81 protein-coding genes, 2 pseudogenes and 1 CRISPR repeat array (2 of these 84 only partly in view) are annotated in these 115,343 nt (G+C 69.9%); of the genes and pseudogenes, 47 read left to right on the top strand and 36 right to left on the bottom strand.

The features are described 5' to 3' along the window. A protein-coding gene (locus tag OG349_RS07940) for a LacI family DNA-binding transcriptional regulator (protein ID WP_327233938.1) crosses the window boundary here: on the bottom strand, nt 1-808 show its 5' portion. Its footprint begins 248 nt before the window's first position; only the first 808 of its 1,056 coding nucleotides appear in the window; its start codon is at nt 806-808; its stop codon lies beyond the left edge, outside the window. Between the two features lie 125 nt (nt 809-933). Here OG349_RS07940 and OG349_RS07935 point away from each other — a divergent pair, with 125 nt between their 5' ends. The 4 genes from OG349_RS07935 (at nt 934) to OG349_RS07920 (ending at nt 4,942) form a co-directional block, all read left to right on the top strand. Continuing rightward, nucleotides 934-3,123 carry an amylo-alpha-1,6-glucosidase gene (locus OG349_RS07935; protein WP_327233937.1) on the top strand — a complete coding sequence of 730 codons (2,190 nt, stop codon included), beginning with the start codon at nt 934-936 and terminating at the stop codon, nt 3,121-3,123. 170 nt (nt 3,124-3,293) lie between these two features. Continuing rightward, nucleotides 3,294-3,689: a cell division protein SepF gene (locus OG349_RS07930; protein ID WP_327233936.1), complete on the top strand. Its 396-nt coding sequence runs from the start codon at nt 3,294-3,296 to the stop codon at nt 3,687-3,689. A 77-nt stretch (nt 3,690-3,766) separates the two neighbouring features. Then, on the top strand, nt 3,767-4,117 hold the full coding sequence (locus tag OG349_RS07925; RefSeq protein WP_327233935.1) for a nucleotide pyrophosphohydrolase: 351 nt from the start codon (nt 3,767-3,769) through the stop codon (nt 4,115-4,117). A 144-nt stretch (nt 4,118-4,261) separates the two neighbouring features. After that, nucleotides 4,262-4,942 (top strand): DUF6099 family protein, encoded by a 681-nt coding sequence (locus OG349_RS07920; RefSeq protein ID WP_327233934.1) that lies wholly within the window; start codon nt 4,262-4,264, stop codon nt 4,940-4,942. Nucleotides 4,943-5,070: 128 nt separating this feature from the next. Here OG349_RS07920 and OG349_RS07915 read toward each other — a convergent pair whose 3' ends face one another. Further along, nucleotides 5,071-6,660 (bottom strand): helix-turn-helix domain-containing protein, encoded by a 1,590-nt coding sequence (locus OG349_RS07915; RefSeq protein ID WP_327233933.1) that lies wholly within the window; start codon nt 6,658-6,660, stop codon nt 5,071-5,073. 185 nt (nt 6,661-6,845) lie between these two features. Here OG349_RS07915 and OG349_RS07910 point away from each other — a divergent pair, with 185 nt between their 5' ends. From OG349_RS07910 to argF, 6 genes are all read left to right on the top strand, one after another. Then, a complete protein-coding gene (locus OG349_RS07910; RefSeq protein ID WP_327233932.1) occupies nt 6,846-7,769 on the top strand; it encodes an LLM class F420-dependent oxidoreductase in 924 nt (307 codons plus the stop codon). Between the two features lie 10 nt (nt 7,770-7,779). Continuing rightward, nucleotides 7,780-8,670, top strand: a complete 891-nt coding sequence (gene mmuM / locus OG349_RS07905) for a homocysteine S-methyltransferase (RefSeq protein ID WP_327233931.1) — start codon at nt 7,780-7,782, stop codon at nt 8,668-8,670. A gap of 63 nt (nt 8,671-8,733) precedes the next feature. After that, a complete protein-coding gene (locus OG349_RS07900) occupies nt 8,734-10,353 on the top strand; it encodes a 3' terminal RNA ribose 2'-O-methyltransferase Hen1 (RefSeq protein ID WP_327233930.1) in 1,620 nt (539 codons plus the stop codon). Next, nucleotides 10,350-12,914 carry a polynucleotide kinase-phosphatase gene (locus tag OG349_RS07895; RefSeq protein ID WP_327233929.1) on the top strand — a complete coding sequence of 855 codons (2,565 nt, stop codon included), beginning with the start codon at nt 10,350-10,352 and terminating at the stop codon, nt 12,912-12,914. Before OG349_RS07900 ends, OG349_RS07895 begins: the two co-directional genes overlap by 4 nt. Nucleotides 12,915-13,017: 103 nt before the next feature. Further along, complete coding sequence (locus tag OG349_RS07890; protein WP_327233928.1) at nt 13,018-14,253, top strand: arginine deiminase; 1,236 nt, start codon at nt 13,018-13,020, stop codon at nt 14,251-14,253. Nucleotides 14,254-14,380: 127 nt separating this feature from the next. After that, nucleotides 14,381-15,388, top strand: a complete 1,008-nt coding sequence (gene argF / locus OG349_RS07885) for an ornithine carbamoyltransferase (RefSeq protein ID WP_327233927.1) — start codon at nt 14,381-14,383, stop codon at nt 15,386-15,388. A 77-nt stretch (nt 15,389-15,465) separates the two neighbouring features. Here the strand turns inward: argF and OG349_RS07880 are convergent, their stop codons facing one another. Beyond that, on the bottom strand, nt 15,466-15,978 hold the full coding sequence (locus tag OG349_RS07880) for an ATP-binding protein (protein WP_327233926.1): 513 nt from the start codon (nt 15,976-15,978) through the stop codon (nt 15,466-15,468). Between the two features lie 242 nt (nt 15,979-16,220). Here OG349_RS07880 and OG349_RS07875 point away from each other — a divergent pair, with 242 nt between their 5' ends. Next, entirely contained in the window at nt 16,221-16,622 is a 402-nt protein-coding gene (locus OG349_RS07875) for a hypothetical protein (RefSeq protein WP_327233925.1), read from the top strand. Here OG349_RS07875 and pspAB read toward each other — a convergent pair. Together pspAB and htpX are read right to left on the bottom strand one after the other, a co-directional pair. Then, nucleotides 16,603-17,220, bottom strand: coding sequence for a PspA-associated protein PspAB (gene pspAB / locus OG349_RS07870; protein ID WP_327233924.1), 618 nt, complete (start codon nt 17,218-17,220; stop codon nt 16,603-16,605). The two genes, OG349_RS07875 and pspAB, sit on opposite strands and share 20 nt — an antisense overlap. A gap of 65 nt (nt 17,221-17,285) precedes the next feature. Continuing rightward, a complete protein-coding gene (htpX, locus tag OG349_RS07865) occupies nt 17,286-18,194 on the bottom strand; it encodes a zinc metalloprotease HtpX (protein ID WP_327233923.1) in 909 nt (302 codons plus the stop codon). A 123-nt stretch (nt 18,195-18,317) separates the two neighbouring features. On the opposite strand from htpX, the gene OG349_RS07860 reads away from it, so the two are divergent. From OG349_RS07860 to OG349_RS07850, 3 genes are read left to right on the top strand one after another with little or no spacing between them, the layout of a single operon-like run. Further along, nucleotides 18,318-18,725, top strand: a complete 408-nt coding sequence (locus tag OG349_RS07860) for a VOC family protein (protein WP_327233922.1) — start codon at nt 18,318-18,320, stop codon at nt 18,723-18,725. A 57-nt stretch (nt 18,726-18,782) separates the two neighbouring features. Beyond that, nucleotides 18,783-19,541, top strand: coding sequence for an HAD family hydrolase (locus tag OG349_RS07855; RefSeq protein ID WP_327233921.1), 759 nt, complete (start codon nt 18,783-18,785; stop codon nt 19,539-19,541). Continuing rightward, a complete protein-coding gene (locus tag OG349_RS07850; RefSeq protein ID WP_327233920.1) occupies nt 19,538-21,919 on the top strand; it encodes a glycoside hydrolase family 65 protein in 2,382 nt (793 codons plus the stop codon). The genes OG349_RS07855 and OG349_RS07850 overlap by 4 nt, the downstream gene beginning before the upstream one ends. A 36-nt stretch (nt 21,920-21,955) precedes the next feature. Here the strand turns inward: OG349_RS07850 and OG349_RS07845 are convergent, their stop codons facing one another. Next, nucleotides 21,956-23,230, bottom strand: a complete 1,275-nt coding sequence (locus OG349_RS07845) for a hypothetical protein (RefSeq protein WP_442806369.1) — start codon at nt 23,228-23,230, stop codon at nt 21,956-21,958. A 181-nt stretch (nt 23,231-23,411) separates the two neighbouring features. Beyond that, nucleotides 23,412-25,490 (bottom strand): transglycosylase domain-containing protein, encoded by a 2,079-nt coding sequence (locus tag OG349_RS07840; RefSeq protein ID WP_327233918.1) that lies wholly within the window; start codon nt 25,488-25,490, stop codon nt 23,412-23,414. A 386-nt stretch (nt 25,491-25,876) separates the two neighbouring features. Here OG349_RS07840 and OG349_RS07835 point away from each other — a divergent pair, with 386 nt between their 5' ends. From OG349_RS07835 to OG349_RS07815, 5 genes are all read left to right on the top strand, one after another. Then, nucleotides 25,877-26,215, top strand: coding sequence for an MmcQ/YjbR family DNA-binding protein (locus tag OG349_RS07835; RefSeq protein WP_327233917.1), 339 nt, complete (start codon nt 25,877-25,879; stop codon nt 26,213-26,215). Nucleotides 26,216-26,415: 200 nt separating this feature from the next. Next, a complete protein-coding gene (locus tag OG349_RS07830) occupies nt 26,416-27,165 on the top strand; it encodes a proprotein convertase P-domain-containing protein (RefSeq protein ID WP_327233916.1) in 750 nt (249 codons plus the stop codon). A 13-nt stretch (nt 27,166-27,178) separates the two neighbouring features. Further along, nucleotides 27,179-27,946 carry a putative Ig domain-containing protein gene (locus tag OG349_RS07825; protein ID WP_327233915.1) on the top strand — a complete coding sequence of 256 codons (768 nt, stop codon included), beginning with the start codon at nt 27,179-27,181 and terminating at the stop codon, nt 27,944-27,946. Nucleotides 27,947-28,211: 265 nt separating this feature from the next. Continuing rightward, nucleotides 28,212-28,340 carry a hypothetical protein gene (locus OG349_RS07820; RefSeq protein WP_327233914.1) on the top strand — a complete coding sequence of 43 codons (129 nt, stop codon included), beginning with the start codon at nt 28,212-28,214 and terminating at the stop codon, nt 28,338-28,340. Between the two features lie 9 nt (nt 28,341-28,349). Continuing rightward, a complete protein-coding gene (locus OG349_RS07815; RefSeq protein WP_327233913.1) occupies nt 28,350-28,976 on the top strand; it encodes a class I SAM-dependent methyltransferase in 627 nt (208 codons plus the stop codon). 197 nt (nt 28,977-29,173) lie between these two features. Here the strand turns inward: OG349_RS07815 and OG349_RS07810 are convergent, their stop codons facing one another. The 9 genes from OG349_RS07810 to OG349_RS07770 form a co-directional block, all read right to left on the bottom strand. Continuing rightward, nucleotides 29,174-31,057: a carbamoyltransferase family protein gene (locus OG349_RS07810; RefSeq protein WP_327233912.1), complete on the bottom strand. Its 1,884-nt coding sequence runs from the start codon at nt 31,055-31,057 to the stop codon at nt 29,174-29,176. Nucleotides 31,058-31,302: 245 nt separating this feature from the next. Next, a complete protein-coding gene (locus OG349_RS07805; RefSeq protein WP_327233911.1) occupies nt 31,303-32,187 on the bottom strand; it encodes an Inducer of phenazine A in 885 nt (294 codons plus the stop codon). A gap of 87 nt (nt 32,188-32,274) precedes the next feature. Further along, nucleotides 32,275-33,207 (bottom strand): NAD(P)/FAD-dependent oxidoreductase, encoded by a 933-nt coding sequence (locus OG349_RS07800; protein ID WP_327233910.1) that lies wholly within the window; start codon nt 33,205-33,207, stop codon nt 32,275-32,277. A gap of 3 nt (nt 33,208-33,210) precedes the next feature. Next, complete coding sequence (locus OG349_RS07795) at nt 33,211-34,533, bottom strand: MFS transporter (RefSeq protein ID WP_327233909.1); 1,323 nt, start codon at nt 34,531-34,533, stop codon at nt 33,211-33,213. Then, on the bottom strand, nt 34,526-35,428 hold the full coding sequence (locus OG349_RS07790; RefSeq protein ID WP_327233908.1) for a phytanoyl-CoA dioxygenase family protein: 903 nt from the start codon (nt 35,426-35,428) through the stop codon (nt 34,526-34,528). The genes OG349_RS07795 and OG349_RS07790 overlap by 8 nt, the downstream gene beginning before the upstream one ends. A gap of 100 nt (nt 35,429-35,528) precedes the next feature. Beyond that, entirely contained in the window at nt 35,529-37,478 is a 1,950-nt protein-coding gene (locus OG349_RS07785) for a carbamoyltransferase C-terminal domain-containing protein (protein ID WP_327233907.1), read from the bottom strand. A gap of 94 nt (nt 37,479-37,572) precedes the next feature. Then, complete coding sequence (locus OG349_RS07780) at nt 37,573-39,042, bottom strand: radical SAM/SPASM domain-containing protein (RefSeq protein ID WP_327233906.1); 1,470 nt, start codon at nt 39,040-39,042, stop codon at nt 37,573-37,575. A 313-nt stretch (nt 39,043-39,355) separates the two neighbouring features. Further along, the gene (locus tag OG349_RS07775) at nt 39,356-39,532 is read right to left on the bottom strand and encodes a hypothetical protein (protein WP_327233905.1); all 177 of its coding nucleotides are present in this window, start codon (nt 39,530-39,532) and stop codon (nt 39,356-39,358) included. A 671-nt stretch (nt 39,533-40,203) separates the two neighbouring features. Next, on the bottom strand, nt 40,204-41,478 hold the full coding sequence (locus tag OG349_RS07770; RefSeq protein ID WP_327233904.1) for a tyrosine-type recombinase/integrase: 1,275 nt from the start codon (nt 41,476-41,478) through the stop codon (nt 40,204-40,206). A 415-nt stretch (nt 41,479-41,893) separates the two neighbouring features. On the opposite strand from OG349_RS07770, the gene OG349_RS07765 reads away from it, so the two are divergent. Beyond that, on the top strand, nt 41,894-42,127 hold the full coding sequence (locus OG349_RS07765) for a helix-turn-helix transcriptional regulator (protein WP_327233903.1): 234 nt from the start codon (nt 41,894-41,896) through the stop codon (nt 42,125-42,127). 125 nt (nt 42,128-42,252) lie between these two features. Here the strand turns inward: OG349_RS07765 and OG349_RS07760 are convergent, their stop codons facing one another. Beyond that, complete coding sequence (locus tag OG349_RS07760; RefSeq protein WP_327233902.1) at nt 42,253-43,635, bottom strand: IS701 family transposase; 1,383 nt, start codon at nt 43,633-43,635, stop codon at nt 42,253-42,255. 1,440 nt (nt 43,636-45,075) lie between these two features. Between OG349_RS07760 and OG349_RS07755 the strand changes: the two genes are divergently transcribed. Then, entirely contained in the window at nt 45,076-52,020 is a 6,945-nt protein-coding gene (locus OG349_RS07755) for a LamG domain-containing protein (protein ID WP_327233901.1), read from the top strand. 773 nt (nt 52,021-52,793) lie between these two features. Here OG349_RS07755 and OG349_RS07750 read toward each other — a convergent pair. Continuing rightward, nucleotides 52,794-54,230, bottom strand: coding sequence for a transcriptional regulator (locus OG349_RS07750; protein WP_327233900.1), 1,437 nt, complete (start codon nt 54,228-54,230; stop codon nt 52,794-52,796). 238 nt (nt 54,231-54,468) lie between these two features. Here OG349_RS07750 and OG349_RS07745 point away from each other — a divergent pair, with 238 nt between their 5' ends. From OG349_RS07745 to OG349_RS07725, 5 genes are all read left to right on the top strand, one after another. Continuing rightward, the gene (locus OG349_RS07745) at nt 54,469-54,612 is read left to right on the top strand and encodes a hypothetical protein (protein ID WP_327233899.1); all 144 of its coding nucleotides are present in this window, start codon (nt 54,469-54,471) and stop codon (nt 54,610-54,612) included. A 104-nt stretch (nt 54,613-54,716) separates the two neighbouring features. Next, nucleotides 54,717-54,863, top strand: coding sequence for a hypothetical protein (locus OG349_RS07740; RefSeq protein ID WP_327233898.1), 147 nt, complete (start codon nt 54,717-54,719; stop codon nt 54,861-54,863). 201 nt (nt 54,864-55,064) lie between these two features. Further along, nucleotides 55,065-56,708, top strand: a complete 1,644-nt coding sequence (locus OG349_RS07735; RefSeq protein WP_327233897.1) for an asparagine synthase-related protein — start codon at nt 55,065-55,067, stop codon at nt 56,706-56,708. 2 nt (nt 56,709-56,710) lie between these two features. Continuing rightward, the gene (locus tag OG349_RS07730) at nt 56,711-57,460 is read left to right on the top strand and encodes a lasso peptide biosynthesis B2 protein (protein ID WP_327233896.1); all 750 of its coding nucleotides are present in this window, start codon (nt 56,711-56,713) and stop codon (nt 57,458-57,460) included. A 101-nt stretch (nt 57,461-57,561) separates the two neighbouring features. After that, nucleotides 57,562-59,460: an ATP-binding cassette domain-containing protein gene (locus OG349_RS07725; RefSeq protein WP_327233895.1), complete on the top strand. Its 1,899-nt coding sequence runs from the start codon at nt 57,562-57,564 to the stop codon at nt 59,458-59,460. Here the strand turns inward: OG349_RS07725 and OG349_RS07720 are convergent. The 8 genes from OG349_RS07720 to OG349_RS07690 all read right to left on the bottom strand — a co-directional run bounded on the left by OG349_RS07720 (nt 59,436) and on the right by OG349_RS07690 (nt 64,196). Then, nucleotides 59,436-59,939, bottom strand: a complete 504-nt coding sequence (locus tag OG349_RS07720; RefSeq protein WP_327233894.1) for a hypothetical protein — start codon at nt 59,937-59,939, stop codon at nt 59,436-59,438. The genes OG349_RS07725 and OG349_RS07720 overlap by 25 nt on opposite strands. A 73-nt stretch (nt 59,940-60,012) precedes the next feature. Further along, entirely contained in the window at nt 60,013-60,618 is a 606-nt protein-coding gene (locus tag OG349_RS07715) for a hypothetical protein (protein ID WP_327233893.1), read from the bottom strand. Nucleotides 60,619-60,897: 279 nt separating this feature from the next. Continuing rightward, the gene (locus tag OG349_RS07710) at nt 60,898-61,395 is read right to left on the bottom strand and encodes an NUDIX hydrolase (RefSeq protein ID WP_327233892.1); all 498 of its coding nucleotides are present in this window, start codon (nt 61,393-61,395) and stop codon (nt 60,898-60,900) included. A 381-nt stretch (nt 61,396-61,776) separates the two neighbouring features. After that, the gene (locus OG349_RS34805; protein WP_442806368.1) at nt 61,777-61,971 is read right to left on the bottom strand and encodes a JmjC domain-containing protein; all 195 of its coding nucleotides are present in this window, start codon (nt 61,969-61,971) and stop codon (nt 61,777-61,779) included. A gap of 329 nt (nt 61,972-62,300) precedes the next feature. Then, complete coding sequence (locus OG349_RS07705) at nt 62,301-62,651, bottom strand: hypothetical protein (protein WP_327233891.1); 351 nt, start codon at nt 62,649-62,651, stop codon at nt 62,301-62,303. A 167-nt stretch (nt 62,652-62,818) separates the two neighbouring features. After that, nucleotides 62,819-63,241, bottom strand: coding sequence for a DUF6415 family natural product biosynthesis protein (locus tag OG349_RS07700; protein ID WP_327233890.1), 423 nt, complete (start codon nt 63,239-63,241; stop codon nt 62,819-62,821). Beyond that, entirely contained in the window at nt 63,241-63,627 is a 387-nt protein-coding gene (locus tag OG349_RS07695; protein WP_327233889.1) for a hypothetical protein, read from the bottom strand. The genes OG349_RS07700 and OG349_RS07695 overlap by 1 nt, the downstream gene beginning before the upstream one ends. A gap of 80 nt (nt 63,628-63,707) precedes the next feature. Continuing rightward, nucleotides 63,708-64,196 (bottom strand): ATP-binding protein, encoded by a 489-nt coding sequence (locus tag OG349_RS07690; RefSeq protein WP_327233888.1) that lies wholly within the window; start codon nt 64,194-64,196, stop codon nt 63,708-63,710. A gap of 355 nt (nt 64,197-64,551) precedes the next feature. Here OG349_RS07690 and OG349_RS07685 point away from each other — a divergent pair, with 355 nt between their 5' ends. Together OG349_RS07685 and OG349_RS07680 are read left to right on the top strand one after the other, a co-directional pair. Next, entirely contained in the window at nt 64,552-65,424 is an 873-nt protein-coding gene (locus OG349_RS07685; RefSeq protein ID WP_327233887.1) for a helix-turn-helix domain-containing protein, read from the top strand. Further along, nucleotides 65,421-65,612, top strand: a complete 192-nt coding sequence (locus tag OG349_RS07680; protein ID WP_327233886.1) for a DUF397 domain-containing protein — start codon at nt 65,421-65,423, stop codon at nt 65,610-65,612. The genes OG349_RS07685 and OG349_RS07680 overlap by 4 nt, the downstream gene beginning before the upstream one ends. A 114-nt stretch (nt 65,613-65,726) precedes the next feature. Here OG349_RS07680 and OG349_RS07675 read toward each other — a convergent pair whose 3' ends face one another. Next, a complete protein-coding gene (locus OG349_RS07675) occupies nt 65,727-66,263 on the bottom strand; it encodes a hypothetical protein (protein WP_327233885.1) in 537 nt (178 codons plus the stop codon). Between the two features lie 615 nt (nt 66,264-66,878). Then, nucleotides 66,879-67,286, bottom strand: a complete 408-nt coding sequence (locus OG349_RS07670) for an acyl-CoA thioesterase (RefSeq protein WP_327233884.1) — start codon at nt 67,284-67,286, stop codon at nt 66,879-66,881. A gap of 359 nt (nt 67,287-67,645) precedes the next feature. Continuing rightward, nucleotides 67,646-77,018: a CRISPR direct-repeat array (repeat unit 28 nt; unit sequence GGACAACCCCCGCAGGCGCGGGGCCGAC). A gap of 181 nt (nt 77,019-77,199) precedes the next feature. Between OG349_RS07670 and cas3 the strand changes: the two genes are divergently transcribed. The 8 genes from cas3 (at nt 77,200) to cas2e (ending at nt 87,170) form a co-directional block, all read left to right on the top strand. Beyond that, entirely contained in the window at nt 77,200-80,187 is a 2,988-nt protein-coding gene (gene cas3, locus OG349_RS07665) for a CRISPR-associated helicase Cas3' (RefSeq protein ID WP_327233883.1), read from the top strand. Nucleotides 80,188-80,407: 220 nt separating this feature from the next. After that, nucleotides 80,408-82,129: a type I-E CRISPR-associated protein Cse1/CasA gene (gene casA, locus OG349_RS07660; protein WP_327233882.1), complete on the top strand. Its 1,722-nt coding sequence runs from the start codon at nt 80,408-80,410 to the stop codon at nt 82,127-82,129. Nucleotides 82,130-82,207: 78 nt separating this feature from the next. Beyond that, nucleotides 82,208-82,792, top strand: coding sequence for a type I-E CRISPR-associated protein Cse2/CasB (gene casB, locus OG349_RS07655; protein WP_327233881.1), 585 nt, complete (start codon nt 82,208-82,210; stop codon nt 82,790-82,792). 155 nt (nt 82,793-82,947) lie between these two features. Further along, on the top strand, nt 82,948-84,099 hold the full coding sequence (cas7e, locus tag OG349_RS07650; protein ID WP_327233880.1) for a type I-E CRISPR-associated protein Cas7/Cse4/CasC: 1,152 nt from the start codon (nt 82,948-82,950) through the stop codon (nt 84,097-84,099). Further along, nucleotides 84,096-84,947, top strand: coding sequence for a type I-E CRISPR-associated protein Cas5/CasD (gene cas5e, locus OG349_RS07645; RefSeq protein ID WP_327233879.1), 852 nt, complete (start codon nt 84,096-84,098; stop codon nt 84,945-84,947). Before cas7e ends, cas5e begins: the two co-directional genes overlap by 4 nt. A gap of 5 nt (nt 84,948-84,952) precedes the next feature. Next, a complete protein-coding gene (cas6e, locus tag OG349_RS07640; RefSeq protein ID WP_327238489.1) occupies nt 84,953-85,780 on the top strand; it encodes a type I-E CRISPR-associated protein Cas6/Cse3/CasE in 828 nt (275 codons plus the stop codon). A gap of 2 nt (nt 85,781-85,782) precedes the next feature. Then, nucleotides 85,783-86,895: a type I-E CRISPR-associated endonuclease Cas1e gene (cas1e, locus tag OG349_RS07635; RefSeq protein WP_327233878.1), complete on the top strand. Its 1,113-nt coding sequence runs from the start codon at nt 85,783-85,785 to the stop codon at nt 86,893-86,895. After that, nucleotides 86,892-87,170: a type I-E CRISPR-associated endoribonuclease Cas2e gene (gene cas2e, locus OG349_RS07630; protein WP_401866154.1), complete on the top strand. Its 279-nt coding sequence runs from the start codon at nt 86,892-86,894 to the stop codon at nt 87,168-87,170. Before cas1e ends, cas2e begins: the two co-directional genes overlap by 4 nt. A gap of 808 nt (nt 87,171-87,978) precedes the next feature. On the opposite strand, the gene OG349_RS07625 is transcribed toward cas2e, so the two are convergent. Further along, complete coding sequence (locus OG349_RS07625; protein ID WP_327233877.1) at nt 87,979-88,236, bottom strand: hypothetical protein; 258 nt, start codon at nt 88,234-88,236, stop codon at nt 87,979-87,981. A 994-nt stretch (nt 88,237-89,230) separates the two neighbouring features. Beyond that, nucleotides 89,231-89,878 (bottom strand): SIMPL domain-containing protein, encoded by a 648-nt coding sequence (locus OG349_RS07620; protein ID WP_327233876.1) that lies wholly within the window; start codon nt 89,876-89,878, stop codon nt 89,231-89,233. A 148-nt stretch (nt 89,879-90,026) separates the two neighbouring features. Here OG349_RS07620 and OG349_RS34800 point away from each other — a divergent pair. Continuing rightward, nucleotides 90,027-90,287, top strand: a pseudogene (locus tag OG349_RS34800) (Tn3 family transposase); the annotation flags it as partial. 54 nt (nt 90,288-90,341) lie between these two features. On the opposite strand, the gene OG349_RS07615 reads toward OG349_RS34800, so the two are convergent. Continuing rightward, nucleotides 90,342-91,265, bottom strand: coding sequence for a DUF5655 domain-containing protein (locus tag OG349_RS07615; RefSeq protein WP_327233875.1), 924 nt, complete (start codon nt 91,263-91,265; stop codon nt 90,342-90,344). 1,291 nt (nt 91,266-92,556) lie between these two features. Between OG349_RS07615 and OG349_RS07610 the strand changes: the two genes are divergently transcribed. The 3 genes from OG349_RS07610 (at nt 92,557) to OG349_RS07600 (ending at nt 97,102) form a co-directional block, all read left to right on the top strand. Next, the gene (locus OG349_RS07610) at nt 92,557-94,563 is read left to right on the top strand and encodes an AAA family ATPase (RefSeq protein WP_327233874.1); all 2,007 of its coding nucleotides are present in this window, start codon (nt 92,557-92,559) and stop codon (nt 94,561-94,563) included. Further along, entirely contained in the window at nt 94,548-96,188 is a 1,641-nt protein-coding gene (locus OG349_RS07605) for a UvrD-helicase domain-containing protein (protein WP_327233873.1), read from the top strand. Before OG349_RS07610 ends, OG349_RS07605 begins: the two co-directional genes overlap by 16 nt. Nucleotides 96,189-96,619: 431 nt before the next feature. Then, entirely contained in the window at nt 96,620-97,102 is a 483-nt protein-coding gene (locus tag OG349_RS07600; RefSeq protein ID WP_327233872.1) for a hypothetical protein, read from the top strand. A gap of 219 nt (nt 97,103-97,321) precedes the next feature. Here OG349_RS07600 and OG349_RS07595 read toward each other — a convergent pair. Continuing rightward, a protein-coding gene (locus OG349_RS07595; protein WP_442806216.1) for an IS5 family transposase occupies nt 97,322-98,181 on the bottom strand; the annotation gives its coding sequence in 2 pieces (ribosomal slippage) (nt 97,322-97,830 and nt 97,830-98,181; 861 coding nt in all). Between OG349_RS07595 and OG349_RS07590 the strand changes: the two genes are divergently transcribed. Next, nucleotides 98,159-100,324 (top strand): hypothetical protein, encoded by a 2,166-nt coding sequence (locus OG349_RS07590; protein ID WP_327233871.1) that lies wholly within the window; start codon nt 98,159-98,161, stop codon nt 100,322-100,324. The genes OG349_RS07595 and OG349_RS07590 overlap by 23 nt on opposite strands. A gap of 295 nt (nt 100,325-100,619) precedes the next feature. Here the strand turns inward: OG349_RS07590 and OG349_RS07585 are convergent, their stop codons facing one another. Both OG349_RS07585 and OG349_RS07580 read right to left on the bottom strand, forming a co-directional pair. Next, the gene (locus OG349_RS07585) at nt 100,620-102,149 is read right to left on the bottom strand and encodes a helix-turn-helix domain-containing protein (protein ID WP_161306899.1); all 1,530 of its coding nucleotides are present in this window, start codon (nt 102,147-102,149) and stop codon (nt 100,620-100,622) included. A gap of 151 nt (nt 102,150-102,300) precedes the next feature. Further along, nucleotides 102,301-102,501 carry a DUF4236 domain-containing protein gene (locus OG349_RS07580; protein WP_167025463.1) on the bottom strand — a complete coding sequence of 67 codons (201 nt, stop codon included), beginning with the start codon at nt 102,499-102,501 and terminating at the stop codon, nt 102,301-102,303. A gap of 363 nt (nt 102,502-102,864) precedes the next feature. Here OG349_RS07580 and OG349_RS07575 point away from each other — a divergent pair, with 363 nt between their 5' ends. The 5 genes from OG349_RS07575 to OG349_RS07555 are packed head-to-tail and all read left to right on the top strand — an operon-like array spanning nt 102,865 to nt 113,158. Continuing rightward, complete coding sequence (locus OG349_RS07575; RefSeq protein ID WP_327233870.1) at nt 102,865-105,792, top strand: alpha-L-rhamnosidase; 2,928 nt, start codon at nt 102,865-102,867, stop codon at nt 105,790-105,792. Next, a complete protein-coding gene (locus OG349_RS07570; protein ID WP_327233869.1) occupies nt 105,789-107,087 on the top strand; it encodes an ABC transporter substrate-binding protein in 1,299 nt (432 codons plus the stop codon). The genes OG349_RS07575 and OG349_RS07570 overlap by 4 nt, the downstream gene beginning before the upstream one ends. Further along, nucleotides 107,084-108,073 (top strand): carbohydrate ABC transporter permease, encoded by a 990-nt coding sequence (locus OG349_RS07565; RefSeq protein WP_327233868.1) that lies wholly within the window; start codon nt 107,084-107,086, stop codon nt 108,071-108,073. The genes OG349_RS07570 and OG349_RS07565 overlap by 4 nt, the downstream gene beginning before the upstream one ends. Next, nucleotides 108,070-108,948 carry a carbohydrate ABC transporter permease gene (locus tag OG349_RS07560; RefSeq protein WP_327233867.1) on the top strand — a complete coding sequence of 293 codons (879 nt, stop codon included), beginning with the start codon at nt 108,070-108,072 and terminating at the stop codon, nt 108,946-108,948. Before OG349_RS07565 ends, OG349_RS07560 begins: the two co-directional genes overlap by 4 nt. After that, the gene (locus tag OG349_RS07555) at nt 108,932-113,158 is read left to right on the top strand and encodes a hypothetical protein (RefSeq protein ID WP_327233866.1); all 4,227 of its coding nucleotides are present in this window, start codon (nt 108,932-108,934) and stop codon (nt 113,156-113,158) included. Before OG349_RS07560 ends, OG349_RS07555 begins: the two co-directional genes overlap by 17 nt. Before the next feature lie 79 nt (nt 113,159-113,237). On the opposite strand, the gene OG349_RS07550 is transcribed toward OG349_RS07555, so the two are convergent. Then, the gene (locus OG349_RS07550) at nt 113,238-113,765 is read right to left on the bottom strand and encodes a DinB family protein (RefSeq protein ID WP_327233865.1); all 528 of its coding nucleotides are present in this window, start codon (nt 113,763-113,765) and stop codon (nt 113,238-113,240) included. A 113-nt stretch (nt 113,766-113,878) separates the two neighbouring features. Here OG349_RS07550 and OG349_RS07545 point away from each other — a divergent pair. Further along, a pseudogene (locus OG349_RS07545) lies at nt 113,879-114,031 on the top strand (FAD-dependent monooxygenase); the annotation flags it as partial. A 49-nt stretch (nt 114,032-114,080) separates the two neighbouring features. Here OG349_RS07545 and OG349_RS07540 read toward each other — a convergent pair. Next, nucleotides 114,081-115,343, bottom strand: the 3' portion of a protein-coding gene (locus OG349_RS07540) for an FGGY-family carbohydrate kinase (RefSeq protein ID WP_327233864.1). It continues 195 nt past the right edge of the window; the window shows 1,263 of its 1,458 coding nt (coding positions 196-1,458); its start codon lies off the right edge, out of view; it ends in the stop codon at nt 114,081-114,083.

Genomic DNA, 115,343 nt, shown 5'->3' with positions numbered 1-115,343 from the left:
AGCAGCCGAGCGCGAGCATGTCGCTCGCCGCGATCACCGCCGTGGCGCCCGCTTCGAGCAGGGGTACGGCGGCGGCCTGCGCCGACGCGACGTCGTCCACGCTGTACGCGCGCCGGCTCCGTACCGGCAGACCGTGCCGGCGCATGGCGCGCTGCCAGCCCTCCGCACGGTCGTCGCCGACCCCGGAGCCGCGCGGCCAGCCCAGGAACGCGATCTTCCGGTGCCCGCGCGCCACCAGGTGCTCGACGGCGGCGTCCGTGCCCGAGGCGCCGTCGACATCGACCCAGTCGCCGATCTGACGCCCCGCCCACATCCGGCCGAAGCCGACAAACGGAACATCACGCTTCTGGAGCCAGGCCTGGCGCTGGTCGCCCCGGTCGGTGCCGCTGAGCACAAACCCGTCCACATGGTGCAGATCGAGCAGTTCCTCGTATCCGTCGAGGGCGTCAGGACCCTCGGGCGGGGGTGAGGCGAACAGCAGGATCCGGTAACCGGCCTCGTCGGCGGTCTGGGACAGGGCATGCAGGAAGCGGTCCATGACCGGGGCGGACGCGCCCGGCGCGGTGGGCCGGATTCCGTACCCGATGAGTTTGCTGGAACGGGTACGGAGGGTCTGTGCCGCCCGGTGCGGACGGTAGCCCATCTCGTCGATGGTCCTGCGCACCCGCTCCAGGGTCTCGGGGCGCAGGAGATCGGGGGAGTTGAGGGCGTTTGAGACGGTTTGCGGAGAGACCCCGGCCCGTCGCGCGACCATGGCCAGGGTCACCGGACCGGCCTTGGGCGAAGGGGTGTTGGGGGTGCGGACCATGTCTCTCTCCGGAACCGACTGGGCGAGTGGATGAAGTTATTGGAGCGTTCCAATGGTGTTGTCAGGGAGCTGAGGTCGTCGTTAGGCTCTTTGGAACGCTCCAATGCCTGAGAGGTTCTGCTGTTTTGGACATCACTGTCAAGACCCACGACATAACGAAGCCGGTCGAGGGGGGCGGCCCGCCGGACGGAAACCCCCAGGGGCCGTCCGGTCTCCAGCCGTTCCTGCACGACTCCTGCGTCACGCTGTACGCGCCGAGCTTCGCGATCTCGCGGGCCGACGGACAGATCGGCGACCTTCCCGGAGCGGGCGCCGGTGCCGGTGTCCTGTCCGGGGAAAGCCCTGGTGCCGACGGCTTCTACCACGGTGACACCCGGGCCCTGTCCCGGCTGACCGTCGAGGCCGAAGGTGTGGTGCTCGCACCCGTACGCGGTGGCCTCGACGGCGCCGAACGGGCCTCCTTCCGGGCCGTGTTGCGCGGTCTCGGCGAACACACCCCCGACCCCGCCGTCACCCTGCGCCGCCGCCGCCACGTCACCCCCGGACAGCTGGCGGAGACCCTGGACGTCACCAACGCGGGACGGCAGGACGTCCACGTCAAGCTGATCGTCACCGCCACCACCGACCTCGCGCCGATGGAGCGCGTCAAGTCCGGTGACCGCCCCGCTGCCGTGCCCGCCACCGCCACCGGGGACGGACTCGCCTGGTCCCAGGAGGCGTTCACCGTACGGCTCGGCAGCACGCCCGCCGCCACGACCGCCGACCCGGCGTCCGGACGGCTCACGTACGACATCGCACTGGCGCCCGGCGAGACCTGGACCGCCGTCCTGCGCTGCGAGGCGGCCCACGACGAGGGCGACCAGTTCCCCGCGCCGCCCGCCGGCAGCCTGCCCTGGCGCACCCCCCGGCTGCGCAGCGCGGACCGGCGCTTCGACCACTGGCTCGACCAGTCCACCGCCGACCTGGACCGGCTGCGCCTCACCGACCCCGCCGACCCGGCCGACCAGTTCCTGGCCGCCGGAGCCCCGTGGTTCCTCACGCTCTTCGGCCGCGACTCGCTGTGGGCCGCCCGGATGCTGCTGCCGCTCGGGACGGACCTCGCGGCCGGTACGCTGCGCACCCTCGCGCGCCGCCAGGGCGGCGTGACCGACCCCGACACCGAGGAGCAGCCCGGCAAGATCCTGCACGAAGTGCGCCGCGCCGCCCAGCGGTTCGACGACACCTTCGCCCTGCCGCCCTGCTACTACGGCACGGTCGACGCCACGCCCCTGTGGATCACGCTGCTGCACGACGCCTGGCGCTGGGGCCTCGCCCCCGAGCAGGTCGAACAGCTCCTGCCGCACGCCGAGTCCGCCCTCGGGTGGATGAGCGAGTACGGCGACGCCGACGGCGACGGCTTCCTCGAATACATCGACCTGACCGGACGCGGACTGGCCAACCAGGGCTGGAAGGACTCCGGCGACTCCATCAGGCACCGTGACGGCCGCCTCGCCGACTCCCCGATCGCGCTGTGCGAGGTCCAGGCGTACGCGTACGAGGCGGCCCGTGGCGGCGCCGACCTGCTGCGCGCCTTCGGCCGTCCCGGCGCGGACCGCTGGGAGGAGTGGGCCGACCGGCTGCGCGTCAACTTCCGTGAGCGCTTCTGGGTCGAGGACGCGCGCGGGCCGTACCCCGCGGTGGCGCTCGACCGTGACAAGCGGCCGGTGGACTCGGTCACTTCGGGCTTCGGGCACCTGCTCGGCACGGGTCTGCTCGACCACGAGGAGAGCGCGCTGCTCGCCGCGCGGATCAGCGCGCCCGACCTCGACTCGGGCCACGGTCTGCGGACCCTGAGCAGCGACTCCGTGGGGTTCAACCCGTACGGCTACCACATCGGTTCGATCTGGCCGCACGACACCGCGATCGCCGTGCACGGGCTGGTCAGGGCCGGATTCCCGGACGCGGCCGCGCCGCTCGCGGCGGGCTTGCTGACCGCCTCCGCCGGATTCGACGCGCGTCTCCCCGAACTCTTCGCCGGGCACGGCACGGCCACCGACGCGGTCCCCGCGCCCTATCCGGCGTCCTGCCGGCCGCAGGCCTGGGCCGCCGCGTCGTCCGTCCTCGTACTCCAGTCGGTGCTGGGCCTCTCCGCCGACGTCCCGGGCGGTACGGTCACGGTCGCGCCGGCCTTCGCGGAGGCGTACCGGCCCCTCAGCGTCGAGGGCTTCGACGTCGCGGGCGGCAGGCTGGACATCACGGTCGGCGCCGACGGCACCGCGCGCGTCGACGCGCCGGCGGGGCTGGAGGTGAAGCGGGAGCAGGTCAAACCGCGTTGAGGGTTTCCGGGCCGCGGTGCGGGGCACTCCGCTCTCGACGGCCGGGAGTCCGGCCGTTCCGGGGGACCCGTGGAGTCGATCACCGACAGAGCCGTGTCGCTGATGGGCCGAACGGGTGAGGAGCGGGAGGATGTCCGGATGCAGACGCGACGCGCGGGCGGGGTGGTCCGGTGAGCAGGTACGACAGATATGACGTCACCGACGAACAGTGGGAAGGCCTGGCGCAGGTCGTCCCGCTGCGCAGCCGCAACGAGTGGCCCTCACGGGTCGACCACCGCTCCGTGCAGCCCGAACCCCGCGTCGAGCACCGGCGGTTCGTCGTGCTGAGGGTGCGGGTCTTCGCGGACGCGCGCGAGGTCGCCGACCACCTGATCGCCCAGATCCCGGTCCTGTTGGACCTGACGGGCGCCGAACTCGACGTGGCCAAGCGCATCCTGGACTTCAGCAGCGGGGTGGTCTTCGGCCTCGGCAGCGGGATGCACCGCGTCGACAAGAACGTCTTCCTGCTGGCGCCGGTCGGCACGGAGGTCGAGGGGATCGCGGCGGCGGCCGTTCCGGGGCCGTAGCGGTCCGGCCGCGCCCTTGACCGGTGCCGCCCGGCCGGGTGCTTTCCGGCCGGCGTGACGGTGATAGACCTGGGTCCGTGACAGAACAGGATGTGGCGGGACTGCAGCGCAGGTTGGCCGAGTTCGCGGCGGCCCGGGACTGGGGGCGGTACCACACGCCCAAGAACCTGGTCGCGGCGCTGAGCGTCGAGGCGGCCGAACTGCAAGAGATCTTCCAGTGGTTGACCCCCGAGCAGTCGGCGCGGGTGATGGAGGAACCGGAGTCGGCCCACCGGGTCGCGGACGAGGTCGCCGACGTGCTCGCGTACCTGCTCCAGTTCTGCGACGTGTTGGGGATCGACGTGCTGGACGCGCTCGCCGCGAAGATGGAACGGAATGAGGTGCGTTTCCCGCCCTCATCCGCGGTGAAGGACCCCGATTCCCCGTGATCGTCACTCTTCGGAGTGAGTGAGATTTCCACAACCAGCTGCCTGTCCACAGATTTCCGCATTCCTCTGGCCTTTCCGTCGCCGTTCACTCACTCTGGGTAGTGGAGTGAGTGGGCAGGATTGTCGTACGAACGGGGGCTGCGGATGGATGCGGAACGGCTCATCGGCGTGACCCGGCGGGCCCTGGCCGGCAGCGGGGAGGCGTGGGACGTCATCGCGGAGGCCTGGCAGGCCCAGGCACTGGCCCAGGCGATCGGCAACCGGCTGGCGCTGAGCGGGCCGCCGGAGCTGCGGGGTGAGGCGCGTGAGCTGGGTGAGACGGGCGGACGCGGCTGTGACGTACCGGAGGCCCGGGACTTACCGGAGGGCCGGGAAGCGGGCGGCGGAGGTCCGGGCTTCGACGGCCCACGTCTTGAGGGCCCACGTCTCGATGGGCCGGGTGTCGGTGGGCCGGGTGCCGGTGGCCCGGGGATGGAGCTCTTCGGCGCGGAGGTGCGGTTCGGGGACGGGAGCAGGGCGAGACAGCTGTCCTCGGTGCCGGACGCCCGGGGCGCGCTGACCGGGCTGGCGGAGTTGCTGGGCGAGGTGGGCATCGCCCTGGTCGCGGTGGCGTGTGCGACGGACGAGGAGGGGCTGTACTGGCAGTGCATCGAGGCGATCGACGCGGCGGACGAGGCGAGCGACCGCGTGGCGGGGCTGCTGCGCCGGCTCGTCGCACAGGAACAGGAACGGGCGAGGAAGGAGACGCGGGAGCGCCAGAGACAGCAGGAGGCGGAGCGCGAGCGGGAGCGCCGGCGCAACCACGAGCGGGGGCGGGGCCGTTGAAGCGGGCAGAGGTGTGTTGTGGTGTTCACGCCCCACCCCCCGTGGGGGGCGTGAACACGAGCCCGACTCTAGGTTCCGTACGGCGGACCGGGGAGAGCCGGAGTGCACAGCCGGACCGCCCGGCGGTGTCAGAAGTTCCTGTCCGGCCTTTCGCCGTCCAGGGCCGTGGCGGCCAGCCACAGGTCGTGACGCGCGTTCGGGACCCGCAGCAGCGACCGGCGCAGGACCTGTTCGAGGCGCGTCAGCCGCTTCCGCGTCCCTGTCACCGACACACCGAGCGCCCGCGCCGTGGCACTCAGCCGGGTGTCGTTGCCCAGCCAGGCGCGCAAGGTCGTCTCCAGCGCGGGCGCGTCCGTCCGTACCGGACGCAGCTGCGTCAGTGCCCACTCCCGTACGGCGGGCAGGCGCAGGAGCGCCTCGAAGTGGTCCTGGACGGGAGCGGACGGCACGGGCTCCATCGCGTCCACCGGCACCACCGCCCCCGCCGCGCCCGTCACATCCGTCGGCCGGTCGTCCGTCGGCCCGTGCTCCGTCGTGCGGGGCAGCGCGCCGATCCGCAGGGCCAGGTCGAGTTTCGCCTGATCGCCTACGAGCCTCAGGTCCAGGCCGAGGAGTGCCTCGACGCGGCGCAGGCGCGCGGCCAGGGTGTTGCGGTGGATCTTCAAGTGTTCGGTCGCGGCGGCCGAGAAGGCGAGCCACGACCGGACCGTCTCGGTCAGTGTGGCGCTGTCGGGGTCGGCGACCCGGGCGGGGACGTACCGCGTCAGCGGCGCCAGCAGGTGGTCGGCCCAGGCGCTGCCCTGCCGGCCCAGCACGACGGGCAGCCCGAGCGCGGCGTCGAACCGGGCCCAGCGCTCGGGGCGGCCGCGCGCCACCGCCAGCGCGTGGAAGGCCTGTTGGTAGCCGACGGCCGTGTCGCGCAGGGCCAGGGCGTCGCCGGTCCCCACCACACAGCCCTCGATCTCGGCGGTGAGGGCGGCTTCCAGCGGGCGGGCGCCGGCCGGGACGGGGGTGGTCGACGCGACCACCAGCACATGGTCGGAGTAGACGGGACACCGGACGATCCACGCCCGGCCGCCGGTGAGTTCGGCGCAGACCCGGATCGTCTCGGCCCGCCGGTCGCGACCGCACTCGACCACGTGGAAGCGAGCGGGATCGTAGAGGCGCGGGGCGAGGGCGCCCGCTATCTGGTGCGCCGTGGTGAGGTTCCCGGACATCAGCAGATGCAGCACGGCCTCCCGTCCGCGCGCGTCGGCGACCTCCACGCGCCGCCGGGTCCGCTCGGTCTCCTTCGCCCACCAGGAGACCCCGAGCAGCGGCCCCGCGTCGGCCGGGGCGGCCGTTCTGAGCGGGTCGGGGCCGACCACGGCGAGGACGAGCCCGGACGGCTCGGAGCCGGACCGGTCCCCGGGGAGGTCGACGGCGAGCAGCGCCCCCGAGCGCTCCGGGGACGAGCCCGCGAGGAACGTACGGAGCCCCCGCTCCCGCATCTCCCGCAGCCCGTCGGAGATCAGGGTGATCGTCTCGGAGTCGCGCTCGTCGGAAGACGCCTCCTGTACGGCGCCGGCGGTGTCCACCAGCCCGGCCCAGCACCCCGTCCGGCGCGCCAGCCAGCGCAGCAGCGGCCGCACGCCGTCCCCCTTGCGGGCGAGCCGGTGCATGGTGAGGATGTCGGCCGCGCGCAGGGAATCCGGGGACCGTCCCGCTCGCACACCCACGCCCTGCCCCTTCACCTCGCCGGTCGGCGTGCCGGGCCCTGGAAACCCGCCACAGCAGCACGCCGATTGTCCCCGCCCGGGGACTCTGCCCGGTACCGGGCGGGGGCACTCGCCGCGTACGGGGCCCGGACCAGCGCGTTCGGGGAGGGTGCGGGCCGGCGCGGCGGCCCTGCGAAGATGAAGGCATGGATCTTCGCATCTTCACCGAGCCCCAGCAAGGGGCGAGTTACGAGACATTGCTGAGCGTGGCCAAGGCCACCGAGGACCTCGGGTTCGACGCATTTTTCCGGTCCGACCACTATCTGCGCATGGGTTCGGCGGACGGGCTTCCCGGCCCCACGGACGCGTGGATCACCCTGGCGGGGCTGGCCCGCGAGACCAAGCGGATCCGGCTCGGCACGCTGATGACGGCCGGGACGTTCCGGCTGCCCGGGGTGCTGGCCATCCAGGTCGCGCAGGTGGACCAGATGTCCGGCGGCCGGGTGGAGCTGGGCCTGGGCGCGGGCTGGTTCGAGGAGGAACACCAGGCGTACGGCATTCCGTTCCCCAAGGAGAAGTTCGCCCGTTTCGAGGAGCAGCTCGCGATCGTGACCGGGCTGTGGGAGACGGAGGCCGGCAAGACGTTCTCCTACGACGGTACGTATTACCAGCTGGCCGACTCGCCCGCGCTGCCGAAGCCCGCCCAGGCCAAGCTCCCGGTGCTCATCGGCGGCCACGGCGCGAAGCGCACCCCGCGCCTGGCCGCGCGGTACGCGGACGAGTTCAACATCCCGTTCGCCACGCTGGAGGACACGGCCACGCAGTTCGGCCGGGTGCGGACCGCTCTGACCGAGGCGGGACGGGGCCCGGACGACCTGGTGTACTCGAACGCGCTGATCGTCTGCGTCGGCAAGGACGACGCGGAGGTGGCCCGACGGGCCGCCGCCATCGGCCGTGAGGTGGACGAGCTGAAGGCGAACGGGCTCGCGGGCTCGCCCGCCGAGGTGGTCGACAAGATCGGGCAGTACGCGGCCGTCGGCTCCTCGCGCTTCTACCTCCAGGTCATGGACCTGGACGATCTCGACCACCTGGAGCTGATCTCCGCGCAGGTCCAGTCCCAGCTGAGCTGAGGGAGTCACTGTGCAGCCCGCCCGTCCGCTCGCCGCCGCACTCGCCGAGGAGACGCTCGTCCTCGACGGGGGCCTCTCCAACCAGCTCCGGGCCCAGGGCTGCGACCTGTCCGACGCCCTCTGGTCGGCGCGGCTCCTCGTGGACAGCCCGGAGGAGATAGAGGCGGCCCACGCGGCGTACGTACGGGCGGGCGCGCAGGTGCTCATCACGTCCAGCTACCAGGCGACGTACGAAGGGTTCGCGCGGCGCGGGATCGCCCGCGCCGAGGCGGCGGAGCTGCTGGCCCGCAGCGTGGACCTGGCCCGCCGGGCCGGCGCGGCGGCGGAGCACGAGGTGTGGGTGGCCGCCTCGGTCGGCCCGTACGGAGCGATGCTCGCGGACGGCAGCGAGTACCGGGGGCGGTACGGCCTGTCGGTGGCGGAGCTGGAGCGTTTCCACCGGCCGAGGATCGAGACGCTCGCCGCGGCGGCGCCCGACGTGCTCGCTCTGGAGACCGTGCCCGACGAGGACGAGGCGCGCGCCCTGCTGGCGGCGGCCGAGGGCTGCGGGGTGCCGGTCTGGCTCTCGTACTCTGTCGAGGCCGACGGCGAGCGCACCCGCGCCGGCCGGCCGCTCGCCGAGGCGTTCGCCCTGGCGGCCGGCAACGACCAGGTGGTGGCCGTGGGCGTCAACTGCTGCGAGCCCGCCGCAGTGGACCGCGCCACGGAGATCGCCGCGAAGGTGACGGGCAAACCGGTGGTGGTCTACCCCAACAGCGGCGAACACTGGGACGCGACCACACGGACCTGGCGCGGCGACGCCACCTTCGACCCGTCCCGGGTGAGCGCCTGGCGCACGGCGGGCGCGCGCCTGGTCGGTGGCTGCTGCCGCGTCGGCCCTGAGGCGATAGCCCGCCTCTGACCCGGGCGGCCCGTCACGTAAAACCTCTCGTCGTACCCCCGCGATCAGGCAATACTCAAGCGGGTGTTCTTGACGATCAGTACGACCGGCACCCAGGAACGTCCCGCGACCGACCTCGGCTTTCTGCTGCACAAGCACCCCGAGAAGGCGCAGACGTTCTCCACCGCGCACGGCACCGCCCATGTGCTCTATCCCGAGGCGACCGCGGAGCGGTGCACCGCCGCGCTGCTGCTGGAGGTCGACGCGGTGGCCCTGGTGCGGCGGGGCAAGGGCAAGAGCCGGGGCGGCGCGCCCGACGCTGCGCTCGCGCAGTACGTCAACGACCGGCCGTACGCAGCCTCCTCGCTGCTCGCGGTCGCGCTGAGCACGGTGTTCAAGAGCGCCCTGCGCGGCGACTGCCGGGCGCTGCCCGAGCGGGCCGCGAGTCCGCTGCCGCTGCGCATCGAGGTGCCCGCCGTGCCGGCGCGCGGCGGCGCCGAGCTGGTCCGCCGGCTCTTCGGGCCGCTCGGCTGGACGTCCGTCGATGCGCGTCCCGTCGCGCTGGACGTGACGTTTCCGCAGTGGGGCGAGTCGCGTTACGTCCAGCTCGTCCTGGAGGGCGAGATGCGGCTCGCCGACGCGCTGCGCCAGCTGTACGTCCTGCTGCCGGTGCTCGACGACGCCAAGCACTACTGGGTCGCGCCCGACGAGGTGGACAAACTCCTGCGGGCCGGTGAGGGCTGGCTGGCCGAACACCCCGAGCAGAAGCTGATCACCAGCCGCTACCTCTCCCGCCGCTGGGGACTGACCCGGCGGGCCATGGAGCGCCTGGAGCTGGTCAGGCTGGCCGAGGCGGACGACATCGACGTCGAGGTCCTCGACAACGCTGTCCTGGAGACCCCGGACGAGGAGTGGGAGGCCGGGGAGGTACGGGGGGACGGCGCGGACGGCACCGTACAGCCGGACACCGCACCGGTGTCCGAAGCCGTGCCCGACGCCGTGCCGGAAACCGCATCCGAAGCCGTGCCCGCGCCGGATTCCGCCGCCACCCCGAAGGAGCCGTCGCTCGCCGACCAGCGGCGCGAGGCGATTCTCACCGCCCTTCGCGAGGCGGGCGCGAGCACCGTGCTCGACCTCGGCTGCGGCCAGGGCCAGCTGGTCCAGGCGCTGCTCAAGGACGTGCGGTTCACGCACGTGATGGGCGTCGACGTGTCCGTACGCGCCCTGACCATCGCCGCGCGCCGGCTCAAGCTGGAGCGGCTCGGCGAACGGCAGGCGGCCCGCGTCACCCTCACGCAGGGCTCCCTGACGTACACGGACAAGCGGCTCAAGGGGTACGACGCAGCGGTCCTCGCCGAGGTCGTGGAACACCTCGACCTGCCCCGCCTGCCCGCCCTGGAGTACGCGGTGTTCGGCTCGGCCCGCCCGTCGACGGTCGTCGTGACCACGCCCAACGTCGAGTACAACGTGCGCTGGGAGACCCTGCCCGCCGGGCACGTACGCCACAGCGACCACCGCTTCGAGTGGACCCGCGCCGAGTTCCGCGACTGGGCGGGACAGGTGGCGGGGCGGCACGGCTACACGGTCGCGTACGTCCCCGTCGGCGCCGACGACCCGGAGGTGGGACCACCCACGCAGATGGCCGTCTTCACCCTCCGTACCAGCACCGACACCCCCGCCACCGAGAAGGGACCGACCGCATGAGCGGCACCACGACCGACCGCGCCGCCACCACCGACGCCCGGCGGGCCCTCCCGGTGACCGACCTCTCCCTCGTCGTCCTCATCGGCGCCACCGGCTCCGGCAAGTCCACCTTCGCCGCCCGCCACTTCAAGCCCACCGAGGTCATCTCCTCCGACTTCTGCCGCGGACTGGTCGCCGACGACGAGAACGACCAGAGCGCCAGCCGCGACGCCTTCGACGTCCTGCACTACATCGTCGGCAAGCGGCTCGCGGCCGGCCGGCTCACCGTCGTGGACGCCACCAACGTCCAGCAGGAGAGCCGCCGCCAGCTCGTACGGATCGCCAGGGAGCACGACGTGCTGCCCATCGCCATCGTCCTCGACCTGCCCGAAGAGGTCTGCGCGGCGCGCAACGCCGACCGTCCCGACCGCGCCGGGATGCCCCGCCATGTGATCAAGCGGCACCGGAGCGAACTCCGCCGCTCGCTGCGCGGCCTCGAACGCGAGGGCTTCCGCAAGGTGCACCACCTGCGCGGCGAGGAGGAGGTGGCGGACGCCGAGGTGGTCCTCGAACGCCGTTACAACGACCTCAGGCACCTCACGGGCCCCTTCGACATCATCGGTGACATCCACGGCTGCCGCTCCGAGCTGGACACCCTGCTCACCACCCTCGGTTACGTGGAAGGCCACCACCCTGAAGGGCGTACGGCCGTCTTCGTCGGCGACCTTGTCGACCGCGGCCCCGACAGCCCCGGCGTGCTGCGCCGCGTGATGGGCATGGTCGCGTCCGGCGACGCGCTCTGCGTCCCCGGCAACCACGAGAACAAGCTCGGCCGCTGGCTCAAGGGACGCAACGTCCGGCACACCCATGGACTCGCCGAGACGATCGAGCAGCTGGAGCGGGAGGACGACACGTTCCGCGCCGAGGTGCGGCAGTTCATCGACGGCCTGGTCAGCCACTACGTCCTGGACGGCGGCAAGCTGGTCGTCTGCCACGCGGGCCTGCCCGAGAAGTACCACGGCCGCACCTCGGGCCGGGTGCGCTCGCACGCGCTGTACGGCGACACGACCGGCGAGACCGACGAGTTCGGCCTGCCCGTGCGCTACCCCTGGGCCGAGGACTACCGGGGCCGGGCGGCCGTCGTCTACGGCCACACCCCCGTGCCGAACACCTCGTGGATCAACAACACCATCTGCCTCGACACGGGCGCGGTCTTCGGCGGCAGGATGACCGCCCTGCGCTGGCCCGAGCGCGAACTGGTCGACGTACCGGCCGAGCGGGTCTGGTACGAACCGGCCAAGCCGCTGGTCGCCGAGGCGCCGGGCGGCAGGGAGGGCCGGCCGCTCGACCTCGCCGACGTGCACGGCAAGCGGATCGTGGAGACGCGCCTCATGGGGCGGCTCGCGGTACGGGAGGAGAACGCGGCGGCGGCCCTGGAGGTCATGAGCCGCTTCGCCGTCGACCCCCGCCTGCTCGGCTACCTCCCGCCCACGATGTCGCCCACCGCGACGTCGGACGAGGAGGGGTACCTGGAACACCCGGCCGAGGCGTTCGCGCAGTACCGCTCCGACGGGGTCACCCGCGTCGTGTGCGAGGAGAAGCACATGGGCTCCCGCGCGGTCGCCCTGGTCTGCCGTGACGCGGCGGACGCCGAGGCGCGCTTCGGCGTGCGCGGACCGACCGGCGCGCTCCACACCCGTACCGGACGGCCCTTCTTCGACGACCCCGCCGTCACCGAGGAGGTCCTGGAGCGGCTGCGTACCGCCGTCACCGCCGCCGGGCTCTGGCAGGAACTCGACACGGACTGGCTGCTGCTGGACGCCGAGCTGATGCCGTGGTCGCTCAAGGCCACGGGACTGCTCCGTACCCAGTACGCGGCGGTGGGCGCCGCCGCCGGCGCCGCCTTCCCGGCGGTCACCCAGGCGCTGGAGGCCGCCGTGGCCCGGGGCGTCGACGCGGCGGGACTGCTGGCGGCCCAGCGCGAACGGGCCGTCGACGCGACCGCGTTCACGGAGGCGTACCGCCGCTACTGCTGGACCACGGACGGCCTGGACGGCGCGCGGCTCGCGCCGTTCCAACTGCTCGCGGTACGGGGCCGCAGCCTCGCCGACGTCCCGCACGACCAGCAGCTCGCCTGGCTGGACCGGCTGGTGGAGCACGACCCGACGGGTCTGCTCCAGGTCACCCGGCGGCTGATCGTGGACACGGGTGACGACGAATCGGTCCGCTCGGGCACCGACTGGTGGCTGGAGATGACAGAACGCGGCGGCGAGGGCATGGTCGTCAAGCCGCTCCAAGCCCTCGCCAGGGACGACAAGGGACGGCTCGTCCAGCCGGGCATCAAGGTGCGCGGCCGGGAGTACCTGCGGATCATCTACGGACCCGAGTACACCCGGCCGGAGAACCTGGCCCGGCTGCGGAACCGGTTCCTCGGCCACAAGCGGTCGCTGGCGCTGCGGGAGTACGCCCTCGGCCTGGAGGCCCTGGAGCGGCTCGCCGGGGGAGAGCCGCTGTGGCGCGTCCACGAAGCGGTCTTCGCCGTACTGGCGCTGGAGTCGGAACCGGTGGACCCGCGGCTGTGACACGGCCGGGGTGACACGGCCGACACTGTGACATGGCCCGCGATTCGGCGGACGGTGGTGCGTTCTTCGCGTGAACGGCGCGTCGTGCGGTGAGGATGGGGACATGGGATTCCACGTCGACTCCGAAACCGGGCGGCTGCGCCGCGTCATACTGCACCGCCCCGATCTGGAGCTGAAGCGCCTGACCCCCGGCAACAAGGACGCGCTGCTCTTCGACGACGTCCTGTGGGTCCGCCGGGCCCAGGAGGAGCACGACGGTTTCGCGGCGGTGCTGCGCGAGCGCGGGGTGGAGGTGCACCTCTTCGGGGACCTGCTGCGCGAGTCGCTGGAGCTGCCGCCCGCCCGGCGGCTCGTCCTGGACCGGGTCTTCGACGAGAAGGAGTACGGTCCGCTCGCCACCGACCACCTCAGGGCGGTCTTCGACGGGCTGCCGACGGCGGAGCTGGTGGAGGCGCTGGTCGGCGGGATGACCAAGCGGGAGTTCCTGGAGCGGCACGCCGAGCCGACGTCGGTCCGGTTCCATGTGATGGAGCCGGACGACTTCCTCCTCGACCCGCTGCCCAACCACCTGTTCACCCGGGACACCTCGGCCTGGATCTACGACGGCGTCTCCATCAACGCCATGCGCTGGCCGGCCCGGCAGCGCGAGACCGTGCACTTCGAGGCGATCTACAAACACCATCCGCTCTTCACGGACCCGGCGGCAGGACCCTTCCACCACTGGTCGGAGGGGCAGGACGACTACCCGTCCACGATCGAGGGCGGTGACGTCCTGGTCCTCGGGCACGGAGCCGTGCTGATCGGGATGAGCGAGCGCACCACCCCGCAGGCCGTGGAGATGCTGGCCCGGGGCCTGTTCGCGGCCGGGTCCGCCACCACGATCGTCGCGCTCGACATGCCCAAGCACCGGGCGTTCATGCACCTCGACACGGTGATGACGATGGTCGACGCCGACACCTTCACCCAGTACGCGGGCCTCGGCATGCTGCGCTCGTACACCATCGAACCGGGCAGCGGCGGCAACGAACTCAAGGTCACCGACCATCCGCCGGAGCACATGCACCGGGCGATCGCGGCGGCGCTGGGACTGGACCGGATCCGGGTGCTGACGGCGGTCCAGGACGTGCACGCGGCGGCGCGCGAGCAGTGGGACGACGGGTGCAACGTGCTCGCCGTCGAGCCGGGTGTGGTGGTCGCGTACGAGCGCAACGTCACCACCAACAGCCATCTGCGGCGGGAGGGCATCGAGGTGATCGAGATCCGCGGCAGCGAGCTGGGGCGGGGGCGGGGCGGGCCCCGCTGCATGAGCTGCCCGATCCAGCGCGACGCCGTCGGCTGACGCCATCGGCCCATCCACCGACGCCGTCCACCGAGTCCGGCACAGCCCGGAACAAGCCGCTGTATAGCAATACATCCACTCGTATATAGTTCCAGCCTCTTCTCGTTTCTCGTTCAGGAGCAGTCCCATGGCGATACACCTCGCAGGCCGCCACTTCATCAAGGAGCTGGACTTCACGGCGGACGAGTTCCGCGGCCTGGTCGCCCTCGCCGCCGAGCTGAAGGCCGCGAAGAAGGCGGGTACCGAGGTCCAGCGCCTGCGCGGGAAGAACATCGCGCTGATCTTCGAGAAGTCCTCGACGCGCACCCGGTGCGCCTTCGAGGTGGCGGCGGCCGACCAGGGCGCCTCCACCACGTACATTGACCCGGCCGGCTCCCACATCGGGCAGAAGGAGTCGGCGAGGGACACCGCGCGGGTCCTCGGGCGGATGTACGACGCCATCGAGTTCCGCGGGGACGCCCAGGCGACGGTCGAGGAACTGGCCGCGCACGCGGGCGTGCCCGTCCTGAACGGTCTCACCGACGACTGGCACCCCACCCAGATGCTGGCGGACGTGCTCACGATGACGGAGCACAGCGACAAGCCCCTGGACGAGATCGCCTTCGCCTACCTCGGCGACGCCCGCTTCAACATGGGCAACTCGTACCTCGTCACCGGCGCGCTGCTGGGGATGGACGTACGGATCGTCGCGCCGCGCGAGTACTGGCCGGCCGACGAGATCCTCACGGTCGCCCGGCAGGCCGCGGAGGTCAGCGGGGCCCGGCTCACCCTCACCGAGGACGTCACGGAAGGGCTGCCCGGCGCGGACTTCGTGGCGACGGACGTCTGGGTGTCGATGGGGGAGCCGAAGGAGGTGTGGGACGTACGGATCACGGCCCTGCGCCCGTACGCGGTGACCATGGACGTGCTGCGCGCCACCGGCAACCCGGACGTGAAGTTCCTCCACTGCCTGCCGGCCTTCCACGACCTGGGCACGTCCATCGCGCGGGAGATCCACGAGCGGCACGGGCTCACCGAGCTGGAGGTGACGGACGAGGTGTTCGAGTCGGCGCACTCGGTGGTCTTCGACGAGGCGGAGAACCGGCTGCACACGATCAAGGCGGTCCTGGTCGCCACGCTGGCGGACGCGTCCTGACAGGGGTCAACTCGTCCGATCCGTCCTGAGCGGGGTCGACCCGTGCGACCCGTGCGACCCGTCCGACCCGGCGCGGCTCACCGGCCGGAGCAGGACGGTTCCTCGCACGCCTCCAGGCACTCCCGTGTCCGCTGCGGCCCGCACACGTGGTGGACCTGGACCTCCTCGTACACGGGAAGGGTGAACCAGACCGCCTTGCCCCGCTCTGTGACGCGGTGCCCGCAGTCCGAGCTGAGCGTGCTGATCAGCAGCAAGCCGCGGCCGTTCTCCGCCCACGGGTCGGGCCACGGATCGGGCTCGACGGGGGGCCAGGGGAGCGACGGGCCGGACGGCGGCGCCGGATCGCGGTCGTGCACCTCCACCTGGCAGCCGGTCGGGAGCAGCTCCACCACCAGTTCGATCCCGTCACCCTCCGTGTGTTTCACCGCGTTGGCGACCAGTTCCGCGGTGAGGAGTTCCGCCACGTCGCTGTCGGCCGGGGCGCGCAGATCCAGAAGTGCCGTACGGATCAGGGCACGGGCCATGGGCACGGCCGCCGCACTGTGCGGCAGCGCGATGCGCCACGAGGTGGAGCCGGTGGGTTCGAACACGACGGTAGGTCCGATCGAGGGACATATAACACTTCTGGTTCCACCCTTACGGAGCGTGAGGAACCGCACAAGGGGCCCCGGGCCGCACCGACCGGGACCTGCGCCTCTTCTCCGACGGGACCTTTGGCGAAAGCCTCGCCGCCGTGCCGGCGAACCGGTGGCCCATACCCGGGCCTACGCGCGCTTTTCGGGGGTACCCGCAGGACACGATCCATACCGGTGCCCGAGGGGAGTGCGTGGACGTGTACGGAACACAGCGGTGGCTGGACCGCAGAAACGCCGAACGCAACCTGGTGCGCGGCAGGATCCCCGGGGACCCGCGCGAACGCGCGGCCCTGCGCCGGCTGGTGGCCCACCGGCGGCAGAGGCTGGAGAGCCACCCCTGGCTCTTCGCCGTCCTCGTCCCCGCCCTCGCGGTGCCCCCGGCGCTGTGGGCCCTCCAGGGACTGTGGTCCACGGCGCTGCTGATGCTCGTGTTCGGGATCGTCTTCGGCAGCTGGGCGACCTGCGAGCGCCGGCGCAACCGCAGCCGGCTGAGGTTCCTGGACCGGGCGCTGACCGCCGCCGACACGGGCGCCCGCGCTCACCCCCGTCACGCCGCCCTGGGCAACACCGCGCTGGTCCTCACTCGCCGGACGGGCTGACGGCCAGTCCCGGCGCGCCCCAGACCGGGAACCACCGGCTCAGGTCGGACTCCATCCGCAGGTCGTCGCCGATCACGGCCTTGACCTGGAGTTCCCGCTGGCTGTCCCGCTTCTCGGAGCCGCCGGGCAGCGGCGCGAACGGGTAGAACGTGCCGCGCTTGTACAGGTAGACCAGCGCGAGAGGCCGCTGCTCGGCGTCCTTGAAGCCGACCAGCGAACAGAGCAGCTGCGGCCCGAAGCCGCCGTCCTGGAGCAGCGTGTTGACCGCGTGGAGGTCGTTCACCAGGGCGCCGAGGTCGTCGGCCGGTTGCCGGGCGAGCAGCCAGGTGTAGCCGTACGCGTCCTGGCTGAACTCCACCGGATGGCCGCCCTGGCCGGCGTCCCGCCCGGTGTCCGCGTCCAGCAGCTCCCGTACGTCCTCCCTGACCCGGGCGAAGCTCCCGCCCTCGACCCCCGCGAAACACACCGAGCCGAGGCCGGTGGGGGTGAATCCGGCGCCCGCCTGGAGGGTGATCGCGGCGGAGGGGAGGGCGAAGAGCTGGTCGAGATCGGGGCGGACCGGCTTGCTGCGGCCGAGGATGGTGTCGAGCAGACCCACGGGACCAACTCCTCCGGGCAAAGGGTGCGGACGGCGGGGGTACGAGAGCTACCGGGGAACGAGAGCTACCGCGCCAGTTCGGTCGAGATCCGGGCCAGCTGCTCCAGGCGCTGCTCCAGCGTCGGGTGCGACGAGAAAAGCCGCCCCAGGCTGGCCTTCGAGGAGAACGCGGGAGCGAAGAAGAACGCGTTGTACGGCTCCGCCTTCCGCAGGTCCTCCGTCGGGATGCGCGCCATGGAGCCGCTCACCTTCGTGAGGGCGGACGCGAGGGCCGAGGGACGGCCGGTGAGCAGCGCGGCCGTACGGTCCGCGGACAGCTCGCGGTAGCGGGACAGCATCCGGGTCAGCAGGAAGCCGAGCACGTACACCACCGCGCTGGCCAGCGGGATCAGCATGATCGCCAGACCGGCCGGGCCCGCGTCACGGCTGCTGCGGCTCACCCCGCTCCACAGTGCGATCCGGGTGATGACACCCGCGAGCACCCCCAGGAACGAGGCGATGGTCATGACGGCCACATCGCGGTGCGCCACGTGCGACATCTCGTGCGCCAGCACCCCCTCCAGCTCCTCGGGCTCCAGCCTGCGCAGCAGCCCCGTGGTGGCGCACACCAGCGCCGTGCGCTCGCTGCGTCCGGTGGCGAAGGCGTTCGGGATGTCGCTGCGCGAGATGGCCACCCGGGGCTTCGGCATGTCCGCCAGCGCGCAGATCCGGTCGATGGCGCCGTGCAGCTCGGGCGCCTCCTCGGGGGTGACCTCGTGCGCCCCCATCCCGAAGGCGGCTATGCGGTCGCTGAACCAGAACTGCGCGATGAACAGGGCGCCCGCGACGATCAGGATGATCGGCCACGCGCCCTTCAGCAGCGCGATCAGGACACCCACGAGGACCACATAGAGCAGACCGATCAGGAACATGGTCGTCACCATGCGCGTGGTCAGCCCGCGGTCCGGCGAGTAGCGGGAGCGGGTACGGGTCATCGTGCGCCTCCAAGGGGCTGTCCTCTCCTTATTCTGCTCCTTCCGCGCCGAAACCGAATAAGGGGCGCATAAGTGGGCGCAAGGGTCGAGCGGGACCGGTGGGCCCGGCGTAGGTTGGTTTTCATGAAGCTGGCGTCCTGCGTGCTGTACGTGTTCGACCTCGACGAGTCCGCGAGCTTCTACCGCGACCTGCTGGGGCTTGAGGTCTCCCTGCGGACCACCACGGCGGCCCTGATGGTCGACGGTTCGTCGGGTTGTCAGCTCTATCTGCGGGCCCTCGGATCCAACGCTCCTCACACGCTCGGCGGTATCGGGCTCCAGTGCATGATCTGGACGGCGGCGGACGCCGAGGAGCTGCGGCGCTGCGAGGAAGTCCTCAGGAAGCGGGACGCCCACGTCACCACGGGGCACGCCGAGGGGTTCGACTGGGTGGAAGGGCGTGATCCCAGCGACGTACCGGTGATGGTCAGCCACCCGGGCCCCGACGAGGTGCCCCGGCAGGAGATCATCACCCGCATTTATGCCTGGTGACGTGGCTGGTGACATGGCTGGTGACCGCTTCGTGTGATTCGCGTGAAGGGCAGGACCATGACCGGAGAAGAATCCCCCGACCTCGGAATCCCCGCGCACATCCAGGCGTGCCTCTTCGACCTCGACGGCGTCCTGACGCCCACCGCGGCCCTGCACGCGACGGCCTGGAAGACCACGTTCGACGGCTTCCTGGAGCGGCGGGACGGGCCCGGCTACCGCCCCTTCGACAAGGTCGCCGACTACGACGAGTACGTGGACGGGCTCCCGAGGGCCGACGGGGTCCGCTCCTTCCTCGCCTCGCGCGGGATCGAACTGCCGGAGGGGAGCGCGGACGACCCGCCGGACCGCGACACGGTCCGCAGCCTCGGCGAGCGGAAGAACGACCTCCTCCTCCAGGACATCAAAACCAAGGGCGTCGAGGCGTATCCGGGCTCGGTCCGGTTCGTACGGGCCGTCAAGGACGCCGGGATCCACCGCGCCGTCGTCTCCTCCAGTGCCAACTGCCGTGACGTCCTGATCGGCGCCGGCATCGAGGACCTGTTCGAGGTACGGATCGACGCGGGGGTCGCCCACGAGCAGCACCTCGCGGGCAAGCCCAGACCCGACACCTTCCTCGCCGCCGCCCGCGCCCTCGGCGTCGACCCGGAACACGCGGCCGTCTTCGAGGACGCCCTGGCCGGCATGGACGCCGGCCGCACCGGCGGCTTCGGCTTCGTCATCGGGGTGAACCGCACCGGCCAGGCCGAAGCCCTCAAGAGCCATGGCGCGAGCGTCGTCGTGGACGACCTCGCCGACCTGTTGGGAGAGCGGGCGTGATCAGTCATCCGCTGTACGCCGTCGAGCCGTGGTGCCTGCGCGAGACGGCCCTCGACCTGGACGCCCTGCCGCAGAGCGAGTCGCTGTTCGCCCTCTCCAACGGGCACGTCGGCTGGCGCGGGAATCTGGACGAGGGCGAACCGCACGGCCTGCCGGGGACGTATCTGAACGGGGTGTACGAGCTGCGCCCGCTGCCGTACGCGGAAGCCGGCTACGGCTACCCGGAGTCCAGCCAGACCGTCATCAACACCATCAACGGCAAGATCATCCGGCTGCTGGTGGACGACGAGCCCTTCGACCTGCGCTACGGCCGCCTGGGGCACCACGAACGGGTCCTCGACCTGCGGTCGGGGCTGCTGCACCGCACGGTCGAGTGGACGTCCCCGGCGGGCCGTACGGTACGGGTACGGTCCACCCGCCTCGTCTCCTTCACCCAGCGGGCCATCGCCGCGATCGCCTTCGAGGTCGAGGCGGTCGGCGCCGAGGTCAGCATCGTCCTCCAGTCGGAACTGGTCGCCAACGAACAGCTCCCGGCGGCCGGCGGGGACCCCCGGGCGGCGGCCGCCCTGGAGTCACCCCTCGTACCCGAGGAGCACTACTCGGACGGACGGCGGCTGCGGCTCGTGCACCGCACCGAGCGCAGCGGGCTGCGGGTCGCCGCGTCCGCCGACCACGTCGTGGAGGGGCCCCGCGAGACCGGCGTCTTCTGCGAGAGCGGCGACAACCTGAGCCGGGTCACCTTCACCGGCGACGTGGGCCCCGGCGAGCGGCTGCGGCTGGAGAAGTTCGTGGCGTACGGCTGGTCGGGCAACCGCTCGCTGCCCGCCGTGCACGACCAGGTGGACGGCGCCCTCGCCGCCGCCATGGGGACCGGCTGGGCGGGGCTGGTCGCCGAGCAGCGCGCCTACCTGGACCGCTTCTGGAGGCAGGCGGACGTCGAGGTCGAGGGGGACACCGAGATCCAGCAGGCCGTACGGTTCGGGATGTTCCACACCCTCCAGGCCGGGGCCCGCGCGGAGAGCCGGGCCATCCCCGCCAAGGGACTGACCGGCCCCGGCTACGACGGCCACAGCTTCTGGGACACCGAGAGCTTCGTCCTCCCCTCGCTGACCTACACCGCTCCCAAGGCCGTCGACCAGGCCCTCAGGTGGCGGTTCTCCACCCTGCCGGCCGCCCGCGAAAGGGCGGCCCAACTGGGCCTGAAAGGCGCGGCGTTCCCCTGGCGGACCATCAACGGCGGTGAGTGCTCCGGCTACTGGCCGGCCGGGACCGCGGCCTTCCACATCAACGCCGACATCGCCGACGCCGTCGCGCGCTACTCCGCCGCCTCCCACGACGAGATGTTCGACCGGGAGGTCGGGGTGGAACTGCTGGTCGAGACCGCCCGGTTGTGGCGCTCGCTCGGCCACCACGACCACACCGGCGTGTTCCACATCGACGGCGTCACGGGACCCGACGAGTACAGCGCCGTCGCGGACGACAACACGTACACGAACCTGATGGCGCAGGAGAACCTGCGCGCCGCCGCGGACGCCTGCGACCGGTATCCGGAGGACGCCGTACGGCTCTCGGTGGACACCGAGGAGAGCGCCTCGTGGCGCGACGCGGCGGACCGCATGGCCCTCCCGTACAACCGGGACCTGGGGGTCCACGAACAGTCGGCGGGCTTCACCGCCCACCAGATGTGGGACTTCGCCTCCACCGGGGAGGACGACTACCCGCTCCTGCTGCGCTTCCCGTACTTCGACCTCTACCGCAAGCAGGTGGTCAAGCAGGCGGACCTGGTGCTCGCCCTGCACGTGCGCGGCGCGGCCTTCACCGCCGAGGAGAAGGCCCGTAACTTCGCCTACTACGAGGCGATCACCGTACGGGACTCGTCGCTGTCCGCCTGCACCCAGGCCGTCATGGCCGCCGAGACGGGCCATGTGCAGCTGGCGTACGACTACTTGGGGGAGGCCGCGCTGATGGACCTCTCCGACCTGGAACACAACACCCGGGACGGTCTGCACATCGCGTCCCTGGCCGGCACCTGGATCGCGCTCGTCTCCGGCTTCGGCGGGATGCGCCACCACGGCGACACCCTCGCCTTCGCCCCCCGGCTGCCCGAACAGCTCAGCCGCCTCGCCTTCAACGTACAGATCCAGAAACGCCATCTGCGGGTGGAGATCAGCGGGTCGAAGGCGGTGTACTCGATGCCTGAGTCCGACGGCGAGGCCCTGGAGATCAGCCACTACGGCACGCCTCTGACGGTCTCGCCCACGTCACCGCAGACGAGGGACGTACCGGAACGGGTGGAGCGCCCCGAGCCGCAGCAGCCGGCCGGCCGGCGGCCCGCCCAGCGCGGCGGGCGGCCCGAGCCCAGGCCGGTCACCGACTGACACCGGCCGCCGTCCCTTCGCGGCCTCTCACCCACTTCAGCGGACGATCGACTTCCACAGTGGCTCCTGCGCCGGGTCCAGATTCCTCAACTGGGCCAGGACAGCGGGGTCCTGGGCGTCCATCCAGTCCGCCAGCTCACGGAAGGACACACACCGCACCCCCTCGCGCGGGCACACGTCACGCATGACGTTCTCCACGGCGTCCATGTAGATGCCGCCGTTCCATTCCTCGAAGTGGTTGCCGATGAACAGCGGGGCCCGGCTGCCGTTGTAGACCCGCTCGAAGCCGTTCATGTACGCGTCCTGGGCCTGCTGGCGCCAGGCGGCCCACTGCGCCGGATCGCCGTCGGTGCTGCCGTCCGACTGGTTGTAGAGCAGGTTGAAGTCCATGGACAGCACCTGGAAATCCCCCTCGGGGAACGGCAGGAGCTGGAGGGGGAAGTCCCAGACCCCGTTCTTCTTGGCCGGCCAGATCTGGAAGTCCCCCGCCGAACTCGCGTCGTACCGCCAGCCGGCGGCCTTCTCCGCGGGCAGCAGGGTCTTCTGCCCCTCCAGGCACGGCGCGCGCCCTCCCGTGATCTCCCGGTCCGGGTCGAAGGGCAGGGGCGGCAGATCGGTGAAGCCGGTGTTCGTCTTCCAGTTCTTGACGAAGGACACCGCCTGGCCGATCTCGCTCTTCCACTCGGCGCCCGACCAGTCACCGCCCCCCTTCTTGCCGCAGAAGTGCCCGTTGAAGTGCGAGCCGATCTCGTTGCCCTCGGTCCACGCCTTCCCGAGCTGGTCCAGGGTGTCGCGGATGTGCTGGGGGGTCGGGTACGAGATGGCGGACGCGCCCGTCGCGTGCTGCGGCGGCCTGTAGAGCTGCCTCTTGGACTCCGGCAGCAGATAGATGCCGGTGAGGAAGAGTGTCATGTGGGCGTCGCTCTCCTTCGCGACCTGGCGGAAGCGGGAGAACAGCTTGTCGTCGCCCTGGAGCGCGCCGTCCCAGGAGAACACCACGAACTGGGGAGGCTTCTCGCCGGGTTTGAGGCGCTCGGGCTTCAACTGGCCCGGTTGCGGCCCGGTGTAGGAGGTGGAGCCGTCCCCCAGGACCTCGACCTTCCCGTCCCACTCGTCGGCGTCCCCGGCCTTCTGCCCGCTGCCGTTCTCCGGCGCGGCTCCGGCCGATGCCCCGGCGCGCGAGGCGTCGTCGCCCCGCGCGGCGGGGGAGTCGGCGGAGCCGCCGCTGACGAGCGGGGCCGCCGCGGCGGCTGCCGCGCAGGCCAGGACCACACCGAGGACCACCTTGGCGCGGAAAGTGGTACGGGGCAGCGCCGCGCGCCGGGCGGCGCGGCTACGGCTCTTGCGGCTCTCGGATCCTTCGTGGCTCTCGGGTCTCGCGCGGCTCTCGGGGCTGTCGGGGCTGTCGCTACGGTCGCTACGGTCGGTGCGGCTCACGGCGGCCTTCACTTCCTGGGGGATTCGGCACGGCTGCGCGGTGGACGACGTCCCGTCATCCCCCGTGCCCGGCAACGGACTTCAGGTAGTCGGACCAGATCCGGCCCGGGTACGTCAGATCGGCGTCCTCGGCCCCGCCGAGGCCTGTGACGGGCAGCGGGGTGACATTTCTCAGGTCCATCCGGTAGACGACGACGGCCGTCGCCTCCCGCGCGGTGTAGCCGGTGAACCAGCCCGCCGTGTGGTCCTCGGTGGTGCCGGCCTTGCCGGCGGTATCCGGGACCGGCTCCTCGCCGGACGCGGCCGCGCTCCGCTGGTACGCGGCCCGCAGGGCGTCCGTGACCTGCCCGCTCACCTCGGTGCTGAACGCCCGGTCCGTCCGGTGGGAGGCCAGCTTCACCGGCTCGCCGTTGCGGGTCACCCGTACGACCGAGTACGGCTCCGCGTGCACACCGCCCGCCGCGAAGGTGCCGTACGCGCTCGCCATCCGGATCGCGCTCGGTGTGGAGTTGCCGAGGGAGAAGGCCGGGACCCGTGGCCCCAGACCGGCGCCGAGCAGGCCCGCGTCCTGGGCGGCCCGCGCCACCCGGTCGAGTCCGACGTCCATCCCCAGCTGGAGGAAAGGGGTGTTGGCGGACCGGGCCATCGCGTCGTGCAGAGTCAGCCGCCCCCACGACAGTCCGCCGTCGTTCTTCCCCTTCACCACCTTGCCGTTGCGGTCCCAGTACGGGCCCTCGGGGGTGAGGACGGGCAGATCGTTGTCGGCGTCGTACACGGAGTCGGGGGACACGGGCGTCCGGGGCGCGTCGCGCTCACGCCGTACCCCGTCACGCAGCGCGGCGGCGTACACGAACGGCGTGAACGCCGAACCGGCCTGTACGGTCACGGCGTTGGCCTCGTTGAACCCCTGGGTGAGGAAGTCGGGACCGCCGTACACCGCGAGGATCCGCCCGTCGGGGGCGACGGACGCGGCGCCGGTGCGGGCGTACCTGTCCTTCGGCTTCTTCGGGTCGAAGCCCTTCCGGACCTTGCCCACCGCACTCGCGAGGGCCGTCGTGCGCTGCCGGTCGAACGTCGTGTAGATCTGATAGCCGCCCAGGTCGAAGGCGGCGTCGGAGATCTTCCCGGCCTTCTGGAGGTACGTCTTCGCCAGCCCGACCAGATAGCCGGGCTGCCCGCTCTCGGTGGAGGTGCGAGGCGGGGCCTTGGGCTCGGGGAAGTGGGTGTACGCGGCCCGCTGCTTCGCCGGGAGCACCCCCGTCGTCACCATGCGGTCGAGGATCCAGCCCCACCGCTCCACCGCCCGCGCCCGGCTCTTCGCGCCCAGCGCCGGGTCGTACAGGGAAGCGCCCTTGAGGAGGGAGGCGAGGAACGCGGCCTCGCTCGGGTCGAGTTCGCTCACCTCCTTGCCGTAGTAGGCCTGGGCGGCGCGCTGGATGCCGTACGTCCCCCGCCCGAACCAGCTGGTGTTGAGGTAGCCCTCCAGGATCTGGTCCTTGCTCAGCCGGTTGTCGACCTTGACCGCGAGCAGCAGCTCGTCGAACTTCCTCGACGCGGTCTGATCCTGCGTCAGATAGGCGTTCTTCACGTACTGCTGGGTGATGGTCGAGCCGCCCTGGGTCTCCCCGCCCGTGATCATCCGGCCCACGGCGCGGGCCATCCCCGAGAGGGACACCCCGGGATCCGAGTAGAAGTTCGCGTTCTCGGCGGCCAGTACGGCTCCCCGGACGTGCTCGGGGACCTTCGACAGCGGCATCTCCTGCCGCTGGACCCAGCCGCTGCGCGCCAACTCCGTGCCGTCCGCCCAGTAGTAGACGTTGTCCTGCTGGGTGGCGAAGGAGTTGAGCTTCTCCGGGATCCGCGTCTCGGCGTACGCGTAGGCGACAAAACCGCTGAGACCGGCGACGGCGAACACGACCAGGGAGAGGGACTGACGCCACGACGGCAGCCACCGGCGGACCCCGGAACGACCCGTCCGCGGATAGTCGGGGCGCCGCAGCCGCGCCGCCCGTTCCCCGATCCGCCACAAGAGCTGCCACGCGCCGGCGGTCGCCGCCCGCCCCGCCGCCGGTCTTCGGCGCGCGCCCCCGCGCCGGCCCTTCCCGTGCCCTGACGCCCCGTGCTCCGACGTCACGCGCGGGCTCCTTCGCGTCCGCCGGAGCGACCGCGAGATCTGAGTGCCACCTCCCCGCCGGGGAGCGGGGTGCGACAGGCGTGGCGGAGTATGTGCTGCATACCTGCGGGATTCCTCACGGGAGTACGGGGCGGGCAACCGGCATGCCGGGCCGCCGGGTTGACGCGTGCGGTCGGGCGCGGCCGGGACGACAGGCCCCGGTCGTGATCATAAACAGCCTTCCTGTGCGCCGGCCCTCGGCTCATGGACGCGCCGGGCCCGGTCCGATGTCTCACCAGGGCCCCGCGCCGAGAGGAAAGACGCGTGCGCGCGTCCGCGCGTTCCGCGAAGAACCTGTGAATTTCCAGCGGCCGCGCCGCCCGTCGGGTCCGTCTAAAGTGGTCGCCGTGACCGACGCCGACGATGTCCGCCGTATCGCGCTCTCCCTCCCGGAAACGGTGGAGAAGGAGGCGTGGCGCATGCCCACGTTCCGGGTGGCGGGGAAGATGTTCGTCACGGTCCCCGACGACCGGACGTCGTTCGCGGTGCGCTGCCCGCGCCACGAGCGCACGGAACTGATCGCGGCGGAACCGGAGAAGTTCTGGGTGCCGCCCCACGAGGCGAGTTCGGCGTGGGTACGGGTACGGCTCGGCGCGCTGGAGGACATCGACGAGCTGCGCGACATCCTGGTGGACTCCTGGAAACAGGCGGCGCCCGACCGCCTGGTGGAAGCCTTCCGCCCCTGATCACACGCCGCGCACGCGACCAGGGGCAGAACATCCTGTTGTCTTCGCGCTTCGCGCTTGCTGATATAAACGTTAAAAGGGCACTTCAAGCCGATTTCCTATTTTAACTGGTGACAGCGGATCAGTGGCGATGGCACGCTCGTCGGGCCGCGCCCCGACCGGCGGGCGCGGAAAAGCCAGTTGCGTGAGAAGGAGCCCATGTGACCACCCGCACCAGGCACCTCCGGCGGCGGGGGAGCGGACTCGTCGCCGCCGCGGTCCTCGTGTCGGCGGCGGTGTTCGCCACCGGCGTGCCCGCCTCCGCCGCCCCGGCGAAGGCCGCCCACGCCGCCGGTACCGTCACCGTCGACCGGCCCGACCACCTGAGCAACCTCTGGTACTACCCGGTGGAGGCCCAGGTTCTGGCGAGCAGCACCACGCCGGGCGCCCTGCGCTACGAGGCGTCCGGCCTGCCCACCGGGCTCTCGATCGACGCCGCCACCGGGCTGATCACCGGCGAGCCCGGCGTCCTGGGTGACTGGGAGCCCAGCATCACCGTGACGGACGCGGCCGGCGGCACGGGCTCGACGAGCTTCTTCTGGTCGATCGACAACGACTACCACCTGGTCCACGTCGCCGACACCGACCACGTGATCCCCGACGGCGGCGAGGTCCTGGCGCCGCTGGACTCGGACTTCCGGACCGGAACCGTCCACATCGATGTGGACGTGGTCAGCGACCACACCGACCGGGGACAGCTGGCCATCGACCTCATCGACCCCACGGGCTTCGTCTACACCGTGAAGAGGGCCAACCCGAACGACCACGGGGTGGGCCTGCGGAAGAAGTACGAGCTGTGGACCACTTGGGGCCCCGCCGGTACGTGGAAGCTGCGCATCCGTGACACGAAGGCAGGTTCGGGCACGGGCACGCTCGACCAATGGCGCCTGACCTACCACCAGCTGGTCTGAGAGGAAACGTCCCATGACCACCGACTTCCGCCACACCCGGCGCGGCGGGACCCTGGCCCTCTGCGCCCTGCTCGCCTCGGGCGCCCTGCTGGCGACCAGCGCCCAGACGGGCACCGCCGTCGCCGGACCCGCCGGAGCCGCGTCCAGCGCCGCCTGGGTGTACGTCAACGAGACCCGTGAGCAGGTCTGGATCGTCCGGGCGCCGATCGAACTGCGGATCACCGCGTCGGGCAGCAGCCCCGGCACCCTCCGCTTCAGCGGCACCGGCCTGCCCGCCGGCGTCACGATCGACCCCGTGACGGGCGCGGTCTCCGGGACGCCCGCCACGAAGACCACGGGCACGGCGACCGTCACGGTCACCGACGCCGAAGGCACCTCCGCCTCGGCCGAGTTCGCCTGGTCCGTGGCCGCCGCGACCGGGCCGGACCAGCGCAACGAAGACGACGTACCGATCCCCGACGGCGGCTGGACCCGGTCCCTCATCCGGTCCACCTACACCGGCCGCGCCGAGTACGGCTTCCGGGTCTGGGTCGACATCAAGCATCCTGTGCGGGGGCAGATCGCGCTCGCGCTCGTCGACCCGAACGGCGGCTACCACACCCTGAAGGATTCCGACGAGACCGACGACGGGGAGAACCTGGCCCAGTACTTCGACTTCGCCGCCGGCGAGGTGACGGCTCCGGCACGCGGCCTGTGGACCCTGGAGATCGGGGACGTACGCGCAGGCGTCTACCGAGGCCACCTCGACCGCTGGAAGGTCGTCTTCAACCCGGCGCCGTGATCACCCCAACAGGAGCCGTCCCCGCAGGCGCGGGAAGCAGGGGGTGTGGGGGCGAGAACGTGGCGGCGGCACCTGCCGTTCAGATGAGACATCACAAGGTCCCCGACAGAGCCGAACCGCCTGATTGTCGACACTCCAGGGCTGTCAGCGCGTGAGTCGTCGTCCGAGAGGGCGGTGACGGGGAAACGATGTCCTCGATGTCGGCGCTCTCGACGCCCGGACGGTCCCGGCGCACCATGGGGTTCTCGGGGGAGGGATGCGGTGCATGACGTCACGAGAGCACGAGCCGCGCCTGTTCACCTCGGGCACGGGGGACTTCCTCGACACGCTTCTTGGCCGGCGCCACGCCGGCCCGCCGGAGTTCACCACCGTGAAGCCGCGCAGTCGCACGTAGGATCGCCCGGTGACGCAGAGCGCAAGCCTCGCCCGGGTCTTCGACGATCTTGCCCCCCGTTACGACCACGAGCACCACGAAGAGGTCGCGCGGGCGCTGCTGGCGCTGGTCGGGCCCGGGGTGGCGGACGTCGTCGCCGATGTGGCCTGTGGAGCGGGTGCTGTGGCCCTGCAACTCGCGCGCAGCCGCCCCGCCGGCGCGCCGCCCGTTCTTGCCGTCGATGTGTCGCCCGGCATGATCGAGGCCGGCCGGGCGCGTGGCGCCTCCCTGACGGCGAGCGGGGCGATCGACTGGCGCCTCGCCGACGCGGTGCCGTTGCCGGCCGCCGCCCACTCCCTCGACGTCGTTCTCTGCGCCTCCTCGCTGCACTTCCTCGGCAGCGGGGCGGTCGCCGACTGGCGGCGGGTGCTGCGCCCGGGCGGGCGGGTGGGGTTCACCCTCCCGCTGGCCACGCACTTCCGGCCCTCCGAACGCTTCTCCGTGCTCCTCGCGGCGGATGTCCCGCTCCCGGGCAGCGCCGCGGAGGCCGACGCCTGGGCCGCCGCGAACGGTCTGACCGGCGCCGTCTCCCGGGTCCATGTCCTCGGCGACCGCCGCGTGGTGGTGACGTCGGCCGTCACCCCCGGCGGCCGCTGAACCCACGCGTCCGTCCGGTCGCCGGCCGCCGTCTCCCGGCCCCCGGCGGCGCCCCGCTCCGGTCCGGCGGCTCCAGATAGCCGGGCCGGTCCGCGTCCCAGGGCCGGTGCAGTGGGTCTCGTACCGCACGGACACACCACGCGACCGGCGTCAGTACGCCGAAGTACAGGACGGCCAGGCCCAGTGTGCCCAGGAACTCAGTCCACCGGGATCGCGGCACGCCAGTCCCCCTCCTCCCGCCACGCGGGCTGGTCCCGCTTGTCCAGCAGGAAGTCGCCCAGCACCAGCAGGTCGATCCGGGTGCGCATGAAGCAGGCGTACGCCTCGGCGGGGTCGCGGACGATCGGTTCGCCGCGCACGTTGAAGGAGGTGTTCACCAGCACCGGGCAGCCCGTCCGGTCCCGGAACGCGGTCAGCAGCGCGTGGAAGCGGGCGTTGCGCTCGGCGGTGACGGTCTGCACCCGGGCCGACCCGTCCACGTGCGTGACCGCCGGGATCGTCGAGCGCGGCACCCGCAGCAGGTCCAGGCCGGTCAGTGCCTCCGCCTCCGGCCCGTACGACCGGCGTCGCGACGCCGCGACCCGCGCGGTCAGCAGCATGTACGGGCTCTCCCCGGCGAGGTCGAACCAGTCCTTGGCCTCCTCGGCGAGCACAGCGGGGGCGAAGGGGCGGAAGGATTCCCGGAACTTGATCTTCAGGTTGAGCGTGGACTGTGTCCCGGGATCGCGCGGATCAGCCAGGATCGACCGGTTGCCCAGCGCGCGCGGACCGAACTCCATGCGCCCCTGGAACCAGCCCACCACCTTCCCCCGCGCCAGCTCGGCGGCCACCCGCTCGACCAGTTCCGGCTCCGGCAGGCGCACGGCGGGACGATCGCCCCGCTCCAGGAACTCCGCGATCCGGCCGGCGTCGTACGCAGGACCGAGCAGGGCGCCCGCCATCGCGTCCGTACCTCGCCGCACATGGGTGCGTGGCGCGCCCCGGCCGTGCGACTCCGCCAGAGCCGCGCCCAGCGCGCCGCCGGCGTCCCCGGCGGCCGGCTGCACCCACAGCTCGTCGCAGACGCCCTCGTCCACGAGCCTTCCGTTGGCCACGCAGTTCAGCGCGACACCGCCGGCCAGGCACAGCCGCCGCTCACCCGTGCGCTCCACCACGGTGCGGGCCAGCCGCAGCACCACCTCCTCGGTCACCGCCTGCACCGAGGCGGCGAGGTCGAACTCCCGCTCCGTGAGCGGTCCCTCGGGGACGCGCCGCGGCCCGCCGAACAGCTCCTCGAAGGCCCGTCCGGTCATGCTCCTGCCGTACTGGAAGGTGAAGTGGCGCAGATCGAGGCGGAACGACCCGTCCGCCTTGACGTCGATCAGCCGCTCCCGGATGAGGGGTGCCCAGCGAGGCGTCCCGTACGGGGCGAGGCCCATCAGCTTGTACTCGCCCGAGTCGACCTTGAAACCGCAGAAGTGGGTGAACGCCGAATACAGCATGCCGAGCGAATGCGGGAAGCGCAGCTCGGCGAGCGGGACCAGCCCGGTGCCCCGGCCGTGCCACAGCGTCGTCGTCGCCCACTCGCCGACACCGTCGACACACAGCACCGCCGCCGACGGGTACGGGCTGGGCAGGAACGCGGACGCGGCGTGCGAGGCGTGGTGCCGGTGCGCCACCACCGGTGGCAGCGGCCGTCCTCCGGACAGCGCGCCCAGCCGCGCGCGCACATCGTCCAGGGCGTGCCGCTTCCAGCCGGCCCACGAGGGGAAGGCCCGGCGGAAGACCGGGAAGCCGTGCGGCGCCGTCGCCAGCCACGTGGCCATCACCCGGCGGAACTTCAGTGCCGGGTCCTCGTAGAACGCCACGGCCGCCAGTTCGTCCAGGCGCAGCCCCGCCTCCCGCAGGCAGTAGGCGACGGCCCGGTCCGGGAAGCCGGAGTCGTGCCGGCGCCTGCTGAACCGCTCCTCCTGGGCGGCGGCCACCGGAACACCGTCGCGGACCACGGCCGCCGCACTGTCGTGGTAGTAGGCGGAGATGCCCAGGACCGGACCGTCCCGGCCCGCGCCGCCGGTCGGCCCCGCACCGGTCCGTTTTCCCATGCCGCCACCTTCCCCAGGTCAGAACAGCGGATAGACGGACGCGTCGTCCTCCGGTTGCGGGCGCGGCCGGTTCGGCGGTGGGGACTCCCGGGCCGTCCGGTCCGCCTCCGGTGTGGCCGGGGGCCCGACCGGGTCCGCGGCGTCGGCGCTCCGCACGACGCGGTTCCGGATCCGGAGCCAGGACGCGAGACGGCGGGCCGGCGGGGGCGGTTCGGTCCCGCGCTCCCCGCCGTCGCCGGGCCCCTTCACGCGAGGTCCAGACGGTCGGCCAGCCGCCGGGCCACCAGGTCGTAGCCCAGGTCGGTGCAGTGCACCCGGTCGACGAACAGCCAGTCCTCCGGTGTGGCGGCCTCACCCAGCTCGACGTTCATGTCCAGGAAGGGGACATCCAGCACGGCGCAGCCGGTGGCGAGCCGCTCCGCGTAGGAGCGGCCGATCGCCGTCGTGGAGATGTCGTCGTGGAACCGGCGGAAGTTGGACACCTCGTCCAGTTCCTCGAAGAGGAGCCTCTCGCGAGGCAGCGGCTCCTCGCGCACCCACGGCGCGAGCGGTTGCAGGACGAACGTCAACCGCGCCCCGAGCCCGTCCGCGAGCACCTTCCAGCCGCGCAGATGACGCAGGGTCAGATCGGTCGCGTGCGCGACCCGCCGGTCCGGCGGCGGTACGACGTCCGGGGCGGGCCCGCAGTCGAAGAACGCGCCGTGCCGGCCCTGCTTCTCCTCGGGCAGCCTGCTCAGCACCATGTTGTTCACCCCCGACATCAGCACGATGTCCTCGACGGGCGGCAGCTCGTGCTGGAACAGGGTGAACAGCAGCAGCTCCTGGGCCGAGTTGTAACTCTGGCCGGCGAAGTTGAGCCACGGCAGGCGGGGCGCGTGCGCGTTCCACAGGCGCGCGCTGATGGTCGCGGCGTCCCCGGTGGCGCCCACGCCGAACACGGCGGAACTGCCCGCCAGTACCCGGGCGGGGCCCTCGGGGCGGTCGTCGCCGACCGTGGCCCGCTGCCCGCCGGGGCCGGGAGTGACCCGGAAACCGTGCCGGTCGGTGGTGTGGACGGGCGTCTTCTCACCGCCGTACTGGAAGTACCCCAGATAGGGCTGGTCCTCCAGGACGAAAGTGTAGTGCTCCATGTGCGGCGTGTACGCGGCGCGGGGTGATGTCATCGTCGCGGTGCTCCCGTCGGTGTGCGCGGTGGAGGGCGAGCTGCGGGGCAGCGGTCAGGGCGTCCGGGCGGGCGGCGGCGCGGGCAGGGAGCCGGGCCGGTCCTCCCGGATCAGGTCGGCGTTGACGGCCATGGCGGCCAGTCCGCCGCTGGACGCGGCCATCGCCGCCTGGTGCATGTTGCGTCCCAGGTCACCCGCCACGTACAGGCGGGGGACGCCGGTGCGGCCCCGGTCGTCGGTCTGGAGCGACTCCAGGTCCGGTGCGTCGATCCAGGGGCGCAGGGGCTCCACCCGGGGCTCCATGTCGAGGTGCAGGAACAACGCGCCGTAGCTCGCGGCGCCGCCGTCCTCGAACCGCACGCCCACGCCGTCGGGGTGCGGGTGGAGTCCCGCCACCTTCTCCGCGCGGACCGGCACCCCTGCCGCGGTGAGCCGGTCCCGCTCGTCCTCGGGCAGCTCCCGCCGGTCGGAAAGGTAGGTGATGTCGTCGGACCACACTGTGAGGGTCGACGCCAGGCACTCACCGGGGACCGCCCCGCCGTACACGGCGATGCTCCGCTCGCGGACCTCCCAGGCGTGGCAGTACGGGCACTCGAACACGGTCTTCCCCCACAGGTCCGTGATCCCCGGCACCGGGGGCAGGAGGGAACGTACGCCCGCCGCGTACAGCAGGGTGCGGGCGCGGAAGACGCCCGACTCCTTGGTCGCGACCACCACACAGTCGCCCTCGCCGACCGCGGACACCACCTCGTCGTCGCGGAACGAGACGTCGTACTGGTCGAGTTGGGCGCGAGAGCGGACCCGGAAGTCGGCGATGCCCGCACCGTCGTTGGTGAGCACGTTGTGCATCACCCCGGCCGCCATGTTGCGCGCGTCGCCGGAGTCGATCAGTAACACCCGGCGGCGCGAACGGCCCAGGTAGAGAGCCCCGTTCAGGCCGGCCGGGCCGCCCCCGACGATCACCGTGTCGTACAACTGCGTGTCCAATGGTCACTCCTTGTCGGATGGGCGGTCGTGCGGATCGGGACGCGGGCGCGACCGGCCGGGTCCGTCCGGGGAGTCGCGCAGGGGGGCGAGCAGCAGCAGGGCACCCGCGGTCAGGACGGCGCCGCAGACGACGAACACCGCGGGGACGGACAGGGCTCCGGCGAGCAGCCCGCCGAGCAAGGCGCCGACCGGCATGGTGCCCCAGGCGCACAGCCGGGACACGCTCATCACCCGGCCCTGGAGGTTCTCGGGCGTCAGCCGCTGGCGCAGCGACATCACCGGAATGTTCCAGCCCATCATGAAGACGCCGTTCGCGGCCAGCGCCAGCCCCGCGAGCAGGGGGTCCCGCGCCGCTCCCAGCAGGACGTACGCGACTCCGGACGCCGCCAGGGACCAGCGGGCCAGCCGTACGGTGGGCAGCCGGCCGGCGGCCCGGGGCGCCAGCCAGCTGCCCGCGACGGCGCCCAGCGACCCGGCGGCAAGCAGCAGTCCGTACCCGGCGCCGCTCAGCCCCAGGGTGCGGTCGCTGAGCAGGACCAGCATCGAGAAGGTCGCCGAGAAGACCAGTCCGTACAGGGCGCTCGCGGCCAGGGTGAGCCGCAGGGTGCGGTGGCGCAGAACGAACCCGACGCCCTCCCGGATGTCCTTGAGCACACCTCCTCGCCGTTCTCCGCGCGCCTCCGCGGAGCGCGCCCCGCCCGACTGCGGCGCCCGCGCGCTCCCGGGGGACGGGACGAGGCTCAGCAGGAGCAGCGCCGCCAGCGCGTACAGCGCGCCGCCCGTGGCCAGCGCGACGGAGGCCGCCAGCCCCGCGAGGAGACCCGCCACGGGCGGTCCGGCCGTTTCACCGAGCACGATCTGCGCCGCCGACAGACGCCCGTTGGCCCGCTCCAGGTGCCGCTCGTCGACCAGGCGCGGCAGCATCGCCGGGGCGGCGGTGTCGGCCAGTGTCTCGGCGACGCCCAGCACGAACGCCAGCCCGTACAGCAGGACCAGCGGCCGGTCCTGCGCGAGCGCGAGGGCCGCTCCGGCCAGCGCCGCCGCCCGGACCGCGTTGCTGCCGAGCACGAGGCGGCGCCGGTCCACCCGGTCGGCCAGGACACCCGCCGGCAGCGCGAGGAGCAGCCACGGCAGCATGTTCACAGCCGTCAGGCCCGCGACCGCCGCCGGATCGGGGTGGTGCGCGACGACGAGCAGCGGCAGCAGCGTCCGTGTGACGCCGTCGCCCGCGTTGGAGGCCGCGGTGGAGGCCCACAGCCAGTGGAACGGACGGCCCAGGTCCGCCCGTCCCTCCGCGCGGGCCTTCGGTGAGGCGGTGCTAGCCAACGACGCTCCCCCGGTGCCACTCGCGCAGTCCCAGCAGCCGTTCGCCCAGCTCGGTCAGGCGCGCCGGCCCGTACAGCTCCGCCTCCCGCTTGCGGGCCCCGCCCTCCGGCGGGTGCGGCGGAACCCGGTCCCGCCAGAACCCCACCCGCGCCTCACGCAGTTCGGCGTTCTCCTCCCAGGCCGGCGCCATCGTCAGATACTGCGCCATACGCACCCGCCCCTCGGAGACGTTCGGGTGCACGCCGTGCGGGAGCAGGCTGTTGAAGATGATCAGGTCGCCGGGTGCCACCTCCGGGGTGGTGATCGAGTAGCCGGTGATGTCCGGGGTGAAGGGGTCCCGGTCGGCGGGCTGCCGGCTCACCCACTTCTCCCACTCGGCGAAGATCTCGGGCACGCACTGGAAGCCGCCGATCTCCTCGTCGCCCTCCGTCAGCGAGAGCACCGCCTGACAGCTCACCGGCAGCGGGTCGGCGGAGGTGTCCACGTCCCAGTGGACGAACCCGTCGAAGGCGCGCTGTCCCCGGTTGGGCGGGTTGACGTTGGCGAAGTCGATGGTCACCCACAGCTCGTCCAGGTCCCAGACGTCGGTGAACGCCTCGTACACCCGGGGTGTCTGGCGTACGTCCCACTGCGCCTGGTGGTTGTACATCTCGACCAGTCCGCTGTGGCCGGGCAGCCGGTCGTTGCCGGTGTGCGGGGACGTCCAGGTCGAGGGGTCGTCCGTGCGCATGTCGAGGAAGGAACGCAGTCCGGCCGCGAGCGCGGTGACCGTCTCGGGCGCCACCGCCCGGCGGACGATGACGTAACCCTGCTCGGTCCACCGGGCGAAGTCGGCGGGGGACAGGACGCGCAGCGGCTGTGTCTTGCGGATGTCTCGCAGTTGGGTGGTGGACACGTGCACTCTCCAGGGGGACGGCGCCTGTGGGGATGGGGTGGGCGGGCCCGGACCGCACCGCCGTTCTCCGGCGGCCCTCCCGCTGCCGGGCGGGCAGGGATCACTGGACGATCAGACGGCGCCCGGGCAGCACCACGGCGTCCAGTTCCGTCTCCGCCAGGAGCTCCAGAGCCTGGTCGAGGTGGTTGAGGATGGGCCTGCCGCCTGCGTTGGCACTGGTGTTGACGAGGACGGGCAGCCCGGTCCGGTCGCCGACCGCGTGGCACAGCCGGTGCAGCAGGAGGTGGGTGTCGGGCCGTACGGTCTGCAGGCGGGCCGTGCCGTCGATGTGCCGCACCTCGGCGAGGCGGTGGGACTCCTCGGGCCGCGCCCGCACCGCGAACAGCATGCTGTCGGTGTGGTCCAGGGGGCCGGTGAAATAGCGGTCCGCGATTTCCTCCGGGCAGATCGGGGCGACCGGCCGGAACCACTCGCGCCCCTTGATGGTCCGGGAGATGTGCCGGCGGGCGCCGTTCCAGTGCGCCGACACCAGCAGCGAGCGGTGTCCGAGCGCCCTGGGTCCCGTCTCCATGCCGCCGTCCAGCCAGGCCAGGCAGCGCCGCTCGGCCAGCAGGTCCGCGACCGCCGCCACCAGCTCCTCGTCGTCGGCGAGGGCGCGCGCGGACAGCCCGAGAGCGCGCAGCCGCGCGCCCGGGCCGTCGCCCGGCTGCTCGCCGGCCCCGTGTCCGGAGCCGGCCCCGGCCGCGCCGGCCGGCGACGCTCCCCCGGGCGACGGCTCGTCCAGTGCCTCCAGCCCCTCCAGTCCCTCCAGTGGCGGCCCGGCGTACGCCAGCCGCGCCCACTCCGAGCGGCCCGCCAGGGCCGGGCGGTCGGACGGCTCCGCGACGGCCAGGGCCGCGCCCAGTGCGATGCCCGAGTCGTCGCAGCAGGTCGGGATGGACACCCGGGTGAACTGCCCGGACTCGGCAAGGCGGCTGTTCGCGGTGATGTTGAGTGCGCAGCCGCCCGCGTAGCAGAGGGTGGAGTAGCTCGGGAACCGCCGGCTGACGCCGGTCAACAGCCGGGTCAGATCCCGTTCCACGGCGGACTGCAGGGTGGCGGCGAGGTCCCGGCAGACCCGCTCGTCGGGCGAGGTCCCCACCGCGGTGGTCCGGCCGTCGGGGGTGCGGATCTCGTCGGGGAACACGGATCCGAAGGAGTGCACCACGTCGTCGTCCGAGGAATCGGCCAGGCCGGCGTCCAGATAGCCGCCGCTGACCGGTTCGTACTCCCACCAGGTGTCGGCGTAGCGCAGCGCCGACCCGGTCAGCCGGTCCTCGTCCAACCGCTCGTACAGGTCGGGCGAGGCGCGCCGGGTGGACTGCGGGACCAGCATGGCGCGCAGCACCGGCAGGAGGGAGGGGTCGCTCTCGCCGGCCGCCGCCAGACCGAGCAGCTTGCCGGTGTCGAACTGGCTGCCGTGCACCCGCCGGGCCAACGCCTCGTAGACCAGGCCGAAGCGCGGGCCGCCGCGGTTGGTGAACGACATCACCGGGGTGAGCTGGTCGCCGTCGCCGAGGCAGACCATGCCGCACTCGGCGTAGTTGCCGGTCCCGTCGAGGGCCAGCACGAGGGCCTTGCGAGCGCCGGAGGTGTAGTAGGCGAGCGCGGCGTGCGCGTAGTGATGGCGTACGGCGACGAGCGTGATGTCCCCGAAGCCCGCGGCGAGTGGCCAGTCCACCGGCTTGATCACCCGGGTCACCGCGTCGGTGGGTCCGGCTCCGCCCGTGGCCGCCCAGTGCGCGTCCTCGTTGACCAACTCGACCAGCGCCGGCGGCAGGACCCGGCACACCGGGGTGTACCAGTCGGCCACCGCGACCCGGGTCACCGGGCTCGCCGCCTGTTCCCGCAGCTCCGCCAGCCAGTCGGCCGCCGCGTGCGGGAAGTCGCCGTTGCCCCCGCACACATGGCGCAGCCGCAGCCGGCGTTCCGCCTCGATGACCCGGTAACCGCTCGCGTCGGTCAGGGCCGCGCCCGCGTCGTGGCCGAAGTGCATACCGATCGTCGCCATGGAACCAGTCACCCTTCCTCGGCCGGCCGCGGGCGGACCCGCGGTCCGGCGGCCCGCCCCGCGCGGGACGCCGGGGAGATCTCCGGGGGCCCGCTCACGACAGCGCGGCGAGGCTCAGCGCGTGGTGGCGCTCCAGGAGGCCCTGCACCACCTCGCGCATGTAGCCGCAGTAGCCGGGCGACATCACCTGGATCGAGCCGTTCTCCTCCTCCAGGGCACCTGCCGAACCGCCCGAGCAGGTGCCCTGCAGCTCGCAGCCGCGGCAGCCGGGGCCGTTGGTGTAGGCGCGCATGCCGTAGTCCTGGTAGGCGGGGGAGGCGAAGATGCCCCGCCAGTCGTCGATGGTGCCCAGCGTGCGGGCGGTGGCCTTGCAGGCGAAGACACTGCCGTTGGGTTCGATGGAGAGCTGCCGGCCGACCGCCGGACAGGTCTTGTAGTCGGCCTGCTCGGCCCACTTGGCCTCATCGATGATCATCTGGAAGGTCTGGTACCAGTACCCGCTGAGCTGCACCCCGCGCTCGCGCCCGTAGTCGACGGCGGCCAGCAGCCGCTGCGCCACGTCGTGCGGGCTGTGCCGTTGGAAGAACTCGTTGGCCTGGAAGGAGACGATGACGTCGAGGGTGCCCAGACCCGCCTCGGCGACAAAGTCGATCAGCGGGTTGCCCCACTTCTCCCAGGTGTACTGGGAGAGGACCGTGGTGATGTTGACCGGGACGCCCGCGGCCTTCATGTCGAGGATCGCCTTGCGGACCACGGGCCACGCGGTGCGCTGCTGCTGCCCGCCGCGGAACTCGCCGGTCTCCGGCACCAGGTAGTCGATGGAGACCGTGGTGTCGACGCGGTGCTCGGCGAGTGCCGCCAGCAGCTCGTCGTCGATGCGGGAGCCGTTGCTCGTCAGGTCGTACGACAGGGACACCCCGTCGTGGCTGTCGCCGAAGGTGCGCAGCACGTGCAGGATCGTCCCCCGCGCCAGGGTGGGCTCGCCGCCGAAGAAGGACACACTCAGATGGCCGCCGCCATTGGCCTTGCGTAACGCGACAGCTTCCTTGATCGTTTTCTCGGCCACCTCGCGCGACATGTGCATCGACGGGTTACGGCCGGTGTCCGAGCCGTGGTTCCAGTCGCCGCTCGCCAGCGTGGGCCCCGAGTCCTGGTGGGCCGGGGCTGAGTCCTCCTCGCGGGAGCGCCGCAGCTCCACGAGCACGGGGCCGGGCTTCACGGTCTCGCCGGACGTGTTGCGCTCCTCCACGCCGCCGTCGAAGTTGTAGGCGAAGCAGCCCTGGCAGGAGAAGTTGCAGGCGTTGGTGAGCACGAGCTGGATGGAGGAGTGGAACACGCCGGTGCCCAGCGCGTCCTGACGGCTCTTCAGCAGGCCGTCGATCTCCTCGGCCTCGTCGTGCCCCGCCTCGACCAGGAATCGCGCCGCTACGAGGTCCCGCAGTGAATCGTCGTCGATCCTCTCCCGCAGCCGGTCCACGCTGAGGCCCTGGGACGCTTCGCGCAGGAGTTCGACCACGTCCTTGTCGACGAGCCGCGCATTCCCGTACAGCGAATGAAAGGCCATGGTCCGCTCGTCGCCCTCGAAGGAATTGAGGCGCCCTCCGAAAGAAGTGAAATCCCGGTCGCCGGCGGTACGTAGGGTGCGAACATAGCGCGAGGACTGATACACCGAATTCTGCATTTCTGAAGCCTTCTCCCTGCGTCTCACGGCTTTCGGGTGCTGGCGCGGCCGTTCTCCTGGCGGCCGTTCTCACGGCGGCCGCGCGGTGCGGCCGGCCCACGGCCCCTGGGGCGCGGACCGACCTCGTTCAGAGGTTCGGTCCGCGCGACGGTCCTGGGTCCGGCGGGCCGGGCGGAACCGCTGTCAGCCCGGGCACCTAGGCGGAGGCGGACTGTTCCTGCAGCACAGCAGGGGTGGTGTCGACGGTGTCGACCTTCGCCTGCTGGGGGACGGGGGTGATGGTCGGTGCGTTGCCCTTGTCCGGCGAGACGAACGCGCAGGGCCGTGACGACGCGGTGACCGCGGGTCGGGCAACCTTCCTGACTTCGGCCATATGGCCTCCTCAATAGGTGTGTGGCACAACGCATTCCACTTAACCAGAGAAAATCCGAGGAGATAAGCCGTCATCCGGACACATTGGGACCGACGGGGCGGCGCACGGCCTATCGTGCGGAATGGATCTTTGGCTGTTCGAATGCGGCAGGGCCGACCTAGCGGTTTTATCCGAAAACTCTTCGTAATTGAAATTCGAACCAATCGGCCGATTGGTCTCCGTGTGTATCCCGCATAACTCCGGGCGGGACGAATTCCGGCCAAAGTAGGCATTGGCCGGGAGCCGCGGACGCCGTCCCGAGCCGATGTGACCACGCCCGGGAACGGCACGTACGCCCGTGCCCGTTCCGACTCGATCGCCCGGACCGGAGCGTGGGCACCGGCGCCGGCCTCGGTGACGTACGGGCGGTCATGTCCCCACAGGTGCCGCCGGAAGGTGCTTAGCGGCAGGCCGAGCCGGCGCACGGGGCAGCGCCGCCATCGACGCGGCCTTCGCGTAACAGAGATGCCGCCGCACCCCTCCCTGACCCGCTGAACGGCGGGTCGGACAGGGTGCGGCGGCATTCGGGCGTCAGATGTCGCGGAACTCCTCTACGGCCTCTCTGACCTGCTTAAACGAGCCGTTTGAAGATCATCTTGCACGCATGCTGCACAAGCTGACCAGTGCGGGTGTCAGGCGGCCCTCGTGTAGGCACTCCGGACCGCGATGCGGATCTTGGAACCGGCTCCCACGATCCGGTGCACGTACTTACGGAGAGTAAACGCGGGATCGGCGTGTCCGAGCCGGTCCGCGAGTGTGTACACGTCCACCCCGCCGTTGATCATCATCGACGCGTACAGATGTCGCAGGGCATGCATCATCATGTCGCGGGACTTCTCCCAGCACCGCCCCTTCGCGTCGGGGTCAAGGGGCTTGATGAGGCCGGCTGCTGCCAGGGCGGGCTTCCAGCGGTAGGAGTTGAACCAGTTCGACTGAATAGCGGTCTTCTCCCGCGTGTAGAAGATCAGCTGTACCGTGACCGGGTCGCCGCCCTTGTGGCCCCACGGTCGGGTCACCTCGACGGGTGGGTATTTCTCCATGTGTTCGCGCAGGGGGATGGCCACGTCATTCGTCAGCTCGATCCAGCGGTCCTTCGGGTCATCGTCGTCTCCCCCCTTGGGGAGGGCATACGTCAGGAACGAGCCGTCGTGGACTACTTGCCGTTGTACATGCACCATCGGGCCGTCCGGATGCGTCCAGTCGAAGTCTTCCGGCGACAGGCCGAATATTTCTCCTTGGCGAAGTCCCAGGCCGCGACCGCAGTCGACGAGTGCCTTGTAGCGGTCGGGAAGTTCGGCACGGATCTTCTCGGTGTCTTCCCATGTCAGGGTCAGCTCTGCCCGGCCGCCGTCTCCTCGCTTCGGCTTGGCATCCTGTACTGATTTGGCCAGGCAGGGATTCTTGGCTATCAGGCTGTCGTCCACAGCCAGGTCGAATATGGCCCGAAGGTTGTCGAAGACCAGGCGCAGCGTGGAACTTTCGAGCAGTTGCCGGCGATCGTGCAGCCAGTTCAGCAGTGACGACGGCTTCACGTCCTTCACACGCATCTTCCCAACGGCGGTAGGAATGATGTGCAGCTGAACCCGCTCCTTGTAGCGGCGGTACGTGCGCGGATTCTTGTGCTCGTGCCCCTTTAGCCATGTGAGGGCGATTTCTGAGACCCTGGCCTCTCCTGCGCGGGGGTTGATGTACGACCCGTCGTCCACCCCGGATCGCATCTTGGTCTCGTGCCTGCGGGCTTCGGTCTCGGTGCGGAACAACTCCGTCTGCTGGATACCTTCCCGGTTGCGCCAACGGGCCTGCCACCGCTTGCCGACCCCGTGATCCGCTGTCGGGACCTTGCCGTGCTCCCGGCAGGCCGACTCTCCGGCTTTCGGACGCGACTTGTGCCAGCGGTCGTACGGCATGGATGCAACTCCTACTTTCCGGTGGGTCTTGAAGTCTCTTTGTGGGTTCCCGTCTCAGGTGCTTCATCGACGGCGAGATTGTGTGCCCGTTCGTCGCGTCCTGAGCTAATGGGATGTTGATCCAGGTGATGCGGAAATGTCAAACGTATTCTTGGGGCCTTTGCGGCAAAGGGTGCAGAGCGGTGGGGAGGATCTCACTCGGAGAATCCTCGCTCACATGTCTGCGAGGATTCGACGAGCCCTCGCCGAGGATTCGCTGGTGTCTTCCGAAAGTTCGGGGGAGTCGTAGGCGTTTCGCCGAAAGTTCTTCTATTTGGTTCGGCTGGAATTCCGTGTCACTGTTCCGTCTGCCACCCCGGCGAACTATCGCTCACGTGGTTCTTTCCTGCCCGCTCCGAGCCCTTCTGGAGTCCCTATGCGTCGAACCACCGCCAGTGCGACAGAAGCCTCCAGTGGCGCGGGGAGCCGTTGTCCGTTGCTGAGTGCTAGGGAACTGGCCGACTTCCTGGGCGTGCCACTGAACACGGTCTACATATGGAATCACCGACACCAAGGTCCGCGAGCCCACAAGGTAGGTCGCCATTTGCGCTACCGCTGGCCGGAGGTAGAGGCATGGCTGGAAGCTCGGGCGGTGGATCGCGAGGTCTGAATCGACGACGACGCCTGTACGCCTACAGGGAGGGCGACAGAACCCGGCGTACAGCCCGACTCGTCTGCCGCCACCTGCGGCTTTGCCTCGGAAAGGGCCTCTGACACGGCAGCTGTAGTTCTTGATCACGGCTGGTCGTGGCGGCGGTGTCGTTGCTGGTGGCAGGCGGTTGCGACGGCTTGGTGATGGCGTCTCCAGGCGGTCCAGTGCAGGACGTGGTCACGGTCGCGGGCGGGTGGTGACAGCACGATGGCCCGCAGGAGACGGATGAGCTCGGGACAGGTCAGCGGGACGAGTCCGGGCTGCCGCTCGGAGCCATCATGGACAGCTGCGGCCGTGAGGGCGAGGACGGCGGCGGCGATCAGGGAGAACAGTGACCAGCGCATCCAGGAGTTCCAGCAGGTCACCTGGCCCTGGTCGAGTCCGGTGAAGCCCTTGGCGAGTTGGAAGGTCTCCTCGATCCGCCACCTCCGGCAGATCACTTCCACCAGCGTGCCGAGCGGGACGTCGCCGGGTGCCCAGCAGCGGAAGTAGGACACCTCGCCGGTGTAGCGGTGCCGCCGTGCGACCAGCACACTCGTGCCAGCCCCAGCCCCAGCCCCAGCCGCGTTCCCGTTTCCGTTCCCGTTCCCGTTCCCGCCGGGAGTGTCGTCGGGGCGGACCTCGAGCCAGGCCCAGTCGTACTCGCGGGTGCCCTTCGCGCCGTGCCCTGTCCGCCGGCGCAGCCATTGCTCGGGCCGCACCTTGTTGATCAGCTTGCGGGCCTCCCACCGGTGGCCGGCCCCGTCGGTGACCTGGTAGGTCGCGGCGATACCGACTGTGTAGCCCAGGCCCAACGCCCTTATTCCCCGGCGCAGTTCACGACCGCAGTACACCTCGTCGCCTGCGAACCATCGGGCATCGAGACCGGACGCGAGCACGCCGGTCACCATGGACAGCGCCTGCTGTGGTTTCGTCGCGAACACGACCTCCTCCGGGACCCCGGCCACCTCGCGGCGCTCCTCGTCCGCGGCCCAGTCCGCCGGGAGGTACAGGGCCCGGTCCACGATCACCTTCATGGTTGCGGTGACCGCCGCCAGATGCACCGCCACCCGGCACAGGCCGACGCCGCCGAGCGCACCGGAGTACTGCGGGCCGGCCCCCACGCAGTCTGTGGAGGACTTCGCATCCCCTGTCTCGTCGGCCACCAACACCACTTCCTGGCCCGCGAGTTCACCGGCCACCAGGCGGGCGATCTCCTCCCGTGCCCGTTCGTGGTCGAACCGGGCCCGGGAGAGCAGGTGCTGCAGCCGGTGCGGACCCGGGTGCCCCAGCGCCTGCCCGAGCGTCCAGCAGTTGCGCGTGTCCACCTCCATCAGCAGCCCCGCGACCAGCTCCGCCATAGTCGCTCGCGTCTCGCGCCGCGCGAAACAGCCCGCGACCGCAGCCATCGCCCTCCCGAACGTCTCGGCCCACGCCTGCTCGGCTATCGTGGCCTCCGCGGCCACCGTCTCTTGATACGTCGTCACAAACGTTCATGATCGCGGTGGCCGCACCCATGCCCGCACCCAGCCCCTCAGCGCGCTGACCAGCCCAGACGCCGGAACTACGGCTGCCGTGACAGATCACGACGGATCGCCCGATGCAGCGTCGTCAGCGACGGCACTGCACCGGACGGGGACTGGCGGGCCGCCCGGACCGTCAATTCCCGGTGGACGCCCGTACGTTCCCCTTCCACAACACCAGCAGACCGCGCACCTCCGAGGTGATCGTGAACCTCACACCGGCCCGGCTACGGTCCGCCGGAGCGGCAGCCGCGGCCTCATCGCTCTCAGTAGCGGCGGCCAGCCACTGCCACACCGTGCGCTCCGCCACCCCCAGCGCTACCGCAGCCACCCCGACGTGGCCTGCCGTCAGCTCACCCCCCACCTGCAGCGCAAGCAGCCGCCGGACCGCCGGACCACGTAGTGCCACCCGCGACGCCACAGGCAGTCCGCCGCCCGCACCAACAACGCCACCGTTCTCCATACCAGCCCACGATGCCGCCACACAGCCGCTCAAGGATCAGAAGTGCCGTTCCCATGACAGCGGAGCACAAGGGGGTGTACCGCTCCGTGTCAGCGACATGACCCCCATGTACCACCCCATGTCAGTGACCCGATCCCCCAACCTCGCTACCACCAGCACAAACCCCCCCACACCTGACGTGCCGTCACTGACACCATTCCACCGACATGAAACCGGAACATCGCATCTTGGCGAGAACCAACACCGCCGAACCAAGGACGCACCATGCGATAAAATATCGGGGGAAAAATGGACTGTGACGCTGAGCCGACCGCCTCTTGACGCACAGCAACTCGGCAGCCGAGAATCGGGGACACTGCTCGGGGGAGGGGCAGAGAATATGGTCGGCTATGGGGATGGTCGGCGAAGAAGTCGCGAGGGGGCGACCCGTCAGAGCTCAACGGCCCGAGCCGTCGACCGCTCGTATCGTCATTTCGTGCCGAATCGAAATCGAACGACATCGAACAGGTCGACTTAGCCTCTCTTCACGGAAGTTGCCCTCCGTCAAAGAAATGAGCCGGGTGTTCGATTGTGGTCGCCACCCGGGGGCGACCATGATGTCTCTTGATCCACTGGCCGTATTCGATGTTCACCGAGTGACCTAAACGGTCGTCCGCGCAGTGCGGGCCGATCCGCTTTGCGCGTGTGGGCTTTGCTTCGGAGCTTTTCAGTTGGTCCGGGCAAGATTCGTCGAACAAGATTCCGAATTTTTCTCGATCGGTCAGAAGTCTTCCGCCGCACGTGCTTCATATGTGTGGCGTCGTTTCGTCGCGGCTCCACGGGTTCCGGATGGTCAATTCGGATGCCCAGGTAGTTGGTTTTCGCCAGGAGGGTTCAGTGCATGAGCTGATCCCGCCGTTTCTCATGCCCACGTGCGTGGGCCGTCGAGTTGGAGGTTGTGAGTGCCGAACAAGAATCTGGTGAGGGTGTACAGCGACAGGAAGTACGTGTACACGACGATGGTGCGTCACCAGGGGGCGACGGTGGCGTTCGCCATGGACGACTCCCGGCGTATCTACTACAGCGTGCTGAACCTGGATCTGGGCAGCCGCGAGCGGGGCGAGATCGACAGTTCGTACTGGGCCGACAATCCGCCGCTGCTCACGTTCCCGGCCGAGGTGACCGAGGTCGGCTTCGGTGATGGTGAGACGGTTGAGGTGCCGGCGGTGCGGTCGGGTGGGCGGGCCGAGGTGTCCGGCGGTGTGCAGTTACAGTCCGAGGATCTGGATCCGTTCCTGTCCACGACGGCTCGGCTGGGTGGTCAGGCGCCGTTCCAGGTTGTCTCCGACGGCCGGTACCTGCTGTTGTTCCGCCAGTCCGTGGACGAGACGCATCCGGACGCGTTGTTCCGCTTGACCGGCGGCGGCGCGTCCGGGGACGCGGCCCGGACGGACTACGCGCGGACGGCCGGCGCGAAGGTGCCTCTGGTGACCAACACCATGCTGTGCGACCGGTTCGTGCAGGTGGGTGCGACGGTGAAACCGGTGCTGGAGGTGCGCTACCAGCGCAGCCGGAGCAAGACCGTGCCCGCGTCCAGCAGTGACACGCTCGGTACGAGGGACCTGGACGGCGACCCGTTCTACGAGCCGACCCGGCAGCTGTCCTTCGTCCGCAACGTCGCCGACGGTGAGTTCGCGGTGATGCTGCTGCCCACCCAGGTCGACGGTGTGTCGCGGTGGCAGCTGTTCGCGGTGAACAAGGTGACGGGCCGGCTTGATTCGTTCAACGTCGAGCGGGCCGACGACGGGCTCTTCAACCTCGCGGGCACCCAGTTCTACACCAGTTCTGACCCCCGGTACGCGGCCTCAGTGCTGGAGCGTGAGCCCGGGGTGGATCCGTTCACGAAGAAGCCGCTGGTGCCGGTTCCGCTGCCGACCGACCGGGCGGGGGCGGCACTGGGGCTGAACGGACAGGACGGTTACGTCGACCTGGGAAGCGGGCCGAGTACGCGGTTGCAGGGTGGCTACACGGTGGAGGCATGGGTCAGCCCGGCCACGGCCGGTGGGGTGATCGTGGCCGCCGGCGACGGGACGCAGGCAGGATCGTTCACGCTGCGGCTGACTGCCTCCGGGGCCCTCGCGCTGGCCCATCCCGGAGCCGGGAACACCGTCACCTCGCCCAACGCGGCGGTGTCGACCAACCGCTTCACCCACGTCGCGGCGGTGTTCGAGAGCGGCACGACACCCAAGGGCCGGCTGTACGTGGACGGGGTCGAGGTGGCCTCCGGGCCCATGTCGTTCACCCCTTCCGCTCCTTCGGGAGTCGTGACGTTTGTCGGTGCCCGGCCGTCGGGAACCGGCGCCACCGAGTTCTTCAAGGGGAACCTCGACGAGGTGCGCGTCTGGAGCAAGGCGCGGCCGGCCGCTGACCTGACTCGGGATTTCCGTCGCCGGCTGGCCGGGGTCGAGCCGGGGCTGGTCACTTACTACCGCTTGGACGAGGGTGGTGGGAGCAGCGTCGCCGACCACACCGACAACGGGTTCGACGGAACCGTCCGGGGTCGCGCGGTGTGGCTGACCTCGGGTGCGCCGGTGGGTGACAGTCCGGGCCTGTCGAGGGAGACGTTCGGTTTCGCGGGCCGGTCGCTGGTTTCCGGGGTGTCGGCGGTGTTGTACTTCCAGCAGGAGGAGACTGCCGCCGGTTACGCCGACCGGCCGAGCGCGGCCAAGCGGCAGGCGAGGGTTTTGCTGGCGTGCCCGACGGTCGAGACCGCCGTCCCGAGCGGGAGCCCGCTGCTCGCAACCCTCGATCTGGCTCTCGCGGCCGACGGGCGGCTCGCGCGGGTGCCCCGGTCGGTGACGCTGTCCACTATCGGGCGCCCGAACCCGACCAGCGACATGGATCTGCTCAGCGCGGCCCAGACCGCGGTCACGACCACGCAGGCGAGGATGGTCGCGACCCAACGTCTCCTCGACGAGGCGGAGCAGTCCGCGCGGAAGCTTCAGCCGTCGTACCAGTACTGGAACGACAGGTACTGGAGCTTCGTGAACTCCGGCTACTGCTACGACCAGGGAGGCTGGATATCGCCGTTCGATCGCTCGCCCCGTGCGAGCGAGTTGCTGGGAGCGTTGGGGTCGGTGGCCGGCCCCTACAACGCGGCGCTGAGCAGTCAGGAGGAGTCGCGGGCGCAACTGGCCCGGGACCAGACGCTGCTGGCCGACCAGCAGGCGAGGTTGGCCGTGCTCAGCGGCGGGTTGCAGGGCGGCGACGACGTGACCCTGGCGATGCCGACGGTCTCGGTCGACAGTGCCGGGCTGAGCGTCTTCGGCGCGGTGCTGGCGTTCGCGTGGAGCCAGGACACCCCGGTCCTGCTCGACAGCGCGACCGGTGACGTGGTGCTGTACTTCCGCGGTGTCGACGGGCAGTTCTTCTCCGTGTACTACGACGTCACCGCCTCCCGGGCGACCAAGCAGATCACGCTGCCCTCCGGCCGGCTGACGCTGGCCAGCCGGGACATCGGGGTCGCCCTGCCCGAGCTGAGCCTCACCGTCTCCGCCGGCCCGGACGCCGACCGATGCACGGTGACGATCACCCGTACGGTCACCAGCACTACCCACACCGAGACGTTTGCTCTGGTGCCCCGGCGTGCCGACCTGTTCGCGGCCGTTCTCAACGGCACCCCGACCGGGGATCCGCTGGGCGCGGTCGCCTCGGTCCAGGCCGCCACCGTGACCCTCGCCGCGCCGCTGTCGGTGGCGCTGGCCGCGAGCGCCCAGGTCAGCGTCGCAGGGGTCGTCCACACGCTGCGCGACGCCGCGCTCGTCGGCGCCACCACCTTCACCCTGACCGTCAACCCGGCCGCCGTCCCGGCGGGCGCGCCGGTTCGCACGGTCGTCTACAACTACACCGCCGCCGTCGCCGGCCGTCTCGGGGAGCGCCTGGACAACGGCTCGCTGATCGTCGCCGTCGATGCCGGTGACGCCACCGGTACCGTCCCCGACGGCACGGCCGCAGACGTTGTCGCCGGCCGGGGCAACAGGTGGCGGGGCCACGCCCCCGGGCGAGCGTTCGCCTTCGACGGCACCAAGCGGCTCGCTCTCCCCGCGGCCCAGCGTCCCCGGGCGGCGATGGGCGGCGACCTCACCCTGGAAGCCTGGGCCAACCCGGGGTCCATCGGCCCGCAGACCCGCATCGTGCACGCCAGCCTGCCCGGCACCCCTGCCACCCGGTACACCCTCGGCGTCTCCAGCGCGCCCTACCCCTCGGCGCTCGAGTTCAACGGAAGCAACGACTTCCTCGACTGCGGCACCGGCATCAACCTGACCAGCACCTCCTTCACCGTGGAGTTCTGGGCCAAGCGCCTGGCGACCGGCCGGAACGACTTCATGGTCGGCCTCGGCGCCGGAAGCACAACGGACCAGGCCCTGCACATCGGGTTCCGCGCCAACAACGGCTTCATGATGGATTTCTTGGGCGACAGCGTGGAAGTCCCGACCAGCTACAGCGATCAGAACTGGCACCACTGGGCCTGCGTGTACGACCGTGAGGGCACCAACCGTCAGCAGATCATCTACCGGGACGGTGTGGAAGTCGCTCGCGACACCGCGGCCGGCCACTTCTCAGGTACCGGCAAGCTCTGGCTCGGCAAAGCCGCCACCGGCATGGCATACGCCCATATGGACGAGGTGCGCGTCTGGGGGCGCGCCCGAACCGCGGAGGAGCTGAAGGCGGACAAGGACCGCCGGCTGACCGGCCGGGAGACGGGGCTGCTCGGTTACTGGAACTTCCTCGGCCGGCGGACCACGGACCTGACCGGGCGGGGCAACAACGCGACAATCGCCGGGAACCCCAAGGTCGTCGGCTCCGCTTTCCCCGGATACAAGGTCCTCGCCGGGGTCGGGGACCAGCTCGTCCGCAGCCGCGACATCTACCCTGCCGGGCAGTGGAGCCACCTCGCGGCGGCATTCGAGCAGGACTGGGCACTGCGCTTCGACGGCGCCGCGTGGCTCGACACGGGCCGCGCCGACGCCCTCAACCTCACCGGCGACGTGACGATCGAGGTCTCCCTGCGGCTCGACACCCTCGGCGACACTCAGGGCCTGGTCTGCAAGGGCGGCCTGGCCGACGGCGCCGGCGGGACCGTGCCGTACAACCTCTATGTGCAGCCCGACGGGGCGCTCGCCTTCACCTACGAGAACACCGCAGCCGCCCAGCCGGGCGTTGCCGTCTCGACCACCAGACTTCAGGCCGGCGTGTTCACCCGGGTCGCGGTCACCCGCAAACCCAACCCGAGCAACTTCAACGCCTGCGACATCCAGTTCTACGTCAACGGCGCGGCGGCGGGCAGCGCCACTCTCAACGGCACGGCGCAGACGGGCAATGACCAGGTCCTGGAGATCGGCCGCTGCCGCAGCGGCCAGACCGGCTACGGGCTGCGCGGCGTGATCAGCGAGGTGCGGCTGTGGAGCGTGGCGCGGGAGGCGGCGAAGATCGGCGTGGCGGTCACCGAAGCCACGCCGGGGCTGGTCGCCCAGTGGACGTTCCCGGAGGACACCGGGAACACCACCGCTGACGTCGCCGGCACCTACACCGGCCGCCTGCACGGCGCCACCTGGGTCAAGACACCCGACCCGGGCGCCAACCTGTTCCGGCTCTACCACGACGGCGATGCCACCCCCGCCGACCCGGTCCCGGCCACCGACACCGTCGTGACCGCCGGCTACGGCCCGGAGCAGTTCACCGTCGGCGGCGTCAGCACCACCGACAACACCCTGCGCGACGCCTTCGCCGGCAACCTGGACGAGATCCGGGTGTGGCAGACCGCGAGGACCGGCGAACAGATCCTCGACAACGTCTTCACCCGCCTGCGCGGCGAGTCCGAAGACCTGGTCTGCTACTACCCGTTCGACGCCGCCTCCACCGTCACCGGCGCCCCGGTCCTCGACGCCGGACCGCGCGGGATCAACCTGACCACCACCAGCGGCGGCGAGCCCACCGTCGTGCTGTCCACCGCACCGATCTCCACCGACACCGCCGAGGTCCGCTCCGCTCTGACCGGCATCCGCACCACCTTCCACCAACTGATCAGCACCGCACCGGCGGTCGTCGAGTACGCCGACGTCCAACGGGTCCCGCACCGGGGCGTACGCGGGGTGATGAAACGCTGCTACACCTACCAGCAGGACGGCCTCTGGTACCTGGTGACCGGCTACAAGGTCGGCAACCTCGCCAGCACCTGGGTCGGCCAGGCCCAGTTCGACCCGCAACTCGTCGGCTACATCGAGGGAGCACCCCCGGTCCCCTCCGAGAACCTCGTCAAACGACCCGGTACCGACGACTACGTCGACGCCACCAAGGTCTCCTTCGTCCAGGCCGAAGAGGTCACCAACACCCTGTCGTCCAGCCGGGAGACCAGCATGGACGTCTCGGCGAAGATGAAGTTCTCCTGGGAGGTCTCGGCCGACGTCCTCGGCATCACCGCACCCCTCGGCTTCGGTACCGCCCAACCGGTCTTCAAACTCGCCAATGAGGGCAACCTCGAATTCGGCCTCGACTACTCCAACGGCTGGACCAGCGACGCCGAGGTCTCCGAAGGCAGCAACACCACCCGCACCAGCGCCGTCGCGCTCAGCGGCGCGTGGGAAGACCCGAACCACCCGCTCAACCCGGCCGCCGGCCAGCGGTGGGTACCGGCCAACACCGGCTACGCCCTGGTCCAGTCCGAAACCGCCGACGTCTTCGCCCTGCGCCTCGAACACACCGGCGCGCTCGTCGCCTACCGGATGATGCCCAACCCCGACATCCCCCGCGACTGGAACATCATCGAATTCCAGATCAACCCCCTGTACACCAAGCAGGGCACCCTCGACGGGCTCGTCGGCTACGGCCTCACCGGCCCCTTCTCCGACCCCGCCCACTACCCCACCGCCGGTGACGGCGCCGAGTACAGCTACTTCAAACCCCGCGAGGCGTACGCCCTCAAACGCCGCGTCGAACGCCAGGCCCAACAGCTGCAGAGCTTCTACGACTCGGTCTCCACCGAAACCCACGCCCCCGACCGGACTACCGAGAAGGTCAAGGAGATCGCCAGCAAGTCCTCCGCCCGGCGCAACCTCGCCAACACCTACGTCTGGACCGCCGGTGGCGGCTTCTTCGCCGAGTCCAACGAGACCACCGACACGGTCACCGAGACCACCGGCGGCTCCTACTCCATCAAAGGCACCATCAGCGGCGGCGCCATGTTCGAACTCAAGGGCGCGGCGGGCGGCGCGAAGATGGGCTTCGAGGCCAGCATGTCCGGCGGCAGCAGCGTCACCCGCACCAGGTCGAAGACCTCCACCAAGACGTTCGGGCTCGACGTCGAATGCCCCGGCGGCCGGGACCTCCAGCGCTACACCAGCAGCGGAACCCCCGTCTACGACCCCACCACCAACCAACCCGTCAACGCCCCCGGCCGGGTCGACGCCTACCGCTTCATGACCTTCTACCTCGACGTCACCAAGGACAACTTCGAGGACTTCTACGGCAAGGTCATCGACCCGCTCTGGCTCGCCACCTCACCCCAGGCCGCCGCCCTGCGCCAAGCCCACCAGGCCGACCAGAAACCCCCCTGCTGGCGCGTCTTCCACCGGGTCACCTTCATCAGCCGCCTCCTCGACCCCGCCGCCGCCACCCCCAACGCCCCCGCCTCCCTCGCCAAAGCCCTGCAGAGCGAAGGCTTCGCCAGCATCTACGACCTCGTCCAAACCCTCGAACCCGACATCAAGAACGTACCGACGAACACCGCCAGCCTCGCCAACCTCACCACCGCCGCCACCAAACTGATCAGCAAAACGCTGTACCGACTCACCCCATACACCCAAGAAATCATCGTCCACCTCGCCCGCTACCTCGGCATCGACCGATAGCCCCGGGACCAGCACCGAAACGGATCAAGTAGACGCCCAAAGGCGATCGGCCCCCGGTGCAGCCACGCGCTGCACCGGGGGCCACAAGGGAACGGCCCGCCGTCCACGTGGACCCAGACCACCCGCGACGATCCCCACAAGGCCGACCTCGTCCCCCTCAGCAGCCACGAACTCCTCCACCTGCTACGGGCCTTGGTCCTTCCGCCGCCCAGACGAGACCGCGACCACCTGCTGTGGTGGTCCACCTGGCGCCGCCGACACCAACAGCGCGCCCGCCGCTGGCACGCGTACGCCGACACCACACCATGATCAGAAAGGTTCAACAACAGCTATCTACAGCTGCCGTATCTGACCTGCGTCGGAGGCCCTTTCCGGTCTTTCGGTGGCTTGCCGCGTTAGGCGGCGAAAAGTCCCTCAGAAGTCCCTTGGACGGCACTGAAAGTCCCTGAAAAGTCCCTGGAGCGCAGTGGTGAGCAGCGCTCCTGAGTTGGTCCGGACTGATCGTCTATGCCGTCGTTGATCTGTGCTAATGGCCTGTCACCGTCGTGAGGCGGGACGGGGCATCCGGCACACATGGGTTCGAGAAGTCCTTCTGAGGGGAAGTATGCGCGGCCGGGGCGACGTTGTTCGCGAGGCAGCGCGACGCGATCCGCAGGATCTGCGACTGCGGAGTCCTGCGCCAAGAGTCCGAGGGCCTGGCTTCGGTGCCTCCACCGGATCAAGCTTCTGGCCGCCACGCGTCATGCTCGACGTTCCTTACAAGTCGTAACCGGTCACACCGCGTCAGACACCGCCTGCTCAATACGGCTACGCATATCGGAAACGGCCGGATTGCCCACGAACGGCTCTGCCTCGTCGTGGAGTTCGATGAGGCGGTCGGCGACGCGCCTTGAGCTGATCGTTCCGAACAGGGTGAGCGCGGTGTCGGCCTCTTCCTGAGCGCCTTCGACTTCTCCTACCGCCAGGTGGGTGCGGGCGAGGCCGAGGTGGTCGAAGGCCTTGGAGCGTACGCGGTGTTCGGGCCGCAGGCTGAGGGCGTGGCCCATCAGGTTCAGGGATTTCTCGGCCCGGCGTGTGCGGTCTGTGCCCTGGCTCTTCTTGGCGGCGATCTGGTGGGCCACTCCGACGGTGGCGGACAGTTCGGCGGCGTCGAAGAAGGCCATGTGCACCGGCTCGTCGGCGGGATTGATCCGGTCGAAGATCTCCTCGGCTGTCCCCGCCGCGCGCTCGCTCTCGTCCAGGTTCCCGAGGATCGCGTGGAACCGTGCTTCGAGGGAGGCCAGCATGGAGCTGGTCGCCGGGGAGATCTGGCGGCGTGCTCCGTACTGGGCGAGGGCGACCAGGTCGAGGGCGTCTTCGTAGTGATTGAGGTGGGACATCTGACGGGCCATGCACTGGAGAATGTGCGCGCCCACCGCCCGGTCTCCGCCCTCGGCCGCCGCGTGGAGGGCGGTGACGAAGAGGCGCTGGGCGCTCTGGTGCATGCCTGCGTCGAAGCTCATCCAGCCGGCGACGCTGCCAAGATCGGCGACGGCGGAGAAGAGGGCGCGGCCGGTGGCTTCGGTGTAGGAGCAGGAATCGAGCAGGGCGTTCGCCGAGGACATCTGGGCGACGACGGCGGTCCGGGAGAGGGCACCGCCGTGGCGGTTGTCCGCGTCGCGGAACATGCTGGTGACGGCCCGGATGTCCTCGACCTGCCTCATGCCCACCCGGCCGGACGGAGCCTGCTCGGCCGGGCGTTCGGCCAACGGTGACGGTGTTGACGTGACCCACTGCTGAAGCGGGCTCAGGAGGCGTTCGGCGCGGTGGACGTGCGCGGCGTCCGCGCTGTGGCGGGTGTGCGGCAGCATGATTTCACTCCGGGTGAGATGCGCGATGGCGTCGATGGTGCTCCCTGATTGCCAGGGCAGATCCGGACCGTCCGCCGAGACAGGACTCCGGGGGCCCGGTAACCCGAGGTCGGCGCAGGCCAGGCGGAGGCCCAGGCGCTCGCTGATGACGTCGGTGATCAGGGCCGGTACCGGGGCCCGGGGGGTCTCGCCGGCCAGCCATCGCCTGACGCGGCTCTCGTCCGGATTGATGTTCCTCTCCCCGTTCGCGACCGCGCGCGCCGTGACCGAACGAGCGAGTTCCACGTTCGACATGGACGCGCGGCTGAGCCAGTGCGCCAGCATGTCATTGGGCCGCCGGTCGATCGGGGGCCTTCCCATGGACGCCTCCAAATGCCGCCGAAACCTCCAGCGTAGAAGCGTTCGCGTACGGCGGGAACAGGCTCCGGTTTTTCGCCGTAAACCGCCGAGGGCCGCGCCGGTCTCACACCGGCCACACCGCCGTAGAACGCCGTACTTCACCGAATTCCGATCAGCTCCGAACTCTGGTGATCTGGTGACGCCCCGGCGAAGTGGAAGCCGAATGCGAGCAAGTCCCCGTACCAACAAGGAGGTTGGCATGCTCGATTCCAGCGAAGACGCACCCGAGCAGACGGCTCCGGTGTTCGCGCCGGTGATGACCACTGCCGCGGTCGCCGAGGTCACTCTCGGCCGACGCGCCCAGACCAACAAGGACGCGAGCAACTGGTACGAGGGCTACTAGAAGCCCCCGGACCCCGCCTCGGCAGTCGCCGAGGCCGTACCGCCACGTTCCGCGCCGGGTCTCTTCCGGAATCCGGCTCTCATCCCACTGCTGTGGAGGCAGACATGAACGAGACCACGACCGCTCCCGTCACCGTCGAGGACGAGAGCCCTCTGTTCGTCCCGGCCATGACGACGGCGCCCGTCGCCGACGTCACCCTCGGCCGCCAGAACTTCAACGACTCCGACAAGACCAACTGGTTCGAGAACTGACCTGCCCGCAGGTGAGGTGACAGCGGCGCGGTCCACCGTGAGGTGGGCTGCGCCGCCTTTCTCGTACGTGTCGATCAGGGCGGAGCAGCTGTGGAAGACGTGTGGGTGGCGGGTGGAGTGGGTCTGGTGCCGGGGCCGGGTGCGGTTGCGGCGGATGCTGGCCGGGCGGTGTGGTCCGGCGCTGGCACGCCGGTGAGGGTGATGGCCGACGCCGGGGTGTTCCTGGCGGTCGCCGGGGACTTCCGCGTATCGCAGGGCGAGCTGGGCGTTGGCCTCGCGGCGGTGCGGGCCGGGCGGTGGGCGGACCTGACGCGGTGGAACGGGTCCTACTGGGTGGTCGCGCAGAGCGGGGACCGTACGTTCGTCGCCGGTGATCTGGCCGGCGTACGCGGCCTGTTCTTCGCGCAAACCGGCACGGGGCTGGGGTGGGCGTCGAGAGCGCAGATACTCGCGGACGCTCTGGGGGCGGGCCCGGACCTGGGACTGCTGACCGCGCAGATCGTTGCCGGGGATGAGCACTGGCCGGAGCGGTCATTGTTCGAGCGGGTTCGACTGGTGCCGGGCGGCTACGGGCTGCTGATGACCAGGGGCGGGTACGAGCTGGTCGACGTACGGGGTCTGGGCGATGAGCGGTCCTTCCGGGAGGGCTCGGAGGCGGTCGGTGCGGCGCTGCGGGGTGCGGTCGAGGGCTACGCGGCGGTGGATGAGCGTGTGAGCGCGGATCTGTCGGGCGGTCTCGATTCCTCTGCGGTTGTTCTGACGGCCGCTGAGCGGCGGCCGGTGCGGGCGGTGACCTACGGCGGTCCGCTCTCCGACCAGGAGGACCTGCTGTTCGCCGCGCGGGTAGCGAAGACGGCCGGCGCTGAGTACATCGTCTCGGCGGGTGGCCCACAGACGTGGCATTTCTCGGCGCGTCCGCCGGCGGCGACGTACGGGCCCACGCTGTCTGCCGCGACGGCGGGCCTGGACGCCGACTACTTGGCGCCGGTGGCGGGCTTCTCCTCGGTGCACCTGACCGGGCACGGCGGCGACGTGGTCCTGGAGTCCTCCAGCGCGGCGTTCGTGTCGCTGGTGCAGCGCGGCGAACATCGGCGGGCCAAGGAGCAGGTGACCGCGTGGGCGAGGCGCCGGAACTGCGCGCCGGGCCCGATCTGGCGGGCGGTGAAGGAGGCTGCCCGACCGGACGGGCGGGCTGTCGCTCTCGACCGGGCGGCGACGTCCGTACGGGCGGGACAAGCCGCCCCGGCGCCGCAGGTGTGGGGCTGGTGCCGGACGGGCCCGGCAGTCTCCTGGCTGACGCCCCGCGGCCGCGCGCAAGTAGCCCATCTCCTCGGGGAATCTGGCGAAGCACACCCTCCGGTGGACGCGGGAGAGTGGGAGGATTGGGCGGCGTTGCGATTCAACGGGCAGACGGCCCGGGACGAGATGCCGCTGTACGCCGCGCTGCGGGTACGACCGGTTCATCCGTTCCTGGACAACACCGTCGTACGGGCATGCCTGTCGATTCCGGCACACGAGCGTCGTAAGACCGGGGTGTACAAACCGCTGCTGGCCGCTGCCCGGCCGGACCTGCCGACCTGGCTGACCGGCCGCCGTTCGAAGGGCAACTTCACGCCCCTGCTGATCGCGGGGATGCGGGCCAACCGTCACATGCTGACGCGGATGATCCTTTCCAGTCCCCTGACCAAATCGGGGCTGATCGATCCCGGCGCGGTGACGGGGGCGCTGAACTCGGCTGGCTCCGGTGACGCCAGGGCTCCGCTCGCGGCGTTGGACCAGTTCTTTGCCGCCAGTCGGTGGCTGTCCGACCACGACATCAAAGCCGCCGGGGGTGCACGGTGCTGAGCGTGCCGGACGGCGTACACCGCCGAAGCATTGGCCACGACACCACCGCGGTGCTCGTGGAAGCAACGGGGTGCTGGGCGTGGCTGGACCGGGACACCCGCAATATCTGGGAGGCCGCCCTGAACGGACGGCTGCCTCAGCTCGTCGACGAACTGTGTCGTCTCGGCTACCAGCGCGAACAGGTCCAGGCCGCCGTGTCCCAGACAGTGAATCGGCTGACCAGTGAGGGGATGCTCGCCACCCACCACCGCGCTGTGAAGACCGCCGTACGGCCTGGCGGCGCAAGTCCCCGGCCCGGAGCCGGCTGGACAGACCCCATCACGCCGGGAAACAGCCAACTCCCCCTGCGTATAAGGGCAGTGGCTTTGGTGGGGCTGGCCGCCTCGCTGGCCGCGCTCCGGCTGCCGCTGCGCCGCCTCCTGCGCGCCCTGGTCCCGCTCCGCCGCCTTCCGGCCGCGCGCGGGGATCACGCGGAGATACTGTACCGGGCGGTGGTCGAGGTCCGGCCCGCGTGGTGGCCGGGCCGGATCGCCTGCATGGAAATGTCCCTCGCCACCGTGCTCGCCGCCGCGCTGTGCGGGCGCCGGGTCCACTGGGTCCTCGGTGCCCGGCCCCTGCCGAACGAGGCGCACGCCTGGGTAGTCGTTGAAGGCGGCGGCGCGCTCGGGCTGGACGGCCCGGACCAGAACAACCCCGTACGGCCCTGGGTCCCCGTCATCACGACACCACCACCCGCAAGAGTGAACCGATAGGGCGCCACGTTGACGCGCCGGGTGTTCTGCCTGGCCTTTTGCGTGAGGGCGGCGGGTAATCCCGGTGCGCGGCGCCCCGGCGGGCCCGTACACCAGGCCGGGTGACAGCACACGCTCCCGCTCCCGGCGCCGCTCCGGAGATGCGCCTCAAGATAGGCCAGCACGACACCGCGAGCGCCGCGGTGAGCACTCTGACGATGGCCCGCCGGCTGCCCGCGACACTGCGGGCCACCGTACGGCTCGGCTGGCGGGCCGACCGCCGCGCTCTGGTGGGCATGCTCACCGCGCAGACCCTGACCGCCGTTCTCGCGGCTGTCGCTCTGGCGATGACAACCCGGGTGATCGGCGCCCTGCTGAACATCCTCGCCGCCTACACCGACGACCACCACGTCCGCCCCCTCTTTGCCGAAGCGGTGCCCGCGACCGTTACGGTCGCCGTCTGCCTCACCGGCGCCGCGCTCACCGAGGCCGCCTCCCGCGCGGCTGCCGCGCGGCTCGGGCCGCGCTGCGCCCGCGAAGCCGACCTCGAAGTGCTGCGCGCTGCTGCGGCGGTCGAACTGTCCGCGTACGAACACCCCGGCTTCGAGGACAACCTCGAAGCCGCTGGCAAGGGCGCGGAGTTGACCCGCGACCTCGTCATCGACGCGCAGGCCCTCATCTCTTCCCTCGCGCAGATGACCGCGGCCGTCGCCGTACTCAGCGCCCTCCACCCCGTGCTGCTGGGTCTGCTGCTCCTCGCCGCCCTCCCGCGAGGGTGGGCCGCCGTGAAGGCCGCGCGGATCCAGCACGCCACCGTGCACGCCACCCTCTCCGACAGCCGCCTGCGGACACTGCTGCGGGGCTACTGCACCGACCGCAACACTGCGGCGGAGATCCGAGCCTGCGGGATGGGCGGCTTCCTCACCCACCGCTACGGCCAAGTCTCCGACCGGCTGGAGAAGGAAGGACTGGCCGCCGCGCTGCGCGCGCTGCGTACCCAGCTCGCCGGGGACGCGGTATCGGCGCTGGCGATGGCCGCCGCCTGGGCGGCGCTGGCCGGACTCGTCGCCGCGGGCCGGATCGATCTCGCCGCGGCCGGTACGGCGCTGTTCGCGCTGCGGACCTCCAACGGTGCTCTCGCCGGGATGACGCAGGCCGGGGCCCGGCTCTTCCGCACGAGCCTCTACCTGGAGGACTGGATCCAGTTCCTCGCCGAAGCCCGCGCCCACCGTACGCACCGAGGCACGCTCGCCATCCCGGACAGCGGACCTGACGTCATCGCCGCCCGTGGGCTGAGCTTCACCTACCCCGGTACCACCGCACCGGCGGTGAGCGGTGTCGACCTGGAGATCAAGCGCGGTGAAGTCATCGCCCTGGTCGGGGAGAACGGCTCCGGGAAGACGACCCTCGCGCACCTCCTCACCGGCCTCTACCTGCCCAGCTCCGGCACCGTCGCCTGGGACGACGTCGACCTGGCCGACGCGGATCCCGCCACGGTGTGGGCACGACTCGCGATGGTCCCGCAGGACTACACCCGATGGCCGCTCACCTGTCGGGAGAACATCACCCTCGGCTCGGCGAACGACGGCGACACCGCCGTCCGCGCGGCGGCCGAAGCCGCCGGAGCCATCACGGCAATCGACAAGCTCCCCGCCGGCCTGGACACCTCCCTCGCCCGCTCATGGTGGGGCGGACACGACCTGTCCGGCGGACAGTGGCAGCGCATCGCCATCGCACGCGCCTTCCACCGCGACGCCCCCGTACACATCCTCGACGAACCCACCGCAGCCCTCGACGCCCGCGCCGAACACAAAATCTTCGCCCGCCTCAAGACACTCGCAGAAGGAAGCACAGCCCTCTTCATCACGCACCGACTTGCCAACGCCCGTGTCGCCGACCGCATCATCGTCATGCGCGAGGGCCGTATCGCGGAGTCCGGTACCTACCACGACCTCCTCCAACGCCCCGGCTCCCTCTTCGGCGAACTCCACCGTCTTCAAGACGGCCAGGACGACGCCTGAACCCCCGCCGCGTCGAACGCGGGACGGCCATGGTGAAGGACCGCCGTCGTCTCGTCCCGCCACGCCGCCCACAGGGCCTCGAACACGTGGAGGCGCGCCGGAGACATCTCCCGGCGCGCCTCGCCCAACGTGAGCCACCGAAACGCCGGCGGGTGGGACTGCTGCGCGCCCGCGTCCGGCGTACGGACCAGGGCACTCGGATCGGCGGCGCGGCACAGGTATACGAGGCTCTGGCTCATCCCCGCTCCCGTCCGTTCCCAGTTGATTCCGAGCAGACGGACCAGAGCGACGGAGAGGCCCGTGCCGTACGAGACGTGGTCGAGCACGGCCGCCACGTCCGACTGACGGTCCCCGACCGGTCCACCGGGAAGCCGCGGGCCTTGCTCTCCCAGCACGGTGAGAACCCGCCCACGTGAGTTGGAGATCCAGGCCAGCCCGCTGACGCGGCTGACAAGCTGTAGTGCCGCTTCCTCCACCATGCCGACGTCCTTCACTCATATCGCTCGACCGTTCAGGGACAACCGATCGCGAGTCCGGGGGCCCAGAAATCCCCTATCGGGTGTTGTTCACGGCCAGATCTGGCGGGCTGGCGATCAGCGCCCGCAGTCCCGGCATCTGCTTCGGTTCCCTCTGGATGAGATGGGTCCGGGCATAGGTCGCGTCCCGTACTACCCGCACTTCCCGCCAACCGTCCCGGTCCCGCGCCAGCTTCAGCAGGGCGGAACTGCGCACAGTGCTGCGTATCCACTCGACGTCCGCGTACTGGCGCGCCACGTAGTCGGCCACCCACCACGTCATCAGCTGTCCCAGGCGATCCTGGCGGTATCGCCGCGCGGGATGGCTGTATGTCCACGTCATGGTCACGGCGCGTTGCTCGCGCTCCTTCGGCTCCCACCCGTCGGCGCTGACTTCGTGCTTCAGCACCGTGCATCCCAGCAGGACGGTCTCCTGTCCCGACTCGTCGCCCGGCTCCTCCAGAACCATGACCTCCGCGCCGTCCGACTCCACGGACGACAGCACATTGATCAGCTCGCGATGTCCCGAGAATCCGCCCGCGCGCATCCACGTCTCCCGCGTCTGAATGAGGTGTCCCAGCTGGGGGTTGTCGTCAAGGCGGGCGGCTCGCATCGAGAACTGCGGTCTTCCGGTTGCGCGCATGGGTATCTCCATCCCTGATCGACGTGATCAGCAGGGCAAGTACGGACCTGGCCGACGCCACACAGTGGTGACGGCCGTCTTCAAAGGGGCCGGCTGTCGCCGCGCGAGAACGCGCGGCGACAGCCGGGGCACCTGCTACGCCGCCGTCGACAGCAGGTGCCGAGCCCTCCGGCACGGGGGTGGAACAGCCGCTCTGCCATCCAGCTCAGCTGCTCCACCGGAGGGCCCCCGGGGGAAGGTCACCTCATTCGCGGGAGGGGAGGTGACCGTGGTCTTGCGTCAGGGCCTGTATTCGGCGGCCGGGTACCCGAGCACCAGGTCCGCGGTCGTACCGGTGGCCAGCGCCTCCAGGGCGGCCCGCGTACGCCGCGTGCTGTGGGCTGTCAGATGAAGGTCGAGCGCCTCGGGAGGGATGAACCCGTACCCCGCCAGCTCGTGTTCCGGCAGGACGATCTTTGTGTCCGACGCGATGGTTCCCCCGTCGTAGACGAGGTTGTACCCCTCGGCGCCGGTCTCGGTCGCCGGGACGTAGTCGACGGCCAACAGACGTCCCGGGTGCAGGTCCAGTCCGGTCTCCCCGGCTACCTCACGCCGCCACGCCGCGAGCGGCAACTCGTACTCCATGACCGAACCGCCCACCAGACCCCAGGAGTTCGGGGACCGGTCCTGCCGGTAGACCTTGTCGACCAAGAGCACGCCGCCGCCCGACCTGATCACCGCCAGCACCCCGACTCGGCGGCGCGGCGGGGAACGAAAGTAGTCCTCACTGTGGGACATAGAAGTCTTTTCCCTCTGCCTTCGATTTCGTGTTTACACGCGGCCTTTAGGCCACGGGTCTTGAACCGTCCGACGGATCGGGCGCGAGTCAACCGATCCGCCGGACGGCTGTATAGGGAGGGGGCTCCGAAGCGGGGTGCCGTGCTCCGCATAGGGAGGGCAGCGGGCCGCCTGTCCCGCGCTGGAGCCCCCGGAGGCGCCATCAGGTGAGGTCGGCCCTATTCCGGCCGTTCACCAGACGGCCAGCCGCTACACCGGCGGGCGCGAGTACAGCGGCTGTCGGACGCCGCACGGCGGCAGCCCCGTTCATATGGGATCGTCGGTGATGGCAAAAACGAGATGCACCGAGTAATCCGGCGTATTCACCTCGTGCAGCACACCCTACGGAAGCAGCAGGACATCCCCAGCCTCGATCACCATTTCCTGTGGTGCACTATCCTCATCCGGCCAGATTCTCCACCTCTTTGCGCCCTGCATTTGGACGATCACGCCGAACCAGGCATCGACATGCCGAATAAGACCGAGGTCTCCGGCATTCGATTCATACATGGTGCATACGACGTGACGCCGAACCATTCTCGTGAAATGCATAGCGGCGAAGCTGAACCAGCCCTCGCTACGCCCGCTGATGCTCTCGTACACCCGCGTCCGCGGCCTGGCCCGATAGGCATCAGCGATTTCCGTCCCGGAGATCTCCCGCTGAAAATCCGAGCCATCGACCAGCGCGACGCTCTGCCCACTTGATCTGCCGTCCCCGAGTGGGAGCGGAAGGCCGCCAAGCCAGCCAGCATCGAGAGCCTCAGGGACCCGTACGGCCTGAGTTGCCGGGGACCTGTAGTGAGGTAGGACTACGGGCAATAGGCGCGTGAGGAATTCCGATCCGATGTCCTCAGGGCTGCGAGAGTTCACGCGTCGTAGTAGTAGTGACGGCGGTCGATTATTTCGCAGTACTCTTTGCGACGTTCGGCGGCGTACTTCCGGAATGACGCATCCGCAGGATCGACCGCCTGCGTGTCGTGGATGACATCGCCAGGGCCAAGTTCGGCGATCTTACGCGGGCGCAATTCCACGATGCCCGCCGGGCTGACGCTCTGGACGAAGATCTCGTCGTGACCGATCGCCAATTCGACTGGGGCGAAAAGCAGCCGGAAAGAACTGCCGGCCTCGTGCTGCGAGAGCAGGTGACCGACCTCGTTGATCAGATCGATCAGGCCACCCGTCTGGCCAAGCTTTTCTTCCGTAACTGTTGCGGTCATGCACTTTCCCTTTCCCTATTGGAGCATTGTGCATCCTGTGCATCCGCAGGAGTGCGGAACAGCTTTCACCCGCAGGCACAGAGGTCAGAGATAGCCGGGAATACCGGTCGCCTATAGAGAGGACGATCAGTCATTCGCTGGTGGAGATCGGCTAGGTGACAAGAGATTCATGGCGGATCCTCCAGCAGCAGATCCAGGAGATCAGAAGTAGCCAGGGCCAGCAGGCGCACCCGCGCACGCGCCTGAATGAAGCAGTCGGGCAGTTCCTCCGCAGACGCGCAGAGGCACCGACTCCGGGTCACGGGCGCCGCTCCTATGTAGCCCTGGCGGACCGCGATGACAACGAGACGACTCAGAAGTCCCGTGAGCCGACGAGCCAGTGGCCCAAGGTCCCAGGGCCGGGGGGTGGCGTGTTCGCCAAGAACGGCTTCGAGATCTTCGTAGGCCATGCCCAGAGCGAAGGGCAGTTCGTGCCAATCCCAGGTGGCGGACGACTTGAGGGCGGCCCGGTCCTGCCAGTGGGTAACCACCGCGTCTCCCGGCCGGTCGGGTGCTGCCCGCGGTGGTAAGGCTTCGACGACGACAGTCATCAAAGCCGATCCCCCATCAGTTCGCTCACCGGTTCCAAGAGGGTTTGGCACGCGCCGGCGAGCCGCACGGCCATGGGGAAGCTCGCCCCGCCTTGGTCGTACTCCTTGAGTAAGTCCTCCGCACTGCGGACGAGTTCGTACGCCGAAGCCCAACCTTCAACGTGGGGCGACTGGACATGGGGAATCAGGTAGGTCACGTAGCGCCGCAAGGTCAGACACAGCGTCTCGGCTTCTTCTCCGTCCCCGGCAAGGAAGGCACGGCCAGACAGTACGAACCCTGCGGTGTTCCGGACCGCCGCGACGGTCGGTCGCTCCGGTGAACTGTTGAGCAGCTCCCGTCGCAGGGCGACCAGGAGGCGCCTGAGCACTTCCGCGTCGTTGGACATGGCGCTGGCAGGCGGAAGCGACCAGGACCTGGCCGTACCCACTGCATGAGCGGCAGGGACGCCGAGTACGAGGGGCGGCATTACGCGGCCACCAGTCCTGGCTGGACAGGGATCTGGCACCACGTCGCCGTCTTGTCCGTGGTTCTGCCCCACGCACCGCAGCACTCACGCACGAGGCAGTCCACGATCCCCAGCCCGCGCCCCGACGTGGCGTCACCGCCGGGATCGCGCTGCTGGAGCGACGCCGAAGAGCCAGCCAAAACCTCCAGCCACAAGTCGTCGGTAGTGAGCCATATCCGCAGTCGGACGTACGGGCTCACTCCGTAGTGGAAGGCGTTCGTCATCAGTTCGCTGACCAAGAGGCCGATGCTCTCCTCCAGATGGGACAGTCCCCACTGAATGGCCGTCTGTGTGCATGTCCGCCGCGCGTCGCGAGGATGGCGGGCATCCTCCGCCGTGATGTCGTGGCCCCGGCGCTCTGCTCTGTAAAGCAGCTCACACGCACGCAGCACCCTGACCCGTGCCTCCTGCTCGCGCAGGTGATCTTCGTAGTAGGCGACGAGGGACATGGGACATCTCCTCCGTGGTTGGCGGTGTCAAGCTGTCCCTGGGAACGGCAGACGGACAGCGAACGGGTACGTGGGGGTGCACTGGGCTCGACATGAGCCCCGGAAGAACGAGTGGCTGACGTATCGGGTCGCTGCTCAACTACTCTGCCCCACAACGCCCTTAGGATTCAACGGAGTCTTCTCAGAATCCTCAAGGAGGACTAATTTGGAATATGCAGGGCCGCGCACATGGGCTTTCGAGCCCCGCACATCAGGTGAAACACTGTGCACATCGACCGAGATGGCGCGCAGATCGAACTAGTTGGCGCGCACATCAGGGCTGATGGCGCGCACATAGCGAAGGAGGGCCAGGACGATGGCAGGTCAACCGCGACCGACCGGGCGTCGCATCGTCATGGGGAAGGAACTCCGACGACTGCGGAAGGGGGTCGGGCTCACGCTGGCGGACGCCGCGGACGGCCTCGGATTCTCGGAAGCCCAGCTACAACGCGTCGAGACAGGACTGTCGTCCTTGCGACGCTCGCAACACCTCCGGGCCCTGCTGGACCGGTACGGCGTCACGGACGAAGATGCTGTCGACGAGCTCCTCGAACTCCAGCGGGACGCCGCCCAGGAAGAGTGGGTGGACGAGTTCAAGGACTCGATGACACCGCTGCTGATGCCGAAGTTCGTAGGCATCGAGGAGCAGGCCCGTGAGATCCGGGCGTTCCACCCGACGCTTGTGTGGGGCAGCCTCCAGACCGAGGCGTACGCGCGCGCCCTCTTCACGATGCAGCAGCCCGTCCTGGAAGTGACGACGGAATCGGTCGATAAGGCTGTGGGACTACGCATGCGCCGTCACGGGTTCCTCGTGCGTGACGAGGAACCCGTGAAGCTCATTGCCATCATCGGTGAACCGGCGCTGCGCCACATCGCCGGCAGCATAGAGATTATGCGCGAGCAGTGCGAGGAGATCATCAAGCTCTCGGAACGCGAGAACGTGACGATCCAGATCCTGCCGTCGACCGGAAATCGATATCGGTTCACGGGCGACTTCAGCATTCTGGACATGGGGCACGTATTACCACCCCAGGTCCAGGCAGATAACGCGTGGGGAGCATTGGCGATGTCAGGCAAGCCACGTGACGTAGGGATCTTCAGTCGAAGGTTCGAGCGCCTTTCCGCATCGGCCCTGGCGCCTGAGGAGACCCCCGAGTTCATCCGAAAACTAGCGCGAGAGATGACATGATCCCAAAGCAGCCTCACCCTGGCACCTGGTTCAAATCCTCATACTCCGAGGGCAGCGGCAACGCCTGTGTCGAAGTCGCCGTCAGCCCCGTCACCATCCAAATCCGCGACTCCAAGGACACGAGTATTCCAAGCCTGACAGTGTCCCCCAAATCCTGGTCCGCTTTCCTGCCGACCATCATCGAATAGTTTTCACGAAAGCGAAGTGTCCCTCCTCGACCTATCGAGGAGGGACGCACCATTATCCATTTTGAGCTCGTGCCACCCCGCACGAGTTGTATGGAATGGGGCTCCTGGCGAACTTCACCCAGGCTCCTCGTTCGCTGCTTTCGACCGGATAGTGATGGTGTGCGCCATGACATCGTCGAGGCTGGGCAGCCGGTGACGAATCCTAGACGCCGGGCCACCTCCAGTCCGGCCGCACCCGGGCTCGGGCGGTACACCGCCATGCGAGGGCGGTCCGCCGGCGGGGGAAGCCCCGGGGGCGGCAGGCGTGGTCTCGCGGGTCTGGCCGAACGGCTCCGGCCGCCGTTCCTTCAACTGCTCGGCAGCCGCGGCGACCGCCTCCTCGTCGGCGTCGGGTTTGTCGTCCAGCACCCGGTCCATGAGGAGGATCGCGTCGCTGCGGTCGCCTTCCGCTGCGCCACGTCCGGAGAGGACGGCGAGTTGGAGGGCAGTGCGTTCTCTGACGGCAGCCTGTGCCGCGTGGGCCTCGGCTGTCCTCAGCTCCTGGCGTTCGACCTCCGTGAGTGCGGCCTGGTCTGCGTCGCGCTTCGTGGTGATGAACTCGCTCAGCCCCTCGGAGTTATCGAGGCCGAGATCGCCGAGGAGCTTCTTCACGGCTGCTCGTCCGCCCAGCGTCCTTTTACGGCTAGCAGCGGCGACAGGTCCTTTTGCGTGACCGTACGGCTGGCCGTGCCGCCGTCGGGTTTCGGCTCGTGGGGGGTCGTTCTCGGGAGAAGCACCCAAGGGTCGGGTAGATCGGCCGCCCGCCGCAGCGGTGCCCGACCGGTTCGAGCGGGTTGGGGAGTAAGGGGCGCGTCATGCGTGAACCATCCACAGGTCTCCAGCGCCCCCGCGCCAATGGTCAGTTGAGCGATCACTCAGGCAGCGCTCGAGTTCCATTGCTCGTCGAGCCCGCCTGTAGCCGCAATGCGTACTAGCTGCTCAATCCACGGCTCTCCCTTCATGCGTCGGTTGAACGCGTCCATCGCCGACTGCCAGGGCGGACTTCACCCCGTTCACCAGAGAGGCACTCACAGGTGACCGACCACATCAGCGAAGGACGATGAGGCCCAGAACTGTTGCGTCCCAGGCGGACAGCCGGACGCCTCAGGGTCGTTTCGGTCACGTTCCCCGCAAACCAGGTGGGTTGCTTGACCGCTGTCGCGCTGGCCGACGGTACGACGGCCTCATCCGGGCCGAGGCGGAGTGGTACATAGCCAAAACCCCTGCCTACGAATCGGTGTAGGGGGCGAGAAAGCTCTTCTCCTCTTCTGAGAGGCGTCGAGGGCTGCCGGTGTCCAGATTATATGCGGCCATGGTGGTTATGGCTTCGGCATACAGCTGGTCGGTATCCCGGATCTCGTAGCCAAGTTCGAGTATTGCCCCGCGTGCGTGAATTACCCAGACCCGTACGTCGACTGGATCCTCGCGGTACACCAGCGGGGCGATGTAGCTCACGACCGAACGACGTACGACGAACGCGTGTTGGCGGCGCTCCGCCTCGTCAGGAGGCAGCATCTGCTGGAACATCCGTGTCCGTGCTTCCTCCATGTATCTCAGGAACAGTGCGTTGTTGACGTGCCCGTACGCATCCGCGTCGGCCCAGCGCAACGGAAGATGATAGGTGTACTTCTCCACGGGAGCTTTCTTTCTGATGGCTTGTGAGGTGCGGGTGGCGGCCAGGGCGCCGACGCGCCTGGGGCATGAATCAGGGTGATGTTCGCGGGGATGGGTCCTCGGCTTGCTTCGCCAGCGCCCATGCGTTGCGTTGGCCGCCGAGGCTGTTGGTCTTTTCGTCGGCGTGGGCGCTCTCGATCCAGGTGAGTACGGTGAATCTGCAGTCGGGTGCGGATGCCGGGTACAGCACGTGGCTTACTACTTCGATCGTCTCCCAGTCCAAGGCCGGCACGCGCATGTGGAAGACGTGGCCGTCTCGGCTCTCCTCGAGTTCTGTCCCGGCCGACTCGCGCGCGTGGCCTTCGTCTGATCCCGCCTCAGGACAACCCCCGCAGGCGCGGGGCCGACCACCTGGCGCCCGTTGCGCGTGATGATCCCGCCCGGACAACCCCCGCAGGCGCGGGGCCGACCGGCCGTACCACCACATGAGCTGGCTCATGGTCGGACAACCCCCGCAGGCGCGGGGCCGACGCCCGGGTCGACGCGGTGCTCGCCCACGACCGGGGACAACCCCCGCAGGCGCGGGGCCGACGCCGCCGACCTCGCCCCGCTCACCTGGGAGCAGGGACAACCCCCGCAGGCGCGGGGCCGACGGAGGGTTGAGAATTCGGGAGGGGTGGGGGGAGGGACAACCCCCGCAGGCGCGGGGCCGACAGCGCGACGTACATGCCCTTCGCGGGGATCGGGGGACAACCCCCGCAGGCGCGGGGCCGACCCTGAGCCTCTTCGACACCCAGGGCAGAGGCGAGGACAACCCCCGCAGGCGCGGGGCCGACCAGGCGCGGAACCAGGCGGTCTTGGCGTCGCGGGGACAACCTCCGCAGGCGCGGGGCCGACGCCCGTAGCTCCCGGGCCAGGCTGGGGAGGATCGGACAACCCCCGCAGTCGCGGGGCCGACCCGCTGACGACGGGCACGGTCACCGACAAGACGGGACAACCCCCGCAGGCGCGGGGCCGACCGCCCCGAGGACGTCTAGCGCCGTGTAGGGCGCGGACAACCCCCGCAGGCGCGGGGCCGACCAAGGCGGCCTTCAGGAGCATCGCTGCATGACGGGACAACCCCCGCAGGCGCGGGGCCGACGAGGCGGCCGAAGAGATCTACGGGCACAACATCGGACAACCCCCGCAGGCGCGGGGCCGACGCTGCCGCCTTTCTGCTGGAAGGTCGAGATGACGGACAACCCCTGCAGGCGCGGGGCCGACAGGGTGTTCAGGTGCTCGCGGTGGCGGGCCCGGGGACAACCCCCGCAGGCGCGGGGCCGACTGCGTCGCCGGCCCAGCCGATCAGGGCTCCCAGGGACAACCCCCGCAGGCGCGGGGCCGACACCAGCTCCCCGCGGATCTCCGTGTTGTCCTGCGGACAACCCCCGCAGGCGCGGGGCCGACTGATCGACCGCTTTCCCTTCACCCTGGCCGTCTGGACAACCCCCGCAGGCGCGGGGCCGACCAGACGTCGAAGTGGGAGGACGCGGGCACCGACGGACAACCCCCGCAGGCGCGGGGCCGACCAGGACCGGACGTGCCCGACGACTCCCATGGACGGACAACCCCCGCAGGCGCGGGGCCGACGTTCCCATGATGGCTCCCCGATACGTTCCGGTAGGACAACCCCCACAGGCGCGGGGCCGACGACCGCTCCTCGTAAAGGGCCTGCCACGTGGGAGGACAACCCCCGCAGGCGCGGGGCCGACCCGGGTACGGGCGGCGCCTCGGGCTCGGCCGCCGGACAACCCCCGCAGGCGCGGGGCCGACATCGGCATGCCCTTTTCCCGCATCGCGATGATCGGACAACCCCCGCAGGCGCGGGGCCGACCCGACCACGACACGGTGCCGGGGCACCGCTGGCGGACAACCCCCGCAGGCGCGGGGCCGACGTTGGTCCCGTCGGGGACGAACGGGTCCACCACGGACAACCCCCGCAGGCGCGGGGCCGACCGGACCTTGCGGGCGGCCAGGGCGGGGCGGAGCGGACAACCCCCGCAGGCGCGGGGCCGACGAGAGCGACCCTTCCGTGCGCTCCGAGCAGCGGGGACAACCCCCGCAGGCGCGGGGCCGACATACCGCGCCGCACGACCAGCACGCCGCGTACCGGGCAACCCCCGCAGGCGCGGGGCCGACCGCGTCGGCCAGGAGCCGGTCGGCGTGGGCCAGGGACAACCCCCGCAGGCGCGGGGCCGACCGCGGGCCCAGCGGCCCCAGTCCGTCCAGGTGGGGACAACCCCCGCAGGCGCGGGGCCGACGGGCGGTACGGGGTGACGACGGCGCTGTGGCCGGGACAACCCCCGCAGGCGCGGGGCCGACGCCGTCCGACCTCCGCCGGCGGACCGGCCTCGGGGACAACCCCCGCAGGCGCGGGGCCGACGACAGGTACTTGTACCGGTCCTCCGAGCCCGCCGGACAACCCCCGCAGGCGCGGGGCCGACGTCCAGACCCTCCGCGACGCGGCCGTCATCCAGGGACAACCCCCGCAGGCGCGGGGCCGACCTCGACCTGGTCCATCCACGCGAGCAGCCCGGGGGACAACCCCCGCAGGCGCGGGGCCGATGCTGAGCGACTTGATCAGCGGGCGGTGAGCGACGGACAACCCCCGCAGGCGCGGGGCCGACGTCGCCGACGTACGGGATGGTCGCGAAGGTGCTGGACAACCCCCGCAGGCGCGGGGCCGACCGGTGGTCGTACATGAGTCTCGCGCGACCGCGCGGACAACCCCCGCAGGCGCGGGGCCGACTCCCACGCCTTCGAGCCGAGGCCCGACGTGGTCGGACAACCCCCGCAGGCGCGGGGCCGACTCGGAGAACGCCTCCTACCTCACCCCGGCCGCGGGACAACCCCCGCAGGCGCGGGGCCGACACGTACGAGATCAACACGTCGGCGAAGGGAACGGGACAACCCCCGCAGGCGCGGGGCCGACATGTACCAGGACCGCCGGTCCATGCCGGCGGGCGGACAACCCCCGCAGGCGCGGGGCCGACGCCCGCCCGCACGGGATGACCGGGATGCCACGGGGACAACCCCCGCAGGCGCGGGGCCGACCGGGTCGCCGCCTGTGAGGCGCTTCATGGTCGAGGACAACCCCCGCAGGCGCGGGGCCGACACCATGCCCGCGACGTGGTCCAGCGGCATGAAGGGACAACCCCCGCAGGCGCGGGGCCGACGCGACGGTCGTCTTGTGCCACCGGCCGCCGCGCGGACAACCCCCGCAGGCGCGGGGCCGACGCGGCCTGTATCAGACCCGAGCAGTCCCAGTGGGGACAACCCCCGCAGGCGCGGGGCCGACGCCTCGGCGGTCAGTCCCCAGATTCCCCAATGGGGACAACCCCCGCAGGCGCGGGGCCGACCTGCCGTCCGCCAGGCGGCGCCCGGCGTACAGCGGACAACCCCCGCAGGCGCGGGGCCGACAACTCACCGAGGAGCAGCAGGAACTCCAGGAGAGGACAACCCCCGCAGGCGCGGGGCCGACAACCCCAAGCGCAGCCTGCGCCGTTGCAGCTCCGGACAACCCCCGCAGGCGCGGGGCCGACGAGTCCTACGAGATGTTCCAGGGCTCCAACGGAGGACAACCCCCGCAGGCGCGGGGCCGACCGGGGAAACCTGACAGCGACCACGATGTCATGGGGACAACCCCCGCAGGCGCGGGGCCGACACCACCAGGCGCTACGCCGCGGCGCTCCGATCCGGACAACCCCCGCAGGCGCGGGGCCGACTCCAGCGTGATCGAGGAGAACACGTTCCAGGGGGGACAACCCCCGCAGGCGCGGGGCCGACGCCGGCCGCCGGGCGGGATGGTGGGAGCGCCATGGACAACCCCCGCAGGCGCGGGGCCGACACCCGCCAGCTCTTGGCGTAGGTGTCGACGGTGGGACAACCCCCGCAGGCGCGGGGCCGACGCTCGCTGCGGTCCAGAAGGAGCTGGCCGGCACGGACAACCCCCGCAGGCGCGGGGCCGACCACCGGGGGTTCCGGGCGATGAGCCGGGTGACCGGACAACCCCCGCAGGCGCGGGGCCAACGCTCTGGACGGGGTGTTCTAGGTGGCTCTGGAGGGACAACCCCCGCAGGCGCGGGGCCGACCGACTTGACCGTGTCGCTTCCCTCGACGCCAGCGGACAACCCCCGCAGGCGCGGGGCCGACGACTACGGGCCCTGGGTGACGCAGCGAAGTGGGGGACAACCCCCGCAGGCGCGGGGCCGACCGCCAGATCCGCATCGGAGACACCTGGTACGACGGACAACCCCCGCAGGCGCGGGGCCGACCGCAGCGCGTCGCGGTGGAACAGCCACCGTGCCGGACAACCCCCGCAGGCGCGGGGCCGACACCATCGCGACCGGTCTCGTAGCGGCCACCGGGGGACAACCCCCGCAGGCGCGGGGCCGACTAGGCGCGGGTGGGACTCACCCCGAACCCCGGGGGACAACCCCCGCAGGCGCGGGGCCGACCTCTGTTCGTGGTCCATGGGGTTCCTGTCGCGGGGACAACCCCCGCAGGCGCGGGGCCGACGTCACCTTCGCCAGCTCGGCCCGCAGCCGGGTGGGACAACCCCCGCAGGCGCGGGGCCGACACAGGGCACCTCCGGTGGTGCCCTGTGGGGCACGGACAACCCCCGCAGGCGCGGGGCCGACCGGGAGAGGGCGCCGATGAACGTGTTCAGGAGGGGACAACCCCCGCAGGCGCGGGGCCGACGTGCCCGGGGCGGTTCCCCCGGCGGTGGGACCGGGACAACCCCCGCAGGCGCGGGGCCGACGTGCTGGGGACCCTGGAAATCTGCGCCGAGCACGGACAACCCCCGCAGGCGCGGGGCCGACGCCGCGCGCAGCTCGGCGCGCACGTAGACCAGGGGACAACCCCCGCAGGCGCGGGGCCGACGGTAAGGGCTTCGTCATGTCCTGATCGTCCTATCGGACAACCCCCACAGGCGCGGGGCCGACAACTCCCGCCACAGCCACTCAGACAGAGCCCACGGACAACCCCCGCAGGCGCGGGGCCGACCCCGGAGCAGCGGCCAGGTTCAGCCGCCCCTCGGGACAACCCCCGCAGGCGCGGGGCCGACATCTGGCAGATGTTCAGCAGCCCGCCGAACGCCGGACAACCCCCGCAGGCGCGGGGCCGACTTGTGGCCGAGCGGCTCGGGCCGGCGCGCGGCAGGACAACCCCCGCAGGCGCGGGGCCGACACCGACTCGACCGGCTCGTCGGCGTACTGGAAGAGACAACCCCCGCAGGCGCGGGGCCGACGGCGTCGGGGTGGTCCTCCATCCCGGGGACCACGGACAACCCCCGCAGGCGCGGGGCCGACGCGAGCGCGGACACCGTGGCGCAGGTCGGCGGGGGACAACCCCCGCAGGCGCGGGGCCGACATCCGGTCAGCCACCGGACGGAGACGGCGAGACGGACAACCCCCGCAGGCGCGGGGCCGACACCCGCACCCGGGAGGTCGAGGACCACGGCGGGGGACAACCCCCGCAGGCGCGGGGCCGACGTACCGACCGTGGCGACGACCGCCCTGTGCCAGGGACAACCCCCGCAGGCGCGGGGCCGACGATGCCCGGCTGTCCACGCTGAGATCGACAGGGGGACAACCCCCGCAGGCGCGGGGCCGACGAAGGCGGAGACGATGACCCCGACGACAGCGTCGGACAACCCCCGCAGGCGCGGGGCCGACACCCTCTGGGCGCACCTGTTCACCGCGGCCGACGGACAACCCCCGCAGGCGCGGGGCCGACTTCATGACCGGCGCGGATGCGGTCGGCAAAGCCGGACAACCCCCGCAGGCGCGGGGCCGACCAGGCGGTATGGAACGCGCCCCAGAACGCCGCGGGACAACCCCCGCAGGCGCGGGGCCGACATCTCCAGCAGGATGTCGAGCGCGCCCTCCGTCGGACAACCCCCGCAGGCGCGGGGCCGACTGATCTCGTAGACGGGGCGGGACGCTGGGATGCGGACAACCCCCGCAGGCGCGGGGCCGACGTAGCTGCTCTGAGGGTGGCCACGGTCTGCCGGGGACAACCCCCGCAGGCGCGGGGCCGACCCCTCAGAGCAGCTACCCACCCCCGGCGCAGCAGGACAACCCCCGCAGGCGCGGGGCCGACCCCCGGGGGCCGGCCGTCGCGCAGGTCATGTGGGGACAACCCCCGCAGGCGCGGGGCCGACGTGGCGAGACGGTGACCGCAGACCAGGCCGCGGGGACAACCCCCGCAGGCGCGGGGCCGACCCGCCGCCTGCCGAGTTCCCCTACGTCGACACCGGACAACCCCCGCAGGCGCGGGGCCGACGTGGCGAGACGGTGACCGCAGACCAGGCCGCGGGGACAACCCCCGCAGGCGCGGGGCCGACCACACCAAAGACGACAGACGACCGGAAGGCGGAGGACAACCCCCGCAGGCGCGGGGCCGACAAGAACTAGCAGGTCAGCGGCTGTTCCCCCTGAGGACAACCCCCGCAGGCGCGGGGCCGACAAAACGACCGCCGCTGAGGCTGGGATCAGCACCGGACAACCCCCGCAGGCGCGGGGCCGACTGGTCGTAGACCTCCGTGTCGAGGCCGGTGAGGGGACAACCCCCGCAGGCGCGGGGCCGACGACCTTATCGAGCATGGGCGCGGTCATCGGGTCGGACAACCCCCGCAGGCGCGGGGCCGACGCCGGGCGACTGGAAATTTACGTGGCCAAGGAAGGACAACCCCCGCAGGCGCGGGGCCGACTGCTCGACGCGCGCGGCGCCTGGTCGTCGGTCAGGACAACCCCCGCAGGCGCGGGGCCGACACTTCCCCGGCGACGTCGCCTTCGGCACCCAGCGGACAACCCCCGCAGGCGCGGGGCCGACCACACCAAAGACGACAGACGACCGGAAGGCGGAGGACAACCCCCGCAGGCGTGGGGCCGACCAGGTCGGTCGCGGCGGCTTCTCCACCATGAACGGACAACCCCCGCAGGCGCGGGGCCGACGCGGGCACGGCGCGGCCGTCGTGCCCGGAGTGGGGACAACCCCCGCAGGCGCGGGGCCGACGCGTTTCCGGCCTGCATGGTCTGCTCGCCGCGGGGACAACCCCCGCAGGCGCGGGGCCGACGACGACGTCGACAGGGCCCTGGGGCTCGCCCTGGGACAACCCCCGCAGGCGCGGGGCCGACAAGACGCCCCCCTGGAACCCCGACAACCCTCTGGGACAACCCCCGCAGGCGCGGGGCCGACCTCCGAGAGTCCGAGGCCCGGGACCGTGCGGCGGGACAACCCCCGCAGGCGCGGGGCCGACACCGAGGCGCAGGGCGAGGTCTCCCGCACGGAGGGACAACCCCCGCAGGCGCGGGGCCGACCGCCGCCCGCCACTCGTCGGAACCGCTGGAGAGGGACAACCCCCGCAGGCGCGGGGCCGACTGGGTTCTGCTCGGAAGCCCGGGCTGCCGCGGGGGCCGGGTGGGACAACCCCCGCAGGCGCGGGGCCGACACCGCCTGCCACTGGGCTTTCGCACCCAGCAGCGGACAACCCCCGCAGGCGCGGGGCCGACGACTGGCCCCTGATGACGATGGCGAGGGTGTCGGGACAACCCCCGCAGGCGCGGGGCCGACGCCCATGGCAGCCAGCTGTACACGGAGTGCGGAGGACAACCCCCGCAGGCGCGGGGCCGACTTCTCCGCCTCGGCCAGCCGCTCCTGAGCCGACGGACAACCCCCGCAGGCGCGGGGCCGACGCGTTCTTCTGAGTGTTCTTCCGGTTCTTGCGGGGACAACCCCCGCAGGCGCGGGGCCGACATGATCGGCAGCAATCCGGCCTTCGACGCCGCGGGACAACCCCCGCAGGCGCGGGGCCGACAAGGAGCACGCTGTTTGCCCGAGCCCGGAGCGCGGACAACCCCCGCAGGCGCGGGGCCGACTGCTGCGAACGCACGCGGCCGACAGGAGCGGGCGGACAACCCCCGCAGGCGCGGGGCCGACCAGTTTGGAGAAATGGGGCAAGCCCTCCCCGGGGGACAACCCCCGCAGGCGCGGGGCCGACCTGGCCTCCGTCAAGGTCCGCGTCGACGCGCCGGGACAACCCCCGCAGGCGCGGGGCCGACCCCGGCCCCGGAGTGCCGGGGGTGACCGTGCCGGGACAACCCCCGCAGGCGCGGGGCCGACCTTCTTCTGTGGCTCGGTGACGACTACTTTGACGGACAACCCCCGCAGGCGCGGGGCCGACGGGGGCGGGTCGGCGACCTTCTTCGCGACCCTCGGACAACCCCCGCAGGCGCGGGGCCGACGCTGGAGAACTGCCGCCTGGTCGGCAGTGCCAGGGACAACCCCCGCAGGCGCGGGGCCGACGCTGGAGAACTGCCGCCTGGTCGGCAGTGCCAGGGACAACCCCCGCAGGCGCGGGGCCGACACCCCGTTGACTGGTCCGGGGCCAGTCAACCGGGGACAACCCCCGCAGGCGCGGGGCCGACGTCCCCGAGGCCGCCGTCCACCCCTACGTGAGCGGACAACCCCCGCAGGCGCGGGGCCGACCTGGTCGTCCACCTCCTCCGTGTCGTACGGGGGGGACAACCCCCGCAGGCGCGGGGCCGACGCGTGGGCGGTGGCGACGGCGGGTGCGAACAGAGGACAACCCCCGCAGGCGCGGGGCCGACCGCTGGTAGGCGATCGCGACGGCGTGGGCGCAGGGACAACCCCCGCAGGCGCGGGGCCGACTCGGGCAGCAGCTTCCCTACCACCTCGCGATGGGGACAACCCCCGCAGGCGCGGGGCCGACGTCACCGGCGCCGACGAGGACTGGAAAAGGCTGGGACAACCCCCGCAGGCGCGGGGCCGACGCCCCGGCCGGCCTCACCGGCACGACCACCCTCGGACAACCCCCGCAGGCGCGGGGCCGACGCCGCGCTCACCTACTCGGACGACGCCGGGCCGGGACAACCCCCGCAGGCGCGGGGCCGACGCATCGCGCACCTTGGTGTTCTCGTCGGCGAGCGGACAACCCCCGCAGGCGCGGGGCCGACGATGGTGTTGGCGTTCACGCGCTACCGCCCAGCGGACAACCCCCGCAGGCGCGGGGCCGACCCATCCGTCTTCCCCCACACCTCGGTACGCGCCGGACAACCCCCGCAGGCGCGGGGCCGACCCACGGACATCAGCACCCCGGCCGCTGCCCCCGGGACAACCCCCGCAGGCGCGGGGCCGACCCCGCCACAGAGCTTGACGCGGCTATGGAGCGGGGACAACCCCCGCAGGCGCGGGGCCGACTCTCGCGTTCACCGGGGGCGCGGTCCAGGCGTCGGACAACCCCCGCAGGCGCGGGGCCGACGCCGTCCGACCTCCGCCGGCGGACCGGCCTCGGGGACAACCCCCGCAGGCGCGGGGCCGACAATACCGGGGTCACCACGATGTCGTACCTCGCGAGGACAACCCCCGCAGGCGCGGGGCCGACTCGACCCCACCTGGCCGAGCGGGCCGGCCCGGCGGACAACCCCCGCAGGCGCGGGGCCGACACCGGGATCCACAAGCTGACCACGCTGTACGACGGACAACCCCCGCAGGCGCGGGGCCGACACCGAGTAGCCGAAGGGCCGCTCGGCCTCAGGTGGACAACCCCCGCAGGCGCGGGGCCGACGTGTCCATCGTCTGAGTGCCGGTGAGCAGGGTTGGACAACCCCCGCAGGCGCGGGGCCGACGTACGACACAACGGCCATCGTGTCAAGCTGCGCGGACAACCCCCGCAGGCGCGGGGCCGACACTTTCTGACCTGCGATCTTATCCGGTGATTGCCACGTTTTCGTTCAGTTGCGATCTGGCTTCGGGCCGCTTAGACACTCTGTTGGCGAAGGGGCTGGAAGGAGTCATGAGGGGCAATCTTGGGTCGTTGTCAGTGGTGTCGTCTAGTCTCCGAAGCCAGCTTACAAAGGTGGAGGACGGCGTGACCGACAGCGATTTACGAGCCGGTGGAAGGTGCGACAGCCCCGATGTTCTCGGAGTGCTGTGGGGGAAGTCCGAGGAGAAGGCCGGCGGCAGGATGAATCTCCTGTTGTCGCACCTTCTGGACACGGCGGCTGTGGCGGAGCGTCTCTGGGACGGTTTCGTTTCGCCGTCCACTCGGCGGATGTTGGACGCGGTCGCCGGGGGCGCGGGCAGGGGGCGTTTCCTGTTCATGTGGTTATGTGGCATTCATGACTGTGGGAAGGCTACGCCCGCTTTCCAGTCCATGTGGCCAAAGGGTGCGCTGGCTGTGCGTGCGGCCGGGTTGGGCTGGCACGAAGGCACGGTTTCGAAGAATAAGTGGCGGCACGATCGCGCGGGGGCGTATGTGTTGCGTGCCGTGCTTCCGCAGGCCGGTTGGTGCGATGAGCATGTGGAGTGGGTGTGGCCGCTGGTTGCTGGGCACCACGGTGCGTTCCCCGGTCATGGCGCTACGGAACCGCCCCGCAAGGGGCGAGGAGAGTTGGCCGGCCGACCTCCTTGGGCCGAGGCGCAGTGGTCCTTGGTGGAGCGCTTCACCACGGAGCTTGGCTTCGATGACCTGACTGACGTCGAGCCCTCCAGGGTCCCCTCGCGTGCCGCGCAGCTGCATCTGAGCGGTTTGATCGTGATGGCGGACTGGATCGCGAGCGACGAGCGGCATTTCCCGGGCGTTGACAAGCTGTCGGATGTGAGTTTCGGCGGAGCGAGGAAGCGGGCCGGACGAGCCTGGGAGGAGCTCGGGTTGCGAGGCGGTTGGGGGCGGTTGGACGAGCCCGGTCCGGAGTCGTTCCGCGACCGGTTCGGGCATGAGCCCCGCCCTTCCCAGACACTGGTCATGGAGGCTACCCGTCGCATGGAAGCGCCTGGCCTTCTGGTGGTTGAGGCACCCATGGGGGAGGGCAAGACCAAGGCTGCGCTGATGGCGGCCGAGATCCTGGCCGCGAGGTTCGGCGCGGACGGTGTGTTCGTGGGCATGCCGACGCAGGCCACCAGCGACCCGATGTTCGGGCAGATCCGGAACTGGGTCGGGGCCATCGATGAAGAACTCGCCTCGCAGGTCGCGCTGCTCCACGGCAAACGGATGTTCAACAAGGAGTGGCGCTGTTTGTTGGAAGGTGGTGCGGACGGGGTGGGAGCCACGTTCGGAGGGATCGACGAGTACGGCGAGTGTGAGGACGACGACCTTTACGGAGACGGGGTCTTCGCTCTGCGTGGAAGCCCTGCTGAGCAGGTGTCACGTGGGCCTGCCGAGTGGTTCCTCGGGGCCAAGCGTGGCTTGCTGTGCCCGTTCGTGGTGGGAACGATCGATCAATTACTGTTCGCCGCAGCACGGACCAAGCACGTGATGCTGCGGATGGCCGGCCTGGCAGGCAAGGTCGTGGTGCTGGACGAGGTACACGCCGCAGATGTGTACATGTCTCAGTTCCTCGTGGAGGGATTGCGCTGGCTCGGCCAGGCCCAGGTGCCGGTGGTTCTGCTGTCCGCGACCCTGCCGCCACAGCAGCGTCAGGAGCTTGTCGACGCCTACCTGGCCGGCGCCGCCTCTCGCGAGGAGTTCACCGCGGAGGAGCTTCCCGAGCCGCGTGGCTACCCGTCGGTGACAGCTGCGTGGATGGCCGCCGACAGTGCGGGGCCGCGGTTCGATGTCACGGCCTGTTCCAGTTGGCGTGAGGACCTGAACGTGACCCTTGAACTCATGCCGGAGACCATTCCCGGCCCGATCGCCACCCACGAGGCGCGGGACGGCGCGCAGGCAATGGCCGACGCGTCGGTCTGCGCGTATCTCGGTGTCGCACTCGCCGACGGGGGATGTGCACTGGTCATCCGTAACACCGTGCACCGTGCCCAGACGCTCTACAGCACCCTGCGCAAGGAGTTCGGTGACGACGTGGTGCTGCTGCACGGCCGGATCGCGGTGGGGGCACGGGCAGACCGCACCGAGCGCTGCCTTCGTCTTCTCGGCGCTCCACAGCCCGACGGGACCAGCTCACGGCCCTCCCGGTTGATCGTGGTCGCGACGCAACTGGCTGAGCAGTCCTTCGACGTCGACGCGGACCTTCTTGTCACGGACTTCGCCCCGATCGACCTTCTGCTCCAGCGGATTGGACGCCTTCACCGCCATGACGGCGTTTTCCGCCCCGTGCGGCTCAAAGAGCCGCACGTGGTGATCACTGGCTTCGGCAAGCAGGCCGTACCAGATGGCATCGACGCGGACTTCACTACGGATCCGGCGCCAGGCCGAGACCGCGCGCCGCAGTTCCTCAGCGCGTCCGAGTTCATTTACGGCCGGCACCTTCTTGTTCGTAGCGCAGCGGCGGTGTTCAAAGATGTGGTGGGCAAGGAAGGCTGGAGTGTCCCCGGACAGGTGCCGGAGCTTGTCGCGGCGGTATACGGAGCGGCCGATGCCATAGTTCCGATGTCCTGGCGAGAAGACGCTCAGAGGGCCCGTCTGGAGTGGGAGGCGAAGCAGCGCGAGCGGGCTGAAAAGGCTGCCGGCTATCTCCTGACGCGACGTGGCGACAAAGAGGGCGTCACGCTCGCGGGCCTGCACTATGCATCCGTCCCAGGTGGAGGGGGAGACACCGACCTTGATGCCGTCGTACGCGACGGTGAGGCCAGTACGGAAGTCATCCTCGTGACCCACGATGGCCATACATACCGGACCTTGACAGGCAGAAGCCTGAGTGCCAACGGCGATGTCGCTGACGCGCTGCTGGATGAGGTGCTCGGCGGGACGGTGAGACTCCCGGTCGGGGTTTCCGCCGAAGCCGTCCAGAAGCTGTCGCCCCTGCCCGGCTGGCTGGGGCATACGAGGCTGGGGCACAACCTGGCTCTCATCCTCGACTCGCAGCGCAGCACGGAACTCGCGGAGCGGGGGGTGCACTACGACGATGAGTTGGGGTTGGTCGTGCAGAGCAGGGCCGCCGACGCACGCACCTGGACCTGAAAGGGGTGGCGAGGACCGGCTCCTCACCACCCTGAAGTCCCGGGTCAAGCGGGGCCCATCCGCCGGGCAGACGGAAAAGGGGAGCACCCCCCCGCCGGCGGAACTCGGTAGAGGTGCGGGGGCAGTCATTCATCTTCTCATTCGCACGCCCTGGGCGGGGGGAGTGTGCCACGCTTGTTCTTCGTTGGTGCAGTACGTAAAAGCTTGTGGGGAAACCGAGTTGTTCAATTTGCAGGACGAGCCGTGGATGCCCGTACGTCCGGCGGCCGGGGCACAAAGAGACAGTCCGCCGGATGGCGGGGCGAACGCGGTCGGCCTACGCCGGCTGATTCTGGACGCGCAGGAATTCCAGGATCTCGTGGTCGATCTGCCGACACAGAAGCCGGCGATCTTCCGTCAACTCCTACTCCCCGTCGTCGTGGACGCCCTAGGCTGCCCGCGCAACAGCACCGCGTGGACAGAAATGTTCAAGGCGGGGCGCTTTTCGCCCGAGCAGCGGAAGATTCTGACCGCTTATCTGGACGACCATCACCAGCTCTTCGATCTGTTCGATCCCGTCGCACCATTCGCGCAGGTTGCCGGGCTTCGTACGGCGAAAGACGAGACGAAGGGATCTGCCCTCCTGGTGGCAACGGCGGCCACAGGTAACAATGTGCCGCTGTTCTCGTCCCGCACCGAGGGCGATCCACTGGAGCTGACTCCCGCGCAGGCCGCTCGCTGGCTGTTGCACACACACTGCTGGGACACCGCGGCCATCAAGACCGGGGTGGTCGGCGACCCGCGCGTGAAGTCCGGCAAGACGACCGGCAACCCGGTGGGCCCTCTAGGGCAACTCGGCGTCACCTTGCTCCGAGGGCGCACCGTTTACGAGACATTGCTGCTGAACATTCCCTTCGGACAGGCATCCTTGTCGGACGACCGCCCGCAGTGGCGCCGCCGGGAGACGCAGGGCGACATCGGAGTAACCCTCTCGTGTGCCACGTCTGCCTGGCAGTCCCGGGCCGCTCGCGGCCTGCTGGACCTATGGACCTGGCAGTCGCGCCGTATCCGGCTGATCGCCGAGGAGACGCCATCAGGGCTACGTGTCAGTCGGGTTGTCGTGGCCGCCGGCGATCGGCTGACCACCACTCCGCATGACACCGAGCCGCACACAGCGTGGGTCACCGAGCGCCTCACCCCTCGCGGTAGGAAGAACGCCAAGAGCACAGGGACTTCTTCGGTGCACCCGCGCAGGCATCGACCCGGACGTGCGGCATGGCGTGGACTAGAGGCGTTCCTGGCTGTCGGCAGCCGTACGGAAGAACTCCACGCGACGACGAAGCGCTCCGGCTTCCAATCCAGCCAGCTGCTTCGTCAGCTCGCCGAGGTCTGGAAAGGGATGCCACCGGCGTATCCGCTACAAGTCGAGCTGACAGGTATCGCCTACGGCAACCAGTCAGCGGTGATCGAGGACATTTTCTTCGACGAGATGCCGCTGCCGCTCACGGCGCTGGACCCTGACGGAATCGTCTACGGCACTCTTCTGGAGGCCACCGACCAGGCCGAGAAGCTCGCCACAGCTGTCAACCACCTTTCCGGCGACCTGCGAAGAGCAGGGGGTAGCGAGCCGATCCCCTGGGACAAGGGACAACGCCCCGGCGACACGCTGCTGCACGCTCTCGACCCCATGGTCCGCCGGCTTCTGACAGGCCTCCGGAAAGTCGGCGAGGACTTCGACCTCTCGGAACGTGGCCTTGAAGCATGGGAGCAGAAAGCCGGGAAGGAAACGTGGAAGGTGGCGGAGCACATTTTCTCCACCGCTGCCCCAGGACTTTTCACTGGGCGGACCGTGACCAAAGACGGCAAGGAAACCGTGTACCGCCTCAGCACGGCCGAGGCCGACTTCCGGGAACGCCTGGACGCGATTCTTACCCGCCGAGCCGCAGCACGCAAGGACCGTTGAACCACCCCGTCCGGAAGCTGACAGGACTCCGCAACATCATCACCCACGTTCGAGCGTCTTTCCGTTGAAAGGACCGCTGTGTCCACCCTCCCACTACCCGCCCCTGCGCCGACGCGCCCTCGGTACTGGAACCGGCACGTCGACAGTCACGGCAACTGGCGCATCGACCATGCCAGCGGCGCCAAGATGCACACCCCCGGAGAGGAACTGAGCGACCTGCGGGCCGGCCTGGGACAAACGGCGTTCACCGTGTCCCAACTCTGGCCTTACTACACCACTCCGACTGACGGCCGGGTCACGCCCGAACTCGAAGCAGAACATGCCGCCCTCGCCCTCTACGGCCTCCACCAACAGAGCCAGAACCGCCCCATGCATAGACGTGGCGTCAGCGCGGGAGCAGCACTTCGCGCCCTGCGCCGCAGCGGTCGATACAGCGAGGCAGCTCTGGACGGGCACGTCGCCGCCACCGTGCAAACCACCACTGTGGCCGCACTGGTCTACCGATTGCGAGGACTCATCACCCAACTGCGCTCCGTGGAGCAGCCACTCGACTACGACCAACTACTCACGGATATCCAGCGCTGGGATTCTCCTGTCGTCCGAAACCGGGTGAGGCGTGAATGGGGTCTCGCTTACCAGGTTGTTGAACGCGGAAACCGGTGACGAAGCAGCGACTCGGACTCCTGTCTCCCATGCCATCCGATAGTTCCCGCTTTCCTGACAAAAAAGGCTGCCCAATCCGCAGCCACGTTGCCACAGCGCGTCAGCAGAAACCGCCGAAGCGCCCAGACGCCAACTGATCGACCGGAGGGACCACTATGACACCGCCCAAAGCCCGTACCTACATCGATATTCACATCCTGCAGACGGTACCGCCGGCCAACCTCAACCGGGACGATCAAGGCAATCCCAAAGACGCATACTTCGGTGGAGTGCGCCGCTCGCGGGTTTCCTCACAAGCATGGAAGCGCTCCACCCGTACTCACTTCGCCGAGCGAATCCCGAAGCAGGACCTCGCCACTCGCACCCGCCGCATCAGCACCGCGCTAACGGAACGGATCGTCGAAGGCACAGATCTGGAGACCGAAGCCGCAGCCCGCCTGGCCGCCGCCCTCCTGGCACAGCTGAAAATCAGCGCGGGCAAGAAAGAAGGCGACACCGCGTACCTCTTCTTCTACGGCCGGCGTCAGCTCGACGCCGTCGCCGCGTTGGTACGGGACCGTGCGGTGCAGCTCTCCGAACTGGAGGACACCGAACTCGCCGACGAGATCACAAAGATCCCCGTACGGGAGCAGTTCAACGCCGGTCACCCCATGGACGTCGCACTGTTCGGGCGCATGGTGGCAGACATTCCTGCACTCAACGTCGACGCGGCAACACAGGTCGCCCATGCACTGTCAACCCATGCGGTCGAGTTGGAATTCGACTACTTCACCGCGGTCGACGACGAGCAGAAAGAGGAAGAGACCGGAGCCGGCATGATCGGAAATATCGGCTTCAACTCCGCCACCCTCTATCGCTACGCCACCGTCGGGCTGCACCAACTCCTGCACAACCTCACGGACGAGGAAGCAGCTGTCACCGCCGTCGAGGAATTCGTGACATCCTTCGCGCGCTCCATGCCCACCGGTTACGCCAACTCCTTCGCCCACCGCACCCTTCCCAGCATGGTTGTCGTCGTTGTGCGAACCGACCAGCCCGTCAATCTTGTCTCCGCCTTCGAGGAGCCGGTCGCGGCGTCCTCGGGCATTGCCGCAGCATCCGCCCGAAACCTGGCACGTGAACACGCCAAAGCGGTCCGCGCCTGGGGTGACACACCAGAATTCACCGGTTTGTGTCATACCTTCGCCGACTCCAGCGATACGGCCGAACTGCTCACGAGCACCTTCGGTGAGACCCGCGCTTTCCCGCAACTGCTCAGCGACCTGCGCGTACACCTCGTCGACACCCTCAAGCAGGCAGCCCGATGACATCCTTCCAGCCCGAGTCCCCCTCCGACGGCGAGGCCGTCCTGCTGCTGCGTCTCGCGGGGCCAATTCAGGCATGGGGTACGCGCAGCGCCTTCAACCGCCGTGAGACGGGTGCCGAACCCACCAAATCCGGGGTGATCGGGCTCCTGGCCGCTGCGGCCGGACTCGCCCGTGAGGACCCCCTCGACGAACTTCTCCCCCTCAGGCTGGGGATCCGTGTCGACCAGCCCGGAACCTTGCTGCGGGACTACCACACCGTCAGCGACTACCGTGGCCGCCCACTACCTCAGGCCGGGGTAACGGCCAAAGGCATCCAGAAGCCGACCTCGCCGGTCAAACTGACCCACATCACGACACGCTACTACCTACAGGACGCGATCTTCCTCGCCGCCGTCGCCGGCCCGTACGGCCTACTGAACACCCTCGACCAGGCCGTCAGGGCACCCGCCTTCCCGCTCGCACTGGGCCGCCGTTCCTGTCCGCCGACCCAGCCCGTCTCTCTCGGGCTGCGCGAGGCCACCCTCGAAGACGCGCTGCGTGAGGAGCGCTGGCAGGTGTCACGGCAGTCCGGCGAGCAGTTCGCCGCCCAGCTCGGGCGCGACCGGCAGCTCGACCGCCCGCTCTACCCAGCCCGCATCGACCGCTCGGCGACCCTCGAAGACCCAGATGGCGACGACGTCCTCCACGACGCCCCGGTCTCCTTCGACCCGCATCTGCGGACCTTCACCAGCCGACGCGTACGGCACACCTGGCTGAGTATCCCTACCTCCTTCCCGAATCCGGACGACACCACCAACGGCTCGGACGACGAAGCCGGCCACGACCCCTTCGCCCTCCTGGGCTGGTGAGCACCTTGACCTACCTCTCCCGCATCCGCATCAACCCGCTCCGCGCCGAAAGCAGGAAACTGCTGTCCAACCCACGCGCCATGCACGGCGCCGTCATGGGCGCCATCCCCGGCGACCAGACCAAAGAGCGCACTCTGTGGCGACTGGACGCGGACAATCCGCACCGGCCACATCTGTTCGCCCTCACCCAGTCCAAGCCCGACTGGACCCACGTCATCGAGCATGCCGGCTGGCCCAACGCCGACGGCGACCACGCAGCAGTCCGCGATTACGCCCCACTCCTCGGCCAGATCGCGACGGGCCGGGAGTTCGCTTTCCGCCTGACCGCCAGCCCGGTGCAGAACACCAACTCGCCTCGGACACCCACCCCCACCCAGACCGCCCACCTGGAGGCCAACGCGGATCGCAAGCTCGTACGCGGCTTCCGCCTCGGCCACCGCACGGCCGCCGCCCAACTCGACTGGTTCCTCACCCGCACCGAGCGCTGGGGCTTCGCGGTCCCGGTCTCCCGTACCGACCCCGCCGCTCCCGGACTTGAACAAAGTAAAAGCCCCGCTACTCATCTGGACGCCCCGGACACGTCTGAGGCGGCGAACGACGGGCGGGAAGCCAACGCGCCTCGCGAAGTGCGCATCACGGGCCGCCACCGCCACTCCTTCCAGAAGAACGGCAAGGGTCCCCACGTCACCTTCCACAGCGCGACCTTCGAGGGACGTCTCTGCGTGACCGACCCCGAGGCGTTCACCGCCCGTCTCCTTGAGGGAATCGGCCCATCCAAGGCGTACGGATGCGGGCTGCTCACGCTTGCCCCCATCCCCGGACGGGAGGACTAGTCGTGGCTGACGTCTGGTGGAAAGCCGACCCACACGACCTGCACCGGATCGTCGACCGGGTATCCAGCGTCTACGTGGAACGAAGCCACCTCGACCGCGACGAGAACGCCGTGGTCGTCATCAACAAACGCGAAACCGTCCGTATCCCCGCGGCCATGATCGCCGTCATGCTGCTCGGGCCGGGCACCCGCGTCACCCACGGCGCGATCCGCCTCCTTGCCGACTCAGGCACTGCTGTCTGCTGGGTCGGCGAACAAGGCGTACGGATGTACGCGGCAGGCCTGGGCCCCAGCCGCGGCGCCGGCCTGCTCCACCGGCAAGCATGGCTCGTGACCCGTCCCAAGGAACGTCTCGGCGTCGCCCGCACCATGTACGGCATGCGATTCCCCGGCGAAGACGTCTCGCGAGCCACCATGCAGCAGCTTCGAGGCCGCGAAGGCGCACGTTTCCGCAAGCTCTACAAAGAACACTCCCGTCGCACCGGCGTCCCCTGGGACGGACGGGTCTACAAGGCAGGCGACGCCTTTGCCGCCGGTGACGACCTCAACCGCCTGCTCTCCGCCGCCAACGCCGCCCTCTACGGCATCTGCCACGCCGTCATCGTCGGACTCGGCGCAAGCCCCGGACTCGGCTTCGTCCACACAGGCTCCGCCATCTCATTCGTCCTGGACATCGCCGACCTCTACAAAACGGAATACACCATCCCGCTCGCGTTCGACCTGGCCGCAAATGGCCTCACGGACGAACGTGACGCCCGCGTCGGCCTACGCGACCAGATCGCAGAACGAAAGCTGCTCAGCCGCATCGTGACCGACATCAAGAGCTTGTTGAACCCGCCCGGCACCGATTTCGACACGCCGGAAACCAGCGAGCTCTGGGACGAGCGGCTCGGCACGGTCTCCGCCGGAGTCAACTGGGCAGCAGATGCCTCGGAAGGACCAGGCAGCGACATCCTTGAAGCCGAATCAACACCCGACGAGACAGCGCAGCGCTCGGACTCAGCGAGCCTGATTGCCGCTGACATGGGTGATCACCACATTGCGATCATCGGACCGGACCTTGAAGGCCCGCCCTCTCCGGAAGAGCCCAAGAACAAGCCGGAGCAGCCTAAGTGACCGTCATCGTCCTCATCGCGGCCCCCGAAGGCCTCCGCGGGCACCTCACCCGCTGGATGGTAGAAGTCAACGCAGGCGTATTCGTAGGCAATCCCAACCGCCGCGTCCGCGACCGACTCTGGGAGCTCCTCGCCACTCGCATCGGCGACGGTCAAGCAGTCCTCGTCGAACCCGCCTCCAACGAACAAGGGTGGGCGATTCGAACGGCGGGCCGAGACCGATGGCGCCCGACCGATTTCGACGGACTCATTCTCTCGGCGCGCAACCGCCGCTAATCATCCCCCGTTGTCAGGTAACTCGTACTGCCAGGCGCAGGCACTTCGGTTGCCATATCGTTGAAAAACCCATGCCGGACGAAAGTCCACGGCCCCGCACAGCTGCTCTTTGCGGGGATGATTCTGCTCCGATCGTCACCTGCACCTCCAGGTGCGCGATGTGGCCCCGCCTCCGCGGGGATGTTTGTCGCTTTCGGAAGGCCGCTCAATCCCGCCTGGGACCGGGCGGCTTTTCTCATGGGTTCAAGGGCGATTGCCAGTTCGAGAAGAGTGAACCGCACCGGGGAAACGATTGGAGCGTTTGCAAGAAGAGCGCCTCATCGTGAGGTGCGGTGAGGGGTGAGGATAGTGAAATACGATTTTCCGGATGAGGGCCCTCCGGGCCGGCCGAGTCTCGATGTCTGGCACCTTGTGATTGGCCTACTTGGCCTGCTTGTTGCGGTCGTTGCCTGCGTGGCCGAGATCTCGCGATAGCGATCCGGTGAGGTAGGGAGGGGACAGGTCGCCTCGACAGGTCCTGCTCCGACCGCCTGCACTCGGTAGCAATCAAGCCTGCCACTGGTATGCCGACCTGCGGCTCGATCCTGGCTTGCGAGGAGTGCCCCCGACGCCACGGGATCTCCGACGACTTTCCGGAGGACAGTGTTGTGGGGCCAAGGGAACTCGTGCGGCGGGCTTGGCGAGTCAGACGTCGTCTCCGGGTCGTTGACTGGCCTGTTTCTTCGCGTTGGTCAGGTGATGAGCGTGACTGGCCCACGGCAAGGCCGCCCCGTGCCTGATCGGCGCGGGGCGGCCTTCTGCGGTTCGGTCATACCTGGGCGAGGCGGTTCGAGAGGTCGAGGGCGGCGCACAGGCCGAGTACCTCGTGGAGGGTCGGGCGGATCAGGCGCGGCCAGTCGTTCGGGACGGCAGACCAGGTGGCGAGATGTACCTCGGTGGTGGCGAGGCCCAGGTGGGCGGTGACGTCCCAGCCGGCGGGTGAGGCGGGCTCCCAGTGAAGGCGGATGCGGCAGTGAGTATCCGGGCGCTTCCCGGACGCGACACCTTCATGACACAGACCCAGCACGGCGGGGCTCGGTTCGTACGGGCGAAACGCCGACTCCCACCCGGATGGGCGCGCAGCCCAGACACGGCGCCCGAACAGGCTCAGTCGAGCCGCACGGCGGGATCCGCCAGGGCCATGATGATCCACCGCAGGGACCCGTCCATCCTGCGCCCACAGTAGGACACCCGCAGGGAGCACGGCATGCTCGCCGCCGCCCGCCGCCCGCCGCCCGCCGCCCGCCGCCCGCCGCCCGCCGCCCGCCGCCCGCTGCCCCCTGCTCATCGCACGCGCCCATCGTTGCGCGCGCGATCGTGCCGGGCGGGCCCACGCCCCGCGAGATCGGTCTCCCCGACGCCACCAAGCTGCTGCCGATCGTGGGAACGACCGACGGAGCCACAGCTTCAACGGCGGACCGTGCCTGCGGTGGGGCCTGCACCTCATGTCAGTGATTCAGACTCGGCGCGCCCACCAGGAGAGATCCTTCGAGGCCGAGGGGTTCGGCAGGGTGCGAGCCCGAAAGTCCTCGTCCAGCGGCTCGATCAGACGTTCAAGAGCGCGGGCAGCCGGGGCTGAGAGCATGGCGAGGACTTCGTCCAGCAGTCCGCGGCTGCTGCGGCCACAGCACGCGCAGGGATGGAAGTGACGTTGGGCAGGGTCGCGGGAGGAGTTTGTCCATCCAGACAGGGCTTCCGCCACGGCTCCAGGCCACAGACCGGCGGCCGCCCAGTTCGCGGCTGTCGGTATCTCGATCTGAGCGATCTCCTGCTGCACGGTAGCTGGGAGGCCGGGAACGTAAGGCACGGACCTCCAGTGAGGTCGATGGCTGACGAGTAGCCGCAGGTTATGGGGCCGCTTGTGCGGCATGTGCTTCTTTTTTCGCAGGTCAAGCAGAGTGATTGCAGGTCAGGCTGGCAACCGGGCCGGCTTCGGGGCCAGCCTTCCTTCCCCTCCGCAAACAGGAGGCATGGTGGCCCGGCCGCGCTCGTGGCCGGGCACCGGGCCACTGTGCGTGTTGTCAGCCGCTGATGATCGAGAACCCGATCACCACGCCCGCGGTGACACTGATCTTGCCGGGGGCGAGGTCGCCCTCGCCCCCGGCCCCGCCGGCTTGGCGGTGCCCGCGGTAGGAGTTCTGCAACTGATCGGAGTCCACGTCCTTGATGTGGATGACGGGGCCAAGCCGGACATCGGCAGCATCCGCATACAGGGCCGCCTTCTCACGGGCAGCGGCTACCGCGGCCGCGCGCGCCTGGGCGCGAAGTTCCTGCTTGGTACTCACATCGAACTCGACACCGTCGACCTGGTTCGCCCCGGCCTCGACAACGTCCACGAGCACGGTCTCCAGGATGTCCAGCTCCCGCAACTCGATCACGAACGAGGCCGTGCACTCGTAGCCGAGGAACGTGCGCTCATTGCCGAAATTCCATGAGGACTTCAGGTCTAGGCGCGACGTGGACACGGCAGTGTCGGGGACTCCGTGGCCGCGCAGCACCTCCCGGATCTGGTTGACGCTGCCTCGCGTGACCTCGAACGACTCACCCGGCTTCTGCCTCGTCTGCTTGATGGCGACGCGAAGTCGGGCTACATCCGGCGTGGCATCCACGCTCGCCGTGCCGAACACGGATATACCCCAAGGGGTGCCTATGGACTGAGTACCGTTCATGCCGCCCATCCAACCAGGTCAGCCGATCCGCGAGGTGCGGATTTCAGGGCCGCCCGGCATCGCCTCGCTGATCGACCGCACTACCACCCATCAGCCTGAAGTGTGAACTCGCCCCAGCACGCCGGGTTGACAAAACAGATTCCACGCAATGCTGCGGATGGTCGACCCGGTCGACGACACCTACCGCCGGCAGATGAACCGGCAGCTCACTGGGCAGGAGTCCCGCCACAAGCCGGCCCGGGACGTGTGCCACGGCAAGCGCGGCACCATCCACCAGCCGTACCGTGACGGGAACCGGCAGGGCCCGGAGACACACAAACTATCGCCGACCACGGCCGAAGCGCGGTGGACACGCGGTGGTCGGCGGCATCTGGCCGAGCACGGCACAGCTCGAAGACGTGCTCCTTGAGGTGTGAGACGCCGCGGCCCCGCAGCAGGCCACCGACCGTCCCGGCTTCGTAGCTCAGGCTGCCTCGAATGCGCGGCGGATCAGCGGTCCCGCCTTATCCAGGTCAGCCGCCGACGAGAGCCGTACCTCCAGGTCACCCGTCCCGAGGTGGCCGATACCGCGCATGTCGCGCGTGAATCCCTCCTCCAGCTCGACCGTGTCCGGGTCGAGAGTGAGATACACCAGGATCACCCCGTACGACGGACGGAAGAGCACCGAAGCGCGGTTCACCATCCGCCGGTACGCGATGTAGTGGGCAAGCTGAGCCACCTCTACCTCGCCCCACGCGGTCAACGCCTCGTCCAACTCTCCGTACAGATCCCGCAGACCCTCGGGAGCACCGTCCGGCACAGCCCGAGACCTCTCACCGACGAGGCCCGCCGACTGCCCCACCCGGCTGCGCCGACGTGCCGGCCCCGGGCTGGGAGACGCGGGTGAGGACTCGATCAGCAGCAGGCTCAACAGGCCCCCGTCGAAGACCCGGTAGCGCACCAGGTCGATCCGTCTGCGGTTCTCGTACACCGCCACCCGGTCATGGCGCGAGAAGTCGCCCGCGATGCACACCGCCCGCGCATTCCGCCAGTCGATCTCCTCGACCGCCTCGGAACCCAGCCGCTCCTTGACCAGCGCCTCGAACTCGTGACGTGCTGTGCACAGCCAGGACAGGTACGAAGCGGCCTGGGGCAGGACCCCACTGTCCGCCGTCTTCTTGTACTCCACGACCACCGGAGCGCCATTCTCGTCCAAGCCCAGGGTGTCGATCCGACCCCGGTGCCACGGCCCCGTCGGGTACTCCGACGCCAGGAAACGGATGCCGAGCATCATCTCCATGTTGCCTTCGACCCGGCGCTGCAGCTCCGCCTCCAGCGCCACCGTTGAACCCCGAAGCTCGACATTCCGACCGTTGGCATCCTGTCGGAACATCATCAAGTCGGCCATCAGCGTCCCCCCTCCACGATCAGTACAAGGGAAGCAATCGAAACCGGTGGAGGGGTATTCCAGGCCGGAGAGGAGCTGCCTGTCCTGGGATGGTGCACCACACTCGCCCAGCATGACGCACGGTGACGAGAGCTCTGGCGGTGCAGCAGCGACAAGTTCGGGGGCGTCAGCGTCCAGCCGCCCGGGGAAGACGAGTACTGGCGCCGTGCCTTCAGTCGAGGTCAGGGAATGAAGGAGGAGTCCTTGGTCTCAACCGGCGTCGCCAGAACCGGCGGCGGAGCGGTCAGTCAGCGGGCGCGAGCCTGCGGGCGGTGGCCGCCTCCCATCAACGCGGCACCTACCGGCTACGGTTGGAACACCTTTGGTCGCGTTTCCGCAGGGAGTGGAACCGATCACTGAAGGCACTGTGGAAGACGCACAACCCGTGCTGTAGTTCTTCTTGTCGCCTCCGGTGGCCAGCCGGTGGCCGGATGCCTTTGGACGACGTAACACGAGGCCGCACAGGCGATCAAGCCGCACGTGCTCTGATCAGGCAGAACAGCACCAGTCAGCACGACGAGGCAGCACGCAACATGATGGCTCACGGTCTCGTAATGCGTAGGTCTCGGGTTCGAATCCCGAAGGCGGCTCCAAGGTGAACCCCAAGTCAGGCCTCTGACCTGGTGTTTCTTGTTTTGGTTGACCTTGAATTCCGGGTGAATCGGGCATGTGTGACCTACGCATCGCAATGCGTAGGTCACAGGTTTACTCGCAGTCGCCGATGGGTGGTCGCAAGGCTGTGAACTGCTGTTTTGATCGGCCGTGCTGCGGAATTCATCTGGTGCGAGATGCCTCCGGTGGACAGCCGGTGGCCAGCTGTGCGTGATGAAACGTCAGAATTCTTGCGGGGCGTCCGAGTCCTGGGGCAAGTTGGGTTGTCCGTGACCTGGGCTTGGCGATCTCGGGCTTGTGCCGTTCTGGCAGCTGCCCGTGCCATACCCTCCCGCAGTGAAGTGCGCCGCCGGCCGCTGCGTCGTACGAGTCCGCCCGCCCCCTTGATCTCTATGGCTCTCCCTCGTCTGTTACGGCGGGCGGCCCATCGTCTGGGCGCTCAGGCATGGCTCCGCCGCCGCAGTTGCACCGGCCTCCGCCCGCCGGCTTCAGTCTGGGTGAAGCACCTGAGTAATCGAACGAATGATCCACTTTTAGCGAAGTGCGGATCTGGGCCCGTGGTGTAGCTGATACTGCATCAAATCGGTGTGCCTGTTGGGCCGGTGCGGCAGGCTAGGGGTGGAATACCTCGGGAGAGCCAGTGCAGCTGACCTGTGCCAAAGTGACGAACTTCCGCGTGTTGCAGGACGTAGAGGTGAAGATCGACAAGAAGGCCACGCTCGTAGTGGGCCGGAACAACAGCGGCAAGACGTCCTTCGCCAACCTCTTCGACAAGTTCTTCGGCAGCGACGACACCAAGTTCGTCCTGGAGGACCTGTCCGTCAGCAGGATCAAGGGGATCAAGTCGGCCGTGGAGGCTTACCGCACGGCCCGGGCGGTGCCGGAGGACAGCAGCGAGACCCGCGAAGAGCAGTTGAAGGCAGCGGAAGAACTCATCCCAGCCATCAGTCTGCAGGTCGTCATCGCCTACACCGTAGAGGACGACCTCGCTTTGCTGTCCGGGATCATCCTGGACCTGGGCGAGGACTGCTTGGAGGCCCGGCTCGAGGCAGTCCTAAGTGTGAAGCGGCCGCGTGACCTCCTCGAGCAGGCGGACGCTGCCCTGGCCCGGCAAGGACCGGCCTTCGACTGGGGCAAGTTCCTCCGCAAGAACTTTTCCACGTTCTACGCCCCATCCTACTGGGCGGTCTCTGCCCTGGACCCGAACGTCCGCCGGGAGATCACGCCCGCTGCGGCGCGCAGGGTGCTGTCGGTAAAGTCCATCCACGCCCAGCCCCGTATCGACGACGTCCCTGCGGACCGGGCCCGCACGCTGTCCAAGACCTTCGAGACCTTCTACAAAGCGAACAGCGCCGACGAGGAACGCAATCAGAACATCGAGGGCATCGAGCAGGCGCTGGCCGTCGCTTCGAAGAGTATCGACACCAACTACGACCTGTTGTTCCGACCCATCCTCGACGAACTGCGCACCTTCGGCGTGGGTACTATCGCTCCGCTGCAAACGCCGGAGATCATCTCGCTGATCGAGTCTGGGGATATTCTCCGCGGCAGCACCCGCATCCAGTACGCCTCGCCTGGGAGCGACCATCCGCTGCCTGAGGGCCACAACGGCCTCGGCTACAGCAAGCTCATCAGCACCGTGGTCCAGGTCATCGGCTTTTACCACGCCTACCTGCGCTTGAAGCCCCGGCCGGCCCTGCAGCTGCTCTTCATTGAGGAACCCGAAGCCCACCTGCACCCCCAGATGCAGGAAGTCTTCATCAGCAACATTAACCGCCTCTTGGAGAGAGAAGAGTGGGCCGTCCAGGCGGTCCTGACCACCCATTCCTCGCACATTGTCGCGAGTAGCGGTTTTGGTGCCGTGCGCTATTTCGACTCCAACGGCCCCACCCTTAAGGTCAAGGACCTCTCCGACTTCGAGCACGCCACCAAGCAGCAGACCAACGGGAAGACGACCCTTCAGTTCCTCGCCCAGTACATGCATACGCACCGCTGCGACATGTTCTTCGCCGACCGCATCATTTTGATCGAGGGGACCGCTGAACGGCTCCTCCTCCGCGCCATGATCAGCAAGTGTGCGCCGGAATTGGCAAACCAGTACATCTCGATCATTGAGGTCGGCGATGCATACGCCGCCCGGTTCAAGACTCTCCTGGAGTTCCTCGGCGTCCCGGCTCTGGTAATCACCGACCTCGACTCGGTAGACCCCGCCACCAAAAAACGTTGCGCGCCCGACACTGGCGGCGCCCTCACCTCCAATGCCACCCTCAAGGATTGGATGCCGAAGCTCAGTGAGGTCAAGGCGCTTCTGCAGGCTCCGGCAGGGGCGAAAGTCTGCGGGAACGTACGCGTCGCCTACGAGGTGCCGGAAGCGGACGGGGGGCCGTGCGGACGCAGCTTCGAGGACGCCATGATCATTGCCAACGCCGACATGTTCGCCCGCAACCTGGGCACCCTGGCCCTGAAGAACGCCTTCACCAGCGAGGTTGGCATCATGCCGAGCCCCGAGGCCATCGCTGCCGCCGCCTTCTCCATCGCCGAGCGACTGAGCCGCAAGAAAACCGACTTCGCGTTCGACATGGTCATCACGGAGGGCTGGACGGTCCCTCGCTATATCCGGGAAGGCCTGCAGTGGCTGATGAGGTAGAAGTCCGCGAAGGTATCCGCGCCGCTCTCGACGCCCGGAGCAACTTCCTTGTGGAAGCCGGGGCCGGCGCCGGCAAGACCACGGCCCTGGTGGAAGCCCTTCTCTACTTGCTCGACACCCGGCGGTCCGCCCTGGAACAGGCCGGTAAGCAGATCGCCTGCATCACCTACACCAACGTGGCCAAGAACCAGATCAAGCAGCGCATCGCTGACGACCCCCTGGTGTACGTCGGCACGATCCACGAGTTCCTGTGGAGTCTGATCCAAGATCATCAGCGCGAACTGCTGGACGCCCTCATCGAGTACAACCAAGGCTTGCCGCGCCCCCAGGACATGGCAGAACTCGCTTCCGGCCTCCGGATCGAGTACCACGATCGGGGTCGGCGCTTCGCCGACGGGAAAATCTCCCACGACGAGGTCCTCGCGCTCGCATCCGCGCTGATCGGCTCTCACTCCAAACTTGCGAGGATCATCGCCCACCGCTACCCGGTGGTCTTCGTCGACGAGTACCAGGACACCTTCCCCGCCACCGTCACCCTCCTCTTGGACCACATCGCCACGGCGACCGGACCCGCCTGCACCGTCGGCTTCTTCGGCGACTCCATGCAGAAGATCTACAACACCGGCGTCGGCGCCCTGGAGCGGGACGACCTGATCACGCTCACCATGCATGGCAACCACCGCTGCGCGAAGCCGATCGTTGACGTCCTGAATAAGATCCGACCAGACTTGATTCAGCAACCGGACACGGACAAAACTGCAGGTGAGGTCCGTCTGATCCTCAAGCTGCCCGGTGCTGAGGACGAGAACCCGGTCCAGCGGGCCCGGGCAGTGCTCGACACCTGCGGCTGGCCGGCGACGGGGGTCAAGTACCTGAGCCTCACGCACCGCAGCATCGCAGCCGCTCATGGCTACCCCAACCTCCTCCAGCTTTACAGCAAACGAGGGAGCCACGGGAGGGACGACCTTCTGGAGGGAACTGAGCCTTACGCCCAGTTCATGAAGAGCATCGAGGAGCTGTGCGCCGCCTACGAAGTCCAGGAGTACGCCCACCTCACCTCCCTGCTCGGCACAGGGCCCCTCACCATCCGCAAGCACTCGGACAAAGCCAGGATCAACGGCATACTCCAGGAGATCACCGCCGTCCGGGCCACGGGCACCGTTGGCGACGTCCTCGACGCCGTTACCCGCGCCAAGCTGATCACTCCGCCGGGCAGGGTCAAATCCATCGAACGCACCATCGGCGCGGAGGACCTCGACGAACGTGCCCAAAGAGACGCCGACTTCGCGGCTGGCCTGCGCGCCATCAAATACCAGGAGGTCGTCCGTCTCACCCAGTACCGCAACGAGCTCACCCCCTTCTCCACCCAGCACGGCGTCAAGGGCGACGAGTTCGAGAACGTCGTGGTCATGATCGACGACAGCGCATGGAACCAGTTCAACGTTGACCGCATGCTCACCGGAGACGACCACCGCAAGGAACGGGCCACTCGCTCCCGCAACCTCTTCTACGTCTGCTGTTCCCGGGCCATCAGGCGCCTCGCCGTCGTCTTCGTGACTCCGCTTAGCCCTCGTAGTGAAGCAGTGGCACGCGAATGGTTCAGCGGCGCCGCCGTTCACGACTAGGGACAGGCCCCTGAGCCTTTCGGTGCTCTCGTCATCCCTGGATCCCAGGGTGCGCGGCCTGTCATGGAGCCGGACGACGAGCGGCAAACGGTATCAGTACGGCATAAAATGCGCGTAACATTAATGGTCATGGATCTCGTGGCACGCGTACGCCGGGCATTGGGTGAACAGGCTATCCACTAAACGGAGTTCGAACGCTGTGCCTGTGCACTCCTGCAATCGCAGTACCCGGGTCTAGGGCCTGTCTCTTTGATGAGTCGATCGGCTGGCCAGCGCCCCCTGTGACGCGCGGTACTTCGAATATGAGATATGCAGCCCATATGATTTTCGCTTTGCTGGCACGGGTTGACCTCTATCGGATTCGCTCATAGCTGCACGGTTGCTGCGCTAGTCTTGCTCTGCGCCCGAAGATCATTGGTGCACAGCGGGCCATGCTCTATTTCAACGGACTTGAATCGGTGAGAAGTATGGAAGATGGACTCCCTGGCGGGGAATACGTGATCAGGCTCGGGGAGCAGACCCTCCGTATCGATAATGAGCGCTACGTCGTGGACAATCTGATCCCCCCGATGGTGTTCACAGTGCTGAGGTCCGCGCCGCACCCGCCCCCGGTGGGAAACGCTGCCTATATTCTCGGGGTTGGGCCCCTCCTGGAGGACAGGGCGCTGGTGGAGCTTGTCGAGGAGAACCAGTCCGCGGTTCCGGTCATCGCAGGCGGCCTCGGTACCAACTTCATGATCGAGGGAGACTCCGAGCAGGGGTGGACGATCTACTGGTTCAGTTTCCTCGCGCAACCCGTCCTGCGGCGGCCAGTGGGCATTCAACTTCTTAGGGGCGGCTCAGGGCCTCAAGTGGTTGTACTCCCAGAAGGCGAGGCGCCGCAGCGGTGGCATTTCGAGCGGGTTGGGGAGTAGTCCGATCGTTCACTGCGAGAGGGCGGCAGGCCCTTTCTTTATTGCGGGCATCCTGTCCTGAATCGTGACGCGGATCAGAGCCGCCCCGGACTGTTTCACCGGTCTGGGGCGGCTCTGATCGATGATGAACTATTTGTTCCCGCCGGGACGGGTGCGTCGGCCTTAGGGCAGACTCACCGGAAATTCCATCCGGCAGGAAGCTCGGTCGCTGACGGCCGTTTATCGCCGGGCCCAGATGAGGATTGCGGCGAGGTGGAGTGCGGCCTGGTAGGCGATGGCGAGCTTGTCCGTTCGCATGGCCAGGCCGCGCCACTGCTTGAGCCGGGCGATGCATCGCTCGACCGAGTTGCGCTGCTTGTACGCCTCCGCGTCGAAGGACGGCGGTCGGCCGCCGGCACTGCCTCGCCGCAGACGGTGGCCGATCTGGTCGGACGGCTGGGGGATGACGGCGTGGATGCCGCGTTGGCGGAGGTGACTGCGGATCGCGCGGGACGAGTACGCGCGGTCCGCGAGGACGGCATCAGGCCGGGTCCTCGGTCTCCCGGGTCCGCTTCGCGGAACACGGATGGCGGCCATGACGGTCTCGAAAGCTGGGGCGTCGCCTGCCTGGCCTGCGGTGACGCGGAGGGCCAGGGGCCGTGCACGGCTGTCGCTGGCGAGGTGGACCTTTGTGCTCAGGCCGCCGCGGGAGCGTCCGAGTGCGTGGTCGTCGGGTTCGGCCGGGCCTGGAGCCCCCTTTTCCTGGCTCCGGCGGAATGCTGGTGAGCCCTGCACACGGTGGAGTCCACCGACACAGTCCAGCCGATGTCGTCTGCCCTCTCGGCTGCTGCCAACATCGCGCCAAGGATGCGTTCCCAGGTTCCGTCGACGGCCCACCTGATCAGCCGTTTATGGGCGGTCTGGAACGAGCCGAGCTCGTCGGGCAGGTCCCGCCAGGGTGAGCCTGTTCTGTACTTCCACGCGATGGCTTCCAAGGTGCGGCGGTGATCGGCCCATCGTCGACCGCGGACCGGATCGGCCGGCATCAGCGACTCGATCCGGTCCCACATCACATCAGTGATCACTAATCGGACGGCCACATCAGATCAACTGACCAACCATTCAAAGAGACACGCTCTAGCCGCGGTTGAAGACGGGCATGACTTCGGCCGCGACGCCGATATCTACTTTCCGTGGGGCTCCGAGGACGTGGACGCTCGTGGGCGTCTGCTGGTCACCACCGGTGATCCGGTGGCGAATCTGCGCACGGGCCTTCGCAGAATGCACGAAGAGGATGTGCAGGCCGACCTGATCGTGATGGCCTGTTCACAACCGGTTGACGCAACAAAGCGCGCGACCATGGATCGGCTGTGTACCGAACGCGACCTCCCAGCACCACACATCTACGCCCAGGACTGGTTTGTCACCAGCCTCGTCACCGAGCCGGTGTGGCGGTTCAGCCTCCTCGGTATCAGAGGAGAGCTCGGTGCTCTGCTTGATCGGCCGCTGGACCTGCCGAAGGACCTGGCTGACCGAACCGACCTCCTCGGACGGGAAGCTACTCTCGCCACGCTTACCGACGCTGTCGCCCATGGCCAGGACGTCGTGCCGGTGGGCGTGCCTGGTGTGGGTAAGACGCGGCTCACCACCGAATTGGAAGGCCAGGTCGCTTATCTTGAGCAGGCGCAAGCGGACCGCATTCTGGATGGGCTGCTGGAAACCCGGCCCGCTGCCGTTGTCGTGGACGACGCCCATATTCGCCTCAATGAGATGCGTGTGCTGCGGCGGGCGCGTCACGGGGCGAAGCATGCCTTCGCCATCGTCGCGACTACCTGGCCTGACAGGGCAGACGAGGTAACAGCGGCCCCTCCCAGAGGTCTCCGCATCGACGTTGATCTGTTGGAGCGATCCGACATGAACACACTGGTTACCTCGCTGGGCGTCACCGGTCACCGGGCCCGGATGGTGGTCCTCGACCAAGCGGCCGGACGGCCGGGTTGGGCCCTCACCTTGTGTGAGATGTTCGCCAAGGGCGAGGGCAGCCAGGTGGCCAGCGGCGCAGCGCACCTGGCGAACGTAGAACGACATCTCCGCCGTATCACCGAGTCCGAGTCGGCCGTCGATGCTCTGGCCTGTGTAGCGGCACTGGGAGGGGCTTCCGGCGAGACGCTGTACGCGCTCGCGCCTCTTGTCCGCGAGCCGCCAGCCAGCATGTCCGGCCTCATGGAGCGCCTCGCGCGCAATGGCCTCGTTGGGACTGTCAACGGTGTCTGGCACCTGCAACCTGCGCTGCGCGCACCGCTGATTGCCCGGTGGTTCTTCACACAGCCGGCAGGCAGGCCGTGGTCCACCCTCTGCGACGCCTTCCCAGACCGGGACCGTGACCTCGCCTCCGCTGTGATGTCCGCCGCCCGGGTCTCGGGCTCCTCTGACGCTCGGATGACCGCCCATACCTGGGTCCGAACGCTGCCCACGCCAACCGAGTGGGGCACCAGAACCTTCGCTGTAGTGTCCGAATACGCCCGGCTGGACCGGGGGGCCGCTCAGTTCGCTGTCGCCCAGGCCCGAACGGTCCTCGCCAGCCCACGCGAGGCCGAGCAGACGTACGGGATCACAGTCGATCCGCAGGGTGACGCCGCTGCTCGTCAACTTGCGCAGTCGGCTGCTCAGTATCTGCTGCCCGAGGCGGTGACGGGCCTGCTCGACCTCGCAGTGGGAGACAACCGTCCACACCACTCCACCCCTCAGCACCCGCTACGCGTGCTCAGCGATGTGGCCAACGCCATAGACCCGGACTTTGGAACCGCGTTCGAGATCCGAGGGCTCTTGCTGCGACCAGTGCTGGAGTGGCTGCGTACTCACCGCGCCCCGTCGCACTGGGCCGTGGCCACCGAGGTGCTGGCGAGTGTCTTCGCCGTTGAAACATCAGGGAACTGGCCTGACCCGGGTGATCTGAACACGCTCACCCTCGCCCAGGGTGTCGAAAGCGCCGAAAACCTGGCGCGACTCATCTCCTTGTGGGACCAGGTTGTGCCCGTTCTCGCAGATACCGAAGGACAGGATGACCTGAGCAGCGTCCCGGCTGCGGTGGTTCCACTGCTGGACCTGGCGGGCTCATGGGTGCGGCTCGGCGAAGGGTTCGTGCCGCGGCAAACCACCGACCTGGACGTGGGGGCAGCCGGATGGCCGAAGGAGCGTCGGTGCCTGTGGAGGTCCGGGACCGAACTAGCCGCAGCGGTGTAGTGCGCTTGATGCGCGTGCGCGGAGAGGACTGAGGTCCGTATTCAACGAACGCCAGTGGCGGCGTTGGCGCTGGCATTGCACGGCCCCTCTGGTGAGCACTCTCCGTAAAGGCCGACGGGCGGTCAGGTGGCACTGATGCACCGTTACCTATTCAAGATCATCTTACACATGCGTTGCACAAGGTGATGAAAAACAGCGGTGAACAATGGAAGGTCGAGAAAGGGTATAGCCGCAGTTCGTCAGGCGTTTAGGGGTGTCGTGCTCCTTGCTGCCAAGGGGCACGACACCCCGTTGTTCAGATGTCGCGGAAGATCTCGATCTGCGCGCCCACCGAGTTGAGGCGCTCCGCAAGGTCCTCGTAACCCCGGTTGATGACGTAGACGTTGCGCAGGACGGACGTCCCCTCCGCCGCCATCATCGCCAGCAGGACCACCACCGCGGGCCGCAGTGCCGGCGGGCACATCATCTCGGCGGCGCGCCAGCGGGTGGGGCCCTCGACCAGGACCCGGTGCGGGTCGAGGAGTTGGAGCCGGCCGCCCAGGCGGTTGAGGTCCGTGAGGTAGATCGCGCGGTTGTCGTACACCCAGTCGTGGATCAGCGTCTTGCCCTGGGCCACCGCCGCGATGGCCGCGAAGAACGGCACGTTGTCGATGTTCAGGCCGGGGAACGGCATCGGGTGGATCTTGTCGATCGGCGCCTCCAGCTTGGAGGGCCGTACGGTCAGGTCGACCAGGCGGGTACGGCCGTTGTCGGCCGCGTACTCCGCCGTACGGTCGTGGTCGAGCCCCATCTCCTCCAGCACCGCGAGCTCGATCTCCAGGAACTCGATCGGCACCCGGCGGATCGTCAGCCGGGACTCGGTGACCACCGCCGCCGCGATCAGGCTCATCGCCTCGACCGGGTCCTCGGAGGGGGAGTAGTCGACGTCCACGTCGATGTTCGGCGTGCCGTGCACGGTGAGGGTCGTCGTACCGATGCCGTCGACCCGTACCCCCAGCGCCTCCAGGAAGAAGCACAGGTCCTGGACCATGTAGTTGGAGGAGGCGTTGCGGATGACGGTCGTGCCGTCGTGGCGGGCGGCGGCCAGCAGCGCGTTCTCGGTCACCGTGTCACCGCGCTCGGTCAGGACGATCGGGCGGTCCGGCGCCACCGTACGGTCCACCTGCGCGTGGTAGAGCCCCTCGGTCGCGGCGATGTCGAGGCCGAAGCGGCGCAGCGCGATCATGTGCGGCTCGATCGTGCGCGTACCGAGGTCGCAGCCGCCGGCGTACGGCAGCCGGAAGGTGTCCAGGCGGTGCAGCAGCGGGCCGAGGAACATGATGATGGAGCGGGTACGGCGGGCCGCGTCGGCGTCGATCGCCTCCATGTCCAGCTCGGCGGCGGGCACGATCTCCAGGTCCACGCCGTCGTTGATCCAGCGGGTGCGCACCCCGATGGAGTTCAGCACCTCCAGCAGCCGGAAGACCTCCTCGATCCTGGCCACGCGGCGCAGGACCGTACGGCCCTTGTTGAGCAGCGAACCGCAGAGCAGCGCCACACAGGCGTTCTTGCTCGTCTTGACGTCGATGGCGCCGGACAGCCGGCGCCCGCCGACGACCCGCAGATGCATCGGTCCGGCGTACCCGAGCGACACGATCTCGCTGTCGAGCGCCTCACCGATGCGCGCGATCATCTCAAGGCTGATGTTCTGGTTGCCACGCTCGATGCGGTTCACGGCGCTCTGGCTGGTGGCCAGTGCCTCGGCGAGCTGGGTCTGGGTCCAGCCCCTGTGCTGCCGGGCGACGCGGATGAGCTTGCCGATGCGTGCGAGGTAGTCGTCTGCCATAGGGGCAGGCTATATCAGCTGTGAGATAGGAAAGGGGCCAGGGTGGGCCGTTGGAGTGATGCACCAGGTGCATGTCCGATGGTCGCCGCCCCGGCCCCGCCCCGCCACCGGGGTCCGCCGTACGGGTGTGTCTCCGCGCCCGCGCCGCGTGTCAGCTCTTCTTGGTCCTCGTGGTCTTGCGCCAGCCGAACGGGCCCGGCAGGTCCATCGACGTCGTCCTGCGCCCCGTACTGCTCGACGTGTGGCGCGGCCCGTGCTTGCCGCCGCCCGTCGTGACGGACCAGGAGCGGCGGTTGATGTTGAGCCGCACCCCAGGCAGGATCCGGAAACTCTTGCGGAACGTGATCGGCATCGTGCGCCTCCTCTGTCTCTGTCTGGCGTACGGGTGTCCCGTCCGCGCCGATCCATGCCACCCAATGCGTTCCGGCCGCAAGGAGGGTGACTTCGCGTCACCTGTCGTCCATCATTTTAACGCTCTATCATGTGGTAATCACACCGCATATCCCGTGAGGCGGCGCGCCACGCCCTGGCGCGTGTGTCCATATGAGGCGTTAGGGCCCTTTATGTGCCGCCGAGTTGACACGTGGTCGGCACTCTTGACACCCCTGTGGGCGGCTCATAGTCTCCACGCCACGGAATTCACGTTAGATTCACGTCAGATTTCACATTCGACGTGGTCGTGTGCGCTGTCGCGGCGCCAAGGAAGGACGTGCTCGTGTCCGGTTCCCCGGCAGCGGACGCACGGACCCCGAGCCCCTCCGCCCCACCGTCCGGCCTGCGGCCCTACGCGCTGCGGTGCGACCACCGCACCACCCCCCTCGGTACGGACGAGCCCGCGCCCCTCCTCTCCTGGCGGCTGGCGTCCGACCGGCGCGGCGACGACCCCGTCGCCTACCGGGTCAGGGTCGCCGAGGATCCCCGGGACCTGGCCGGCGGGGGACGGCCGCTCTGGGACACCGGGCGGGTCGCGGACCCGGACGCCGTCGGAGTGGTCTACGGCGGACCCGCCCTGACGGCCCGTACGCGCTACCACTGGCGTGTCACCGTCTGGCCCGCGGGACCCTCGCCCCTGCGCCCCGCCGAGGCCACGTCGTGGTTCGAGACCGCGATGATGGACACCGACGCGTGGAGCGCCTCCTGGATCGCCCACGACCCCCGGCCCGTGGACGTCGTGGACGCCCCCACCGAAGGCGTCGTCGCCCTCGACCACCACGGACTCGCCCCCTGCCCCACCCTGCGCCGGGCCTTCTCCGCGGAGCGCCTGGCCCGCGCCCGCCTCTACGTCAGCGCGCGGGGCCTGTACGAGGTCAGGATCAACGGCGCCCGCGTCGGCGACGCCGAACTCGCCCCCGGCTGGACCGACTACCACCACCGCGTCCAGTACCAGGCGTACGACGTCACCGGCCTCGTCCGGGCCGGCGAGAACGTCCTCGCCGCGACCCTCGCCGACGGCTGGTGGAGCGGGTTCGTCGGCTTCGAGCCGCGCAGGGCCGGCGCCCACTACGGCACGTTCCCGCAGCTGATCGCCGAACTCCACCTCACCGCCGCCGACGGCCGTACGACCAAGGTCGTCACCGACCCCGCATGGCGCACCGCCACCGGCGCGACCCGCCACGCCGACCTGCTCATGGGCGAGTGCCACGACCTGCGGTACGCGGCCGACGGCTGGGACCTGCCCGGGTTCGACGACTCCGGCTGGTCGCCCGCCGTCGTCACGGACACCGGCCACCGGCTGCTGGTGGCCTCGCCCGACGAACCGGTCCGGGCCATCACCACTTTGCTGCCCCGTACGATCACCCGCGTCGCGCCCGAGACGCACCTGGTCGACTTCGGCCAGAACCTCGCCGGGCGCGTACGGCTCCGCGTCCCCGCCCTCCCGGCGGGAGGCCGGGTGGTCGTCCGGCACGCCGAAGTCCTCGACGGGGCCGAGCAGTTGTACACCGCCAACCTGAGGACGGCCGCCGCGACCGACGTTCTCGTCGGCGACGGGCGCGAGAACGTCATGTTCGAACCCCGCTTCACCTACCACGGCTTCCGCTACGCCGAGATCAGCGGACTCCCCGACGTCGACCCGTCGGACGTCGTCGCCGTCGTCCTGCACAGCGACACCCCGTGGGCCGGCGCGTTCGACTGCTCGGACCCCGGCATCCGCCGCCTGCACGACTGTGTCTCCTGGGGGCAGCGGTCCAACTTCGTCAGCGTCCCGACGGACTGCCCGCAGCGCGACGAACGCCTCGGCTGGCTCGCCGACGCCCAGGTGTTCCTCCCCACCGCCGCCCTCAACGCAGACGTCGCCGCGTTCTTCACCAAGTGGCTGCGGGACGTGGACGACGCGCGCACCCCCGACGGCGGATTCACCAACGTCGCCCCCCGCCTCGCGGGCGTGGACGACGAGGGGGCGCCCGGGTGGGGCGACGCCGGGGTGATCATCCCGTGGCACCTCTACCGTACGTACGACGACCCGCGCTTCCTCGCCCGCGCCCTCGACGGCATGCGCGCCTGGGTCGACCTGATCCACCGTCACAACCCGGACCTAGTATGGCGGAAGAGGGTGGGACCGCACTTCGCCGACTGGCTCGCGCCCGGCACCCCCACCCCGCGCGACGTCATCGCCACCGCGTACTTCGCCCACAGTGCCAGGATCACCTCCCTGGCCGCGGACGTCCTGGGGGAGCGGGAGACCGCGCGGCGGTACGGGGAACTGGCCGACGCCATCAGTGCCGTGTTCGCCGAACAGTTCGTCACGGTCGGAGTCACCGCTGAGGTGACCGCCGAGGTCACCACCGACGAGACCTCCGACGTCACCGCCGACGTGACCTCCGTACGGATCGAAGGCGACACCCAGACCGGCTACCTCGTCGCACTCGCCTTCGCACTCCTCCCCGCCGACCTCGCGCCCCCCGCCGCCCGCCGCCTCGCCGAACTGGTCGAACAGGCCGGACCCGCCCTCACCACCGGCTTCCTCGGCGTCGCCCTCGCCGCCCCCGTCCTGGACGCGCACGGCAGGGCCGACCTCGTACACGCGCTGCTGCGCCGTACGGACCACCCCTCCTGGCTCTTCCCCCTGCGCCACGGCGCCACCACCGTGTGGGAGCGCTGGGACGGCTGGACCCCCGAGGGCGGCTTCCAGGCGGCGTCCATGAACTCCTTCAACCACTACGCGCTCGGCTCGGTCGGCGAATGGCTCTACCGCGGGGTCGCCGGACTCGGCCAGCGCCCGGACTCCACCGGCTACCGCCACCTGAGCGTCCGGCCCCACCCCGGCGGGCTCACCCACGCCGGCGCCCGGCACGAATCGGTACGCGGCGCGATCGAGATCCGCTGGACCCGGGACGGCGACCGCTTCGAGCTGCGGGTCGAGGTGCCGCCGGGCGCCACCGCCGACGTCCGCGTCCCCACCACCGACCCTGCGTCGGTCCGCGAGTCGGACACGCGCGTCGAGGACGCCCCGCACGTCACACCGCTCAGCACCGGCCGCGACCACGTCCTGTACCGGGTCGGCTCCGGCGCGTACCGCTTCACCAGTGTGTACGCCGACACGTCCCCGACGGCCCGGCTCCCGCACGCGCTCCGCCAGGACCGGCGCCGACCGAGCCCGGCGGCGGCCTCGTTCGCCGGCACCCACGAGGAGGACACACCATGAGCACCGGCTCCCGCGCCCGTCCCGCCCGGCGTACGGTCAGCCGCCGGGGATTCCTCCGCATCGGCGGCGGGGCCGCCGCCGCCACCGCACTCCCCGGCCTCGCGGCCTGCTCGGGCTCCGGCTCCGGACGCGTACGGATCGTCGGGGTCACCGACCAGCAGAAGCCCCTCGACGAACTCCTCCCCGTCTACCTCAAGAGCCACCCGGACACGGAGTTCTCCACCTCCTACGCCCCCACCGACCAGGTGCAGACCGTCGTACGGACCCAACTCGCCGGCGGCAACGCCCCCGACGTCCACGTCCTGTTCCCCGGCAGCGGCAGCGCGATGTCGATGGTCGAGCTGGCGAAGGGCGGACTCCTCACCGACCTCTCCGACCAGGCGTGGACGAAGGGCATCCCGGAGAGCTTCGACGCCGCGTACCGCGACGACGGCAAGACCTACCTGTACTCGGCGGGCAGCAGCGTCATCGGCGCCGTCTACAACAAGAAGGCCTTCGCGAAGGCCGGGGTCTCCCCGCCCCGTACCTGGAGCGAACTGCTCACCGTCTGCGGCAAGTTGAAGGCGAAAGGCATCGTCCCCCTGGCACTCGGCGCCCAGACCCCCTGGGTCACCCAGCTGATCACCTACGCGCTGGTGCCCGACGCCGTCTACGCCGACAACCCGCGCTTCGACGACGACATGGCCGCCGGGCGGACGACCTTCGCGGACTCGGGCTGGGCCGACGCGATGGGCAAGTACCAGGAACTCCAGCGCCGCGGCTTCTTCAACGACAACCCCAACGGCACCACCTTCGAGCAGCAGACCGCGATGGTCGCCGCCGGGAAGGCCGCCATGGCCGTCCAGGTCTCCGCCGTGCTGGCCATGTACCGCGAGGCCACCCGGACGCCCCAGGATCTCGGCATGTTCCCCTTCCCCGGCGGCGAGGACCCGGCGAAGGCCTGGATCCCCGCCGGGATCGTCGTCGGCCTCGGCGTCGCCGCGCGGGCCGACAACAAGGAGAAGGCGAAGGCGTTGATCGCGTTCCTCGGACAGCAGGCGAACCTCAACCGCTGGGCCGCCGCCGTCTCGGCGATCCCCCTCACCCGGGACGCCACCACGAGGATCGACCCCATACTGGCCGACTTCCTGCCCATCGTCGACGCCGAGCGCGCCGTCCCCTTCATGGACCAGCGCTGGCCCAACGCCGAGGTACAGCCCGCCCACTTCGCGGCCGTACAGGACCTGCTCGCGGGGGAGACCGACGTCAAAGGAGCGCTCGGCCAGATGGACAAGGCCTACAGGATGGACTCGTGAACTCCCTTCCCGGGACGACCACTTCGGACGGGAACAGACCGCAGGACCCGGCCGCCGCCGGCACCACCGCCCGGCCCGGCACCCCGGACCCGGTCCGCCGCAAACGGGTCCGCCGCGACCAGACCGTACCCCCGTGGGCCTTTGTCGTCCCGGCCCTCGTCGTGTACGCCGTCGTGGTCCTCTACCCCAGCCTCGCGGGGGTCGTGTACGCCTTCACCGACTGGTCGGGCATCGGCGGCTTCTCCTTCATCGGCCTGGACAACTTCCGCACCCTGCTGGACGACGACCGGGCGCTGGAGTCCGTCGGCAACACACTGATGCTCACCGTCGCGGTGGTGGTGGTCCAGAACGCCGTCGGCCTGCTCCTCGCGCTCGGTGTGAACACGAACATCCACTCCCGGTCGCTGCTGCGGGTCATCTTCTTCGCCCCCGCCGTCGTCAGCCCCGTGATGGTCGCGTTCCTCTGGAAGTACGTCTACAACCCGGACAACGGCGCGGGACTCAACGGGGTCCTCGGCGCGATCGGCCTCGGCGGCCTGCGCCAGGACTGGCTCGGCAACCCGTCCCTCGCGCTGTGGTCCGTCGCCGCGATGGTGATCTGGCAGTACGCGGGCTACTCGATGGTCGTCTTCCTCGCCGGGCTCCAGGGTGTGCCCGTGGAACTCCACGAAGCGGCCCGGATCGACGGCGCGGGGACCTGGCAGCGCTTCCGGTACGTCACGTGGCCGCTGCTCGCCCCGGCGCTGACCATCAACCTGATGCTGTCGACCATCGGCGGACTGAAACTCTTCGACCAGGTGTACGCCGCCACCAACGGCGGCCCCGGCACGTCGAGCGAGACCCTGTCGACCGTCCTGTACAAGGAAGCCTTCGTGTTCGGGAAGTTCGGCTACAGCACCGCCGTCGCCCTGGTCCTCGCGCTGTTCGTCGCCGCCGTCTCCCTGGTCCAACTCCGTTATCTACGCGCCCGGGAGGTGACCGCGTGAGCGCCACCACGCTCGCGGGAAAGCCCGAACGACGGGCGGAGGACAAGCGCAAACGCCGTCCCCGATACGGGAGTTACGCCCTCGAACTGGGCATGGCCGCCGCCGCGGTCGTCTTCCTCTTCCCGGTGTACGCGCTGCTGACCCTGGCCCTCAAGGATCCCCAGCAGATCGCCGATTCGCCGCTGTCCCTGCCCGCCCCACCCACCCTGGGCAACTTCGGCGACGCCTGGACGTCCGCGTCCCTCGCCTCCGCCCTGGTGAACAGCGCGGTCATCACCGGGTTCAGCCTGCTGTTGCTCGTCGTCCTCGGCTCCACGGGCGCCTACTACCTCGCCCGGACGGCGAAGGGGCTCGGCTACGGGCTGTACGTCCTGTTCCTGCTGGGGATCGTCCTGCCCTTCCAGCTCGGGATGATCCCGCTGTACAAGCTGGTCGACAACCTGGGCTGGCTGGGGACGTACCACGGCATGGTCCTCTTCTACACCGGCATCCAGCTGCCGTTCACGATCTTCCTCTACACCGGGTTCATCCGCGCGCTGCCCGCGGACTACGCGCAGGCGGCGCTCATCGACGGCTGCGATCACCGGCAGGCGTTCACCCGGATCGTCTTCCCGCTGCTGCGGCCCATCACCGGGACCGTGATCATCCTGAACGCGGTCTTCGTCTGGAACGACTTCTTCACCCCGCTGCTCTACCTGGGCGGCTCGGGGAAGGAGACCGTGCCGGTGGGTGTCTTCTCCTTCGTGGGCCAGTACGTCTCCGACTATGGGCTCGTCTTCGCCGGCCTCGTCCTGGCGGCGCTGCCGATCCTGCTGGTCTTCCTCGTCCTCCAGCGCTTTGTGATCAAGGGGTTCGCGGGTGGCCTCAAGGGCTGAGGGGGCGGCCGACCCGCTCCCGGCGCGGGTCGCGGAGATCCTCGCCGACCCGCCGCGCGCCTTCTCGCCCACCGCCATCTGGTGGTGGAGCGGCGAACCGCTCGACCGGGCGCGGCTGCGGGCGCAGCTCGAACGGTTCGCGGAGGGCGGGGTGTTCCAGCTCGTCCTGCTCAACCTGGCCCCGTCAGGACCACTGTTCGGCTCCGACGCCGACGACCCGCCGTTCCTCTCCGACGCCTGGTGGACCCTGCTCGAAGGGGTCTGCGACGACGCCCGCGCGCTCGGGGTCAGCCTCTGGTTCTACGACCAACTGGGCTTCTCCGGGGCCGATCTCCAGGCCCGTCTCGTGGACGAACGGCCCGCGTTCGCCGGCCGCCGCCTCGCCCGCGCGCGGGCCGTGGTCGACGGCGGGGGAGAGCTGCGCCTCCCGCCACGGGGAGAACCGCTCGCGGCTTCCGCGCGACCCGTCGACGAGGAGGACCGGGCCGTGGGCCCGCCGATCACTCTGCCCGTCCTCGGCTCCGGCCCCGCATCCGGCGACGGGGTGGTCGTGCGGGCCCCCGACGGCCCCGGCCGCTGGCTCCTGACGGTCCATCACCACGCCTCGCAGGGATTCGACTACCTCGGCGCGGACGCGTGCGCCGTGCTCCTGGACGCGGTGCACGGCGCCTTCGAACGACGCCTGGGCGAGCGGCTGGGCACGGTCGTGGTCGGCTCGTTCCAGGACGAACTCCCGGCCCTGCCCACCTGGTCCGCCGACTTCGCGGACGCGTTCCTGCGGCGGCGCGGCTACGACCTGACCACCCACCTGGACGTGCTGTACGACGACGAGGGCGGCGGCACCTCGGACCCCGGCGTCCTGCGTACCCGCCGCGACTACCACCTCACCCGCGCCGAACTCGCGGAGGAGGCCTTCTTCCGGCCCCTCGCCGCCTGGCACGAGCGCCACGGCCTGCTCGTCGGCTGCGACCAGCAGGACCCCGCCCGCGCCGGACACCCGCTCGCCGGCGTCGAGTTGTACGCCGACTACGCCCGTACCCACCGCTGGTTCTCCGCCCCCGGCTCCGACCACCACGGCGACGCCCGTATCCACTCGTCCCTCGCCCACCTCTACGGCAGAGCGCGCACCTGGATCGAGGCCTTCCACTCCACCGGCTGGGGCGGGACGCTGGAGGAGACGTACGACTGGCTCCTGCCCTGGCTCCGCGCGGGCGCGACCCTCTACAACCCGCACGCCGTCTACTACACGACCAAGGGCGGCTGGTGGGAGTGGGCGCCTCCCGGCACCGACTGGCGTCAGCCCTACTGGCACCACCACCGCGTCTTCGCCGACGCCGTGACCCGGCTGTGCGCGATCCTGAGCCTCGGCAGCCATCTCTGCGACGTGGCGATCCTGCTGCCGACGACCACCGCCCAGGCCGGTTCCGCGCTGGACGGGGTCTCGGCGGAAGCGGTACGCGCGCAGTCGACGTACCTCGAACTGGTCGGCGACATGTCCTGGTTCAGGACCCGCCCCGGCCTCATGGACCGGCTCGGCCTGGACGCGGACGTCATCGACGACGCCTCGCTGGCGGGCGCCCAGGTCCGGCGGCCGGTCCCCGCCACCACGGTGGCCCGCCTCCACATGGCGGACGAGGCATATGCGGCGGTGGTCCTGCCCGCGTGCACGGTCCTGGAGGAGGAGACAGCACGCCGGCTGATCGAATTCGCCACGGCGGGAGGGCGGTTGATCGCGCTGGGGGCCGTCCCGGAGCTGATCCTCGGCCCGGAGGGAGCGGCGGCGCTGGAGGAGATGCGGGCGTGCTTCAAGGACGGCCGGGCGACGTTCCTGCCGGCGACGGACGATCTGCGCACCGAACTCACGGGCCTGCTGCCGGAGTTGCCCTCGACGTTCACCGAACACCGTGAACCGCGGGAACAGGCGGAACAGCCCGTACCGGCCGGGCCCGAGGACTTCGTACCCGCCGTACGGGCCACCGTCCCCGTGCTCGGGCGGCGCGTGGACGGGGCCACCGTGGTGTTCCTGACCGCCGGGGCGCCCCGCGCGACACAGGCGGCCGTCGCCGCGCCCGACGAGCGCGGGGCGGCTCTGGGCTGGCTCGACGCCCGGTACGACTTCGACCCGGCCCGCTATGCCCGCACGGCCCGGGTGCGGGTACGGGACGTGGCGGGCCCGGCCATCCTGCTCGACCCGTTCGGCGGCCCGCCCCGCACCCTGCCGGTCCGGGCGGTTGAGGACGACGTCCGGTGTGTGGAGGTCGAAGTGCCCTTTGATACGGGACCGGCGGCGCTGCTCGTCTTCCCGGCGGGTCCGGCGACGACCGCCGGGACGGCCGGCCCGCCCCGGGGGTTGGCCGACGAGGCGGACCACGCCGCCATGTCGGTGGAGATCCCGCCCGACGCGACGTGGCACATGACGCTCGTCCCGACCCTCGACAACACCTGGGGCGACTTCGCCCGCCCGGCCACCACCCCTTCTCCCCCTCACGTCACGACGTACCGCACCTTCCGCCACCGCGTCGAAGGGCCGGGCGAGGACGGCGTACGGGACGGATGGGCCCGGTCGCGGCGTGAGGACGCGGACAGCGGGGCGGAGGCGACCGCACACGCCACCTTCGGGCCCCGTGCCGTCCTGGTCGGCGCGGACGGCGACCGTACACCGCTGGTCTGGTCCGACACCCTGGGCATCCACAAGGACCCGATCCACCGTGCTGAGCTCGGCCCCAAGGGCCATGTCCCGGAGGAGTTCCTGCACCTCGGACCGACGGCGGCGGGCACCACGGTCCGTGTCGAGGCCGAACTCCGCCTGGACAGCGCCTTCGACGGCCACCTGGCGGTGGGAGCAGCGGCGGCCAAGTCCGCCCGCCTGGACGGCCGGACGGTCGCTCTGGACGACGAGGGCCACCTCGCCGTGGGACGGGTTCGCGTACAGCCGGGCCCACACCTCCTGGAACTCACGCTGACGCCCGATCAAGAAACCGACCTCCGGGCGCACATCGCGCTGATCCGCGATCCGAGCCGCTACCGCCGCCCCGAGTGGATCGGCGCGGACACGGACCGGAACGGGGTGGGAACCACCATCACCCTCACCGCCGTTCCCACCCGGGCGACGATCCAGATCGCCTCCCACGGCTCCTGCGTCCTGCGCGTCAACGGCCAAGTGGTGGGCCGACAGGGCGGATTCGACCCGTACACGGCCCATACCGTCCCGAGGGTGCGGCGGCACGACATCGCCCCGACCCTACGCGTCGGCGACAACACCATCGTGGTGGAATCCACCGCTGCCGCTTCCCCCGTACTGGTGGACGCGATCCTCGACCACGGTGACGGCCGGATCACCGGCCTGCACAGCGACGCCAGTTGGTGGTCCGAGCGTGCGGCGGGTGCGCGCGTCCCGGTGGTGGTGCGGCGTGAGCAGTCGGGCGACCCGGCCGCACTGTGCCTGCGCCGCCGCCCGCACCCCCTGCCCGGCGCGGCCTGGCTGGACCCGGAGGCCGACGACGGCACGGTCGTCCCCCTCCGGTTCGCGGTCCCGGGCGAGCGGGCGGCGGTGGAGTGGCTGTGGTGCGAACTCCCGTCAGCCGCAATGAAGTTGACCGTAGACGTGCACACCACTGGGACAAGGGCTTTTGTCGACGGCCGGGAGTGCCCAGCGGCAGAAGGGGAACCCGCCGCAGACGGCGTACGCACCCTGACCGTCGACCTGACCCAGCAATTTCCCCCCGCCCCATCATCCGGCCCCAGGACCCTCGCTCTGCGCCTGGAAACCCACCCGGGCCACCGGGGCGGCGCCGCGCTGGCCGGCCCCGTACGCTGCGTGGTCGGCCCAGGCCTGATCCGTACCGGCGACTGGGAGACGCGGGGCCTCGCCGAGTACAGCGGCGGGGTGCGCTACACCCGAGAGGTGACCCTGCCCGCCGACAGCGCGACGACGGGACGGATGATCCTCGACCTCGGACGGGTCCGGGGCACGGCCGAGGTACGGATCGACGGCACGCCGGCGGGTGTACGGATCTGCTCCCCGTACGAGTTCGACGTGCCGGACCTGACCGCCCCCGGCCCCCACACGATCGAGATCACGGTCTACGGCACCCTGGCCCCCCACCTGGACGCCACCAGCCCCACCCACTTCGTCTTCCCCGGCCAACGCGTCACCGGCCTGCTGGGCCCGGTCCGACTCCTCAACAGACCGGAACCCGGCGACGCGTGACGGGCCGCACCACGACACAACTGGTCAGGGGGAGCAGGAGGGCACGAGAGCCGGCCGGACATGCGCCGCCCACCGCGTCTCACAGCCCGGCGACACCGTCGACGCGCTCCCGGATCAGGTCGGCATGGCCGTTGTGACGTGCGTACTCCTCGATCATGTGGACCATGATCCAGCGCAGCGAGACCTCTTCGCCGCCCACGTGGCCGGCTTCCTCCTCGGACAGACGGCCGGAGTCGTCCAGCGAGGCGGCGGCGACGAGTTCACGCCCCCGACGGATCTCCGTCCGCCAGACCGCCACCACCTCGTCGAGCCCTCGGCCGTCCTCCAACGCGAAGCCGTCGACGTTGCTCTTACCGAAGACCGGGGGCACGTCCCGGCCGGCGAACATACGCTGGAACCAGTTACGTTCCACCTCGGCCATGTGCTGGAGGAGGCCCAGCAGGGTCATCGGCGACGGCGGGGCCGAGGCCAGCCGTAATTGATCGTCCTCCAGGCCCGAGCACTTCAGGGCGAGAGTCGCACGGTGGAAGTCGAGCCACGCTTCCAGCATGGCGCGCTCGCCGGCGCGCACGGGTGGGACCAGGCGTCCGTCCGGTGTCGAAGTCATGCCAGGACCCTGGCACACACCCCCCAGGGACGTCCCGGCCCTTCGCCGACGACGAACACGCGTCAGGGCGTGTCCGCGACGTGGCCGACCGTCACGCCGACGGTCGGGTGAGTCCGGCGGACGCGGACAAGACCGTCCGAGCCTTCGAGGAACCGATGTGGGTACGGGCCGGCGGGTGGGCGAAGATGACAACGGCCGGTCCGGAACGCCTCGTGAGCCCGGACCCCGCCGAGGCCCTCGACTTCTTCGATGAGGTGACGAGGTGACGAGGTGACGAGGTGACGAGGTCCAGCCCTCTCGATCCGACGCCGGAACTCACCCCCGCCGGCCCTCGGCCGGCCCCCGCCAGCGTTCCCGCGCGTTCGCGACCCGGAACAGGTAGTCCACATACGCGCTGTCGTAGAACGCGACAGCCGCCGGGTCCGGGTCCACCACCACCTCCGGTGCCGTCCACGCCGCCACGTCGAGGTCGTGGCCCAATTCCCCTCCCCGCGCCGCGACTCCGGACAGGACGGCGCCCCGCGCGCCCGGCTCCGGTCCCCGGGCCACCCGCAGCGGGCGGCCCAGCACGTCGGCGAACAGCCGCAGCCACGCCAGGCTGCGGGTGCCGCCGCCGGCGATGGCCAGTTCGCCGGTGAGCCCCGCCGCGTCCAGACAGTGCCGCGCCGCGAGAGCGATCGCCTCGCACATGCCCCGTACCAGATCCGCGCGGGACGCCCGCAGGTCCAGACCGGTGAACTCCGCGCGTGCGGTGGGGTCCACGAACGGGGCGCGCTCACCGGACGGCGAGAGGTACGGCAGCGCGGCCACGCCGTTCGCGCCGCGCGGCGACTCGTCCAGCATCCCCGACACCTGGTCGTGCGTGGCGCCCACCAGCCCCAGCACCCAGTCCAGCGCGACCGTGCCGGTCATCGCGGGCAGGGCCCTCATATGGCGGTCGGGCCTGGCCGTGGCGAGATGGAACCCCACCGGCTCCGCGTCGAACGCGACGCTCTCCACGACCACCTGGCACGCCAGCGTCGTACCGACGATCAGCAGACCGTCACCCGGCTCCGTCACCCCCGCGCCGATCGCCGTCGCGGGCAGGTCGTACGGTCCTGACGTGACCGGCGTGCCCGCGGGCAGCCCCGGCGTACGGCCGTCCGCCTTCCCGTACGGCAGGGTCGCCGCGATCGGCGGCAGCAGGTCCGCCCGACCCGCCACCCCCAGGGCCGCGAGCGCCTCGGGGGAGTATGCGCGGGTGCGCGGGTCGAGGAAAGGGACCGACGCGTCCGAGAGATCGGTCCCGCGCTCGCCCGTCAGCCGCAGATGGAGGACGTCCTTGCAGCACGCGGCGGTCGTGGCCGTCTCCAAGGACTCCGGTTCGTTACGGTCCAGCCAGGCCAGGAGCGGCCCGGGGGAGCCGGGGAACAGGACGTTCCCCGTCCGCCGGTACACACGCTCCGCCGTACCGTCCTCCATCCACCCCGCCACCAGGTCCCCGGCCCGGCCGTCCATCCACGACATCGCGGGGCGTACGGCCCGTCCCCCGGCGTCCACCAGCCACAGCCCGTCGCCCTGGCCGGTCATGGCGACCAG

The sequence above is a fragment of the Streptomyces sp. NBC_01317 genome (genome assembly GCF_035961655.1).
Lineage (GTDB): Bacteria > Actinomycetota > Actinomycetes > Streptomycetales > Streptomycetaceae > Streptomyces.
This window is presented reverse-complemented; position numbering and strand designations above follow the sequence as displayed.

Bases quoted from the DNA above. Each gene is read 5' to 3' on its own strand.
- OG349_RS07920 (WP_327233934.1), top strand. From the start codon at position 4,262: ATGGATGCGGAACGGCTCATCGGCGTGACCCGGCGGGCCCTGGCCGGC.
- OG349_RS07910 (WP_327233932.1), top strand. From the start codon at position 6,846: ATGGATCTTCGCATCTTCACCGAGCCCCAGCAAGGGGCGAGTTACGAG.
- OG349_RS07895 (WP_327233929.1), top strand. From the start codon at position 10,350: ATGAGCGGCACCACGACCGACCGCGCCGCCACCACCGACGCCCGGCGG.
- OG349_RS07890 (WP_327233928.1), top strand. From the start codon at position 13,018: ATGGGATTCCACGTCGACTCCGAAACCGGGCGGCTGCGCCGCGTCATA.
- argF (WP_327233927.1), top strand. From the start codon at position 14,381: ATGGCGATACACCTCGCAGGCCGCCACTTCATCAAGGAGCTGGACTTC.
- htpX (WP_327233923.1), bottom strand. From the start codon at position 18,194: ATGACCCGTACCCGCTCCCGCTACTCGCCGGACCGCGGGCTGACCACG.
- OG349_RS07860 (WP_327233922.1), top strand. From the start codon at position 18,318: ATGAAGCTGGCGTCCTGCGTGCTGTACGTGTTCGACCTCGACGAGTCC.
- OG349_RS07855 (WP_327233921.1), top strand. From the start codon at position 18,783: ATGACCGGAGAAGAATCCCCCGACCTCGGAATCCCCGCGCACATCCAG.
- OG349_RS07825 (WP_327233915.1), top strand. From the start codon at position 27,179: ATGACCACCGACTTCCGCCACACCCGGCGCGGCGGGACCCTGGCCCTC.
- OG349_RS07820 (WP_327233914.1), top strand. From the start codon at position 28,212: ATGACGTCACGAGAGCACGAGCCGCGCCTGTTCACCTCGGGCACGGGG.
- OG349_RS07810 (WP_327233912.1), bottom strand. From the start codon at position 31,057: ATGGGAAAACGGACCGGTGCGGGGCCGACCGGCGGCGCGGGCCGGGAC.
- OG349_RS07805 (WP_327233911.1), bottom strand. From the start codon at position 32,187: ATGGAGCACTACACTTTCGTCCTGGAGGACCAGCCCTATCTGGGGTAC.
- OG349_RS07785 (WP_327233907.1), bottom strand. From the start codon at position 37,478: ATGGCGACGATCGGTATGCACTTCGGCCACGACGCGGGCGCGGCCCTG.
- OG349_RS07780 (WP_327233906.1), bottom strand. From the start codon at position 39,042: ATGGCCTTTCATTCGCTGTACGGGAATGCGCGGCTCGTCGACAAGGAC.
- OG349_RS07775 (WP_327233905.1), bottom strand. From the start codon at position 39,532: ATGGCCGAAGTCAGGAAGGTTGCCCGACCCGCGGTCACCGCGTCGTCA.
- OG349_RS07770 (WP_327233904.1), bottom strand. From the start codon at position 41,478: ATGCCGTACGACCGCTGGCACAAGTCGCGTCCGAAAGCCGGAGAGTCG.
- OG349_RS07765 (WP_327233903.1), top strand. From the start codon at position 41,894: ATGCGTCGAACCACCGCCAGTGCGACAGAAGCCTCCAGTGGCGCGGGG.
- OG349_RS07750 (WP_327233900.1), bottom strand. From the start codon at position 54,230: ATGGGAAGGCCCCCGATCGACCGGCGGCCCAATGACATGCTGGCGCAC.
- OG349_RS07745 (WP_327233899.1), top strand. From the start codon at position 54,469: ATGCTCGATTCCAGCGAAGACGCACCCGAGCAGACGGCTCCGGTGTTC.
- OG349_RS07740 (WP_327233898.1), top strand. From the start codon at position 54,717: ATGAACGAGACCACGACCGCTCCCGTCACCGTCGAGGACGAGAGCCCT.
- OG349_RS07735 (WP_327233897.1), top strand. From the start codon at position 55,065: ATGGCCGACGCCGGGGTGTTCCTGGCGGTCGCCGGGGACTTCCGCGTA.
- OG349_RS07720 (WP_327233894.1), bottom strand. From the start codon at position 59,939: ATGGTGGAGGAAGCGGCACTACAGCTTGTCAGCCGCGTCAGCGGGCTG.
- OG349_RS07715 (WP_327233893.1), bottom strand. From the start codon at position 60,618: ATGCGCGCAACCGGAAGACCGCAGTTCTCGATGCGAGCCGCCCGCCTT.
- OG349_RS07710 (WP_327233892.1), bottom strand. From the start codon at position 61,395: ATGTCCCACAGTGAGGACTACTTTCGTTCCCCGCCGCGCCGCCGAGTC.
- OG349_RS34805 (WP_442806368.1), bottom strand. From the start codon at position 61,971: ATGGTTCGGCGTCACGTCGTATGCACCATGTATGAATCGAATGCCGGA.
- OG349_RS07705 (WP_327233891.1), bottom strand. From the start codon at position 62,651: ATGACCGCAACAGTTACGGAAGAAAAGCTTGGCCAGACGGGTGGCCTG.
- OG349_RS07700 (WP_327233890.1), bottom strand. From the start codon at position 63,241: ATGACTGTCGTCGTCGAAGCCTTACCACCGCGGGCAGCACCCGACCGG.
- OG349_RS07695 (WP_327233889.1), bottom strand. From the start codon at position 63,627: ATGTCCAACGACGCGGAAGTGCTCAGGCGCCTCCTGGTCGCCCTGCGA.
- OG349_RS07690 (WP_327233888.1), bottom strand. From the start codon at position 64,196: ATGTCCCTCGTCGCCTACTACGAAGATCACCTGCGCGAGCAGGAGGCA.
- OG349_RS07685 (WP_327233887.1), top strand. From the start codon at position 64,552: ATGGCAGGTCAACCGCGACCGACCGGGCGTCGCATCGTCATGGGGAAG.
- OG349_RS07680 (WP_327233886.1), top strand. From the start codon at position 65,421: ATGATCCCAAAGCAGCCTCACCCTGGCACCTGGTTCAAATCCTCATAC.
- cas7e (WP_327233880.1), top strand. From the start codon at position 82,948: ATGACACCGCCCAAAGCCCGTACCTACATCGATATTCACATCCTGCAG.
- cas5e (WP_327233879.1), top strand. From the start codon at position 84,096: ATGACATCCTTCCAGCCCGAGTCCCCCTCCGACGGCGAGGCCGTCCTG.
- OG349_RS07620 (WP_327233876.1), bottom strand. From the start codon at position 89,878: ATGAACGGTACTCAGTCCATAGGCACCCCTTGGGGTATATCCGTGTTC.
- OG349_RS07615 (WP_327233875.1), bottom strand. From the start codon at position 91,265: ATGGCCGACTTGATGATGTTCCGACAGGATGCCAACGGTCGGAATGTC.
- OG349_RS07600 (WP_327233872.1), top strand. From the start codon at position 96,620: ATGCTCTATTTCAACGGACTTGAATCGGTGAGAAGTATGGAAGATGGA.
- OG349_RS07585 (WP_161306899.1), bottom strand. From the start codon at position 102,149: ATGGCAGACGACTACCTCGCACGCATCGGCAAGCTCATCCGCGTCGCC.
- OG349_RS07580 (WP_167025463.1), bottom strand. From the start codon at position 102,501: ATGCCGATCACGTTCCGCAAGAGTTTCCGGATCCTGCCTGGGGTGCGG.
- OG349_RS07570 (WP_327233869.1), top strand. From the start codon at position 105,789: ATGAGCACCGGCTCCCGCGCCCGTCCCGCCCGGCGTACGGTCAGCCGC.
- OG349_RS07550 (WP_327233865.1), bottom strand. From the start codon at position 113,765: ATGACTTCGACACCGGACGGACGCCTGGTCCCACCCGTGCGCGCCGGC.